This window comes from Ignavibacteriales bacterium, from assembly GCA_016709155.1.
GTDB lineage: Bacteria > Bacteroidota > Ignavibacteria > Ignavibacteriales > Ignavibacteriaceae > JADJEI01.
On the sequence record JADJEI010000001.1, the window covers coordinates 1,614,799 to 1,730,141 of the forward strand.

Sequence of the window (115,343 nt, forward strand, 5' to 3'; positions counted from 1 at the left end):
TATACTTCGGACGAAATATTTTTTCAAGTGTTTGTCCACAGAAACGGCTTAACAAAAGCGGAATACAAACAAGCACGCCAACAATTTTTCTCAAAAGGACAACCTTGTTTTCGTTCATCACCATTGACAAAAACGTATGGTTTTGGCGTTCACGCTGACAGTATTGGAAAAGTTGCGATCTTCGGAATGGAAACAGAACAATATAAGAAGTTTCAAAGGGACCCGACTATCAAAAAAGTAAAAGCAATGCGAACAACAAAGAAACAATAAAAATGGAAACACATCACAAAATTGAATATAAGACGACAATCAACGCACCTCTTGAAAAAGTATGGGAAGCATTGACAGAACCTGAAATTGTGAAACAATACTTTTTCGGGACAAACTTGGTAACCGGCTGGAAAGTTGGTGAACCAATTATTTTTCAAGGAGAGTGGGAAGGACAAACATATCAAGACAAGGGAGAAGTGCTTGAGTACAAACACAACCAACGACTTGCATATTCATATTTAAGTAATTGGAGCGGAAAAGAAGACAAACCAGAAAATTATTTATGGGTTTGCTATGAAGTAAAAGCAGACGGTAAAAACACAGAGTTAACTATTCATCAAAGCAACTATGACGAAGAACGAGCCAAACATTCAGAAGGAAATTGGGCTTCACTTATGGACGGAATGAAAAAAATTATTGAATAAAAAATGCCTGCTACTAACACGGGTTTTGTGTCAGGCGGGGTGACGTGTCAACTTGGAGCTTTGTGCTTCTATTCAAGTTCAGTGCAGGTTGACAGTTTTGTGCTCCGAAACCCGCCCGAACGCAAAGCCCGAAACCGTTAATGGGCATGCTAAGAGAAACGATAGTGCAAATAACAAACATTAAAAGAATAGACAGAATTTATGCTTTTTAACTCAATTGACTTTGCGATTTTCCTGCCAATAGTTTTTATACTCTATTGGTTTGTGACAGACAGAAACTTGAAACTGCAGAATTTTTTAATCGTAGCAGCGAGTTATTTATTTTATGGCTGGTGGGACTGGAGATTTCTTTCTTTAATACTATTCAGTTCTCTTGTTGATTACTTTGTTGGTGTTGGACTACTAAAACAGGAAAATTTGACAAAACGAAAACTATTACTTTGGACAAGTATTATAGTAAATCTTGGATTTTTCAAATACTATAACTTTTTCCTTGACAACTTTATAACTGCCTTTTCATTTTTTGGAACAGAAATTAAAGCAAATACCTTGAATATTATTTTGCCTGTTGGCATTAGCTTTTACACCTTTCAAACAATGAGTTATAGTATTGACGTTTACAAAAGGAAGCTTGAACCAACAAAGGATTTTATTGCTTTTTCTGCATTTGTTAGTTTCTTTCCTCAATTAGTTGCAGGACCAATTGAAAGAGCTACACGTTTACTTCCTCAATTTTATAAAAAACGCACTTTTGATTATTCAAAGGCAGTTGACGGAATGCGTCAAATACTTTGGGGTTTGTTCAAAAAGATTGTTATTGCTGACAATTGTGCAGAATATGCAAACTTGATTTTCAATAATTCGGCAGATTATTCTGGGAGCACTTTAGTTCTTGGTGCATTATTCTTTACATTTCAAATTTACGGAGACTTTTCAGGCTATTCTGACATTGCGATTGGAACTTCCAGACTTTTTGGGTTTGACCTAATGCGGAACTTCAACTTTCCATATTTTTCAAGAGATATTGCGGAATTTTGGAGACGTTGGCATATTTCACTTTCAACTTGGTTTAGAGACTATCTTTATATTCCATTAGGTGGTAGTCGTGGTGGTACTTGGATGAAAGTAAGAAACACTTTTATTATTTTCATTGTAAGCGGTTTTTGGCACGGGGCAAATTGGACTTTTGTTGTCTGGGGAGCATTAAATGCTATTTACTTCTTGCCACTTTTATTGACCAACAAAAACCGTAATAATCTTGAAACAATAGCTCAAGGAAAATTCATTCCAAATATCAAAGAATTTTCTTTTATGTTAATTACTTTTGGATTGACCGTTTTTGCATGGATATTTTTTAGGGCAAATAATCTTGGACATGCGATAAACTACATTTCTGAAATTTTATCGCCTTCTCTTTTCTCAATACCTAAATTCGCTGGTATGGCAAGAGACATAACTATAATAATTCTTGTTGCAATTTTTGTCTTAGTTGAATGGAAAGGAAGAGAAGGACAATATGCAATTTCGCATTTTGGCATTAAATGGAAACGCCCGATAAGATATTCAATGTACTATGCTATAATTATTGCAATTTTTTGGTTTGGCGGAAAAGAACAACAATTTATTTACTTTCAGTTTTAGAAAAAACTATGAAAAAATTTCTGCAAAAAATACTTGGATTTGTATTAATACCCCTTTTTATAATTGTTGCTCTCGAAATAGGTACATATATTTGGGGGCACCATATGTTTAAGGAAAATTCACTTGATAATGTGTTTCATAATGAATCAGCCCAATATAGTTGGATTAATACTATAGGACAGGACAGTATTGTGGTGCTTGCAGGTAGTTCAAGCGTGAGATATGACTTATCATGTAAAGAGCTAAATACACTTTCAAGCAATCAATTCAAATTCGTAAATATTGCGATGGATGCGCGAGACCCTATTGCCACTTATTTCATTATTAAAAACATGAATTTAAAAAAGGTTTCAGCTATTTATTTCGGGTTAGACCCTTGGATTTACACCAAAAGATATTACATGAACAGAAATATGTATATGTATTTAGATTTTAATTTTGGGGACATTTTATTGTTTTCTAAAGAACATGATAAAAGTGCACTAATAAAAAGGTATAAAAGTTTAGCAACATTCATGTTTTCAAGCATATTTTCAAACAAAAAAAAGTCGAATAATGTAGCTTCTGAAGTGCCGATAGATTATGGCTCAGTTGCGCTTGATAGACACGCTGTAAATTTTGATAGTCCTGTAAATAATTGGTTTCAAATTGATAAATATGGCTGGTCTGATTTACAGTTTATTTATCTTAAAAAATTAATGAACTTGTGTGTATCTAAAAACGTTAAATTTGGTGTTTTTATTCCTCCTAAACGCTCTGATTATTCATATATATATCAAAATGATTGTAAATTTATACACAATGAATTTGTGTCTAAACTTATGTTTTATGGAATAACCGCTCCAATTTTTGGACAGTTTGACCAATTTGATTCAATTGGAGATTCTATTTATTTTGCTGATGCATATCATTTAAATAGAGAAGGACAAAAAAAATATTCGGAATTATTTTACAATATGATGCAAAACGATAAGACAAAATTAACACATAAATACGATTGGTTTTCAAAGAACAATAAAGCACGAACGCACAACAAAGGCTATATGCAATAAGGGTTTCAGTGGTAATTCAAGCATTCTGCCCCGCTCAAACTTCGGTGTAGGTGGACAGGAAAGTAGCCCGCAATCCCTTACTGCATATAGCCTCAACCGTTAGTATTTTTTTATTCAGTTCTATACAAAACAATTTCAACTCCCATAGAATTGGCAATTAAACTTTTCCATCAGGATAAAAACGAACCTGGTAAAGCGGATTTGTAAAATCTGATAATATTAATGTTGACTCTCCTGTTTCAACATCCCAAAGTCTTGCTGTAAGATCTGACGAGCCCGTTGCTAATCTTTTTCCGTCAGGTGAAACATCTAATGTATAGACTCTTTGAGAATGTCCTTTAAATTCCTTTAATAATTTCCCAGAATTAACTTCCCACATTTTTACAATTTTATCTTCGCCTCCACTAAAAAATGTTTTGTCATCTTTTGAAAAGACTACTTCGTTTGGTGCGCCCTTATGTGCGTTTATTTCTAATATTTTTTCAAATGACTCTGCGTCCCATAATATTATTTTACCGTTGTCTTCTCCCGTTGCAATAATTTTCGAATTGTTACTTACAGCAAGTGCGAACGGGCGGGACTCAAGTGGAAGTTTAGCTATCATATCTCCTTCCTCAACTTGCCACACATACAATTCTTTTTTCTGTGATATAGCAGAAACAAATTTGCCATCGTTTGAATAAATTAGTTTGCCGCTTCCATAATTCATTCCAGGTAATTCGCGATAAAGTTTTCCCGTTTGGGTATCATAAATTTTTACTGCCGGATTCCAATTGCAAACAGCAACATATTTATTATCGGGGCTTAATGCTGCTGCATTTACAATTTCATCAAGCACGGGGTAGTTGCCGATCAACTTTCCTGTTTGTGCATTCCAAATGCTTAATGTAGAATCAGTTCCACCGGTTGCAAGAATTTTTCCGTCGTCACTTAAATCAAAAGCATACATTATATCTTTGTGTCTTCCGTTAGGATCTGAAAACTCTAAGCCGTTTTCTGCATTCCATAGCCGAACTGTTTTATCTGCAGATGAGGTAATAAAATATTTTCCATCGGGAGAAGTTGAAATTGATGAAACATTATCTTCGTGTCCAAATATTCTGCTAATTTTTTTCCCTGATTCGGCATTCCAGATTATAATTGTTGCGTCATTACCACTTGTATATAGTTGCTTTCCATCCTTGCTGTAAGCGATAGAAATAACGGGCTTTTGATGTCCGCGTAATTCGTAAACTAATTTTCCAGTTTCAATTTCCCAAACTCTGGGAGTTGTATTTTTTGTTGCAACTGCAATAAACTTTCCATCCGGGCTGAAAGCGATATTATCAACCGCAGAGTATTCCTTAACATCGCTAAAGTCAAAAATTTTGGGGTTAGAAAGATTACCCAATTCCCAAATACTCGCATTTGCTTCCCAGCTTCCGACAGCGAATCGTTCTCCATCGGCACTAAATTTTACAGCAACCAATGGGTGGGTGTTATAATCTGTTGTCCAGATTTTTTCATTAGTTTCAATATCATAAAGACTGATCAAACTATTCACTCCGCTTTCTTTTAGATACCACGAGCAAAAAATAATTTTTTTGCCATCGGGAGAAATATCAACATCGGCAAGTCCCCGTGCGCCTGTAAAAATTTTTGATAGTTCATTGCCGGAATTAAAATCCCAGATTCGAATTGTTGTATCGCGTGAACAAGAAATAAGTTTAGTGTCGTCGGGATTGAACTTTACAGAGTAAACAGAGTTTAAATGACCGGAGATTAATTTTACTTCTTCCAGAGTTTCGGAATTATGAATATGAATCGTTCCTTTTGTATCTCCGAAAGCAATAAACTTTCCATTATTGCTGTAAGCTATTTTGGTGGGGGCAACATCTTTCAAATCTATTATTTTTATGCTGCCGTCTATTCTCTTGCTTAGATAATTCCACTCCCAGCCGCGAAATTGTTCTGGAGCATTATTCAACCAACGCTTTGCTTCCATCTTTTCATTCAATCTTAAAGAAGAGTTAGCTGCTGAGATGTGTGCAAGATAGGAATTGTACAATAAATAGTTTTCCTGTGCCGACAAATAAACTGTTCCCAAAAGGATGATAATACAGAATGATACTCTTTTCATTATGCGCCTTTAAGATTTAGATGAATTATATTTATAGTTGATGCTGCTGTAATGCAATTTAGAAAATGATTTTTGTAAAACAAACAGCAGTGTAGGATAAAAAAAATAAGATGAGCAAGTAAATGTAAAGAGAATTAAAGTTTTCATAAAAATCTCAAATATTCTTACTATAAATAATTACAATATTTTAATTACTATCAACATTCATTAAATAGACCGTTTGTTATTTAATAAAAAAGCCGCAGAAAATTTTCTGCGGCTTTAAGTTTTAATTGAAAAATACTTGTTTATTTTTTCTTCAAGACTGCTTTCATAACAGCATCTTTGCTGATTGGTTTTGTACAGAAAAACCAATCATGGCAGGTTAAGTCTTTTTCTTTTCCTTCCATGCGATTTTTTGCCGTACCGCATGAACCAGCGGTAGGAATTATAACATCATCGCCTGGTCTCCAATCAGCGGGAGTTGCAATACCAAACTCATCTGCAGCTTGAAGTGCAATTATAACTCTGTAAAGCTCATCAAAATTTCTTCCCAGGCTTAACGGATAATAAATTATTGCTCTTATTATCCCTTTGGGATCGATAAAGAAAACTGCGCGAACTGCTTTTGTTGTGCTTTCACCCGGCTGAAGCATTCCATAAGTTTTTGCAACATTCATTGTAATGTCTTCAATCAAAGGAAAGTTTACTTCAACATTTTTCATTCCCTTGTATTCGATTTTTTCTTTTATAGTTCTTAACCAGGCAATGTGACTGGAAAGTCCATCGACAGAAAGACCAACAAGTTTACAGTTAGCCTCTTCAAATTGTTTTTCCATAGTAGCAAAAGTCATAAACTCAGAGGTACACACTGGTGTAAAATCCGCCGGATGACTGAATAAGATTACCCATTTGCCGGAATAATCTGCTGGAAAATTAATTTCTCCTTGTGTTGTTACTGCTTTGAATGATGGGGCTTTATCGCCGATACGGGGCATTGATACTGGTGTATTTTGAACTGCTTGTTCCATTTTATTTTCTCCTAATTAATTGTGTTAAATGATTGTTGGTTTGATGAAAGTTGATTCAATTAGATTCTTTAAAATATTATTGGTTTCATTTATAAAGATATAATTAAAATATATCTCACCGTTAGAAACAACTAAACTATTTTTATTTATGCTTATAACTCTTACAATTTTGAGGTCGGTGGGTTTAGAAAAATCAACTCTATCTTTTCCCGAAAGGATGGATTCCCCAAACTAATTATTAAAGCCAAGGTTTTCAATATTATTCATTACACCAAATCTTTTATAAAATTTATAATAAGGTTGTTTTCTTGTAATGACTTTATTTTATTTATTTTTACCACGCATAAAATTAATAAAAGCTATGAAGTTATCACTTTCAATCTGTAAAAATGATGTGGAGATTATTATAGAACCAAACAGGATATTTTAAATGAGTGAGATTAAACGTTCTGATATAAAAACAGGAATGCAAGTAAAAATAGTTTTGAAAGAAGACCAACATACAGGCAAACTTACAGAAGGTATTGTTAAAGATATTCTGACAAAATCTCCCAATCATCCGCACGGAATAAAAGTAAGACTTGAAACAGGTGAAGTTGGGCGGGTAAAGGAGATTATAAGCTAAATCAATTTTATTATCAAATCAATTAACAACGTCGAGTTTTTTAATGCTGTTCATAAACATTAATTTTAATTATTCTTGCTAAAAAAGATAGTCTTCAATAACCTGTTTACAATCACCACCAACAACAATGTATTTTATCTTTCTCCGGTTATAAGTTTAATAGTATTCCGCTTTAAATCATCATAAGCACCATTATCCTGATTAGAGAATATAACAAATGTTATATCAGAATTAGGAAAATATCTGAACTCAAAATTGACTCCCTTTGCTGTGCCGCCATGTCCGTAACTTATCTCCCGAGCCGATTTACCAATTATAAATCCATAACCATAATCTTCGGTAGCAACCATATTATTGTTTTTAATTGATATCATGTTTTTAAACGTTTCCCTTGAAACAATTAAATTATTTTTTAGCGCGTTAGAAAATTTTAACATATCATTAACGTTGGAATAAGAACCTCCGGCAGAACTGCCTTTACCTTTTACTCTTTCGACCTCAATCCAACTATCACCTTTTTCTGATCGAACCAATGGAGAGACAGTATTATTTGTTTCATTGTTAAAATAACCGCTGTTACTCATCCCGGCTTTATCAAGAATATTTTCTTTAACGAAGGTAAAGTAATCCGTTCGGGAAACTTTTTCGATGATCGCTCCCAGCAGAATATAGTTTGAATTATTATACTCGTATTCTTTTCCCGCATCACTTTTAAACCCAACATCTAAAACCATTTTTAGGTGATCATTGATTGTAACTGCATTACTGTAAGCTTCGCTTTTTTGTCCCCACCAATAATGTTCTACTCCTGATGTATGAGTAAGTAAGTTGTGTATTGTTATTTTATCCGCTTTTGTTTTATCTGAAAAGCCATCAATATATTTTGTTATATGATCGTTATAATTCAGCTTCTTATCCTCGACTAATTTAGCGATACATAATGCTGTAAACATTTTTCCACCGGAAGCCATTCCAAATAAAGAATTTGAATTTATTGGACTAGTTTTTTCCTTATCTGCAAATCCAAAATATTTTTCAAAAAGAATATTATTCCCTCTTGCAATCAAAATACTTCCATACAAATCATATTTTGAATTTAACGTCTGGATATAACCATTGAGCCAGTCTAGAGTCTCCTTCTGTTCGATACTGCCATTGGGAAGCGCTATAGGTTCAGAAACCTCAGCAATAAATCCTATTGTCTTTAATTTGTTAGGCGGTTCAGGATCAAGCCGCATTTGAAAATCCTGCCACATCACGTCGCCATCTTTCTTAGCATAGATATGCATAATATAGCTCATACCTTCAGGCTTGTTAAAGGTTAAGGTTTCTGAATGATGATATACTATGGGGGCATAACTATCGTGTAATTGTTTTACCAAGCCAAGCAGTCTATCAATTCCAACTTCATTAATAGCAGATTGAGAAAATATTCTTGATATAATTTCTCTTTGTTCAGCTTCAGAGGCAGAATTTATTGCTTGAATAAACAACGCACCATAATCATCGAGCTTGTGCTGAGCAACCAGATTAATTGTTAAGAATAATGCAAGATAAAAAATGCTATTAATGATTTTTCTCATTTTAAATAAACCATTTTATTTGTTTGAATGAAGTTTCCTGCTTTTAGTTGATAGTAATAAACTCCACTAGACAAGGATGAATTTACAGTATATAAAATAGAATTAAAACCAGCATTTTTAAATTCATCAACCAGAGTTTCAATCTCTCTGCCAAGAACATCTAATATTTTTAATGTTTGCCAACCGCTTACAGGAGACTGCCAACTTATTTTGGTACTTGGATTAAATGGATTGGGATAATTCTGTTCCAAGATAAAACTATTGGCAACAAGATCACCATCATCGGAAACTGAGGACACATTTATTTCTCTGATAACCACCGCATTTGGATTCATCAGACCACCTGAACCGCTTGGAATAAAATCCTCTATGTAAACACCGTTACTATCGAACATCTTAACCGAATGAGTTACACCGTTTCCGATAAGTATATTTCCATTGGAGAAAAAATCTACTCCCTCTGCCTGACCCAAACCGGTTATGAAGTTGCTGACAAATACTCCAGTCGAATCAAATCTTTTTACTGCTGTTCCATTATAATCAATCACTAACAGGTCGCCATTGTCATCAAACCAGATATTAGTTGGACCCGCGAGATTTGTATTAACAAAAAGTCCAAGATCGTTACCGTCCGGATCAAATTTTCTAACAGAAGCTGCGCCATATGAAGAGACATACAAATTACCTTCATCATCCCAGTCGATACCAATACTCTGTGTTATGCCTACGCCTGTGAACTCATCAACAAAAGCTCCGTCAAGTTGGTATCGCCAAACCTTTCCGTTACCCGACCACTGCAGTACATAAAGCAAGCTATCGGCACCGATTTTCATTCTGGTTGGTCCACCAATACCGGTGGCAAAGTCTCCGATATATTCTCCGGTAGACGAATTATATTTTGTTATCCTGCCGGTATTTAAGTTTGATATTAGCACTACTTGCTGTTCTTCCAGAAAAACAATGTCCTGCGGCCAGGCAAGAGCCGTATCTATAAAAGTTTCGGGATTCTCACTGTTTTCATCAAACTTTAAAATTTGCCACGGGGGATTTGAAAAGTTTCCCGCATCACTCACATAGATTTTTATGTCCTGCCCAAAAGCAATTGAGGGTAATAATATAACAGATAATGAAAACAGCAAAAGTAGTTTGCTGTAAAAAGCTATATCAATATACATTTCGTAGCTCCTTATTTTGTTGATGTAAATCAGCCTATATCAATTGTCTTGATATCTGGCAATTAATATTCTGAGAAAAACTCTAAAAAGAGGAAGATAAAGGACAGGTGGAAAATTAGTGTTTTGGGTGGTGATTGGTTATAGCCGAACCGAAACAGTAAAATGTTTTGTCTGAGACAAGGGTTGATAAATATGGTGTGGCGGGCGGGTTGATTTTCTGCTCAGGCGTTCTTTAATAATGCTGAAAAACTATAAGGCAATTTTGGACCTTTCACAGCGTTAAATCCGACTGCCTTTGCCTTTTCTATTGTCGAGTCAAATTCTTTTTTCGATACGTGAAATAATTTTGGTTCTACAATTAAGAATTCTCCCCCATCATTCAAAAATTTTTTTAGTGTCGCAAAAAGTTTATCTTTATCCGGAACTTCGTGAACCATATAAAATGCAAGAATAAAATCTACTTTCTCCGGCACAACAATTTTGTCCTTCTCACATTTTATTAACTGTATTATCTGTTCAAGAGGTGTCCCGTTAATTTTATTACGAAGTTTTTGCAGCATTCCTTCCTGTAAATCTACAGAGTATACTTTTCCGTGTGCACCAACAATTTTCGCTAACTCGACTGAAAAAAATCCGGGACCACATCCAACATCAAGAATCTTCATCCCTTCCTTAACATAAGGAGAAAGTATTTTTTGCGGATTTTGTAACCATCTTCTGATTTTATTGTCGAGGGAATTTGCCAGCTCAACGGGGCAAACCCGGCTTCTATCATTATTCATATTGCACTCAATATTGCTGATCCGTTGCTAGGCTGTCACGATCGTACCGTGACAGAAATTATTTTTAGCTTTAAATTTCCTCATTCTCACCAAAGAAAACAACGGTTTAAAATAAAAAACCGCAGAAGTTTTCTCCTGCGGCATATATTATTATTGTGTTTCTCTTCATACTAATATTTTTTCATTTATAAGTTCACGTGAAGGCATAAGTCCCGTTACCAGAAGAATCTCTTTTTCATCGAGTGTTTCCCTATCCATCAGAGCTGCAGCAAGTGAATCAAGCTGCATACGATGTTCATTTAATAATTCCTTCGCCTCTTTATAGCACTCATTAATAATTTTATGTACTTCCTGATCAATTAATTTAGCAGTCTCTTCGCTGAATTCTCTTCTGCCATAACCGCCCATACCACTTAAATAAGGATTATTAGATTCGACAAGTTGAACCATACCTAAAGCATCGCTCATACCCCAGCGCGTTACCATCTGTCGGGCAAAATTAGTAGCCTGTTCAATGTCATTTTCAGCTCCCGTGATTTTGTTGCCATAAACAATCTCTTCAGCAGTGCGTCCACCGAGCATTCCTATGATCCTCGCCCGCAAATATTCTTCTGTGTAGTTGTATCGGTCACTAACAGGACGCTGATAAGTTACACCTAATGCCTGTCCGCGAGGTACTATAGTAACTCTGTTTACAGGATCAGCACCAGGGACAACCAACCCAAGAATTGCATGCCCGCTTTCGTGATATGCAATCCGTTCACGGTCTTCTTTGGTCATTATTAAAGAACGTTCCGGACCAAGAATAATTTTTTCAAGTGAATCCATAAAATCTTTTTGAGAGATATTATCCTTTTCTTTCTTCGCAGCCAAAAGTACTGCTTCATTAACAAGATTTTGAATATCAGCGCCTGATAATCCCGGAGTTGTAGATGCAATTTCCTGGAGATTAACATCCGGAGCCAAAGGTACTTTACGTGTATGAACTTTTAAGATTGCTCCCCGTCCATTTTTATCCGGAAGGTTTACTACAACACGTCGGTCAAAACGTCCCGGTCTTAGGAGAGCCTTATCCAAAACATTTGGTTGATTTGTTGCAGCTAAAACTATAACACCTTCCCTGCCTGAGAATCCATCCATTTCAGTAAGTATCTGATTTAAGGTTTGTTCATGTTCACTTGTACCGCCCATCGATATAGACCCACGGGAACGACCTATAGCATCAAGCTCATCAATAAAAATAATTGACGGGGCATTTTCTCTTGCCTGTTTGAACAAATCCCTCACTCTTGAAGCGCCAACTCCAACAATCATTTCAACAAATTCAGAAGCGCTCATTGAAAAGAATGGGACACCCGCTTCACCTGCAGTTGCTTTTGCTAATAATGTTTTTCCGGTACCAGGTGCACCAATGAGCAAAACTCCTTTAGGAGCAGAACCACCAAGCCTGGTATATTTTTGAGGATTTTTTAAAAAATCAACTATCTCTTCCAATTCATTCTTAGCTTCATCAATACCGGCAACATCATTAAAGGTAACTTCAGGGCTCTTTTCCTTATCAAATTTTTTCACATGACTGCTGCTACCAAACATTCCCATAAAGCCCCCACCTGCGCCTCCGCCTCGTTGCATTTTTTTGTACATAGAGAAGTAAAAAGCTATGATTAGTATAGTAGGACCAAACATCATCAGAAAAGACAAAATAGGGTCATTCGCTTCCTGAATTGGTTCGGCACGTATAGTCACTCCATTTTCAATTAAGAGTGCTTCAAGTCCGGGATCGATAAACGAAGGCAATTCAGTTGTGAAGTGAACTACTTTGACAGATGTAGTGTCTGTTTTAAAACCATTAGTCTCTACACTTGGTATAGTTACCGGATTTATAAAATTTCCGGTAAGTGATAAACCTTTACTGTATATCTCTTTCACGTTGTGGTCTAAGACTTCTTGCTTAAAAACGGTGTATGGAATTTTTTCCAGATCGGACATTCTATCAGCAAAATATTTTCCAATAAAATAGTTAAGGATGAGGAGACCTATAAACCAGAGATACATTTTATAGTTTACCTTTCCTTTTTGTTCGTTACCATCGACCGGATTCCCCTCTCTGTTTTGATTACTACCGGTCTGTTGTGGTGTGTTCATTAAAATTTCTCCTTTATTTTATAATCTAACTTTTGGTTTGAATGATTTTATTTTTTGGATATAGTATTTAACTTTTTCAGCTCAATTGAAAAATGAACATGAAAGATACCGATAGCTATAAGTGCAATTCCTGTAAATACTGCAACCGTTAAACCGGCAAAGAGAGGATTCCATAAAAGTATGAATGAAAATATTGCACCAAGGATGCCTGTGAAAAGCAACCAGCCCCAGTTCGATACTTTGTATTTTTTCAATTCAATTGACCATGCTATAGCCATCATAGAACGATATAGAACTACGAATCCTACAAAGAGCGGTAAAGTAATAATTGAAATCTGCGGATTCAGAATAAGTATAAAACCTAATATGGAATTAAGAATTCCAGATGCCAATGACCAGCCCCAGCCATCCAACTGCTTTCTATAACTAATTGAAAAAATTATTTCAAGGATACCTGTAACAAAAAAAGTTACACTGAATAAGATAGCTAATGAGAGGTAAGTTGCCGTAGGTGTAATAAGAGCCCAGATACCTGTGGCAATGAAAATAATGCCAAGTATTAATAGAAGATACCAATGTTTGATTGCATCTTTTATTGATTTGAAAGTTTCGTTATACATTTTTTACTCCTGTTTTTTGTTGATTGATAAGGTTTATTGATTAATTTTTAATTTTTTTATTGCCAATGATAAACTGATGTAGAAGATACCGACGCTTATTAAAGCCAGTCCTGTTAGTAAAGAGATAGTCATTTCTACAAAAGCCGGCTTTCCTAAAATTAAAATGGAAAGTGCACCACTGATAATGCTGATAATAAGCAGCCAGCTCCAGCTTGGTATATCGTAATCATTCATTCCGATTAACCAGTTAATACCCATTACGGAACGATATAACATTACAAATCCTACCATAAGCTGGAGAACAACAATTGAAATCTCCGATTGCATAGGAATCATTAAGCCAATTATGACATCAAAAAATCCAATAGCCAATGACTGTTCCCATCCATCAAACTTGTTTCGAAAATCGATTGAAGAAATTATTTCAAGAATGTCTGTAATCAGAAAAGTTATACTAAATAAAATGGATAATGAGACAAACGCTGCTTCAGGTGTTGGAATAACCCACATACCCAATCCAATAAAAATTACTCCAATTATTAATACGATATACCAATGTTTAATAACGTCTTTTGCTGATTTGAAATTATTGTTATCCATTTTCTCTTCCTGTTTTTGTTTGATTGATAAGGTTCATTCAGATCCTGTTACAATTGCTACCTTTTTTTCAAGTAGCTTTATATTTTTTCTTTCGTGTTTAAATTCTTTTGAATTTATAAATCCAATTGGTGAGCCACTTTTTAGAGGGATTAAAATCCTTATTTAATGAATAAATTGAGAGGATTTTAAATTTGCTATGCTTTTATTAAAGCAATAGCTTAATCTTATTCCTTGAATAAAAGGAGTGACTTTGATTTGAGATGAGAGATAATCGTCTATCTTTAATCTCATTTGGCTTCTCTGGCAGTTTATAATAGGCATAGCAAAAAGACTTTTTCTTATTCTATTTTTGATTTAAAGAATATCTACGCACAGGGTACCTTGGTGGGATTAGAGATTTCTTAAATCTTCCCCAGGCAACAAATATTGCAAGCAGGAAAAGCAAAATGTTTATTCCTATAACCGACGTTTCACCCATTGATATATTAAATAAAGTTGCAAGCAGCATAACGAAGGCAACACCGATTGCAGCCAAGGAAGTAAGCTGTGGTTTAATACGAAGCAGTGAGGGAAGTATTAAACCCAGACTTCCTATAATTTCGGATAAGCCGATTAACCTTACTGGTAGTGAGTTGACATCTTTTGTCCAGGGGATAAGAGCATTCAAATTTTCAATGGGTAGAAATAATTTCGCTGCACCGGTAATAAAGAACACGAGAGCTAAAAATATCTGTGCTGCCCAAAGTGCAATGTTCAGAGCTTTAGATGAATGTTGATTTGTCATAATAGACTTCCTTTATTATTTGTAAATAATGTTTGTTTTGAGTATTGATAAGAATTGTTAGCGAAGGATGTAGATCAATAATTTTTTATAAAAAATTTCGCTATATGTTTCAAACAAAAAATAGTTGAGGTATCGACTTTATTAATTTCCTCTGATCAAATCTTCTGCTTTAGAAAAATCAGCAACCTTTTCAACATTAATAATATTTGAAAACGAAAATCCTTTTAGTATATATCCTTTTATAATCAATAACTGTAAGAATTTTTCTAACCGTACTATTCCAGCTTGTAGTGCATGTTTCGTCTCGTCGAATATGTTTGGAGAGAAATAGTATATACCACCATTAACCCAGTTATAACCGTCCTTTGCATCATTGAATTTTAAAATTATATCTTCATCATTCATTGCTACACTAAGTGGTTTTTCATCATTAATGTGTTTTGTTACAGCAAGAGCTCCGTCGGAATCTTCCTGCAGTAATGAATAGGTTACAAACTCTGAGAATTCATTCTCAAGAAAAACAGAATTTGCATTTACCAGGAAAAAGGGTTCAATTTTAAGAAAGGATGTCAATCCAATTAAACTTTGCAGGGGACTTACATTTTCCAATTCAATAAGATTTAACTTAAGACCGAAATTATTTGCTGACAAGTATTGCTTAAGTTTCGGTTCGTGTGAATTAATTATGTAAAATAAATTTGTTATCCCGTTAGTACGTCCGATTCTGATTATTCTTTCTATAAGATATTCCCCGTTTATTTTCATCAAACCTTTGGAGATTTTTAATCCTCCCGTTTTCATGCGGGTGTTGTTATCCATTTCAATTATTTCATGGTTCATTTCATTATCTTATTTAATTGTTTTATGACTTAGAGTTTTATTCAATTGTTTTTATCACAGCTTCCCAGATCGCATGATGCCAATGAGCAGCCATAAACCTAGAACAGATGCAACGACAAAACCGCTAATACCTATCATCGGATAATCCCACAGAAGAGTTCCTTTACTTAAGTACATAATTAATGATGAGCCGATTATGAGAGCTGCAATAATTATTGCAAATGAAAGACGGTTGCTTGCTGAGTCAATTCTTCTTCCAAATTCTTCAAGCCCGTCGTATTTAAAAGTGATTGTGAATTTGTCGTTACGAAGTTTGTAAAGAATATTTCGCAGATCTTCCGGTAATTTTTTTAATATATCGAAGCTTTCTTCTGCTGTTCTGATTAATGACCGGAACCTGGTAAACGGATTTAGTTTATTTAAATATGCTTTCTTTGTAAAAGGGATTAATATTTCAGCTAAATTAAATTGAGGATATAGTTCTCTTGCACCGGCTTCTGTTATTGCAAGTGTTCTGATCAATACACTGAGGTCCGCTGGCAATTTAATCTGATGTGTTCGGAGCAATTCAACGAATTCATCTATAAGTTTAGATAGATTTATTCTGTTTAATGGAACTTTGTAGTAATGACTTATAAATTCCATCAAATCAGTTTTCAATCCGCGTAGGTTTGTTCATTTTTTAGAAGTTCCGATATTTTAATTCCATTAATAAATTCTGTTACTAAAATGCCTTCTGTAGAATATTCCCAATAAACGATTGGTATTTTGATGGTAGGATCATCCTGAAAATAATTTCGGAATGTGTCAATATTATATCCCTCAAAAACTAAGTTTAATTCCTTCTTAATTGTTTTTTCAAATTCTTTTATTATTTCAACCGGCTGATAAGGTTTACTTTCCGGAATATGTGTTTCGATCAATCTTGAAAGGTTCTTTAAAATTTCAAGGTCTGATTCAATTTTTTCTGCTTCACCCGGATGCAAAATTTTTACAGCAACTGTTTCGCCATTCTTTAATTTGGCTTTATGAATTTGTGCAATGGAAGCTGCCGCAATTGGAGTTTCATCAAATTCTAAAAAAACATCGTTTATAGATTTACCATATTCTTTAGTCAAAACAGATTTGATTTTCTCAATCTCATCCTTTTGTACACTATCCTGTAATTTGGAAAGTTCAGCAGCGAGTTCTGCAGGAATAAAATCCGATCGAAGACTGAGCATCTGTCCTAACTTTATAAATGTAGCTCCCAGTTCTTCGAACGCCATTCGCAGGCGTTCTGGAGTACTGAGAGCATTAATGTTTTGGCTTTGTGTAGAAATCGGATTCTTATTAATTCGAATTCGTTTGGCAATGCTGATCTTACTAACAATGTCGTTAAAACCGTATTTGATAAATACCTTTAGAATTTCCTGGTAACGATTTAAATTATTAAAGCGTCTGCGGATATTTTTTTTCATAATCTACTTATCTCTTTATCGGGATACTTTATCAAATTGGTTTATACACTTCAATTCAATTAGCACTCTTTTTTTTCTGCATATCGGATATTGTCGCTTTCAGATTGTTAATTTCTTTCTTTGTAGCAAATCCAAAATTGTTTATTGTTTCATTGACAACTGCTTTGGTTTTTTCCTTAAACTCAGTTTCGCTTTTTTCAAGTTTGGCCATTATTTCTTTTACAGCTTTTGACCTTTCTTGTTTTTCCAGTTGTCCTTTAGCGATCATATCATCTACAAGGTTTTCTACTTTTTTCTTTGTAGTTACAGCAATACCTAATCCGAGGTTAATGCTTTTTTCAATTATGTCTTTCATTTTTTACTCCTTTGTTTGTTATAAGGTTGTGTTTAATTAGTTTTATTTTGTTTTGATTAACATTCCATCAATTAATGAAATATTTTATAATACTGAGCTTGAAGTTGTATTCAACCATCAACATAAATTCCATTAATGGTTTAAATACAAAATAAATTAAAAGTACTAAGTAGATTATTATCACGACCCACTCTAAAACTATCCTACCTTTTTGTTTTGGCTCTCCTTTTACTTTCTCAGCTTTGTCGGTAATTTCTTGTTCCATACTCGACTCTTCTTTCCTTGCTAATAGTTTTTGTTTCAAGTGATTCATCTTTAAATCTATATTGAATATCCATACCAAATAGGCATAATGAATGCCATCAGTGAAAAACTTAAATGAGCTTTATTTTTCTTTGTTTTTAAATGTTTTGTTAAGATAGTTGCTTATATAAGAGGAACAGCTTATTTTCATCCCTTAAATAAGAGCAATTAATTTTATTAAGGGATTAAAATGCAAACCAATGATGAAGATATATCCTTTCTGATATCTATGTACGATGATGTAGCGACAGTAAAGGATAAAGAGAATTTATTATATACGATCTTTCAAATACTGCATGAGTTTTATGGAATTAAAATCAGTGGAGGTGCACTATACGATAAGTCAAAAGAAAATTTCGGATTCATTGTCATTAAAATTGAAAAAGATAAAAGGGTAACGGATTCAATGGCATGGCTGCAGATGTTTTCTGTAAATTCTATTCCATTTAACATTTCCATTTCAAATCCGGAAATAACTCTCCTTAGTCCAGAGCAACTCAATGCTATGCAACCTCAGAATATAAAACATCCCCCCTTAGGCAAAGTACTTAGTGAGATGAATATCAATTCACTTTCCCTAATACCAATAAACACCGGTGGTGAACTTATCGGATTTCTTGTATTAGCACTTGAAGGAACTGCTCTTGGCGAGAAAGAGGAAGGCTTTTTATTGAGGCTCGCCAGCTTGATAGGTTCCGTTTATGAAAAGGTGAACAGTTATGACGAACTTAAGCGTAAGGAAAAGGAAATACAGCTTGGTTTATTGGCAGATCTTCTTCCAATCAGGGAAAAAGAATCTTTATTTAAAAAATTAGCCGATGAGACAAATAAATTAATCCCATGCGATTATATCGCCTTTCATACTGAATATTCATCAATGAATTTGTCCAGCACTCTTTCGCTCATCAAAGATGAAAAAGATCAGTTCAAAATAATGCCGTCAACCCGGAACATAACTTTGTTCTTGCTGGCATTAAAATCAAAAGTTAATGGAAAGGTTGAACAAAATCATTTAGAAGTTACCGGCAAGTCGTTCGATAAAATGTGTGAACAATTTTTACATTTAAAGCAGTTGAAGGAGAAAAACTCTGTTAGTTCCTTACTGGTTTTGCATCATTCATATAAAAATTTAGGCGGATTAACAGTTGTATTAGGCAGAAGCCTTCCATATTCAGCAATCAAAATTGAACCAGTACTGGAATTAATATTTACTCAAAACAGGGAGGCATTTTTTTGGAGTTAATGAAATTGACCTAGCTATGAATCTACTACCATACTTAGGCTTGATTTTATCTAATCTTTATGCCTTTGAGGAGATAAAAATACTTACAAAAAAACTTGAACAAGAAAAGAATTATCTGCTGGATGAAATCAATTTAACTCACAACATACAGGAAATAATTGGAAACAGTCAGCAAATAAACTACACATTAAATAAAGTAAAACAAGTTGCTCCTCTCGATGCAACAGTTTTGATTTTGGGTGAAACCGGTACAGGCAAAGAATTAATTGCTAAGGCAATACATAATTTATCAAACCGGAAAGAGAATGCTTTCATAACTGTAAATTGTGCTGCTCTACCTGCGCAATTGATTGAATCCGAATTATTTGGACATGAGAAAGGCAGCTTTACCGGAGCTTTAGAAAAAAGGATTGGAAAATTTGAAGTTGCTGATGGCGGTACAATATTTTTAGATGAGATCGGGGAATTGCCATTAGAAATTCAGGCAAAGCTTTTACGTGTTTTACAGGAAAAAGAATTTGAGCGTCTTGGCGGTAAAAGCACAGTTCATTCTGATGTTCGCATTGTTGCTGCCACAAATCGGGATCTGGAAAAAGAAGTTGAACAAGGAAAATTTCGTTCCGATTTATTTTTCAGATTAAATGTGTTTCCCATTGTTGTTCCACCACTTCGAGAAAGAAAAGACGACATACCTTTATTGGTAAAATATTTCATAGATAAATATTCAAAAAAATTAGGGAAAGAATTAAAATCAATAAAGAAAACTGATATAGATACATTTATAAATTATAACTGGCCTGGCAATATCCGTGAGTTGGAACATATGATTGAACGGGCAATTATAGTTTCAGAAGGAACAAATTTAAATTTTGAAAAATTGTTAGGTGGGAACCTGAAACAGGCTGAATCAGATTTCAAATCATTCAAAACATTAGTGGAAAATGAAAAAGAGCATATTATAATTGCGTTAAAAAATCTCTAAAGGAAAGGTAACCGGCGAAAACAGTGCAGCTCAGCTTCTAGGAATTAACGGAAAACTCTCGGCTCTAAAATGAGAAAACTTAAAATGAAAAGAGAATTTGTAATCACTACTGAGAGAAAATAACATAGGGGTTACTCCCAAAACCTCAGTAGTTTTCTCCTGCGGTTTGATTGTCTTTGTTCGGCATCCGGAATCAAGCATCTAATATCGAGCATCGAGCATCTATTTCGTAAACACAAGCCCAACTTTCTCACTAACATTAACTTTAATTGTTTCACCTTCAATAAAGTTACTTGCAAGCAATTCCTGTGAAAGGGGATTGATAAGATATTTTTGTATAACTCGTTTTAATGGACGCGCACCGTAGTTTACATCGTAACCAAGCTGTGCAAGCCAGTCTTTTGCTTCATCAGAAACATCAAGAATAATTTCTTTTCCCTTTAACATTTTCTGCACTCGCTTAAGCTGGATATCAACAATTTTTCTAATCTCAACTCGTGACAAAGGTTTGAATAGAACAACTTCATCAATCCTGTTTAAAAATTCAGGACGAATAGTTTTTCTCAGTAAGTCGTGCATTTGCTGTCTGAGCTCGCCCATAAATTTTTCAACATTATCTTCATCAAACGCATCAAGTCTATCCTGTATCAAATGAGAGCCAAGATTTGATGTCATAATAATAATTGTGTTTTTAAAGTTTACGGTTCGTCCCTGGTTATCGGTTAATCTTCCATCATCTAAAACCTGGAGTAAAACATTAAAAACATCAGCGTGTGCTTTTTCAATTTCATCAAGCAGCACAACAGAATAAGGTCTTCTCCGCACAGCTTCGGTTAACTGTCCGCCTTCTTCATATCCAACATAACCGGGAGGTGCGCCAATCAATCGCGATACAGAAAACTTTTCCATATACTCACTCATATCGATTCGAATCATTGCGTGTTCATCATCAAAAAGAATTTCTGCAAGTGCCCGGGCAAGCTCTGTTTTACCAACGCCTGTTGTTCCAAGAAAAATAAAAGAACCGATTGGTTTATTTGCATCCTGCAATCCTGAACGTGAACGACGAATAGCATTTGAAACAGCAGAAACGGCTTCATCCTGTCCTATAACTCTTTGATGAAGCTCGTCTTCAAGTTTTAAAAGTTTGCTACGTTCGCTTTCCAGCATTTTGCTAACAGGAATTCCAGTCCATTTTGCAACAACTTCTGCTATATCCTCAGCATCAACTTCTTCTTTTAACATTTTTTTAGTTTGTTGAGCCTCAGCAAGTTTTTTAGTTTCTTCTTTTAATTGTTTTTCAAGATTTACAATTCTGCCGTAACGTATTTCCGCAACTTTACCAAGATCGCCATCACGTTCAAACTTATCCGCTTCTTGTTTTAGATTTTCAATCTCACTTTTCATTGTGCGGATTTTCTGAATCTTCCCTTTTTCCATTTCCCAATGCGTTCTTAGTTCTGATCGTTGCGAGATCAATTCACTTAGCTCATCCTGTAATTCTTCAAGTCGTTTTGCAGAAGCATCATCTTTTTCTCGCTTCAAAGCTTCGCGTTCAATTTCAAGTTGCTTAACTTTTCGTTCAAGAGTATCAAGCTCTTCGGGCATAGAATCAATTTCAATTCTAAGTTTTGATGCCGCTTCATCAATCAGATCAATCGCTTTGTCCGGAAGAAATCTATCTGTGATATATCTTTCAGAAAGTTGAGTTGCCGCTACAATTGCACCATCAGTTATTCGCACGCCGTGATGAACTTCGTATCGTTCTTTAAGTCCGCGCAAAATGGAAATTGTATCTTCTTCGGATGGTTCACCAACAAGTACAGGTTGAAATCTTCTTTCCAGTGCAGCATCTTTTTCGATATGTTTTTTGTACTCATCAAGAGTTGTGGCGCCAATTGCATGAAGTTCACCACGAGCCAAAGCAGGCTTCAAAATATTTGCCGCATCCATTGCCCCTTGTGTTGCACCCGCGCCAACAAGAGTATGAAGTTCATCAATGAATAAAATTATCTCTCCATCAGCTTGCTGAACTTCTTTTATTACTGCTTTTAATCTTTCCTCAAACTGTCCGCGGAATTGTGTACCTGCAACAAGCGCACCCATATCGAGTGCAACAATTCTTTTTGTCTTTAGATTTTCAGGAACGTCACCAGAAATAATTCTGTGGGCGATACCTTCTGCAATTGCAGTTTTGCCAACTCCCGGCTCGCCAATTAAAACAGGATTATTTTTTGTTCTGCGTGAAAGCACCTGCAGCACTCGTCTAATCTCTTCATCTCTTCCAATAACTGGATCAAGTTTCCCCTGCTTTGCAAGTTCATTTAAATCTCTTCCATACTTTTGTAAAGATTGATATGTATCCTCAGGATTTTGAGAAGTAACTCGTTGTGTTCCGCGAATATCTTTTAATGCAGTAAGAATGTCTTTATATGTGATTCCGTTATCTCTTAAAAGCTGTCCTGCCTTTCCTTTGTCGTTAGAAAGCGCAAGCAAAATATGTTCTGTTGAAACGTAATCATCTTTTAAGTTGCGCGCTTCTTCTGCCGCAATATCAAAAATCTTTGCAAGCGATTGAGACATCTGCTGATTTCCCAAACCCGTTCCGCTTACTTTTGGAAGCGTTTCAAGAAGCTGTACAACTTTTAATTTTACAGCGTTAAAATTTCCGCCGGTTTTCTTTATAACATTCTCTGCAACATTTCCACTTTCCTGAACAATTGCAGCAAGAACATGTTCAGCCTCAACAACCTGGTTGTTATAGTTTTGTGCAATCTCAATTGCGCTTTGCACAACTTCCTGCGCTTTTACAGTTAGTCTATTTAAATTCATAAAAAAGCCCATCTCCTAACCTCTTCCCTAAGGGAAGAGGGATAAGAAAATCTTTCTATATATAATTCATTCTTCATTCACATTTTAGTTAGCAAATTATTTTAGCTCCCTGCCTTTGGAGGGTCTGGGGGACGCTACATACAACTCCCTCGCATCTGTTAACATTTTATTTAATCTATGAACAAGTTTATGTGGATCTTCAAGATTACCTTCAAGCAATAATGCTGATTCATAAAGCTGCTCAGTTGTGTCCGCAATAAATTGATCACTTTCATTTTTCTTAAAGACGTTCATCAGGTTTTTAATGAGCTTATGATCTTTATTTATCTCCATCAATCTTTTTTGCGGCGGCATTGCCATTCCCTGATTAGACATCTTCAATATCTTTTGCATAGTTGATGACATCGTATCATCTGGATTTATCAAACAAGATGGACTTCCCTTTAATCGTTTAGATTCGTGAACTTCTGTAACTCTATCACCAAGTATTTCTTTCATCTTCAATAACAGCTTGCCAAAAGCTTTATCATCTTCTTTACTGAACTTCTCTTTTGGCTCTTCATTCTTTTCAACATCTTCAAGTTTATCAAGTTCCTTCAAATCAACACCATCAACAGATTTAAAATCAAAATCTTTATGCTTGCGGATTGATGAAACCACAAACTCATCAACAGGATCGTACAAATAAAGAACTTCTAATCCCTTTGCTTTAAAGATTTCAAGATGAGGATTTAAATCAATTGCTTCTTTACTATTTCCAAGTGAGTAATAAATTTCTTTTTGATCTTTCTTCATTCTTCCAACATAATCTTCAAGCGATACAAGTTCTTTTTCATCTTTACTTACGGATGAATTAAATCTTAAAAGCTGTTTATATTTATCTGTGTTGGTAAAATCCATATAACCGAGTTTAAAAATCCTTCCATGCTCTTTCCAGAATTCGGCAAAACGTTCTGGCGAATCTTTTGCAACTTTAATTAAATCAGAAAGAATATTGCTTGCAACACTTTGGGCAATTTTTGTAAAGACAACATTTTCTTGAAGTGTTTCTCTGGAAATATTAAGCGGTAAATCTTCGGAATCAACAACACCTTTTACAAAACTTAAATACTCCGGCAGCAGTTCTTTATTTTGATGTTGAATGAGCACGCGACGAACATACAAATCCAAACCGTAATCATCACGATTAAATCTCCAATACTCATAACTCTTTTTAGGAATGAACAACAAAGAATTAAATTGAATCGGCGCATCAACCGATGTGTGAATTGTTTCAAACGGTTCTTCGCTATCATATGTTAAAAATTTGTAGAACTCATCGTACTGTTCTTTTTTCAGATTGGTTTTTGGTTCACGCCAAATTGCAGCAATTGTATTAATCTTTTCATTCTCCAAATAAATCGGGAAAGAAATAAAGTTAGAATGTTTTTTTATAATTGATTCTAAACGATATTTCTCGGCAAATTCTTTTGTTTCTTCTTTAAGGAATATTTCAATTGTAGTTCCACGATTTGTCTCTCCGTCAATATCAGAAATTTCATAATCACCAAGCCCATCAGATTTCCACTCAACAGCAACTTCATCTTTCTTGTAAGATTTTGATTTGATGATAACTTCCTTAGCAACCATAAAAACAGAATAGAATCCAATACCGAATCTTCCGATAATATTGTTGACGGCTTCTTTGTTATCTGAAAGCTGTTTTAAAAATTCTTCCGAACCAGACTTAGCAATAGTTCCAATGTTTGCAATCATTTCATCACGAGTCATTCCAATTCCGGTATCAGAAATTGTAATCGTGTTTTTCTTATCATCAAATCCAATTTTAATTTCTAATGGCAATTCTTTGTCTGCAATATCAGTTCCTTTGTTAGATTCAAAACGAAGTTTATCCAAAGCATCTGATGAGTTTGAAATTAATTCACGAAGAAATATATCCTTGCTTGTGTAAAGTGAATGTACAAGAATATCTAATAGCTTTTTAGTTTCAGCCTTAAATTCAAATTTTGTTTTGTGTGTTTCTGTCATTTATTATCTCCTGTTTGATCCATTTGTCATCTTGAGCTTGTCGAAAGATGACGGTTGTTTTTTTTCAAGTTGTCACGTTTCGACAAGCCCAACGTGACAGAATATAAGCTGTCCCTTTTTCCCTCCTTAGGGGGTGATTAAGGGAAGGTTCTTAATGTTTTTAATTTATTAAATAATTCTTTTTCTTCTTTGTTTAAATTTTTTGGAATGTTAACGTGAACTTTAACAAACAAGTCGCCTCTGCCAATTTCCTTGCTTAACCCCAGCCCCTTCAATCTCAAAGTTGTTTCTGATTCTGTTCCTTCGGGAATATTAATGCTTATTGTTTTTCCATCTAATGTTCTTATACTTTCTTTTCCACCAAGAACCGCAGTGTATAAATCAACATCAAGATTGTAATATAAATCGTTTTCTTTAATCTCATAAAATGGATGTTGAAGAATGTGGATGTTTAGATATAAATCTCCTTTTGTACCATCGGCAGTTTTAGATCTACCCAATCCTTTTAATCTAAGCTTCTGTCCATCTTTTGTTCCCGGATTGATTTTTATTTTTAATTTCTTTCCCTCAACACTAATTGTCTTTTCGCTTCCGACAAAAACATCTTCAAGAGTAACGTTCATGTTTGCTTCAACATCAATCGCTGTTTTTTGCTGTTGAGTTTTTCCGCCAAATCCTTTTCCACTGCCACCAAAAAATGATTCAAAGAAATCAGAAAATCCTCCGCCTCCCATTCCTCCGAAGATATCGTTTATGTTTCCACTAAATTCATAAGATGAACCAGAACCAGGCTGTCTTCTTCCGCCACCAAAATGAGAATAAAAATCATCAAAACCTTGCCCGCCTGTGTTTCGATATTGATTCCAGTTTGAACCGAGAGTATCGTATTTTTTTCTTTTCTCAGGATCGCTTAAAACTTCGTTGGCTTCAGTTATCTCTTTAAATTTTTCTTCAGCGGATTTATTCCCTGGGTTGCGATCAGGATGATGTTTCATAGCAAGCTTTCGGTATGCTTTTTTTATTTCATCCTGCGTAGCCGTTTTTTCTACACCTAGTATTTTATAGTAATCTTTGTAATCCATTTTAAACCTGAATAAGAAAATTTCTTATTCTAAATTTAGATAAAATAGTTATGTCAACCTGTGTCATTGGCATTAGGTTCTAAAAAAATTTTTTTAGATTCCTGAACAATCTGCCGAAGCGGACAAAATGACAAACAAAATTTAGACAAAAGAAAAGGGTAACCCAAAAGTTACCCTTATTCACATCTTCATCTACTCTTATCTTATTTAACTTTTATTTCAATTTCTTTTGGTTTTGCTTCTTCTGCTTTTGGGATAGTTATAGTTAACTGTCCATTATTGAATTCAGCATTTATTTTATCTGCTTGAATTAATTCTGGAAGATTAAATGATCTGAAATATTTGCCATAAGATTTTTCAATGCGATGGCACTTTGCCTCTTTTGTTTCGGCTTCCTGAATTCTTTCGCCACTGATATTTAACTTACCATTCGTAAAAGATATTTTAACATCTTCTTTTTTGATTCCAGGTAAATCGATTGTTAAAGTAAAGTTGTCTTTATTTTCATAGATGTCTGTTAATGGCATCCAAACAGCGTTTTCATATTCTGCATCAACATCCTTGTTCTTTGAAATACCAAATCGGTTTTCAAGTGAGTTAAACATTTTGCTGAACTCTCTTTCGAAATCTATAAGATCTCTGACCGGGTTGAATTTTACGAGTGTCATTTTTTTCTCCTATTTATTTTTAAGGTTACGTTTATTTTGTTTGTTTCGATTCCATACTTACAACAAGTGTGCCGAAACATTATTTTCTCATAACTTATTATAAAACAATAGATTATAAACATATTTGAAACAATAAAGAAGCTGCATTTTTGGCAGAGAATTTGTCATATTATTTATATATGGACAAAAAACGTCACAAACATCAGTCATAATGTCCTTTTTTTGGCCAAAGCTATTTTTGATTGGCTAAATTAACTCTGATTATTAAATTGGTATGCTTTTCATTATTGATTATTTTTACTATTTCAAATTCCGAGCATTTTAAAAGTGAAAGAAGATACAATTGTTGCGCTAGCTACTCCTGCGGGAGTTGGTGCAATTTCTGTTATTAGAGTAAGCGGTCCGCAATCGTTTTCTGCTGTAGATAATATTTTTTATGGCAAAAGTACGGTTGATAATGCAGCAACACATACATTGCATTATGGCGATATTAAAAATCAGGATGGCGAACACATTGATGACGTTTTGGTATCTGTATTTAGGGCTCCAAACTCATATACTGGTGAAGATAGTGTTGAGATAAGCACGCATGGAAATCCGCTCATAACACAAAAAATTATTGAGCTTTTAATTACAAATTTTGACGTAAGATTAGCTGAACCTGGTGAATTTACAAAGCGAGCATTTCTAAATAGTAGAATAGATCTTGCAAAAGCAGAAGCAGTCGCTGATGTAATTAACTCTAGAACCGAAGCTTCATTTCGTGGGGCAAGAAATCAACTTGATGGGTTACTATCTAATAAAGTAAACGATTTAAGAACTCAGTTATTAAACTCGTCTTCATTTATTGAACTTGAATTAGATTTTGCCGAAGAGGATATTGAATTTATCAATCAAGATGAGCTGCTGAAAATAATTGACTCAATCATTATAGAAATTGATACGTTGCTGGAAAGCTATTCGTTTGGAAGAGTGATTCGGGAGGGCGTTAATGTGGCATTGGTAGGAAGACCAAACGTAGGGAAGTCTTCGCTTTTGAATTATATACTAAAAGAATCCCGAGCAATAGTAAGTGAAATTCCTGGAACTACTCGTGATGTAATTCGAGAAGAGGTTTCAATTGGTGGAATCTTGTTTAGATTATTTGATACCGCAGGTATTCGCGTTTCAGAAGATACGATAGAGAAAGAGGGGATTCTGAGAAGTCAGGAAACAGTTAGAACTGCTGATGTTGTTATCTTTTTAGAAGATGTTCAGCAGACAGAATCAAAAGATCTTTTTATTGATTTGTTGAACTTTACAAGTTCTGATAAGATTATTAAGGTATTAAATAAAATTGATTTGAATCAAAATATTGTAAAAGATGTCGATGCAAAGATCTCCGCTAAAACAGGAGCAGGAATAGAATTGTTGTTGAAGAAGCTAACCGTGATTGCAATTGGCACTGAAACCTATACAGAGAAATCTGCAATTGTAACAAATCTAAGACATCTAAATTGCTTGAAGAAATCGAGAGAAAATTTAATGAATGCCAGAGAGTCTATCCTCAAAAAAATGAGTGGAGAATTTATCTCAGTTGATTTAAGAAATGCCGAAATGAATCTTGCAGAGATAATTGGTGAGGTAACATCGGAGGATATTTTAAATAACATTTTTATGAAATTTTGCATTGGAAAGTAAGTTTCGGTTTCACGTGAAACGGAAATCATTAACATTTCACAAGTATTTGTGTTTCACGTGGAAACAAAAAAAATTAGAAAATGAAGAAATTTGATATAGTTGTAGTTGGTGGTGGTCATGCCGGAATTGAAGCAGCTGCGGCTGGGGCAAGAATGGGCTGTTCCGTTGGACTGGTTACGATGGATAGGTTTGCGCTAGGTAGAATGTCCTGTAATCCCGCAATAGGAGGTACAGCAAAAGGACATTTGGTTAGAGAAATTGATGCTCTTGGCGGAGTAATGGGACAAATCGCAGACAAAACGGGGATTCAATTTAGAATGCTTAACAAATCTAAAGGTCCAGCCGTTTGGTCGCCGCGTTGCCAGTCTGATAGAAAATTATACTCCGAAGAAGCGCATAGAATAATCTCTCCAACACAGAACTTAGAAATCGTTGAAGACTCTGCTGACGGAAGTTCTTGCTGAAAATGAAAAAGTGATTGGAATAAAAACACAAAGCGGGGAAGAAATTCATTGTAAAGCATTGATACTTTCCTCTGGAACTTTCCTAAACGGTTTAATGCACACTGGATTAAATAAAACCAGCGGCGGCAGATTTGGCGAGCGCCCAGCATTAGGAATTACTGAATCTTTAGTTAAACTTGGGTTTGAATGTGGAAGGCTAAAAACCGGAACTCCGCCAAGATTAAAAAAGAATTCTATAAACTGGAGTATTTTAGAAGAGCAGCCCGGAGACGAAAATCCTCAGCCATTTTCTCATCAAACAGATTTATCTCAATTTCCGTACCTGCCGCAAGTAAGCTGCCATATTACACATACAAATTTAATTGTTCATAGAATTCTTGAAAAGGGTTTTGCAGAATCACCAATGTTTACAGGAGTAATTAAGGGTGTTGGTCCTCGTTACTGTCCATCGATTGAAGATAAGATTGTTCGATTTGCAAATAAAGAAAGTCATCAACTCTTTCTTGAGCCTGAAGGATTAGATTCCGATCAAATTTATTTAAATGGATTTTCATCTTCTTTGGCTGAAGAAATTCAACTTGAAGCTTTACACAAAATTGTTGGATTAGAAGAAGTTGAAATGGTTCGCCCAGCTTATGCCGTTGAGTATGATTTCTTCCCGCCTCAGCAAGTAGATTTAACTTTAGAAACAAAATTGATTTGCGGATTATATTTTGCGGGACAAATAAATGGAACATCCGGATACGAAGAGGCTGCCGCTCAAGGATTAATTGCTGGAATCAATGCTGCGTTAAAAATCCAGGGCAAACCAGAATTTGTTTTGAAGCGAAGCGAAGCTTATATCGGCGTGTTAATAGATGATCTGGTTACAAAATCTACCGATGAACCCTACAGAATGTTTACTTCGAGAGCCGAACATAGACTGCTACTTCGCCAGGATAATGCGGATAGACGATTGATGAAATATGGTTATGACTATGGTTTAGTCCCAAAATATATTTTTAAAGAAGCAGAAAGCAGAGAAAAGACAATTATCAATGGAATCAATTATTGCCGTAATGAAAAATATCATGCAAGAAATGTAAATGAATTTTTATCCTCTTTTAATTCAAATGAAATTGATTCAACTGAAACGATATCCAAGCTTTGTAAACGTCCTGAAATCAATCTTAAACAATTATTAGAATTTAATGGTACTTCGGATGACGATCAAGCAATCGCATTGTTAAAGGATGAAAAGGCATTAGCACAAGTAGAAATTGAGCTAAAGTATGAAGGTTATATTTCCAGACAGTACGATGCAGTTGCAAAGCTTGAAAAATATGAAGATTTAATACTCCCGATAAATTTAGATTATCAAAAAATTAAGCATTTATCGACTGAAGCGAGAGAAAAACTTGCAAAAGTAAAGCCGCGCTCTATCGGTCAGGCTTCTCGCATATCGGGTGTAACCCCTTCAGATATTTCTATTTTGTTGGTATATTTAAAGAAATAATTTTAAGGATTTTTTATGGTAGATAAGCAAGAACAATATGCCAAAGAACTACAAACGTTCTGCTGGGAAAATTCTTTCAACCCCGATCCGATGCGAATACAAAGACTGGCTTTTTTTGCAAAGCTTGTCAGCGAAAAAAATGAAAAGTTAAACTTAATCTCGAGAAAAGATATAGATGGCATTATTGAAAAGCATATTTGTATTTCTGCTTACATTTCAAAATTCATTCCTGAGAAGTGCAGTCAATTTATAGATATCGGAACAGGAGGGGGGTTCCCTGGCATCCCGCTGGCAATTGTAAAACCGGAATTAACCGGTGTGCTGGTAGATTCTACAACAAAAAAAATTACTGCTGTAAATGAATTTATTAACAACTTAAAACTCAGTAATATTACCGCCGAAAGTGATCGGGTAGAGAGTCCGGAATTTATAGCAAAAAACAAGGGCAGGTTTGATCTTATCGTAAGCAGGGCGACCGTTCCTTTAATTATTTTAATACGTTATTCACTCCCAATTATTAAAGAAAAAGCATATATTCTTGCAATGAAGGGGGGGGCATTGGAAGAAGAATTTCAAAAAGCAGAACTGAAATACAAATCCCATATTAAAAAATCCACAATATTTGAGCTGTATTACAAACCGACCAACATACGAAACAAAAAGGGGAAAAGATTAGTACTTATCGAACTACATAGATAATTTTTCCACAATATTAATTCTCGAATGGGCTCGGAAGTCTGTCTTCATTTGATTTTAACTCCGACCATTAATCATGTGCTTCATAACTATCGAAGAATCAATCCCCAGTAATTTTTGTTGGTAAACTAACCGAATAATGCAAAAACAAAAGCGAACCAATCCGCAGAATATTCTCCCGTTTTCAAATTCTTTCAATAGTTTAGTTCAACAGTTTGTGGAAAATACCCACTCACAATCCACAAATAAAATCTCCCCCCTTGCTGGAAGCATAAAATCATTATTGGCTTTATCATTATTTAAGAATATTGAACAGCAGGTATATTTATTTTCAGAAAAAAAATTAGTTGACGAGTTTTATGTAGAGCTGTGTACCCTTGGCTTAGAGGAATATTTAATTTCTATTCCCGAAATAACTTCGGATCAATTGCAGGAAAAGCTCACCCGTTTTCTTAACGCACAAAATTTTATTCTAATTTCTACCTATGAACTTCTAAATTTGAAACTGCCTGATCCCGGAAGAATTGAAAAAAACTTAATCACCATTAGAAACAATAATGATCTTAACTTCAATGAAATTATCGATTATCTGACTTTACTCGAGTATCAAAAGGTAAAATTTGTTGAGGAACCCGGTCAATTCTCTCAACGAGGTTCAATAATAGATTTTTGGTCCAATAGTGAAAAAAATCCTGCTCGATTAGAATTTGATGGGGATTTCCTTGAATCAATCCGCCTCTTCGATTGCGATAGCCAAAGATCTACCGAAATTATAACCGCAGTAACAATCGCTCCTGGAATAGAGGAGGGTGATGACTCATTAAGTGAAAATTATACTGCCGACATATTTGACTACCTTGTAAATCCCGTTATTTTCTGTTCAGAATATGGACTGCAAAACCTTCCCTCTAATGAAGTAATTGTAACCATTGATTCTAAGGAACTAAATGATCTAAACCTAACAGATCATTTAAAAGATGACGACGAGTTTCCTGACATTGTGCATGAAATCCCAGAAGAAATTCCAACAATTAAAAACAGAGAACTTGATTCTCTATTTTCAAAACCAAATGTTTGTTGGTTTATCGAACAAGAATTACAAAGCGATGCGCGCCTTGAACTTTCAATAAATGATGCTCCTTCAATAGGCGGGAATTACAAGTTACTTGTTTCTACCATCTTTGATTTTTCAAGTAAAGATTACAAAATATTTATAACTACAGAGAATGATTTACAAACAGCCCGATTAAAAGATTTGCTTGTTGAACTTCATCCTGAATTAAATTCATTAATTGAAAGTAGCTCGCTTAATATTATAACTTTACCCATCAGCAAAGGCTTCATTCTGCATAATATAAAGCTGCTTGTGCTAACTGACTATCAAATTTTTTCAAAGCCTTATCGTACAAAAACTCCGAGTTCTAAAAAATATAAAAAATCTAAATCACAAAATTTTGCGGCGATTAAGCATGGGGACTTTGTTGTGCATGAGGATTTTGGAATAGGTAAATATGCGGGACTTGAAACCATAACTATTGGTGAGATAAAGCAAGAGTCAATGAAAATCATTTATGCTGGGGGTGGGGTTGTTTATGTTAACCTAAATTATCTTTCTTTGGTTAAAAAATTCAGCACGGCAGAAAATGCCTCTCCATCTCTTTCAACTCTCGGTACTGCAGATTGGACTAATATAAAAAACAAAGCACGAAAAAAGATTAAAGAAGCTGCGCGAGAATTGATCGAACTTTATGCTAAGCGGAAATCAACTCAAGGTTATAGCTTCGGTCAGGACACGATTTGGCAAAAAGAACTCGAGGCTTCTTTCTTTTATGAAGATACGCCTGACCAAGTTAAAGTTTCGCTCGAAGTTAAAGAAGATATGCAGGCTGAAAATCCAATGGATCGTCTCGTTTGCGGTGATGTTGGCTTTGGGAAAACAGAGATTGCTGTTCGTGCTTCATTTAAAGCAGTTCAAGATGGAAAGCAGGTGGCAATACTTGTTCCTACCACCATCCTTGCCGAACAACACTACAACACTTTTAACGACAGACTATCTCAATTTCCTATTCGCGTAGCAGTGCTTTCAAGATTTCAATCTAAAAAAGAACAATCTGAAATAATAAAATATTTACCGGAAGGAAAAATTGATGTTGTAATTGGAACCCACCGCTTACTCTCAAAAGATATTGCCTTCAAAGACCTGGGATTGCTCATTATAGATGAGGAGCATCGTTTTGGTGTTAAAGCTAAAGAAAAACTTCGCTCTGTAAAAGTCAATGTTGATACACTAACATTAACCGCCACCCCCATTCCACGAACGTTAAATTTATCGCTTCTTGGGGCACGTGACCTCTCAATAATTACAACTCCTCCGCCAAATCGTCAACCAATAAGTACTTACGTTTCCACTTTCGACATTTTCAAAATAAAGGAATGGATATATACGGAGCTGAAAAGAAACGGGCAGATCTATTTTGTTCACGACCGCGTGCAATCAATTGATAAACTTGCTGATTATCTTATAAAATATATGCCTGATCTAAAAATTGCTGTTGCACATGGACAAATGAAGCCTTCGCAGCTTGAGGATGTAATTCATGGATTCCTAAATAAAAAATTTGATGTCCTTCTTTCAACAAAAATTATTGAGTCTGGAATAGATATTCCAAATGTCAATACTATCATTGTGAATCGTGCAGACAGATTTGGACTTGCGGAGCTTCATCAACTAAGAGGGAGGGTGGGGCGATCAGACCGACAGGCTTTTGCATATTTTATTGTACCTTCACTTAACAGTATTAATAAAAAGGCTTTGCGTCGCCTGCAAGCGATTGAAGAGTTTACTGACGTTGGAGCGGGTTTTAATTTATCAATGAGAGATCTTGAGATTCGCGGCGCTGGAAATTTACTTGGCACAGAGCAGTCCGGATTTATTAATGAAATTGGTTTTGACCTTTTCATCAAACTTATCAATCAAGCAGTTGAAGAATTAAAATATCAAGAGTTCAAAGAACTCTTTAAAACACTTCCAAAACCAAAAGAAAAAACTGAACCTACAATAGATACGTTTTTTGAAATTGGTATTCCAAAAGAATATATGCCCTCTCAAACTGATAGATTAAATTTTTATACGGCTTTATTTTCAATATCTTCGATAGAGGAGTTAGATGATTTGATTGCTGAAATGAAGGATCGTTTTGGTGCGTTACCAATTCTTTTGCTGCGATTAATTAATGCGGCTAAAATTAAATTTCTTGCATCGCAAGCTCTGTTTGAACGAATCATTATTCAACGGAAAAATATTTTTCTTATTTTGCCCAAAGGCAGAAATGAAGATTATTACCAATACCGCTTTATTCAATTAATGCGATTTGTTCTGACGGATTACAAAAATAAAATCACATTCAATCAGCAGAAAGAAAATATGCGCCTAATTATTCAAAATAATTTTGAATCGCCGGAAAAAATTTTCGGCTTTCTGTTTGAATTTTGCAATAAAGTCATTGAGTCTTTCAGAGAAGAAAAAACACAATCCGATTTGAATTAATCTGAAATGACTCCAACAAGAATAAATCTTTGGTCTGGTCCGCGAAATATTTCAACTGCATTGATGTATTCCTTTGCTCAGCGTGATGATACTTTTGTGTTTGACGAACCGCTCTATGCACACTACCTACTCACAACAAATGCAAATCATCCGGGCAAAGAAGAAATAATAAAAAGTATGGAAAGTGATGCGGCAGTTGTAATCAATAAAATAATTCTCGGCGAGCAGCGCAAACCCGTTTTATTTTTTAAGCAGATGGTTCATCATCTTGTTAATATTGACGAAAGCTTTATCAACAAAACCGAAAATATTTTCTTGATCAGGAACCCTGAAGAAATATTATCCTCGTACTCAAAAATTATTAGCAATCCAACTATGAACGATGTTGGTATAAAAAAGCAATTTGAACTTTTTAAAAAATTAGAAGATGCTGGAAAAGTCTCCTGCATCATTGATGCAAAAGAATTATTGCTAAGCCCGCAAAAAGTATTAACGGAAGTTTGTAAAAAATTAAAAATACCGTTTACAATAAAAATGCTTAGTTGGAGTGCTGGGTCTCGTCCCGAAGATGGCATTTGGGCAAAGTATTGGTATGGATCCGTTCATCAATCAACCGGCTTTCAAAAATATCATCAGAAAATAATTACTCTGCCGGCTTCGTTAAAAGCCTTAGCAGATGAATGTCAAAATTATTATGAATCTCTTTATAAAAAAGCTATCAAACATTAATGTGAATTTCATTTCTTTATATTTAGGTTACTTATTAGAAAGATTAATCTGATGAACTTCGAAATTGATTCTCGCAATAAAGACATTTTTATTTTCGTAAAAGACAAATTATATCCCCGAAGCGAAGCGAAAATATCTGTTTTTGACAGCGCCGTTCAGGGGGGAGATGCTGTCTGGGAAGGCTTGAGAGTTTACAACGGAAATGTTTTTGCCCTCGATCGTCATCTTACAAGATTGCAGCAATCTGCAAAGGCAATGATGTTTGAAAACATCCCCGCTTCAGATTGGATAAAAGAAAAAATATTAGCAACGCTTTCTTCAAATAGAATGAAAGATAATGTTCATATAAGATTAACTCTTACCCGTGGTGAAAAAATTACTTCAGGAATGAGTCCTGCATTTAATACCTCCGGCTGCTGTTTAATAATAATAGCTGAATGGAAACCACCTGTTTATTCAACTAATGGTATAAAATTAATTACTTCCGCCGTCAGAAGAAACCCGGCACAATGTGTAGATTCAAAAATTCATCACAACAATTTAATCAACAACATCCTTGCAAAAATTCAGGCAAATCTTTCAGGCGTTGATGATGCAATTATGCTCGACTTAAATGGTTTTGTTGCTGAAACAAATGCTACTAATATTTTTATGATTAAACAGCAGCAGGTTTTTACCCCCTTTCCTGATAGCTGTCTGCCGGGAATAACGAGGGGAATCGTAATTGAATTGTGTAATGAAAATAACATTTCAATTGTCGAAAAAAATATTTCCCTGGTTGAACTCTACAATGCAGATGAAGTATTCACTACCGGTACGATGGGAGAGGTTACTCCAGTGCTAGAAATTGATGGAAGAAAAATTGAGAACAAAATGGGATTTTCAATTGTTGATAAAATAAAAATCCTGTTTTCAAAAAAGATAGAGTCCGAAACAAAAAATTCTTTTTAGAGAGGAGCTCAAATGAAAATACTTTACCTGCTTATAATTTTATTATCCATCAGTCTTTTTAAAACGGCTAATGCTCAAGAACCCCTGCCTACAGAATCTTCAACTCTTTTTTCAGGCTCGGGCAATTGCGAAGCCTGTCATTTTTCGAATGGAGATGTTTTAACTTACAACGGGGTGGATGTTTCCATGGTAACTTACTGGCGCTCAACAATGATGGGCAATGCAGCCAAAGATCCTTTATGGCGTGCCTATGTTGCCTCCGAAGTTGAACAGTTCCCCCTGCTTCAAGAAACAATCGAAACTAAATGCACAAAGTGTCATGCGCCGATGGGCTACACACAAGCAATTTATAATGGTCAATCAACTTACTCAATGGACGAATTGCGGCAGGATAGACTTGCGAACGATGGGGTAAGCTGCACAGTTTGTCATCAAATAGATCCTTCTAATTTCGGCACAAAGGAATCTTACTCGGGCGGATACATCATCACCGATGATAGAATAATTTATGGACCATATCAAAACCCTGACACTGTCTATATGCAAAGCTTTGTTGAATACACACCAAAGTTTGGCGAACATATTAATCAAGCTGAGTTGTGCGCTACCTGCCACACCCTTTTTAGTCCAACAGTAAATGATCTCGGCGAAATAGTTGGTGATTTTCCTGAACAAACTCCCTACATAGAATGGAAAAATAGTATTTATCCTGCACAGGATACCCCCTGCCAAACTTGCCACATGCCCAAAATTTATGATCCGATTGATATTGCCGTAATTCCTGAGTTTGACACAACAAAACGCACCCCTTTCTGGAAACATAATTTTGTCGGCGGCAACACATTGATGCTAAAAATTTTAAAGCAGTTCACAGACTCGCTTCACGTTACTGCTGAACCTTTTCACTTTGACTCCACCATTTTTCGAGCTGAAGAAAATTTAAAAGTAAATGCTTCAAATATTTCTCTGCAAACCAACTACATAAATGATTCGATTGATATTGGAATTAAAATTGAAAACTTAGCCGGACATAAACTTCCAACTGGCATTCCTCTAAGAAGGATGTGGGTGCATTTCAAAATAGCCGATGCATTCGGTACAAAAATTTTTGAAAGCGGGGCATGGGATTCTGAAGGCAGAATTATTGGAATGAACGCAGACTATGAGCCTCACTACAATATTATCTCCAATGAAAGTGAAGTTCAGATTTATGAAGGCGTGCTTCAAGATTTAAATGAACAAGTTACATATACTTTGTTAAAAGCCGCATCGTTTAAAAAAGATAATAGAATTCCGCCGAAAGGATTTACATCGCAGCACATTAGTTACGATACCACCGCCATAACAGAAGACGCATTTAATGATCCTGACTTTAACCGGGAAAATAATGTTGAAGGCTCGGGAAGTGATATAATTCATTACAGACTGCCTGTGACCGGCGATCAACTAATAAATATTACTGCGGAATTGTGTTATCAACTATTAAAGCCGGAAGTGTCTGATCATTTTAGTAATCTTACTTCGAGTGATATAACCGTGTTTCTTGATATGTATTCTGTAGTAGATAAAGAACCGGTTATAATGAAATCAATTTCCGAATCAATTCTTGTCAGCAATTTAATTACTGAAAATAATCTGACGCCTAAAGAATTTTCACTTGAGCAAAACTACCCCAATCCATTTAATCCAAGCACAAAAATAAGTTGGCAATCGCCTGTAAGTAGTCTGCAATCAATAAAAGTTTATGATGTACTAGGGAATGAAGTTGCAAGATTAGTTGATGAATACAAACCCGCAGGAAAATATGAAGTTACTTTTGATGCTTCTCAGCTATCATCAGGAATTTATTTTTACACTTTAAAAGCAGGAACTTTTGTTGAAACGAAAAAGCTGATTTTGCTCAAATAATTCTTCTCGTCAATTTTGTTAAAGATGACATCCCGCCCGGAGGGGTGTCATCTATTTAATACCAAATTAATGTTCGTTTATCTCCCCGGGTTTTTCTTATATTTGCCCTAAATGATTTATAAGATAAAAATATTTTTTATGACTGCCCTATTGGTTTTCTCTGCAGTATTTATTGTTTCTTGCAGCAAAGACGAAATACAAACACCCGCAGCAGTGATTGATGAAACAAACAACGGCTTTGAAACTTACGATGTGGCAAAAATCTTCGCTGATAAATGCGCTGTACCGGAATGTCACTCCTCTGATAATCCCCAAAATGGATTATCACTTGCTTCCTATTCCGATATGCTCAAAGGCTCAATCAACCGTGATGAGGATACAACCGGGCACAACCACACGGGTGGGGGCTATAAAATTATTTCAGGTAAGAGCGGCGTCTATGGCGGTGAATGTGTAATCCCCTTCAACTCGGAATACAGTTTACTTTATAATATTATTACCGGTAAGGTTGGTGGAAAGTCTGTTCACTCAAGCAGTTTAAAAAATATTCTAAATGAAACTGAAATTGCAGCATTGAAAAACTGGATTGATGCGGGTGCAAAAGATTTCAAAGGAAACGTTGCTTATTCTAATTCTTTTAATAGCGTTTACGTTTGCAGTCAAAGGAGCGATCAGATATTTGAAATAAATACAGAGTACCATCTTTGCTCGGGGATAAGTGATGTAAATTTCTATTTGTCGGGTCTCGATCAGCCCCACCATATTCAACAGCGAGGTAATTATCTTTTTGTTACCCTTGCTGCACCCGGAAAGTTTTAAAGATTGACGTTAATACCAACGCAATAGTCGCGATAAGTTGAAGGTTTGATTGCACCGGGAATGATTGCAATTTCTCCAGACGGAAAAACAGCTTACGTTTCTAAGGTCTCAATTGCAGTTGATCTTCATAATGTTATTTACAAAATTAATCTCGAAACAATGGAGCGTCTCGAAGATATAATTCTTCCTGAATCGGGACTGCCTTACGGAATAACTTTTAGTCACGATGGTAACTTTGTTTACGCCGCAGACATTCCGAATGATCAAATTGCAATTATTGATGCCGGGGCAAATCAATTTGTAGATTACATCCCCCTTTCATCAAATGAAGATTTGTTAAACGAACCATTGAATGTTTACGTTTCGCCTGATGATAAATATCTTTATGTCTGCTGCCGTAAGTCAAGTAAATTTCTTGTCGTTGATATTCAAAGCAGGCAAATAATTTCAGAGCTTGAAATTAAAACCCATCCCTGGCAGGCATCGGTTAGCAGTGATGGTTCAAAGATTTATATCGTTTCTCATCACGAACCAGCAATCACTACGGTTACAAAAATAGGAGCTTCCTGGTCGGTTACTGACGAACTTATTTATAATGGTTTCAGTAATTTGTTGGGCGCAGATTTAAGTCCGGATGGAAAATATCTCTATGTAACCTGTTCAAATGTTGAAGGCGGATTCAGTCCATTCTATTCGATCCCCGGCAGAGATATGCCTTCGATGGTGGGTGTGTTTGATACACAGACAAACGCACTAGTCAAGATTTTTGATGTTGGAAACGAAGCCACTGGAATAGTTGCAAGGGAAAATTAAATTATTTCGAGAGCGCTTCATCGCTTGGATTACTCTTCTCCATCAAGTTCCGAAAGCAAACCAAGCAGATCAAGATGTTTGGTAGTCATCTCCAAATGTCCTTCCGAACTTAGAGGCCACTGATCAAGCGGGCGGTCAATATAAAGTTCAACTCCGTTACTGTCGGGATCAAAAAGATAAATTGATTCGGAAACTCCATGATCGGATGCCCCTTCGATTGGATAATTAAATTCATAGAGTCTTTTAACAATCTTCGCAAGTTCTTTCCTGTTGGGAAAAAGAACTGCGAAATGATAAAGCCCGGTAAATCCCGTAGGCGGGGCTGCTGCCCCTTCTCCGCTCCATGTGTTAAGTCCGATGTGGTGGTGGTACCCGCCGGCAGAAAGAAACACGGCAGAATTTCCAAAATATTGTGTGATTTCAAAGCCGAGCAAATCACGATAGAATTTTAAAGAGCGCTCAAGATTCGAAACAGTCAGATGAACGTGACCGATTTTAACATCGGGATGAATTGTGTTTTCCAATTTTTCTGATTCATTTTATTTAATAAAAATAGTTTTTTAAGAAACCCCAACCATTATTGGTTTTACATTCCAGATTTTTTCTGCATATTCCATTACTGAACGATCCGAAGAAAACTTTCCGGTGTGTGCAACGTTGGTGATAGACTTCTTTGTCCACTCATCAGTGTTAAGATAAAGCTCGCTAACCATATCCTGCATGTCAATATATGATTGATAATCAGCGAATAGACAGTAGTAGTCAACATTCATTAAGCCTTCTACCAATGAGTGGAATATACCCGGCTCGCTTCTATTAAAGAAATTTCCAGAAATCATATCTACTACTCGTTTTAGGTTTTCATTTTTCCAATAATACTCGCGGGGGATGTAATTACTTGCCTTTAATTTTCTAACTTCATCTGCAAGCAAACCAAATATAAAAATATTTTCTTCTCCAACCTCCTGTCGTATTTCAATATTTGCCCCATCCATTGTGCCTATTGTCAATGCTCCGTTAAGTGCAAATTTCATATTGCCTGTTCCTGAAGCTTCAAGCCCTGCCGTTGAAATTTGTTCGGAAAGATCAGATGCGGGAATAATTTTTTCGGCAAGAGTTACAGAATAATTTTTAATGAACACCACTTTAAGTTTATCACCCACCTCCGGGTCATTATTAACAACTGATGCAACAGAGTTGATTAGTTTGATTATGAGCTTAGCCATCGTATAGGCGGGTGCTGCTTTGCCGGCAAAAATTATAGTTCGCGGGACCATCTTCAATTTAGGATTGTCTTTTATCCTGTTGTAAAGTGTGATTACGTGAAAGATGTTCAGTAGCTGCCTCTTGTACTCGTGAAATCGTTTAATGTGTACATCAAAGATTGAGTCGGGATTTATTTTAATGTCATGTTCTTTCTCGATGTGATTAATAAGAAGCTGCTTATTATGCCACTTGGCAATTTTCCAATTTTCTCTGAATTCTTTGTCGCCAATAAACTTTTCTATTTTCTGTATCTGGTTAAGGTCCCCCACCCATCCTTCTCCAATTTTGTCTGTTATTAATCCGGACAAAAGAGGGTTGGCGGTTTTTAGCCATCGTCGAGGCGTAATTCCATTTGTGATATTTATAAATTTATCGGGAAATATTTTGTAGAAGTCAGGAAAAATTACGCTCTTTAAAATCTCTGTATGAAGTGCGGCAACCCCATTAACTTTATGACAGCCTACGATGGCAAGGTTTGCCATTCTAACTTTTTTGGTTGGATTTTCATCTATTATAGAAATTTTTTTTATCACCGCTTCTTCGGTAGTGTGGTTTTTTTTAACATCGTTTATAAACCGCCTATTAATTTCATAAATAATCTGAAGATGGCGCGGCAGTAATTCACCAAAAATTTGAACGGACCATTCTTCCAGGGCTTCAGGCACAACAGTGTGATTTGTATATGCAAATGTTCTGCTGGTAATATCCCACGCTTGTTCCCAGGTCATATTTTCGTCATCCATTAATATTCTCATCAATTCCGGAATTGCAACAACTGGGTGTGTATCGTTTAATTGAACTGCTGTCTTCTCTGCGAACTTATCAAAGGACTGATGTTTGATTTTATATTTTCTGATAATATCCTGCAACGTTGCCGAAACGAAAAAATACTGCTGTTTAAGGCGAAGGAATTTTCCCTCCACCATTGAATCGTTTGGATATAAAACTTTAGAAATGATTTCGGAATCATTTTTACTTTCAACCGCCGCAACGTAATTGCCTTTATCAAAATCTTTGAAACTAAAATCACTTGTAGCTCTCGCCGACCAAAGTCGAAGATTGTTTACAGTGTTGTTATGATAACCCGGGATAGGAACATCGTAAGCAGAAGCGAGTACGTCATCCGTATCAACCCACTCAAAATGAAGCCTGCCGGCCTCGTCCATTCGTTCGGCAACTCTCCCATTATACTTTACTCTAAACACAAGCCCCCGCCTCATAATATCCCAAGGATTTCCAGAACTGAGCCAGTAATCAGCTCTTTCAACCTGATAGCCATTTTCGATTCCCTGCTCAAAAATTCCGTACTCGTATCTTATGCCATATCCAAAAGCAGGTAACTGCAAAGACGCCATTGAATCTAAATAACATGCCGCAAGCCTTCCCAACCCCCCATTACCAAGCCCCATATCGTGTTCATATTCTCTAATATTTTCAAGGGAATAATCATTCTCAGTTAAAATTTTATAACAATCATCGTAATAATCAAGATTGATAAGCGCATTACCAAGAACCCTCCCCATTAAATATTCAAGCGAAAGATAATAAACTCTCTTTGTGTCCTGCTCAAAATATGCATGCTGAGTTCTCAGCCAACTTTTTACAAGCCTGTCACGAACAGCGAGAGACAGTGCAAAATAGGCATCATCATCAGTTGCGGTGTACTTGTCCTTCACCAGCATAAACTCCATGTGCTCTGCGAATTGATTCGAGAGAGAGTAGCTTTTTAAGTCTTCTTTGTCGGTAAAAAAAATAGATTCGTTTTCCATTTATAAATCCTTAATCAATGAAAATGATTTGGTAAAATTTTCGAGAGGCAATTTAAAACAGTTGATCAATTATTAAAAGTATTAAAAAAAGCCGTCGTATTAACAAACGGCTTTTTGTTTCAATCATTCAAAAAGATTTGGATAAGCAGTCCTAAAAAATTATTGCATTCCTTCAACTTCTTCTTCTTCAGAAATAACCCTTGCAATATCAGCTATTGAATCACCCTCATTTAGCCTGATGACCCGAACGCCTTGCGTGTTCCTTCCCATAATTCTAATATCTTTTATGCTTTGCTTTATTACCATCCCCTGTGTTGAAATAATAACGAGCTCATCTTTATCAACTACTTCCATCATAGAAATCATTTTACCAACTTTATCAGTTGTCTTAACGGTAATAACGCCTTTCCCGCCGCGATGAGTAATTCGATAATCATTAATGTCGGATCTTTTCCCGTAACCTTTGTCGGTAACAACAAGGACACTAGTGCCCGGTCTTCTTATTACAAGCAGTCCAACCACCTTGTCGCCTTTACCAAGTCTTACTCCGCGCACCCCGGTTGCAGTTCGTCCCATATCCCTAACATCTTTTTCATTAAACCTGATTGCAAATCCGCTGTGGGTGCCAATAACAATATCATTTCCACCATCAGTCATTTTCACGGCGATAAGTTTGTCGCCGGAATTGAGATTGATTGCGTTTATTCCCCCCTTGCGCACATTACCGTAAGCAGAAAGAACTGTTTTTTTAATCGTTCCCTGTTCGGTTGCCATCATAAGAAATTGATCGTCTTTAAATTCTTTAACTGCAACAAAAGCGGTTATGTTTTCATCTTTTTCTTTTTCAAGTAGATTTATAATTGATCTGCCGCGAGCAGTTCTACCGGCATCGGGGACTTCGTGCACTTTTAGCCAATAGCATCTTCCCCTATCGGTGAAGAATAAAATATACTGATGGGTAGAAGCGACGAACATGTGCTCAATAAAATCATCGTCCTTTGTACCAGCGCCGGTTACACCCTTCCCGCCTCGCCCCTGCCTTTTGTAACCGCTGACTGGAAATCGTTTGATAAATCCCTGGTGGGAAATTGTTACAACAACATCTTCCTCGGCAATTATATCTTCGAGGGAAAATTCCTCATAATTATAAATAATTTCAGTTCGTCTTTCATCGCCGTATTTTTCTTTAATAGCAAGAAGTTCGTCTTTGATGATCAGGTTTCGTTTCTCTTCGCTTTCGAGAATACCTTTTAGTTTTTCGATAAGTTTGATTACTTCTTTGTATTCATCCTCAATTTTTTTTCTTTCAAGCCCTGTGAGCCGCTGCAAGCGCATATCAAGAATTGCCTTTGCCTGAATCTCGCTTAGCTTGAATTTTTTCATCAAATTTAATTTTGCGGTTTCAACATCTTTTGATTTTTTTATTGTCTCAATAACAGCATCAATGTTGTCGAGTGCAATTATATACCCTTCTAGAATGTGCGCTCTTTTTTCAGCAGCATCAAGCTCATATTTTGTTCTTCTAATCAGCACGTCCATCCTGTGGGCAAGGAAGTGTTGAATAATTTCTTTTAAGTTTAAAACTTTCGGAACTCCATAAACGAGCGCTAATAATATCACTCCAAACGTTGTCTGCATCGAAGTGTGTTTAAAAAGTTGATTAAGCACAACCGCCGGCTGGGCATCTCTTTTCAATTCGATTACAACGCGCATTCCGTCGCGGTCAGATTCGTCACGAATATTTGAAATTTCATTCAGCTTTCCTTCTCGAACAAGATCAGCTATCTTTTCTATTAATGAGGCTTTGTTTACCTGATAAGGAAGCTCCGTAATGATAATGTTTTCCCTGCTGTTTTTTTGAGTTTCGATATTTGCTTTGGCACGAATGACAACTCTGCCCCTACCTGTCATATAAGCATCTTTAACTCCTGTATAACCGTAAATAATTCCTGCTGTTGGAAAATCAGGTGCGGTGATATACTTCATAAGTTTTTCAATAGAAATATCGGGATTTTTAATCTGGGCGATAATTCCATCTATAACTTCAGAAATATTGTGCGGCGGAATGTTCGTTGCCATCCCAACCGCAATTCCACTTGCGCCGTTAATCAAAAGGTTTGGCAAATAGGCTGGCATAACCGTCGGCTCCTGCAGTGAGTCATCAAAATTTGAAGCAAAGTTTACGGTGTTTTTATCCAGGTCACGCAGCATTTCCTCCGAAATTTTTGCAAGCCTTGCTTCTGTATAACGCATTGCAGCAGGTGAGTCGCCGTCAACTGAACCAAAGTTCCCTTGTCCATCAACAAGCGGATAACGAAGAGAAAAATCCTGCACCATCCTTACCATCGAATCATAAACAGCGGTATCGCCATGCGGGTGATATTTACCAAGAACTTCTCCAACAATTCGTGCAGATTTTTTATACGGTTTATTATGAGCCAGCCCCAGTTCGTGCATTCCAAAAAGAACTCTTCTATGAACGGGCTTTAATCCATCCCGTACATCCGGAAGAGCCCTTGCAACAATTACCGACATAGAATAATCTATGTAGGAAGATTTCATTTCTTCTTCTAAAGAAACCGGGATTACTTTACCATCAAACATTGAGACCATAAAAAACTCTTTTTATTCTTGTGTTATTAAATTCGTTAAACATCGAGATTAGCATATTTAGCATGTTTCTCGATAAATGCTCTTCTTGGCTCTACATCATCGCCCATTAAAGTTTCAAAAACTTTATCTGCTGCTGCTGCGCTTTCAATATTTACCTGAAGCATAGTTCTTGATTCGGGATTCATTGTGGTTGTCCAAAGTTGTTCCGGGTTCATTTCTCCCAAACCTTTGTAACGGGAAATATTTACTCCTTTAACTGACCCTTCTTCAACTATTTCTTCTACAGTATTAGTGATGTCTTTGGCGCTGATTTTAAGTCTTTTTAAAATATCATTTCTTTCATTATCATCGTAGGCATAAAATTCTTCTTTTCCTTTTTTAATTTTATATAACGGAGGTTGTGCAATAAAAACTTTTCCGGAACTGATGAGGTCTTTCATGTGGCGATAAAAGAAAGTTAAGAGCAATGTTCTGATATGACTTCCGTCAACATCGGCATCTGTCATCAGAATAATTTTTCCGTAGCGCGCCTTGATAGTATCGAAGTCAACCCCAAAGCCCGCCCCGATTGCAGAGATGATCGCTTTAATTTCATCATTCTCAAGAATTTTATTCATTTTTGCTTTTTCAACATTCAATATTTTTCCTTTAAGAGGAAGGATGGCTTGAAATCTTCTATCGCGCCCCTGTTTAGCTGAACCACCTGCAGAGTCCCCTTCAACAATATAAATTTCGCAATGATCGGGATCGGTGATAGAGCAGTCTGCAAGTTTTCCCGGCAGATTCATCGAGTCGAGAGCATTTTTTCTTCTAGCTAAATCCTTGGCTTTTCTTGCTGCCTCTCTTGCTTCAGCAGCTCTTAAACATTTTTCAATTATCTTTTTACCAACGGTGGGGTTTTCTTCGAGAAATTCCGCCAACTTTTCGCCCACCAGCATTTCAACTGCTGATTTGGTTTCGCTGTTTCCAAGCTTGGTTTTCGTTTGCCCTTCAAATTGAGGTTCGGCAACTTTAACAGAAATAACTGCTGTTAATCCTTCGCGGAAATCGTCACCTGTAAGTGTAATTTTTCCATCCTTGATCAATCCGTTTTTGCTTGCGTAATTATTAAGCGTTCTTGTAAGAGCAGTTTTGAAGCCCACCAGGTGGGTTCCGCCTTCAGTTGTGTTTATATTATTTACATAAGAAAAAATATTTTCGTTGTATGTGTCTGTATATTGAAAGGCAATTTCAACCGGGGTGTTGTCTTTTTCTCCTTCGACATAAACGGTTTTGTGAAGGGCTGTCCGGGAGGCATCGAGATACTGGACGAACTCTATCAAGCCGCCTTTGAAATGAAAGTTTTCTTCTTCCCCCCCATTTCTTAAATCTTTTATATTGATAGTAATTGTTTTATTAAGGTAGGCAAGTTCGCGCATTCTTTCAGCCAGAACATCAAATTTATATTTGGTGACTTTAAATATTTCATTGTCAGACATAAATGTAACCATGGTTCCGGTTTCATTCTTTTTCGTCTTTCCAATCTCCTGAACTGGTTTTACTGGAATGCCCCTTCTGTATTCCTGAAAATATATTTTCCCATCTCTTTTTACTTCTACCTTCAACCACTCCGAAAGAGCATTAACTACAGAGACACCAACACCATGAAGTCCGCCGGAAACTTTATAGGTATTTTTATCAAATTTACCTCCTGCATGAAGGATGGTCATTACTACTTCAAGGGCAGATTTTTTTTCTTCCGGGTGCATATCAACTGGAATGCCCCTCCCATTATCTTCCACAGTGATTGATTCATCTTGATTGATCGTAACTTTTATTAAATCGCAGTAGCCTGCAAGAGCTTCGTCAATACTATTATCAACAACCTCGTTTACAAGGTGATGAAGACCGCGAGTGCTGACATCGCCTATATACATTGCTGGGCGTTTGCGAACGGCTTCAAGACCCTTTAACACATTGATATTTTTTGCACTATATTCGTTTTTATTGTTGTCTTTAGTCATCATTTTTCATTTTTTAATTATAAAAATCTAATTGCTTTTATTCGCTCTTCCTTAAAGTAGGAGTTTAACTTTTCAATGAGGGATTTGTTCTGTAAATTCAGTTCAGATCGCCAGACAGAATTTTCGACTTTAAGAAACAGAGTTTTATTTTCTATTTTAATCGGCTTCACAATTTGTTCAAGTTCCGGAAAAATTTTAGTGAATTCTAAAATAGTTTCAGAATTAATTATATCGGTTTTAAGTCCGGATAATCCAGGTTCTTTTAATATAATATCTTTAACACTTCTAAATGAATCAAGCATATCTGATGTTTTTTTCTTCTATATAAATAATTCTGTCCTCACTGCTTTTTCTTAGAAAAGAAAAATTAGGAAGATCTGTCATAGTGATAAATGTTTGCCCAACCTCCGGAAGATAGCTGCTGATTTTGGAAACTCTTTCTGCATCCAGTTCACCAAAAACATCATCGAGCAGGAGCAAAGGGGACTTTCCCGTAACGGACTTTATATAAAAAAATTCTGCGAAACGCAATGCTGTTTGAAATGTTTTATGCTGCCCCTGTGAGCCAAATTGTTTAAGATTTATATCATTAATTCTAAAAACGAATTCATCCCTATGTGGACCAACAAGATTTGTCCCTCTTCTAAACTCATCATTTCTTAAGCTGTTTAATTGATCAACAAACTCTTGATGAATATCCGCATTGCGATAATTATTAAGGTAACGATATTCAATGTTAGGAATTTCTTTTTCTTTTAAAATTTTTTTATATGATTCTTTAAAGTGATCAATAAAATCCTTTAAAAAAATAATTTTGTGCTTTATTATTTCAACACCGGAAGAAATTAATTTTTCTGTCCACGCCTTTATTTCAATATCCACATCTTTTCTTCTTCCTTCCTTAACCTGATTTAGTAAAGAAGCTCTTTGCCTTAAGCATCTGTTGTAATCAATAAGTATTTTCAAATATGTGCCGCTAACCTGCGAAATAATCGAGTCTATAAATTTTCTTCTGTCTGCAGGAGAGCCCTGTGTAATACTATGATCAGCCGGGGTTAATAATACAACCGGATATTTTCCTATTACTTCTGATAAACGGCTGACACTTTTATTATTATCGAAATAGTATTTTTTGTTTTCTGCTTGTGAGAAGTAAACCCTGACTGTGCTATTCGATTTATCTCTAAATTCACCGGTTATTTCAAACGCTTCTTCGTTGAATGAAATAACCTCACTATCTGTTTTTGCAAATATACTTTTTGTAGTGCAAAGATAATAAATAGCTTCCAGTATGGTTGTTTTTCCCGCTCCATTTTCGCCAACTATATAATTCAATCCATCTGAAAACACCAACGAAATATTTTTATGATTTCTCAGATTTTTAAGTTGAAGGGAGGATAAAATCATAATTAACTATTTAAGCGTACCGGCATCAATAGGAGCATTAGCTCCTCATTTTCTTCGAGTTTATCCGGTTCAATAATACAAGCCTTAGTTGGTGAGTGAAGTTTAAAAATTGCTTTATCAGAATTAACATGAGAAAGAACATCACCTAAATAAACAGTATTAAAGCCAATATTCATTTGCTCGCCGATATATTCGCATGAAATATTTTCCTCAGCATTTGATCCGTGATCAATATCTTCAGCTGAAATATTAAGCAGGTTCGTTGATAGTGATAGTTTAACTTGTTTTGAGTTCGCTGACGAAAATAGAATCATTCTTCTAACAGTTGCAAGCAATTCTTTAGTCGGAATTTTTAATAAGTTTTCATTTTCTAATGGAATTACGCTGTTATAAGCAGGATATTTTTCCCCAATTAGTCTTGTAATAAATTCAATATCACCGCTTAAAAAAGCAACATGAGTTTTACTCAAATATATTTTAACATCGCTCTCACCAAGAAGTTTAGATAAAACTGAAATTGCTCTTTCAGGAATAATATATTGTTCAACATTTTCGGACTTGATGTTTTTATTGGAGTAACGCACTAGCCTGTGTCCATCTGTTGAAACAAAATTAAGTGTCTCTGGAGTAAATTCTACCAGCAAACCTGTCATCGCCGGACGCATGTCTTCTTTACTCATTGCAAAAGATGTTTGATCAATTGATTTTTTAAGCAGGCTGCCATTAATTGAAATCTCTTTCTCTTTATTTACCTCGGGTATTTCGGGAAAATCATTAGAGTAGGAATATCCAATGTTATAGGTACCGTTATCAACAACCATATTAATTTTAAAATTGCTATTTATTTTAAAATTAATAATTGTATCATCAAGTGATCTAACAATATCAAAAAATAGTTTGGCGGGAATAACTATTTTTATGTTTTCGTCTGCGGTAACATTTATAGAGGACTTAAGTGCTATTTCAAGATCAGTGGCACATACAGTTAATAGACCATTATTAATTTCAAGTAAAAAATTTTCAAGAATAGGCATTGGTGTCCGTGTTGGAACGGCTGGAATAATTCTGGATAAAAGTTTTTCCAGTGCCTTACTATTGATTTTAAATTCCATTTTACATACTCCTTATAGAATATGTAAAATTAAGAAATATTCACCCCAATCTCAATTGAAATTGGGGTAAAAATAAAATTTATTTAAAGACGACTAAAACTTTTTATGGTGTGGTAGGAGTTATCTGTGATTGGTCATCTGAACTTGAAAAAGTTGCGTAGAGAGTATAAGTACCAACAAGATATGTACTCGAATAAACAATAAGTATTTTTGTCCCCGCAAAAATATCCATTTCTCCAGACACATCGCCTATCGTGGATGAACCCTGAGCACCTGCTGGAATTTCATAAGTTGTTGAATATGTAAATAAACCTTTAGGAATTTCTTTTACTATTTTTGTTTCTCCGGCTTCAACGGTGATCAGTTCACCTCTGAAGTTTATAAAAATTCTATTAGATGCTAAGTTTTGGAAAGTAATAGAATTTTCCAGGCTGCTCGAGCAATTTAATCCAACAAATCCAAGAATAAGTAAGAATACAAAAAATATATTAACTGACTTTTGATGACTTTTCATTTTTATCTCTTTTATTAATGATTGTATCAAAAAAAACTACAACCTGTTTAACTAACACAATAATTTAAATTAAATAGGTATTTAAATATATTATTAAATGTAATAATAGTGTTAATATGTTATTTCAAAATGTGTGCCTGTAAACTAAACGACTTAAGTATGAGTATTTAATGCAAAACATCAAGAAATAATAGTTTATAACAAAGAGTTATTAAGATGCGGTTAATATTTACTTAAAAACAGACAATTTTTACACACGTTATTTACTTATATATGCCAAATTATGAACAATTTATTTCTACTTGATTTCTTAAATAATCTATAAGTTCCTTAAATGATCTATCTTTAATCATTTCCTCTTCAACAGTTGAGCACGAGTGAATTACAGTGGAATGATCTCTTCCACCAAAATGCAACCCAATAGTTTTTAAAGAAGAACGAGTCATTTCTTTTGATAGATACATAGCAACTTGTCTAACCATAACAATTTCTCTTTTTCTGGTTTTGTCCCGTAGTTTATCCTCAGAAACAGAAAAATGATTACAAACGACCTTGGTAATGCTTTCTACCGTAACTGAAACTTTACGATCAGTAGCAATTTCTCTAACTTTTTTACGAGCCAGGTCAATAGTGATCGGCTTAGAGTTGAGAGAAGCACTCGCTAATAATTTTATTAGGCAGCCCTCTAGTTCTCTAATGTTTGAGGTGATACTTGAAGCAATGAATTCGAGAATATCATTTGAAACATGCATTGCAAAATCTTCAGCCTTTCGTTTTAGAATAGCAATTCTTGTTTCAAGTTCGGGCGGCTGTATGTCGGCAGTTAGTCCCCACTGGAACCTTGAAATAAGGCGTTCGTCGAGTCCCTTTAAATCTTTTGGAGGCTTATCACTCGAAAGAACAATCTGTTTTTTTGATTGATGAAGCGTGTTGAAAATATGGAAAAACAAATCCTGAGTTTTTTCCTTTCCAGTTAGAAACTGAATATCATCTATGATAAGAACGTCCATCTTTCTATAAAAATTTGAAAACTCATTAACTGTGTTTGATTTTATTGAGTCCACAAACTCAACAGTTAATAAGTCTGAAGAAATATAAATGACTTTTTTATCAGGCTTCGTTTCAACTATCTTATTTCCGATGGCTTCTATCAAATGAGTTTTTCCTAATCCAACACCGCCATAAACAAAAAAAGGATTAAATGATGTGCCGCCGGGGTTATCGCTAATTGCCATAGCAGCCGCACGTGCAAGTTGATTTCCCTCTCCCTTAATGAAGTTATCAAACGTATATCTACTATTAAGATGAGTTTCGATTTTGGGTAGTTTGTTTGTCTCAACTTTCTTTTGGGCAGCCGAAACTGTAATATTAGAGAATAACGTAAGTTGATCGTCGTTGTCTTTTTCGTCAACGATAATATAATTGAGTTTAGCAGCGGGGCCTATTACCTCAGAAATTGTTTTGGTAATAAGTGTGTTGTAATGTTCATCTATCCATTCCCAAAAAAATTGACTTGGGAGTTGAACCTTCAATGTGCTGTTGTTAAATTCGAGCGGCTTTATAGGCAAAAACCATGTGTTATAAGTCATTTGGGGAACCTGCAACTTAATTTTCTGAAGGCATTCTTTCCAAATCAGTACAGGGTCATTCGGAAGTTGGTCATCAATTTGAATATTTAGCATAGAACTTATTAACAGTTAAATAGTAAAGCATTTTAAAGCAAAGTAAAAACAAATAAACTCTTATGGATTTTTTCGAATTCTTTTTTAACAAGTTTTTAACATTATCAGACCCGGCACAAGCCATTGTTTTTTAATACAATAGAGAAGAACAGAGCCAACACCCAACAATACAACAAGACCGAACCGGTAAAAAATGCCAGTCGGTTATTCGTGAAACTTTCCACACTGAAAACTTATCAACAAATTCTTCACCGACTAAGAGGCAACAAATATTATTAAAAAATATATCTAAATTATTCAGAAGGCAAATTAATTCTATTCTATTATCTAATTTTTTTTATAGAGTATTTTTAATTGTCTATTTGGAAAGTAATGATTATTTTTGCAGACTTTTGAAACATAGGAAAAACAATAATGAAAAGAACATTTCAACCAAGTAACAGAAAAAGAAAAAACAAACACGGCTTTAGAGAAAGAATGAGCACTAAAAATGGCCGGAGAGTACTTTCCAGAAGAAGAGCAAAGGGAAGAAAAAGACTGACCGTTAGCGATGAAAGATAAAAGTTGGTTAAGCCCATCAATGATGAAAGAATTAAGAGTAAAAAAGAAATAGACCTAATTTTCAGGAAGGGTCAGATTTTATTTTCCTCAGATAAAAGAATTAAGGCAATTTGTCTCGTCAATAAATCCGTAAAAAAAATAGACGTAAAAACTGTTTTCGCTGTGTCTAAAAGGGCGGGGAATGCGGTTTGGCGTAATAGAATTAAACGATTGATGAGAATAGCCTTTCATGACAATGCAGGTTTGTTGAGACATCAAACATATCAAACAAACAACTCTTTGGATATAGTTCTTTCGACTTTCGGACTTAATAAAATAAAGTATCCTAAGCCCAAACTTTCAATGATTATGTCTTCGATGAACGATCTGTGTAAAAAGCTGGTTCTGGTTTTGGAGAATGAGTAAAATATTTATTTGGCTGATTCGTGGATATCAAAAATTTATATCCCCGTTATTTCCGCCTGCGTGCAGATTTTATCCCACCTGCTCTGAATATTCCATTCAAGCATTCTCAAAGTATGGAATTTTTAAAGGGGGGGCAAAATCTATTTGGCGAATTTTAAGATGCAATCCATTTAACAAAGGCGGATACGATCCGATAGAATAAGGTTATCAAACTATGGACAAACAAACAACACTAGCTTTTATTTTAATAGGTGCAATCCTGGTAGTTTGGTTATACTTTAATACTCCAACTCCGCCACCGCCACAAACAAAAAACCCAAAAGACAGCTTAACTGTTCAAAATGATTCCCAAAATGTTGACGGTAAAACAAAGACTTTGTTGAGTCAGAGCGAGAGCAATATTTTGGATTCTTCGAAAAGTAAAAATTCAATGGGCAAATTTTTTGCTGTTAGTAATGAGCAGGAAAAAATTATTACAGTTGAAACTGATCTGTCAATCATAGAGTTCTCGTCGAAGGGTGGCAACATAAAAAAATTGTTTCTTAAGAAGTACAATAATTGGAATTCCGGCGGAAATGATGCGGATGAAAATTTTTATAAAAAAGGCGTTCAGTTAATTAATTATTCAGTTGGGAATGCTTTTGATGTGTCTTTTGTTACTGTAGATGGTAAGGCGATAAACACAACCGAGCTAGATTTTTCTTCCAGCCAAACTCCTAACCATATCAGCATTTCAGGAAAAGATTCGGCAACTGTTTCATTTTTGTTTACAGTGGCTGATGGCAAGTATCTTAAAAAAGATTTTGTTATTTATGCCGACAAATACAACCTCACCGCCAACGTAAATTTAGTAGGATTGAACGATGTAATTAGTAATCGTACTTTTGATATTGTTTGGAATGGCGGTCTTCGTTTTGTAGAAGAAAACGCTGTTGACGAAGCGAATTATTCCAACGCCAGCGTTTACTATGGCGACGAACAAGTTATAATTGATGCGAGTGATTTAGGTGAAAAAGCCAGCGAAGATTTTAATGGAAAAGTTGAGTGGATAGCAGTTAGGAATAAATACTTCGCTTCTATTATTGTTCCTATAAATTCTTCCGAAGTAGATGGTGCTTATATCGAGGGTTCCAGAAAATCTTTTTCTGAGAACGGGGTTAAAGAATTTTACAACACAAGACTTTCTATTCCATTTGCAGAAAGTCAAAACGTTACAAATAGTTTTCTCTTGTACATTGGACCGGTTGATTATGATAACTTAAAAACATATAATAAAAATCTTGAAAAGCTCGTTGACTTTGGTAGTTTCTTTGGACTTAAATTTATTGTCAGACCAATCGCCGAGTATGTTCTGCTTCCGCTATTCAAATTTTTACATGATTTTATTCCCAATTATGGATTCGTCATAATTGTATTTTCATTGATAATAAAGCTTGTACTCTATCCGCTTACGAAAACAAGTATGAAATCAATGAAGAAAATGCAACTTTTACAACCGAAAATAGCGGAATTAAAAGAGAAATTTAAAGATGATCCGCAAAAAGTAAATAAAGAAACAATGAAGCTTTATTCTACTTACGGGGTGAATCCGGCAGGGGGGTGCCTGCCAATATTGTTGCAAATGCCTATCTTTGTTGCGATGTGGGGGCTGTTCCAAACCGCAATTGAACTGCGGCATCAGCCATTTGCATTATGGATAAACGACCTCTCAAAACCCGATATGATTTATGATTTAGGATTTAAAATACCACTATTCGGTGTTCAATTTATCAGCGGACTTGCACTATTGATGGGCATAACAACGTTCTTTCAGCAGAAGATGTCAGTTAAAGACCCAAGCCAAAAGGCTCTTGTTTATGTTATGCCAGTTATGCTGACATTTCTTTTTATGAGTTTTCCTTCAGGGCTTAATCTTTACTATTTTATGTTTAATGTTTTTTCTATCGCGCAGCAGTATTACATAAACCAAAAACATGACGGAACCGAATTGGTTCCAGTAAAAAATCCTCAAAAGAAAAAAGGTTTTATGGAAAAACTTATGGAGGCTGCAGAGAAAAATGCAAGTTCGAAAGGCGGCAAAAAAAAATAAAGGATTATTCAAATCATTTTATTTAATTGCTGTCCGGATTTCAGAACAAAATAAATCTTAACATGACGCATAGAATAATTCTGATTTGTTATTTCTTTTGGACTGCGTGTTTTTCCCAGTCAACAGTTTATAACAAAATTGAAACACGTATTGAAAAACTGCCATTTGGACTTTCTAAAACGGTTCCTTTAGATAAGCCAATAGTTGCACTCGTACTAAGCGGAGGCGGGGCAAGAGGATTGGCACAGATCGGAATACTTAAAGCATTTGAAGAAGCAGGACTTCAACTTGACATTATAGTCGGAACAAGTATGGGCAGTATTGTCGGCGGTCTTTACGCTGCAGGTTACACCGCTGATGATCTCGATTCGATCGCTCGTTCAACCAATTGGACCGATTTACTCTCCACAAACAGAGAGGGGGATAGAAGAGAATTATTTGTTGATCAAAAAATAACCGAAGATAAAGCAGTTTTTGCACTGCGGCTTGAAGGTCTCACCCCGATTCTCCCCACATCAATAAATGATGGTCAAAAACTTCTCAACTATTTAAACTTACTTACCTTTCAAGCACCGATTCATGTTAAAAACGACTTCGACGATCTTAGGGTAAAATTTCGGGCGGTATGCACGGATTTATTAACAGGCGCTGCCGTTCAACTAAGCAGCGGCTCACTAAGTCAGGCAATGAGGGCAAGTTCAAGTGTTTCTTTTTTACTTTCACCGGTTAAAATTGATTCTTTGCTGCTGGTTGATGGCGGGCTTGTAGCAAATATTCCTGTTAAAATTGCAAAGGACATGGGGGCAGATTTTATAATTGCTGTTAACACAACAAGCGACCTTCACACCGAAGAAGAGCTTGCTTTCCCCTGGGTTGTCGCCGATCAGGTTGTCAGCATTCCCTTAAAAATAATGAATCAAGAACAGCTTCAATATGCTGACGAAATAATTAAACCAAACTTGTATGGTAGAGACGCCAATGATTTCACAAATATTGATTCGCTAATTTTGGCAGGGTATCTCGCTGCTAAGCCGTTAGTTGAATCTCTAATTAAAAAGATAAATCATCCGTCAAATTCCGAAAAGGAATTACTAATAGACAGCAATAAAACTTTCACCATTGTGAACAGTCCAGACAGAGCTTCCTATACAATTGAGAATCTTAAGCAAAATTTAGAAAAAGAGTTTGAGGGTGGTGTTATAGATTCAATCAGGTATCGTTTTCTCAACGGTGATTCGGTCGAAGTGTTTTTTTCTATTAAATCAATAGTGAACCACATTGAATTGGATGGTATTACAGTTATTGATAAAGATTCAATTCGAATAATAATGAACGATCTTTTACACCTGCCTTTTAATCCTGATAAAATAGTTGATCGGATTATTCTTGTGCTAAAAAAGTATAGAAAGGCTGGTTATTCGCTTGCAGAATTGCGCCGTTTAAAATTCGATGAAAAATCAGGCGAGCTATATTTTCTATTTGATGAAGGTGTAATTTCGGAAATAAAAATAGAGGGAAACGAACACACAAATCCTTATATAATCAGGAGGGAGTTTCCTTTAAATGTCGGCGAATACTTTAAGTATAAAAATATTGAGCAGGGATTAATTAATTTACGCAGCACAAACTTATTTGAAAACGTTACGGTGGATGTTAAAAAAAACAACGAGCTTAATGTTTTAATCCTTCGCGTACAGGAAAAAATACCCGGCATCGTAAGGTTCGGATTCAGACTTGATAATGAATTTAGGGCGCAGCTCAGTCTTGATATTCGGAATGAAAATATATTCGGCTCGGCAACGGAGCTCGGTGTTCTTCTATCGGGGGGTGCAAGAAATCGTAATTATGTTTTTGAGCACAAAGCGAACAGACTATTCAACACATATTTCACATATAAAATAAATGCGTTTTATAGATTTAACGATGTTGTTGTTTATCGGGACGATCCAGAAGCATCGGAGAATAACTTTACTCGGTCAGACGCAGGCGAATACAGGGAAATTTTTTATGGCGCTTCATTTTCTACGGGTACCCAAGTGGGGAAGTTTGGTAATTTAATTTTACAGACAAAATATCAGGTAGATGAAATAAAAAATAAACGCGGTTCTTCCATCAGTCCTTATATATTAAATATTTTTAGTTTTAAAATTAGTACCACCATAGACACTCAAAATAAATATCCATATCCTGACTACGGTCTATACTTTACGGGGTTCTACGAATCCGCACAAAAAATTTTAGGCGGCGATGTTGGCTTTAGCAATTTTGGAATTGAGTATAAAAATTATTTCAGCATAGCAGACGATCATCTTCTTGCACCAAAGGTTATAATGGGTTTTGCTGATAAAACACTGCCGCTCAGCGAACAGTATTCCATTGGTGGTCAAAATTCTTTTTTCGGAATGAGAGAAAATGAATTTCGCGGCAGACAAGTTTTTATTGCTTCACTTGAATACAGATACAAACTCCCTGTAAAAATATTTTTTGAAACTTATTTTAAACTTAGATATGATTTAGGTTCCGCATGGGATGAACAAGAACAAATTAGATTTAAAGATCTTCGACATGGGCTCGGAGCTACACTATCCTTCGATACCCCAATTGGTCCGGCAGATTTTTCCATCGGCAGAAGTTTTCTTTTTAGAAAAAATCTTCCCGGAAATCCAATTAGCACAGGAGAGGTGTTTTTCTATTTTTCTATTGGATTCTTCTATTAATTTTAACTTTGCTGAAACCATTTTTCACCGACTGAATCTTACCTTCAGAAAAATAAAACGAATAATTATTAGATTAAAGAACAGCATCCCTTTACTCGTTTTGCGTATTCGGAAAGAGCGAACTAGCGTTAAAATTAGAAGCGCTGTTCATATTCTTTAACACAAATCTAGAACCCAAGGTTAGGCAGCAGCATCTAAATTTAAGCAATTCAGATTTAATGCGGCAAATTTAAATGATAAATTAGACAATGAATATTAGCAGAATTAAAATAAATAAATTGTGGTTACGAAGATCATTTCCAATATTAATTGGTGCTGCTTTGGGCTATGCATATTATTACTTTATCGGCTGCTCAAAAGGCTGTTCAATTACGGGAAACCCCTGGATGAGCACCCTTTGGGGCGGCTTAATTGGAACGCTGTTAGTAAATTGGAAATCACAAACAAAAAATTTAAACATCGAAGAGAAGATAAATAAATGAAGTACGGGTTTTCTAAAATAACAAATTATAATTTTGAACAGGCTGTAGAAAAAGTAACAGAAGAATTGAAGCGGGAAGGTTTTGGTGTTCTTACTTCTATTGATGTTAAAGAAACGCTTAAGAAAAAAATCAAAGTGGACTTTAAAAATTATACCATTCTCGGAGCGTGTAATCCCTCATTAGCGCATAAGGCATTGCAGGTTGAAGAAGAATTAGGTTTGTTGCTTCCGTGCAATGTGATTGTTTATGAGAAGGATGGAAATTCTATTGTGTCAATTTTTGATCCGATGGTTATGGCACAAATAATTGAAAATCCGGGCATGCGGAGCGTGGCTGAACAAGTTAAGGAAAAATTATTAAGAGTGCTGGAAGTAATTTAAAAAATCTCTCAATGGATGATTTGCACCAAGCACAATAAAAAGATTTGAAACTAAAAATAAATTATTCTAAGAAAGGAAAAACAAATGACAGAGCATTTAACTAAAGAAACTTTTTTAACAAAAGTTTTTGATTACGAAAAAAATCAGGAGTGGAAATATAATGGAGAATTACCTGCAGTGATAGATTTTTGGGCGCCATGGTGTGGTCCCTGTAGAATGGTCGGACCGGTATTGGAAGAGCTATCCGAAGAATACAACGGTAAAGTAAATGTTTATAAAGTAAACACTGACGAAGAACAAGAGCTTGGCGGAGTGTTCGGAATTAAAAGCATTCCCTCAATACTTTTTGTTCCGTTGGTCGGACAACCTAAGATGGCGGTGGGTGCTTTACCAAAAGAATCACTAAAACAAGCAATCGAAAAAGAATTATTGACACCCGTCGCTTAATCATAGGCTATTATGAAAATCAAAAAACGCACCTACAACCCGGTGCGTTTTTTTTGAGGGTCTTTCAAAATTACAACAACATTTTTCAACTTAAATTGATTACCTTAACAAAATCATCTTCTTAGTTTCAACAAAACCCCCAACCCGTAGTTGGTAGTAGTACACTCCGCTGGACAGGCTGATATTCTGTCCTACATTAAACTCCACTTCGTAAGTGCCGGGCTGCTGCTGCTCGTTTACGAGTGTGGCGATTTCATTTCCTAGTATATCGTAAACGTTCAGAGTTACAAGTGTATTGTCATTCCGGGCTTGACCCGGAATCTCATACTTTATCTTTGTTGTTGGGTTAAATGGATTGGGATAATTCTGCTCAAGTGTAAATTCTGTTGGTGAAGTTATTTCTACTTCAACTGTGTTTGAATATTCAAAATTTCCATCAAAATCAATTTGTTTTAATCTGTATTGATATTTTCCAGATGAAAGATTTTCATCAGTGAAAGAATAACTCTTTGGTTCAGTAGTGGTCCCGAACCCGGGAACGAAAGCAATTTGATTCCAGTCCTGATTGCCGACTGAAGACTGAGGACTGCCGACTTGTTTTCTTTCTATCTCAAACCCGCTGTTATTTGTCTCCGTTGCTGTTTGCCAGTTTAGCGAAACTGCGTTTCGCTCTACAGTTGCTGTGAAGGAGGTTAGTTCGACGGGTATGATGTCTGGTGCAATGCGAACAATATAAGCTTGATAATAAGGTCCAGTTAAATCATCACGATATCCAGCAACAATGTAACCCCCATCAGAAGTTTGTTTAACAGAAGTGCCCACATCAGCTAATGGCGAAACAGGTCCGGAAATTTTGGTTTTTGGAAATTCCCAAGGGAAGGTTTTATCCCACAACATATTTCCTAAGGAATCAGTTTTTATTATCCACATTAAACCAAGTCCGTCGAATGGTCGCCCTTGCCCGGTAATGATATATCCACCATCAAGTGTTTGCTGGACCGAGTAGCCTTCGTCAGAGTCGTTATCGTAATCAAAAGATCTTGTCCAAATTTCGTTTCCCAACGAATCAGTTTTAACAATATATAAATCTGGCAAACCACCAAGAGAAAGTAATGTGCGACCAACACAAATAAATGAGGATTTGTTTGTGATACCATGTGAATAAAATCTTTGTGTCAATTCTCCACCAAAGTATTTTGACCAGCTTGAATCTCCGATCGAAGTTAACTTTAACAACCAAGCATTAAATCCAGCTGAAAAATTTAAATAAGCATATCCCGCTAATGAATATGTTCCATCCGCAGAAGAACTTATTGAATACAAATATTCTGGGTTGGATGTAGAAATAAATTTCTCCCAAATTAATTCACCGGATTCATTAATCTTAATAATCATCCCATCTGGGGTCTCTGGAAAAGCATTTTTCTCTCCAGCAATAACAAATCCGCCATCCAAGGTAATATCAACAGACCAAGCATAATCATTATTCTCCCCACCAAATGTCTTTGTCCAAAGTGTATCCCCGATAGAGTCAATCCGTATGACATAAAAATCAAATTCACCTACACCATAAGAGTTAGTTGTGCCCGCAATAATAAATCCTCCATCTTCTGTTTTCTTTAATGAGTAGCCATAGTCTTCCCCGCCACCCCCATAGGTTTTTGTCCACAAAGTGTCTCCATCGGAATTCAATCTTAAAAACCAAATGTTATAACTTGTAAGCGGTATTGATTTAGTATACCCCACAGCTGCAAATCCACCATCGTACAGTTCAACGATATCATATGCAACATCTATACTATCTCCGCCATATTGTTTTGTCCAGAGAGTATCTGGTTCTTGGGCAAGCGATAAATCAACAGAGACAAATAAAAAACATTATGTAAAAGAAGCGAAATATTTTAGTGTTTCTCATTTTGTTCTCCCTTCTCTTAATCTTCAACATAAACTAAGTTGTGATCCACACAAAACGGATCTTGCCACTCCGTCCCAATTTTCCAAGTATTAGTCCCATATTTTACCGCGGTGGGCGCAGTATCATATTCACCAACGGGACATTGTGTTGTATCAAAACCAACCTGACAAATAAAAATATTACTATTAATTATCCCCTTTGTTCCTGAATCATAAAATTCAATTCTAAATGGCCGTCTTGTTGGGTCCAAACCAACAATCGTACAATTTTGAACATCAGAATAAAATTCACCATTGGCGAGGTCATTACTTTGTGTTATTCCTATTCCTTTTCCACCCGCTATGTAACTATTATAAACTCTTAACCTTGGTTTCTCTACTGCACCGTCTATAAATCCTGCTTCTATCCCGGATTTCTTGGGAAAATTTGTACTGACATAACAGTTATTAACTGTCAATCTGCCTGCCTTGTATATTCGTAGTCCACTTTCCTGTTCATAGTAAATATCAGGGTTTCTGAATACGTGTATCCCATCTCCTTGATGTTCTGCTCCTGGCAGGTCTATTCCTGTTGAGTCAATTGAAGAGGATTCAATCAGCACATTATATCCTGCAACCTGTACACCATCCCAGCCTGAGTTTCTGATATTTGAATTTCTTAGTGTTGCATTATCTCCAAACAACTTTATTCCGCCAGGTGATAAAATTTCTTGGTGCGGTGGTCCAATTGGTGCTCCCCAGGCTGCCCATCCGCTGGTATCAGTTCTAGTGTTATCTCCAATAAAACCACCAGAGGTTGAATTAACTCTTAACCCGAACCAGCGGAATCTTTTTATTTGCATGTCTTTAATTTAATGTCAAAAGATTGTATTTAAATTCAATACAGCTCATACTCCAATTAAGAGTGTCGCTTATTTCTCCACCGCCTACAAAAATTGTGGTTGGAATCTCTGGTGTGCCAAGCACACTTCCGATCAAGGCAGAGTTATTCAGATTGTTCAGGTTAATATCACCGGTATAAAAAACTGAAGCAGAGAAATAATAATTTGTGTTAGAAGCAGCATTCATCTTAAAATCCTCGATAGAGTAAGCGTTACTCCAACTTGAACCTGAGTGATCACCAGTACCATTCGGGGTTACATATTTAGCAATTGGTGGGAGAGAGTACACTGTGTTATCTCCCAATAAATTGGAATTGGTGTTATTATAATTAGCAGCTATAAAACAATAGACTGCCGCAAAGAACAGAACCGAACGAACAACAAATATTTTCATCAGAACCTCCTGAAAATATTACTTAAACAATATTAAATAAGGTTTTCATTTCCCTCAGAATCACTGATAAACTTTTTGAAAGAAACATTTTACAAAGATGAATGGAAAAAGTCAAGAAGCAGTTCAACCAGCTTTGCTCTTTAAGGATTATGAGTTTAATTTTGGACTGCAAACAACAAGGCAATTAATATGAACAAACTTGAATTACTAAAAGTAGAAGATATTTTTGGGAATAGGCTGAAGAAGTTCCAAAAGCTTATGCAGCATAAAATCAGAGAAATTCTTCTCGTTTCCAGTATCTATGATAATTATTTATTCGAGGAGGATGGAAGACTCTATGAGCTTATTCGGCAGGAATATCAAACGTTAAACTTGAGCCACGCACCGGAAATCACTCACGTTACAACCGGACTTGAAGCGATAGAACTTCTGACAAATGAAAGCACCTTTGATTTAATTATCACCACCCTTCATTTAGATGATATGCACGTAATTAAATTTGCGCAGATGATAAGGCAGGCAGGCATCAATCTGCCAATAATCCTTCTGGCTTATGACAACCGCGAACGAAAGGAATTGGTTTATAATTATGACACAGCGATTTTTGAAAAAATATTTATTTGGAATGGCGACTATCATCTTGTAATGGGAATTGTAAAATATGTTGAAGACAAGCTGAATGTAGAAAACGATGTTTTGAATATTGGAGTGCAAACTATAATTCTTGTTGAAGACAACGTGAAATTTTATTCAACTTATCTTCCTTTAATTTACACGGAGATTTTCAAACAGTCACAAAGACTGATTTCCGAAGGGATAAATCTTAAGCACAAATTTTTAAGAATGAGAGCACGCCCAAAGATTTTATTGGCTACAACATTTGAAGAAGCATGGGGTTATTTTGAAAAATATAAAGAGCACATCCTCGGAATTATTTCCGACAATAATTTCAGACACAACGGGGCTAAAGATCCGGAAGCTGGATTAAAATTTGCAAAGCTGGTAAAAAGCCAGCACAAAGATATTCCGATCGTCATTCAATCTTCAAATGCTGAAATAGCCGGTCCGGCAAACGAAATTGGCTGTTCTTTCATTCAAAAAAATTCCCCCAGCCTGCTTCATGATTTAAGAGATTTTATGATGAATAATTTTGGCTTCGGTGATTTTATTTTTCAAACACCGGATGGAAGAGAAGTAGGGAGGGCAAAAAATATTTTTGAAATGATGGAAATGCTTAAATCAGTCAGCGACTCAAGTCTGTTCTATCATGCTGAAGGCAATCATTTTTCTAAGTGGCTGAAAGCCCGAACGGAATTTTGGCTTGCGCATCAATTAAGACCAAAGAAAGTTACGGAGTTTAAAAATGCAGATGAACTTAGAAATCTTCTTTATAAATCCTTAAAAGAATATGTTGAAATAAGACAGCGCGGAGTGGTTACTGACTTCAGCAAAAAATTATTTGATCCAAAAAATAGTTTTTCCAGAATAGCCGGCGGATCGCTCGGTGGAAAAGCAAGGGGGTTGGGATTTATTAATTCCTTGATTTACAATTATAACATCAGGAATAAATTTGAGGGGGTGGAAATCACAGTTCCTTCTGCCGTTATTATCGCAACAGATGTATTCGATCAATTTATTCAGGAAAATAATTTAGAATCATTCGCGCTAAATGAATCTGACGATTTAAAGATTACACAAAAGTTTATTGAGGCTTCTTTCTTCCCGCAGGATGTGATCGAAAAACTATCTGATTTTCTTGATTTCGTTCATGAACCATTGGCAGTACGTTCGTCAAGTTTGCTTGAAGATTCGCAGTTTCAGCCTTTTGCCGGGGTCTATCAAACCTATATGATTCCTAACAGCAATTCTGATAAAAACATCAGACTTGATGAACTGCTTCAATCAATCAGAAGTGTTTACGCTTCAACTTTTCATCGAATGGCGAAAGATTATATGAAAGCCACTTCGTACAGATTAGAAGAAGAAAAAATGGCAGTGATAATTCAGAAACTTGTGGGTGCAAAAAGAGAAGAACGCTTTTATCCTGATTTTGCAGGGGTTGCGAAGTCTTATAATTTTTATCCCGTCCCCCCGCAAAAATCAGTTGATGGAATAGCGCTCGTTGCCCTTGGCTTGGGCAAAACAGTTGTTGAAGGAGGAAACACTGTCCGCTTTTGTCCAAAGTACCCGAAACATCTTTTGCAATTTTTTTCTACTAAAGAAACAATAAGAAACGCGCAACAAGATTTTTATGCGCTTGATCTTAATGGAAAGTTGAACCACCATCCCGATCGCACCGAAGATATACTTGTAAAAAAATATGATCTAACACAATCTGAAACAGATGGAACTCTTTATGCAGTTGGATCAACATATTCGCCCGAGAATGATTCGGTTTATGAAGGTATTTCTCGCAGCGGAATGCGTGTGGTTACATTTGCGCCGATTCTAAAACACAAAATGTTTCCCCTCGCAGAAATACTTGAACTACTGCTTGAGCTTGGTACGTGGGGGATGGGCGTTTCGGTTGAAATAGAATTTGCAGTTAATTTAGATGTTCCCGAAGGTAAGCCAAAAGAATTTGCCATGCTGCAAATGCGACCATTGGTTATAAGCCGCGAAGCAGAAGAGTTGAATGTTGAAGAATTAGACGAATCAAAGCTTATCTGTCATAGCCAGCAAGTATTGGGCAATGGTGCAATCAATGATCTTCATGATATAATAATGATTGATATAAATAAATTTGACCGATCTAAAACTAAAGAAACAGCTTACGAAGTAAGCCAGTTGAATGCGAAGCTGGTTTCAGAAAAGCGCCCGTACATTTTAATCGGCGTAGGCAGGTGGGGGTCGCTTGATCATTGGCTTGGCATACCCGTAACCTGGGATCAGATTTCGGGAGCGGCAGCTATAGTTGAAGCTGGCTTCAAAGATTTAAATGTTACCCCCTCGCAAGGATCGCACTTTTTTCAGAACATTACTTCGTTTCGAGTTGGATATTTTACCGTCAGTTCTCTGAGTCACCAGGGATTTATCGACTGGGATTGGCTGCTCGAAAAAAAACCGTTGGAAGAATTAAACTATGTTAAACACTTAAGGTTTGATAGCTCGATCACTGTTAGAATTAATGGGCACAAAAATAAAGGAATAATTCTGAAACCAGGAATGTGATTGTGCAAATTAAATAATCATTCTCAATTGAATTCAGTTTGATTCAATTTGTTTATCATAAAATTGCTTAAAATTTTTCAATGCCTGAAAAATTGAATTTGCAATTTTCTGTTGTCCATCTTTTGACTTAAGAAATGCCGCATCATTTGTATTAGATAAAAATCCTGTTTCAATTAGAACATTCGGCATTGAAGCCCCCACCAACACATAGAAACCTGCTTGCTTAATTCCACGAGATGACAACTTAAGATTTGCTGTTAATTGTTTGTCAAGCATCTCGGCAAACTTTTCCGAATACTTCATATAAGTAGAGTGCGCCATATTTACTAATATGAAATTTTCATCAGTCAGTTTTTGATAGCGATTGGGATTCTCTTCATATTGAATCACACTATTTTCACGTTCGGCAATTGTAATGGCTTCCTGAGTTCTGCCGGGGCGAAGCAAATAAACTTCAAATCCTTCCGCATCAGAAGGTTTCTTAGGTGTAGAATTGCAATGAATGGAAATAAAAATTTTACCGTCATTTTCATTGGCTATTTTTCCGCGCTTGTAAAGATCAACCTGGGTGTCAGTCTTGCGGGTGTAAACTACCTTTATATCTTTCATGTTTTCCTCAAGCAATTTGCCGAGTTTTAGAGCAACACTTAGATTAACATCTTTTTCTTTAACCCCCCCGACCCCAATTGCGCCCGCATCAACACCACCATGACCGGCATCAATCACAACAACATCAAATATCCATTTCTCTTTATCTTTTTCAGATTTGCCTTCAAAGATTTTATTATGAAGAGTAATTTGAACATCATCGCTGTTTTCAACATCTAAGACATCACTTGCTGTAAATTCTTTTCCAAGTCTAAAATAAATCTCGCAGTCTGCTCCAACATTTTTAGATGATATTGATTTAACTAACCCTTTTCCCCCGGTGAAGTTTAGTTTAGAAGTGTCGACGGCTACTTTTCTAAATGTAATTGTCAAAACATCGTCTTTAAATGAACTTTTGTACGATGGAATTCTTTTATTGGATTTAATAGTAACAAGAGTTCCGTTCGTCTTTTGATCCATTGAAAAACCAAAAACATTAAAGCTGCCTGGAGTAGAAATAACTGTCGGTTCATTTTCGTTTGGTGTTTCGTCTTTAATGATTATCTGGTTGGGTTTTGTAAAATCAATTTTTTTGTTCAATAAAGTGCCAAGCAAGCCAGCCACATATTTAGCAGGGATATAAATGTGTCCTTTGATAAGATAGGTTGAAGTGGGGAGTTGTATAATGTTGGTGCTATTATCTTTTTTTGATGTAAAAATTATGTAAGGATTTCGCGCAGAAATTTTTACTGAATAATAATCAGATTTAAGTTCAATTTTCCCTGCACCCTCGTTAATAAAATAGTTTAATGAAACCGCTTCAGCGAAACTTTTTGCAGAAAAATAAAAAGTACCCTGCCTTTCATACGCTGGGATATATAAAATCCCCTTGCTCGTTTGAATTATAAATTGTTCGTCTTCCTGAGCAAGAAGTGTTGATGCAAAAAGTAAAACAAAAAAACAGAACTTAAATAAACTCATTTTGAATGAATCGCTTAACCAATGAAGGGAAAGAAAAAGCCCGATTTCTTTTTATACGTAGTAAATTTTTCTCCAAAATATTTATTGTGAAGTTTATCTTCTAGAGCGGCACGCATAATCAAAATCGGGATTTCAATTATTGCCAGAGGCAGAACGACATAAGACATAACCGCAAGCCCGCTGCCAAGATCCAATAGTATTTGTGAAAGATATTGGGGGTGGCGAATGACCGAATAAATTCCGGTTGTAACAAGTTGATGATTCCTTTTAATTACAACCTCCTGCGAATAATTGTCGCTAAGTTTTTTAAAGGAAAGAATCTGCAGCCAGCTAAAAATTAGATAAACAATAAGCCCAATAAGGCGCGGGGTTTTTAACTCTTCAGAATATTCTAAAGTACCAATCTGAAAAACTCCAAATATTAATGCAAGTAAGGTGAAAGAAGAAACAACCAGAGGAAATTTTTGAAGAAATGTTTTTGGCTTTTCTCTTACTTCGGTCAGAGTAGATTTTAAATTTTTATTGGCGGTTGAAAAATTGGCTGCGAATGTTGCGATTACATTTAGTCCCGCAATGATATTTATTGGATCCATAATTTTCTAATGTTATCAGTTTGCTGAATAAATTGAATTAAAAATTAACTAAGTTTTCTTCCGTGACGCTGCATTATTTCAACCCACTCCTTTTCGCTTATTTGTTCCGATTCTTCAATAAGCATAATGGGAATGTCCTTTTCTATTCGATAACGGCGTCTTGTAGCTTTATCCGTTGAAACAAGCGTATCTCCATCTAACACGAGATCTGCTTTTGTTTCCGGGCAGCAGAGCATTTCTAATAATTCTTTACTAATCATTTTTAACTTTATTTTTTTTGATTGTTAAGTTAATTCATTGAAGCGAAAAAACTTCAACGGAAATTTTAAGTAAGAAAAATCATTTATACTTCAACTCGGTCTCTTAAACTACTTTACAGTCCCCGGTTAAAAAAAAATTGTTTTTTAGCCAATGAGTAAGTAAATTTTAAATGTTTAATCAGAGTGACACTAAATCCAAATAACTATTTATCAGTTTCTAGGAGTAATTATGAGAAAATTTTTCAGCTATGTGGGAATTTTTTTGGGGATTCTGATCGTTGCTATTGTGGGATTATTAATTTACTTCAACTTTAATTATCCCGATGTTGACCCGCCAAGAAATATTAAAGTTGAATCAACACCCGAAAGAATTGCCCGTGGAGAATACCTTGCGAAGAACGTAACGATTTGTCTTGATTGTCATTCTACGCGGGATTACTCTAAATTTTCTGCCCCAATCGTTCCGGGTTCAGACGGAAAGGGTGGAGAAGGGTTTTTGGAAAAATATGGTTTTCCCGGAAATATTTATAGTAAAAATTTAACCCCTGCTGCAATTGGAAATTGGACCGATGGAGAATTAATCCGAGCGATTACATGCGGGGTAAATAAAGATGACAAAGCATTATTCCCTTTAATGCCTTATCTAAATTACAATCAACTTTCGGAAGAAGATCTTTATTCGATAGTTGCATATCTCAGAACTTTAAAACCAATTGAGAATCAAGTCCCTGAAACGGAATTAAATTTTCCTTTGAATCTGATTGTAAAAACTATTCCGGTGAAATCTTATGAACCAAAAAAATCTATAGACACAACAGATGTTTTAAATTATGGCAAATATTTATTCACAATTGCAAGCTGCGCAGATTGTCATACACAATCGGAAAAGGGGGAGCCATTGCCAGGAATGTATTGTGCTGGTGAAATGGAATTTCCTCTGCCGGGTGGAACACTTCGATCTTCTAACATAACTCCCGATATCGAAACAGGAATCGGTTCGTGGTCTCTTGAACGTTTTCTCGACAGATTTAGAATCTACAGAAATCCCGAATCAATTATTGACGTTACCCCGACTGACTATAATACTATTATGCCAATGACTTTTTATGCTGGAATGACCGATAAAGATTTATCTGCAATTTATACCTACATGCAAACCCTTAAGCCTGTTAAAAATAAAGTAGAAAGATTTTCTGCTAAAAAGTAATTTTGTTTCTATCCTGCCGGTTTGAAGTTGGGAAAGTTTATGATAAATTTCTAATAAAAAAATCCGGCAGGAATTATTAAAATGAAAATTGAAAAATACTTAGCTCATCAACATTCAAAATTTAAAATTTCAGAATTCAAAACTGACGACACAGATAAATTTAATTCTAAGAACGAGGCTGCTGAAATTCTTGAAGAAAACGTTAAAAAAATGTCAGAGCTTCAGGATAAACTTTATGCGCAGGATAAATATTCTTTACTTTTAATTTTTCAAGCAATGGATGCCGCCGGCAAAGACGGCACCATCAAACACGTTATGAGCGGGTTGAATCCTCAGGGCACACAAGTTTACAGCTTCAAGCAGCCTTCGGCAGAAGAAATTGATCATGGTTATCTTTGGAGGATCAACAAGGCTTTGCCCGAAAGGGGGCGGATTGGTATTTTCAATCGTTCGCATTATGAAGAGGTTTTAATAGTACGAGTTCATAATTTGATCGCATCATCAAAACTGCCAGAAAAATTTATAGATAAAAATATCTGGCAAAGGCGGTTTGAACATATAACAAATTTTGAAAAATATCTTTACGAGAACGGAACAGTAATCTTAAAATTCTTTCTTCACATTTCTAAAGAAGAACAGAAAAAAAGATTTCTCGAACGGATTGATAACCCAGCAAAGAACTGGAAATTTGCGATGGGCGATATTGAAGAAAGAAAATATTGGGACGAATATCAAAAATGTTATGAAGAAGCAATCGCCGCAACAAGCAAAGACTGCTCTCCGTGGTTTATAATTCCTGCCGATAAAAAATGGTTTGCGAGGCTTCTTGTTTCAGAAATTATTGTTGAAACATTAAAGAAACTAAAACCGGAATATCCCGAGCTCACGGATGAGCAAAATAAAGAATTACTTAACGCGAAAAATATTTTAACGGGCGAAAAAAATATTTAAGCAAAGAGTTCCTTTATTTTTTCAGCAGGTCGGGCAAGAATTGCTTCATCACCAATCTCAACAATTGGTCTTTGAACAAGAGCAGGATTTTTAATCATCAAGTTTATAATTTCGTCGTCAGATAGATTTTCTATTTTCCCCTTTAGATTTTTATAGGCGTCTTCATTCTTACGAAGTAATTCCAAAGGTTTCATTTTTAAGCTTGGTTAACAATGACTTTAGTTTGGATTTCGAAAAGGGTTTTATGTAATAGTTTACTTTTTCAAAATCCACTCCCATTTCTTTCAAAATATTAACTGTTTTTCTGCAAGTTGTACAAGTTGGTTTTTCATAAATAATAATTTTTTTCACTTCTGCTCCATTAAGTAATATTACTTTTGAAGATAAAAATAATATATTTGCAGGAAAGAAAATTGCTGCAGATAGCAAAGATCAAATCAGCCGATTTTTTTCTATAAAACAAAGTGGATTTATTAGAGCAACTTATCAGCATTTATTATGAAAATTTACAATTATCTTTTAGATATAATTAAAACCAAGGGTGCAGCACATTTGGTTCTGTTGGATCCAGACAAAGTGAATAGCAATAAATTATCGGGTCTTTTAGATGGCTGTGCCGCCGGCGGTGTTGATGGTTTGCTTATCGGAGGAAGTCTGATGATGAATGGAGATTTCCAGTCTTTCTTAAAAGAAGTAAAAGCACACACAAAAATCCCAACGATTATTTTTCCGGGAAGTGTCAATCAGGTTTCAGAATTCGCAGACGCAATTTTGTTTCTTTCGGTAATCAGCGGGAGAAACGCCGACCATTTAATCGGCAGGCATGTTATTGCTTCACCCTTAATAAAGAAAAGTGGAATTGAACCGATTTCAACAGGCTACATTTTGATTGAATCCGGAGTAACAACAACTGCAATTTACATGAGCGGAAGTCTTCCAGTGCCTCGAAACAAACCCGAAATAGCTGCTGCAACCGCATTAGCCGCCGATTATATTGGGATGAAATTGGTTTATCTCGAAGCCGGAAGCGGTGCCGATAATCCTGTACCAAACGAAATGATAAAAGCTGTTTCTGAATACTGTTCTATTCCGGTAATTGTAGGAGGGGGAATCAAAACTCCCGAAACTGCTCGCGAAAAAGTTAAACACGGTGCATCCATTATCGTCACCGGAAATTTCTTTGAGAAAGAAAATAATTGGAATTTCATTAGAGAGTTTGCTTCTGCGGTACATCATAAGTCACCGATTGAAGTTTAATTAGATTGAAATTGTATAATTACATTTTTAAGTTATGTTTAGTTAATTGTTTTATAAAGAATGAATAAAATTGGTCAAATAGAAATTATTGTTAAGGGGTTTAAAGGTAATGTTGAGGTTACACCGGACAATTATGACATAAAAGATATTGTAGATATTCTACAGAATGTTGAAAGTTTGCTTTTCCCAAATAATAAAAAAGAACGACCTATTATTAGTTATGACATTGAAAAAGGTTCAGTAAAGCATATCATCAAAACTTCTATGCAGGCTATTTTAGGTTTTAATGCAATACTTTTTCAAGTTCAAAATGATAACTCAATCGATTTTCTCGAAATTCAAACAGCAAAAGCATTCGAGTTTTTTCAAGAATCAGCACAAAAACAAAATTTTGAATTCACTATTTCAACTTCAATTCAAAACACTTCTCAAATTGTAATTAATAAGGATACTAAGCTACATCGTTCTGAAGAGGTTTGGGCAGATGCAGAATTTTATTTTTATGGAGTTATTATTGATGCTGGTGGTAAGTTAAAAGCTAATATTCATTTAGATACAAAAGATTATGGTTTGTTAAAAATAGATGCATCTAAAGAGGTTTTAGCGGAGTACGAATCTAATCCATTGTATAAATCATTTGGTGTAAGAGCTCTCGGCAAACAAAATATTAAAACTGGTGAATTAGATAAAAGTGAATTGAAACTTGTAGATATAATTGATTACAATCCATTATATAAAGAAGACTACATTAAGTCGTTAATTAAAAAAGCTAGAAATAGCTGGGGAAATGTTAAAGATGCAGATGAGTGGTTAAGTAATTTGAGGGGCTATGGATAGTAAAAATATTCTTCTCGATACAAGTTTTTTTATTCGTCTCTTAAATGATAATGATTTGCTTCATTCAAACACATTAGAATATTATAAGTATTTCTTAGAAAAACAATTTATTCTAAAATGTTCAACTATTTCAATTTCTGAATATTGTGTTAAGGGACAATTAGAAGAATTGCCTTTAAAAGATATTCAAATTGTCCCTTTTAATATTAATCATGCACAAAAAGCTGGAGAATTTGCAAGGATTATTTTTGAAAACAAAGGTAAACTTGAAGCAGAAAAAAGGAACATTATTCCCAACGATACAAACCTATTTGCTCAAGCAGAAATAGAAAAAGAAATTACCACATTTGCAACTTCTGATGAGGAATGTTTAAAGATTTATACTTTGTTAAAACAAAACTACAATTTAAATTTTGACACAATTAATATTCGACAACCCTTCAACGAAACCTTTGGTTTGCTTGACTTGAAATAGCAAATATTAAATCATTATGGACCCACAAAAATTTATTATTGATTCATTGAACGAAAGTTCTGAAACAAAGCTTAAAATTAAAGATCAGCTTGCTGATGAAATTTTAAAAGCTGTTGATATACTTGTTTCTGCCTATAAAGACGGCAACAAACTTTTGCTTTGCGGCAATGGTGGCAGCGCTGCAGATTGCCAGCATATAGCTACAGAATTGATGATTAGATTGAGTCATCATATTCAGCGCCCCGCACTTCCCGCAATAGCACTCACAACAGACACATCAAATCTGACTGCAGGCGGAAATGATATTGGATTTGAAAATGTTTTTGCAAGAAATGTAGAAGGACTCGGAAATAGGGGGGATGTTCTTCTGGCAATTTCAACGAGCGGCAACTCGCCAAATGTAGTTAAAGCAGTGGAAATGGCTCATTCCAAAGGAATGAAAGTATTTGGTTTCCTTGGCGGTAACGGAGGCAAATTAAAATCTGTGGTTGATCTTCCTTTAGTGGTTCCGTCGTCAAACACTCAAAGAATACAGGAAGGACACATTACTATCGCTCACATTATTTGCGAGCTTGTTGAAGATAAATTATTTGATGACAAGAGTTAAATAAACTTCTTAGAAATTTGTTTTAATTTCGCTTCCAATCAATTCTATCCCCAACCCGAATGTTGTGCCTTTCTGTAAATCCCGCGACAACTTCAACCACATACATCGCCGGCTTGGAGGAGGGATAAGTTTGGTCGGAAAGCTTAGTTGTGTTTCTATGAATCGTCACGATTTCTTTTGCTGCATTAATAAACATCATATCCAGTGATATCAAAGTATTTCTCATCCAGAAAGAGAGAATTTGTTCATCCGGAAAAATGAAAAGCATTCCCTGATTTTCTTTCATCTCAATTCGCTTCATCAATCCCAATTCTCTTTCATATTCGTTATCGGCAACCTCGAGATCAATTTTAGTTTTTGATGTTCCGAGTGAATCACTAAAACTAAGCTCACCTTCTTTAGTAAAATTATAATAATCCATTTTGGGTTTATCTTCTTTAAAAAAATTGTTATAGATAAAAAATCCCGCAGCAGCAATTAAAAGAATCCCTCCAACAATTTTTTGTGTTGACATTTTATTTGAAGTTTGTTTTTGTTTCTTTTGGGGCATAGTTAAATTTCCGATATTTGTGAAAGGCAAATATAAACAATCCGATTTTTAAATTGATCCGAATAATTGAGCGACGAAAAATAGAAGTAAACGAATCTCAACAAAAGATGATAATCAGCGGTTGGGGAAAAGACGCGCTTGAAAAGTCTGATGTTGAAAAAATAACTTATCTATCAGATGGACTAAAAGTAAAAGGATATATTGCATATCCCAAAGACGATTCAAAAAAATATCCGTGCATTATCTGGTGCAGAGGCGGGTTTGGAAATAAAGGAGCGATTGATAAATTTACTGCACGCGGAATGTTTGGTCATATTGCAAGTTTGGGCTATTGTGTTTTTACAAGTCAATATCGCGGAAATGATGGAGGTGAAGGGCACGACGACTTTGGCGGCGATGATTTAAATGATGTTCTAAATCTTATTCCTCTTGCTGGTGAAATTCCACAAGCAAATAGAAAAGTATGGGGAATAGAAGGTTGGAGCCGCGGTGGAATGATGACCTATCTTACTTTAACCCTCTCAGATATTTTTAAAGCTGCAATTATCGTAGGGGGAATTTCAGATCTTAATGGCGACTCCAACAGTTTTATGAACAGGCTTTATGAAAATAAAACTTCTGAGCTTGACCGAAAAGAATTGAGGGAAAAATGTGAGATAAGATCAGTTATAAATTTTCCGGAAAAACTTTCTGCTTCTACTAATTTACTTTTAATACACGGCACAGCAGATGAAACAGTCTCACCGCAGAACTCACTTGATCTTTCATCAAAGCTGCTTCAACTAAAAAGAAATTTTCGATTGGTTATGTTGGAAAGTGGGGATCATTTCTTAAAATCCTACCGCAAAGAAGTTGATGAAATGAGAAAGCACTGGTTTGGGAAATATTTGAAATGACATTTTAGCATTGTAAGAGTCTGTTGATTAATTGTAATTTTACAATTAAAAATCTATCTGTAAATAATGAACAAACCAATTTCGAACGAAGAACTTTTTCTTCAGCTTGTGCTTCAAAACCAGCAAATGGCAATGATATCTATGGGGAAAACTCAAAATCCACTTACGCAAAAGCTCGAACCTAATTTAGAATTCGCAAAAATTACAATTGACATGCTCGATATGATCGTCGAAAAGACAAAGGGAAACTTATCTGATTATGAATCGAAATTAATTACCGAAGTTATTCGCGATTTGAAATTAAATTATGTTGAGGCAACAAAAAGCAAATAAAATGACTCTTGGAGTAATTGCAAATATCACCAAAGAAAATGTTGCAAATGTAGTTTCAACATTTATTGAAAAGCTTCAAAAAAACAAGCTTGATTATTTATTAAGCTCTGATCTTTGGAAATTCAGAAAACATTTTACAATTAAAATTCCGAAGCAAAATTTTCTTACGGATAAAAAACTTTGTGAACTGAGCGATATAATTATTTCAATCGGCGGCGATGGAACAATGCTTGCAACCGCTTTCAACGCACAGTTTTTTGATAAGCCGGTTCTTGGAGTGAATCTTGGGAAGCTCGGTTTTCTCGTCGAAGCAAACATCAATCAGATGGATGAAATTATTAAAGAAATCAAATCTAAAAAATATTCGATTGAGGAAAGAATAGTCATAACCGGGAATTGCACGGGTCATAAAATAGAAAAACTATACGCAATAAATGATCTGGTAATTGATAAAGGTGCCTGGCCTAAAATGATTGAGCTTACTATAATTGTTGATGGAGAGTATGTAACAACTTTTTCTGCCGACGGATTAATTATTGCAACTCCAACTGGGTCAACTGGTTATTCTATTTCTTCCGGCGGACCAATCGTAAGTCCCAAAGCAGACGTAATTACGCTTTCTCCAATTTCGCCGCATAGCTTAACTATTAGACCATTGGTTTTACCAAGCAATCAGGAAATAATTATTCGGGCGAATTCACTGTATAAAGAAATCCAGATCAATTGTGATGGACAAAGAGTTTTTGCTTTTCCCCCACCATTTGAAATTAAAATTAATAAAAGTAAAACCCCGCTTAAGCTTGTTCACACATCATTAACCAGTTACTTCGAAACACTTCGCAACAAGCTGCTTTGGGGAATTGACCTTCGTAGAAATTCCTTGGATAGAAAAGGAGAGTAATTATGAAATTATTTTTCGCAATCGTAGTTCTTTTTACGCAAATAGTTTTTTCTCAAGCGAAAAGTGAAATAACCAAAGATGAGAAAACAGGCAAACCAATGCTGCTTGGAGAAGTAACCCGCGAAGCATTTGAAGACACAAACTTTATTTGGTTTGATAATGAATATTCTGAATATAGAGTTGATACTGCTTCGATTAACGGGCTTGAAGAAAAAATTTCAAAATTTAATTTTAAAATTATTTTAGGAACCTGGTGTGAAGACAGCCAGATGTTTGTGCCGCGGTTGATAAAAATTTTTGATAAGCTCAACCTTCCGGAAAAAAACTATTCTCTAATCTGCGTTGATCGAGAGAAAGAAGGATTGACAAGCGAAGTTGATAACCTCGATATTCAACTAGTGCCAACTATAATAATATATTCCGAAGATGTGGAGATTGGACGAATAGTTGAATCTCCCCAGGAAAATCTCGAAAAGGACATAGTTCGTCTCATAGCTAAACAGAAATTCTGATACTTAATGGTTCAACAGAAAAAAAAAATTATTTTGTCTTTGAGATTGTCATTCTTTTCATATTTTGCGCACTAATTATTGTAAAAGTTTTTTACGATAAGCTCTGGACTCACAATGGAAAAATTTCCTTCGTTCGCTTTAGATGAGTTTCATTTCAAATGCACTGCTTAAATAAATAACAAACATCATTATTAATATTTAAATTGGAGAAAGTATGAATCGTGTATTCTCTTTTGTTTTCCTTTTCTCTGTGCTATTTGTGCTAAATAGCAACTTACAAGCTCAGTTTAGCGATGAACGTATGTGGAGCACTCAAATTCGCCCCACCGGTGAATTTTTTGACGTTCCTCAAAGCGCAATTGATTATGTCCATCCCAATTCAGATCCAAGAGTTTTTTCTACACCTCTTGGTACCGTTGTAATTGATCCTAACTTTCGGGTGTTCCCAAGCACTTACACTCAAAGCGAAACTCCTATTACAAGGCATCCAACAAATTCAAACATTATGTATGGATCCTCTAACTCAGTTAAGATAAGCCCCTTCACAATCAGCGAGGGATTATACTTAACAACAGATGGCGGAACTACCTGGTTTGGAAATGATAAAACTCTATCGAACCCAACAACAAATCACGGCGGCGATCCCGCTCCAGGCATTGATGCAAATGGAAGACTTTATATGTCCCATTTAGGATATACTACTGTCGGTATGTTTGTTACCAATTCTTCCGACATGGGTACAACATGGTCAAATGATTACACAATTGTTTCAGGCTCACAAGATAAAAATCATACGGTAGTTGATAACATTCCAACGAGTCCTTACTTTGGAAGAGTATATGTAAGCTGGTCAAGGTTTACATCGGCTGCCCCACCCATTGCTGTTTCTTACACGACAAACAGCGGAACAAGCTGGAGTGCTTCTGCAAATATCAACACTCCTCCTGCCGGTCATTACTCCCAGGGAGTTAACGGCGCTATCGGACCTAATGGCGAAGTTTATATGGTATGGCAAAACCCAATTACAGGAGGTAACTACACCGGTGATTATATGGGATTTGGAAAATCTACAAACGGCGGCGCCACATGGACAGTAAACAATAATATTTACGATTGTAATGGAATCCGCGGATACTTATTTCCTACAAGTATAAGGGTTAATGATTTCCCGTGGATGGGAGTTGATGTTACTGGCGGTGCTCAGAATGGGTGGATTTATGTGGTTCATGCCGAAAAGAACTTAGCTCCTTCCGGTTCAGATGCTGATATTATTTTACACCGCTCTACCGATGGCGGAACAACATGGTCTTCCGGCATCAGAGTTAATCAGGATGCTCTCAACAATGGTAAGGTTCAATACTGCCCTGCTCTCGTTGTTGGCGGCGATGGAAGTGTTAATGTGGTTTATTATGATAATAGAAATATAAGCACTGACTCTGCAACTGTTTATCTTTCAAGATCAACTGATGGTGGAAACACATGGACGGATTTGGAAGTAGCAGATCATCACTTCAAACCAAAACCGATCGCAGGACTTGCCGGCGGATACCAGGGGATTACATCGGTGTAACAGAAGCAAACGGAATTGTTTGGCCTTATTGGTGCGATGACAAATCTGGTATTTATCAAGCGTGGACTACCAAAGTTGATTTCAATGGCGTGGTTACAAACCCAAACATTGTTCCATCATTAACCGTTACACCCTCTTCTGGCAACGGTGTGTTTAGCGTGAATTTTTCAGCAACCAACAACGAAGTGACGCCTCAAACCTTCGGTCTTTGGTTAGAGGAAACCCTCCCTAACAATAGGATCAAATTAATTTATAACAAAACTATTACTGTTAATCCCGGGCAAACCTTTAGCGGAGTTAAAAACAAAAATTACTCGACCAAACCGCTAGGTATTTACACCTACACCTTACGAGTCGGGACTTACCCTTCAACCGTTTGGGCAAGCGACGTAAAGACTTACACCAAAACTGTGATTGAATTAAGCAAAGGTAATTCTGATGATGAATTGATTCCGGAAACAGCCGTGTTGGAATCAAATTATCCCAATCCGTTTAATCCATCAACCACAATTCGTTTTGGATTAAGCCAGGATGCTAATGTATCGTTGAAAATTTTTAACGCACTTGGTCAGGAAGTGGCTACATTAGTAAATGAATTAATGCGGGTTATTATGATGTTGTGTGGAACGGTAATGATAATTCCGGCAACCAAGTTACAAGTGGAATTTATTTTTATCGGCTGAACACAGGAAATTTTGTTGAAGTTAAGAAGATGTTATTGACGAAGTAAAATCAGACATAAATTTATATTTATAATTAAGGCAGCCTTATCCGTTCCTAAACGGAGTCTGCCTTTTTATATTTCCGCGTAACTCTTTTTTTGTATTGTATAAAGATTAAAATATTATTCAACCTTACTTTTGTAATTAAAAATTAATACAGCTATATTTTAAGTGTTCTTTCAATCAATCTTAAATAAAATTAAGGAGGTCAAGTATGAAAAAAGTTCTTTTTGTTTTGGCAGTGTTAGCTTTCTCGACAGCTTTAACTTTTGCCCAGGCTCAAGTTCAAAGTGGAATGTACTCGATAAACTATGAAACACCGGGTTACACGTTGGATAAGAATGAAGGCACAAGATCTTTCAGCCTTGAAGTAAACTTCTTAAAACCATTCGATGTAAAACCGGATGTAGTTTTATCAGTTACTCACATGGATGTTGATCAGGAGACCGCACTGAGATATAAAGTTGAAACTTCCGGTATTTCAAGAGACGGCTTTACTCTTAAGGTTACTACCTGGGGTAATTGCAAAATCTTTGGAATAAGCGGCAACTGGATGGCTCACTCAGAATAACTAAAATTATTCTTATCAATTAGGGTTGTTCTTTGAAATAGTAGAACAACCCTTTTGTTTTTTAAATTATTCAACAAACAACTTTGCTGTACGGAAAGTTCTTTTTAATTTGAATGTAGAGATAATTATCATTTACTAACCTTCATTTAGTTTTATTTCTTTGATACGATTCTTAAAATTATTCTCACTTGCAGTTCTTCTTTTACAAATTATCGGCTGCAATACAAACCCGCCGGATGTTCCGTCAATTCCATTAGTTGATACAGGAAAAGTAATTGTTACTTCAAACGTTGACAGCGCTTTAATATTTGTTGATGATATTTTTACGGGTAATTATTCTCCCGATACTTTAGAAATTTTCGCTGGCGAACATTCAATCAGGCTTGAAAAAGAAAATTACGTTTCTAAAAGTGAAATAATAACCGTTATTAAAAATGAAACGGTAAGTATTAATTTTGATCTCGAATTTGTTACGGTTAATAAAATTGTTTTGCTTGAAGATTTTGCGAACGTAAGCTGTAATCCATGTGTAACTTCGAATAAAATTATTTATTCACTCACTCATTACAACAACGGGCTTAAAGTAATTGCAATAAAATATCCGACAAATTTTCCTTCTCCGAATGATCCATTCTATCTTGCAAATACAGTTGATTGTAATGCACGAATGGGCTACTACAATATTTTTTCTGCCCCAACCACAGTAATTGATGGAATCGAAAAACCAATCTCGACAGACTCAAACGATGTGAAGCAAAAAATTAGTAGTAGAATGATGCAGGCGGCTCAGTTTCGTTTAACAGTTACAGACACACTAATCGGCAGCAGTTACAGCGTTCAAATTAAAGTTGACCTTCTTGATAATTCTAATATTGATTTTAATAGTCTTGTGATTCAAACAGTCGTGATTGAAGAATCAATTGAATTTGCAAATCCGCCTGGCTCAAACGGTGAAACTATTTTTTATGATGTGATGCGGGCAATGCTTCCTTCAAACCAAGGGGAATCAATTGCAGATATTGAAGTAACTGACAGCAAAGGAAATAACCCGACAAATTATGTTGAGTTCTCAATGGCAATCCGAAAAAATTAAAACAGTAGTTTTTGTTCAGGATAAAATCACAAAGGAAGTTTATCAAGTAGAAATTTCAAATTAAAATCAAAAATAAAATTAATTTATTCTTCATCACAGGAGATGTTGTTATGAAAAAAATTGTACTTTTAATTTCGCTGCTGGCAATTATATCAAACATAAACGCGTATGAAAAACAGTCGCTGGTTGAGCGATACACAAATTGTTCCTGCGGACCTTGCGCCGCACTGAATAATGCTTGGTATAATGCAACTACACAAGCGTTGGTAAATGCTGGTTTGATGACGCATATTGTTTACAACGTAAACTGGCCTTCCGAATATGACCCGATGTTTTTATTAAATGCAACTGATAATATCAGTCGCTGGACTTACTACGGCGTCAACTCAGTTCCCTGGGTAGATATTAATGGTACTACTTTCAACACCGGAAGCGGTGCGACTGCATTTACTAATGCTATTAATAGTGGAAATGCAGAGTATGCTCCTTTCAAAATTATTTTAACTCCCGAAAGATTTTCAAACAATGTTATTAATATTCATGTAAAAATCCTCCGCGACCCTACTGATAATACAGTGTTTGAGAAAACTAAATTAAGAGTTGCTTTAACAGAACGAGTTGTTGATTTTACATCACCACCCGGCAGCAATGGTGAAACAATGTTTTACAGCATAAGCAGAAAAATGCTTCCCGATGGGAAAAGGAACTGAGTTTGCTATACCAGCCCCGGGCGACTCGATTGAGATTGATCTTGTTTACATTCCAACTGCTGAGTTTATTGCTTCAGTTGATTTCGACAGCATACGAGTTGCAGCTTTTATTCAAAGCGATATTGACAAAGAAGTTTATCAATCAACAATGACAAATCTTGTTTATTCAAATCATATCAATGCTGCCTTTCAGGTTGATGAATATTTAGGCGCTGCTCCTTTCACAGTCACTTTTAATGATTACTCAACTGCTACGGATTCTACATCGTTAAACTCGTGGGCATGGGATTTTGATAGCAATGGAACAACCGATTCCAATGAACCTAACCCCACCTATATTTTTAATGATAATCAATCCTATTCTGTTAGTCTAACTGTTAGTGATGGATATAATTCTTACACACGCGTGATGAACAATTTTATTACTGTTCTAACTGCTTCATCAAAAACTTTAGTTGTTAATGGAATTGATTATCAAACCGATGCTTACAAAACCGAAATGGAAAATTTTTATAACAATTCTGCTTGCTATGGAAATCATAATGTTGATGTCTGGGATTTATTCGGCGACGAAGGATTTGACTTTACCTCTAACCCCAAAGTACAACAGGTTCATTTATTCAGCAGAAATATTCCAACATCAATATTAAATTTATACGATAATGTAATTTGGATTGGAAATAATTACAGCGGGGACGTTACATTTTATGATCCGAATCAAGTTATCGAATATGTGCAAAGCGGAAAGAATTTCTTATTGTCAACACGTCTTGCCAATTCATTTTTCAATACGGAGCTAAAAAATTATTGCGGGATTGATTTTTTCAGCGGTGATTTGACAGTAGCAAATTTAATTTCGCTCGACAATAATCTTGTTGATATGACTGCGGTGGGAACAAATTCATTGGTGAATTTTCCTCAACTCTCAGCCACTTCTGAAGCAGTTCCAATTTTTGATGATAATACTGGCACCAATTGGACCGGCGGATTTAAAATTAAAAAAGAAAACGAGGGCGCTTTTATTTTTATCGGCGGTCGTCCATACAGATATGAGAATGCCGCCTCCTTTGCCAATTATGATTACATAATCAGCAACTGGATGGCTCCTGCTTCTATTGATGAAGAAATTTCCCTTGATGTTGCTGTAACTTCATTAAGTGATACATTAGGCTCAGAAATGATTTTTGATATGACAGTTGTAAATATTTCTTCTGTTGAGCAAACTGTCTTTCTCGTAAGAACGTTAAATGAATTACCTTCAGGTTGGCAATCTTCACTTTGCTTCGGTGAAAATTGTTTTTCACCTGCTTTAGACAGCATTGCAAGTACCATTGAATTTGGGGTTGAACCGTTAGCCCCTGGCGATACACTTCTTACCTCTCTTCATGTTTTTCCTAATGTAACTGACGGGACAGCAAATGTCCAACTACAAATTGGTACATTTGTCAATCCCGCTGATAGAATTACTCTTGATTTTACTGCCACAGCTTCAGCCACTGCAGTGGATGACAAGCAAATTAAACCAGATCATTATTTCTTGTCGCAGAATTACCCCAACCCTTTCAATCCGTCAACAACTATTTACTATGGATTAAAAGAAGCCGGGATGGTTTCACTAAAAGTTTATAACGTGCTTGGCGCCGAGGTAGCAACACTTGTTAACGAGTATAAACCTGCCGGTAGTTTTAATATTTCGTTTGATGCTTCTACACTTTCAAGCGGGATTTATTTTTACAAACTTGTAACAAATAATTTTGCCCAGGTTAATAAAATGATACTGGAGAAATAATGCGAGTGCTCGCTGCTGTTATTTTTATCCTGACTATTTCATTCGCTGCTTTTGCTCAAGATGAAAATCAAGTTGGCAAGAAAGCTCCGAACTTCAAGCTTGAAGATACTGATGGAAACATTTTTGAACTGAACAAAGAAACCGGAAATTACCCCGTCCTGTTAAGTTTCTGGGCAACGTGGTGTAAACCGTGCATAGAGGAAATGGCAGAGTACAATAAAATATACTCCGAGTTGAAGTCGAAAGGTTTCAAAATGTTTGCTGTTTCCACCGACAACGAAAAAACTGTTTCGAAGGTAAAGCCCTTTGTTAAATCAAAGGGCTATTCTTTTCCGGTTTTGCTTGATACAAATTCCGAAGTGTCAAGAAAATATTATGCGAAAGCAATTCCATTTACAGTTCTGATTGATAAAAACGGAAACATAGTTTATACTCATCTTGGTTATATGCGCGGTGATGAAGTCCAGGTAAAGAAAAAAATAGAGGAGCTTTTAAAAAATTGATTGGATACATTTTAAACAAAAATTATATCACCAAAATATTTTTCTTTTCTTTATTATTTTTTTTAGCTGTAAAAGTTACTGCACAAGATAATGGTACAATCTTACCCGAAGGATTAGGCTTATCAAATCAACTTGAATATTCTTACGACATTGAAAAGAAACAGGAGATTCTCGAAAACTGGCTGAACGTAGATTATAACCGCGGAATTTTTTCAGCCGGTTTTCGTTTTGATTTGTTCCAGCCGAATGATCCCAACCCCTCCATCAGCCGGGGCAAAGAAAAGTTTGCAGGAATTGATTATAAATATATAACCGCAGAAATTGGCGAAGCGAAGGAAGGGCTTGATATTACTGTTGGAAATTTCTATCAGCTTTTTGGTCGGGGGCTTATAGTTAAAAGTTACGAAGATAGAAACATCAGAGTTGATAACAACTTGCTCGGTGTAAGCGTGCAGGGCAGTTACGAAAATATTATTCTTTCAGTATTCAGCGGCAGCATGGAAAATGCTCTGGCTGAAAGAAAAGATATATTGCACGCGATTGATATTGATTTTAGGAGATTCAGGCAGCTTAGAATTGGAGGAACTTTTGCTTCCAATCAACCGGAAAATGATGCTGCCGCTACACGTTTAGCTTCGCTTCGGATTCAGCAAAGCCTTGGAGATGCAGATATTTATGCCGAGTACGGAATCAAGCAGAACAATGACATTAGTAAAAATATTTTTAATGATGAAGAAAATATCATCGGGAAAGCTTTTTACGGCAATTTGAATTTCTACCACGAAAACCTTTCATTCTCCGGCGAATATAAATATTATGACAATTTTTTATTTCAGAGTGATGACGGTACAATTGTTTACAACACTCCTCCAGCATTAAAAAAAGAATATGCTTATACACTTATCAACCGCCACCCTTCGGCGCTTAATCAAAATAATGAAAAGGGTTTTTTATTTGAAGTAAACTATGACTACGATGATGATACATATTTCAATACTGCTTACAGTGAAACGAGAACTATTGGTTCATCATCACTTTTTCAAAGACAGAATAGTAACAACTCCGAATCAGGGCTGCAGTTTAGAGAAGGATACTTTCAGGCGAATCACAATCTGAATGAAAATTTTTATTTTGCTGCCGCATTTGGTTACCGTGAGGAAAAGGATACCGATACAAAAAATTTCACTCCGATACTTGAGAGCCGGTATTACTTCAATGAGATCAACACGCTTAAATTAATAATCGAACATCAAAGCACAACGAATAATATTACAAGCGAACAATATTATACCGACCTCCTATCGCTCGAGTATTTGCGTTCGCCAAGATTTAGCCTTGCGCTTGTAACGGAAATAGAAACCCGCGAACCCCAGTCCGGAAATGTTGTGCGAAGGTTGTGGGGATATTTGCAAGCCGGTTATAAACTTGGTGAGCATACTGACTTAACAATTTTATTTGGATCAAGACAAGCTGGTAATATCTGCATCGGCGGTGTCTGCCGTTTCGAACCTGAATTCCGCGGAATTGAATTTAAAATGCTTACACGGCTTTAATAATTAGTTGTGATTGCCTCAACTTAATTTTGTCACACTTAATTATTCCTAAATACTATAAGAATTGAGCGTACGAATTAACGAATGCGCTTGATTATTAACTTGGCTTTTATTGTTTAATTAAACTAATTTTCTTTCACTAATTTTTATTAACTTTTTATAAAGTGATACACATGAAAACTCTTCGATTACTCCTTCTATTTCTTTTAATAAGCACAGTTGGTTTTAGTCAAAACTACAAGCAAGTCAAAATATATTTTAACGATGCTTCTCAATTAAATCAACTGATGTCTTCTGGCTTAGAAATTGATCACGCTAAGTTTACAAAAGACAATGCCATCGTTGTATTTTTAAGCGATGAGGAATTTGCCAAGCTTCAAAACACTTCTTTCACTTATGAAATTCTCATCAATGATTGGGCAAAATATTATTCAGAACTTCCGAAGCTGAATGAAACAGAAAAACAAAGTTTTATTCAACAAAGCAAAAAAGATTATAACGTTGACGGTTTTGGTTTTGGTTCGATGGGCGGATTTTACACGCTTGCAGAAATTTATTCTAAGCTTGACTCGATGTATTTATTATATCCGAACCTCATCACTCAAAAATTTCAGATAGGTACTTCGATAGAAGGCAGACCAATGTATGCAGTAAAAATTTCTGACAACCCAAATGTGAGTGAAAGCGAGCCTCAAGTTCATTTCAATGCTCTGATTCATGCACGCGAACCCGCCGCAATGATGGCGGTTATGTACTACATGTATTATCTGTTAGAAAATTACGGCACTGATCCCGAAGCGACTTACTTAGTTGATAACAGGGAAATTTATTTTATTCCTTGTATCAATGTTGATGGTTATGAATATAACCGGCAGACCGATCCCAACGGAGGAGGTATGTGGCGCAAGAATAGAAAAAACAACGGAACCGGCTGCTGGGGGGTCGATCTCAACAGAAATTTCGGTTTTCAGTGGGGATACAACAACAGCGGTTCAAGTCCCAATTCCTGCGATGAAACTTATCGCGGCAGTTCTGCTTTCTCTGAACCTGAAACTCAGGCAATAAGAGATTTTGTTGTTGCTCATAATTTCAAAACAACTTTCAACTATCACACTTACAGCAATTTATTGCTCTACCCCTGGGGTTACATAAATCAGCCGACACCGGATGATGATATCTTTGTTGAATTTGCTAATGACATTGTTCAGTACAATGGTTATCAGCCGGGGCAGCCTCCAGCAATTTTATATGATGTAAATGGCGCTGCTGATGACTGGTTCTACGGTGAACAAGCCACTAAAGATAAAATTTTTGCTTACACCCCGGAGGTTGGCAGCACAGGCTTCTGGCCTTCTATGAGCGAAATATTTCCTCTCGCTATGGAAAATCTAAAACCAAATCTTTATTTAACCTGGGCGGCGGGTGAATTTGTTAACATGGAAAATATTTCTTTCAGTGATGATTATTTTGATGCCGGCGATAATATTGAAGTCTCAATTGGCTCGGTTAGAAATAAAGGACTAAGTGATGCATTCAGTACAAGTATTAATTTATCTTCTCCCGATCAAAATGTTATTGTTACGAATGGAACAATAAATCTTGGCGATATAGCTTCGCGAACAACTATCTTTCCAACGGGAACGCTTTCATTCTCTTTATCAAATTCTCTCGTGCCAAATGTAACGATTCCTCTTTTGTTTACCGTTTCTACCGGCAGCACAATCATGTTTGTTGATACAATAAAAGTAGTTTCGGGCACACCTGTTTTTGCTTTTGTTGATACAACAAACAACCCTTTAACTTTGTGGACGATTACCGCTACGCCGAGCAATAAGAAATGGGAAGCTACAACAACCTCATATCATTCTGCTCCTAATTCTTACACTGATAGTAAGAACGGAGATTACAATGATAATGCAACAGTAACTATGCAATTAACAAACTCAATTGATATTTCCTCTCTTACAAATCCAAGAGCAAGTTTCTGGACTAAGTATGACATTGAAAACGGATGGGACTACGGGCAGTTTGAAGTTTCAACTAACAACGGCTCAACATGGACTCCACTTGAAGGACTCTACACTAACCCCGGCACCGGTAGTTTTCAACCAAACGGTGAGCCGCTTTATGATGGAGTTCAATCTGCCTGGGTGAAGGAAGATATTGATCTTACAGGATATACGAGCAATCAATTTAAAATGAGATTTCAATTAAAGACCGATGGGGGAGTGACCGGCGATGGCTGGTACGTTGATGATATAAGTATTTTTGTTTATGGTGTTGTTCCTGTTGAGCTTACTTCATTCAACGCAAAATCAACTAACAAAGAAATCACTTTGAACTGGCAGACAGCGACTGAATTAAATAACAATGGCTTCGAAATTGAAAGATTGACTAATGCGAACAGCGGCTGGACTCGCATTGGATTCGTGATGGGCAACGGTACAACGCAGGAAATTCACAATTATAGTTTTGTTGATAAAAATCCTGTCAGCGGAATAAATTACTACAGACTAAAACAAATTGATTATGACGGAACTGTTAATCTTTCGCAGGAAGTTTCGGTTAATTTTGTCGGCGTAATAGAATATTCACTCGAGCAGAATTACCCCAACCCTTTTAATCCATCCACGAATATTTATTACTCAATTCCACAAGCTGGAAAAGTAACGCTTAAGGTTTACAATATTCTCGGTTCCGAAGTTGCAACACTTGTTGATGATGTCAAAGATTCTGGAAGACACAATGTTGAGTTTAACTCTGCAGCTAAAAATATTACCAGTGGAATTTATTTCTACACAATCACTGCCGGCAGTTTCAAACAAACCCGCAAGATGTTGATGATAAAATGATGGATTAAGTTTATCAGAAATCTCGTTGGGAATTTTGATAAAATAATTCTCTTTGCTCGCTGTTCTCCTTTATGAAAAAAGTCCCTTTTGGCGGAGGGACTTTTTTTTATTATCCTATTTATATCTTTAAAACTAAATCTAATAGTTTGCTTTTTGATTAATTCGAGTATTCTATTTTGGGAAAAGAAATGGATGTTTCCCAATCTCTAAAACAATTTTTTCAAATCTGAATTAAATCTCTTAATTTTCCAACAGAATAAATTACTTTTGCATAGCAAAAAACAGGAGTTCTAATTTTTGAATTTATTTATCCGTGGGCTTCTTTCTAATTCATTAAAAAAATCATTTATCATTTAACCATTCCCCCCATCATTCAGTCATTAAATGAAAAAACAAAAAAGCAGAATTAAAACCCCCAAGATTTTTATTCTTGACACAAACGTGATTCTCCACGATGCAACAAGCATTAATCAATTTCAGGAAAATGATGTTGTAATTCCGCTTCCTGTAATTGAAGAACTTGATCATTTTAAACGAGGCAGTCAAATCATAAATCTGAATGCACGGGAGTTTGCCCGAACACTTGACTCGCTTACCGGCACGGCACTTTTCAACGGCGGAATTCAAATGGGAAAAGGACGAGGCAAACTTCGTATTGCTATTTCGCGCGGGCTTTCTTCAGAGATTAAAGAAATTTTTAGGGAAGATACTCCCGATCACAGAATTCTCAGTATTGCAAATGACTGGCATAAAAAACTTTTGAATCAGACATCGGTCATACTTGTTACAAAAGATGTTAATCTGCGAATGAAGGCAAAAGCTCTTGGCATTCCTGCAGAAGATTATACCACCGATAGGATTGAAAGTATCGAAGAACTCTACAGCGGAAAAGAAATTGTTGAAGAAGTCCCGGACGAATTGATACTTAATATTTTTCAGCCGCCTTTTGAAATTCCTGCCGAAAAATTTTTGAAGAAATTAAAAATTGAGCCCGTCCCAAATAAATATTTTATACTTCGAAACGCCAATAGGTCTATTCTCGCCTACTTAGACCAGGAAATGAAAACATTTTCACGCGTGGATAAGAATTTAATTTATGGAATAAAACCGCGAAATGCCGAACAAACTTTTGCGGTTGATGCCTTAACTAAAAACGATATTCAACTTGTTTCGATGACCGGTAAAGCCGGAACAGGAAAAACTTTGCTCGCCTTAGCAAGTGCGCTTCAAGTTCGGAAAAATTACAGGCAAATTTTTATTGCACGCCCTGTTATTCCACTAAGCAATAAAGATATTGGCTACCTGCCCGGAGATGTTGAAAGTAAACTTGCACCTTATATGCAGCCGTTGTGGGATAACCTAAAAGTGATTCAGGATCAATTTCCTGAAACAGATAAGCAGCATCAACTGATCGATACGATGATCAAAGACGAAAAACTTGTTATTGAACCGCTTTCATATATTCGCGGGAGAAGTTTACAAAGAATATTTTTTATCGTAGATGAAGCGCAAAATCTTACTCCGCACGAAATTAAAACAATAATTACCCGTGCTGGCGAAGGTTCTAAAATTGTATTTACAGGGGACATCTATCAGATTGATCATCCTTACCTCGATGCACAATCTAATGGATTATCTTTTCTCATTGATAAATTTAAAGGACAGAAACTTTACGCTCATATCAATCTCGTAAAAGGTGAGCGTTCAGCACTTGCTGAACTTGCGAGCAACTTATTATAAAAGGAGTATTATGAAAAACTTAAAAATATTTTTAGCAATTTTAATCACATCAATTCTACTTTCAGGCTGCTTAAAAATCAGAACTCTGATTAACGTTAATCAAGACGGTACCGGCACTATTGAGGAAACTGTTTTAATGAAAAGTGAATTTGTAAATATGATGAAAGAATTCGCTGATCAAATGAATACAGACGGAAGTAAAAAAGATTTTTCACTGTTCAACAAAGACGAGCTGGCTAAAAAAAGTTCCGACTATGGCAAAGGTGTTTCTTTTCAATCCGGTAAGTTGATCAGGGAAAAAAACTTTGAGGGATTTACGTCTGTTTATTCTTTTAAAGATATCAATCAATTAAAACTAAACCCCGATCCGGAAGGCAAAATGGATTTTGGATTTGGCAGCGATGAGGAAAAACCAGCACCCGAAACAAATAGTTTGCTGACTTTTAAATTCTCAAAAGATAATCCTTCAAACCTTGTCGTGAAATTTCCAAAATCTTTTATGGAAGATGATTCCTCCGGGGAGAACTCTGATACGGAAGAAACTGCTCCTTCGGGAAATGATGCCAAGATGAAAGAATTTCTCGCCGATATGGAAATGGACTTGTCAATTAATTTTAATGGCGAAATTAAAGAAACAAATGCCAGCCTTGTTGAAGGCTCTAAGGTTACTTTAATCCATTTCGAATTTGGAGAGCTTCTTAATAATGAAGCAGCACTAAAAAAATTGGGCAGTAAAAAGCCAAAGTCAATCGAGGAATTCAAAGAATTAACTAAAGATATAAAAGGAATGAAGATTGAATTCAATGATGAAATCTTCATTAAATTCTAATCATAAAACAAAGGGAATCAAAATGAAAAACATTTTATTATTCATCTTTCTATCATTGTTTCTGATGCAGTTTACTTCTTTCGCTCAGATAGAAAAATACGGTCGCGATATTGCAATTCAGGAAAAGACTAATATTTCTGAAATTCTTTCTGACCCGTCTGATTTTGAAGGACAAACTGTTTTGGTCGAAGGAAAAATAAATGATGTTTGCCCATCCGCCGGCTGCTGGATGATTTTAGAGAGCGATAAAGAAGGACAAGAAATAAAAATAAAAGTTAAAGACGGCGATATTGTTTTTCCGCAGGAAGCAATTGGCAAAACTGCTCTCGTCGAAGGAACAGTTTATAAGATTGAACTAACACAGGAGGAAGCTGTTGAATATTATTCTCACGTTGCCGAAGAAAAAGGAGAGGATTTTGATCCCGCATCTGTTACGGGCGCAGTAACCTTATTTCAGATTAAAGGATTGGCGGCGGAAATAAGATAGGACTAAATTTTTAGGTAACAAAAAAGGCTGTCCATTCGGGCAGCCTTCTTTTTAAATATCAACAAAACTTATTTAGTCGCAGTTAATTTATTAAGATGCTTGGTTAGTCTTGATTTTCTTCTCGCCGCAGTGTTCTTATGAATCTTTCCTTTCGTAGAACTTCTGTCAAGAGTTGCAACAGTTTCTTTGTATAATTTCTGAACTTCATCTTTATCACTGGATGTTAGAGTCTTTTTTACGAGTGTTTTCATTTTCGATTCGTTCATTTTATTAACCAATTTTTTCTTTAAAGATGATCTTGATCTTTTTTTTGCAGATGGATGATTAGCCATTAAAAATTTTTTCCTTATTGATTGTTAAAAACTGCTGCAAATATATCCATTACCTCATTTGATTGCAAATTTATGTTTAGTAATTTGAAGCCCGATTTTACAGGTTATTCTAAATTCACATCAGTTTATGATTAAAGTAAACGAAATATTTCTCTCGATTCAAGGCGAAAGCTCACGCGCCGGATTGCCTTGCGTTTTTGTCAGACTTACCTATTGTAATCTTCGCTGCTCTTATTGCGATACAGAATATGCTTTTTACGAAGGCAGTGACTTCTCAATTGACAAAATTGTTAATAGAATAAAAAGTTATAATTGTAATCTTGTCGAGATCACCGGCGGCGAACCATTGATGCAAAATGAATGTTTGGACTTAATGAAAAAACTTTGTGAATCCGGTTTTGATGTATTGCTCGAAACCAGCGGAAGTTTGCCTATCGATAGTGTTGACTCTCGTGTGATGATTATTATGGATTTGAAATGTCCTTCCTCTGGAATGCTGAAAAAAAACCTTTATACTAATATTAGGTTTCTAAAAAAGAATGATGAAGTAAAATTTGTTATTGGTAACCGTGAAGATTATGAATGGTCGAAAGAGATTATCTCGAAGTATGAATTAAAGAGAAAATGCAGGATACTTTTTTCAGTTGTGTTTAGTACTCTCGAACCGGTCACTTTAGTCAACTGGATATTAGAAGATAAGCTTGATGTACGATTTCAATTACAGATGCATAAATTTATCTGGCATCCTGAAACGAAAGGGGTATAATGAAAATAGCTAAAGAATTTCGCTGGGAAATGGGACACCGTTTACCGGATCATTTTGGCCTTTGTAAAAATATTCATGGTCATTCCTACAAAATGATTGTCGAGTTTGATGGCGACCTGAACAACGATCAGATGGTAATTGATTATTACGATGTTGAAAAAATTATTAATCCGATACTTGAAAAACTTGATCACGCATTTATGGTTAATAAGCAAGATGAAATGGTGATTGATTTTTTAGAAAAAATAAAATCTAAAAAAGTTGTTGTGGACTTTCATGCAACTGCTGAAAACATTTGCAATTATTTTTTAGACCGAATTAAAAAATCATCGCTGCCGTCAAACATTCACGCCATAAAAGTTAAAGTGTTTGAAACGCAGTTCGATTATGCAGAAGAATCTGTTAAACTATAATGAATGACTTTTATAAGAAGAAAAGCCGGGGAAAGTACAAACAAGAGAATTTTCCGCACACTCAGCATCAAAAAATAAATACTCAATCAAACAATCGCTTTCAACTTTGCATCGAATACGAAGGAACACGCTACAGCGGCTGGCAGAGGCAGGAAAACGCTCGCACAGTTCAAGGTGAATTATTCAAAGCTGCACGCGAAATTTTTGGTGAAAATAATTTTGATATTCAGGGGGCGGGAAGAACCGACAGCGGAGTTCACGCACTTTGCCAGGTTGCTCATCTCGAAGTACAAACAATGCTTGCCCCCGAAATAATAAGAATAAAAATGAATGACTTGCTTCCTCACGATATTAATATTTTGGAGATAAAAAAGACATCAAAAACTTTTCATGCACGGCACGACGCAGTTAGACGAAGTTACATTTACCAAATATCAAGGAGAAGAACAGCCTTTGGTAAAAATTATGTTTGGTGGGTAAAAGATAAACTTGATTTTAATTCAATGAATGAAGCTGCAAGATTATTTGTCGGCATGCACGATTTTATTTCATTTGCTGAAAAAGACCCGCTCGAAAAATCAACTAAAGTTCTAATTGAAGATATTCAAGTTTTAGAAGAAGGCAATTTAATTTTAATACGAATTGTAGGTTCTCATTTTCTCTGGAAAATGGTTAGAAGAATTGTCGGAGTTTTAGTTGAAGCAGGAAGAGGGAAATTGACTCCGCAGCAAATTATTATTTGGTTGAACATTAAATCAAGCGAACCCGCAAAATATACAGCCCCACCCTCGGGACTCTTTTTAGAAAAAGTTGTTTATAACAATGAAACTCTTCCTAAAGATTTTTCTTCAACAGTAAAAATTTAGAATTTAGATTTCTTTCAACAAAACAAGAATTAATAAACACTAAAAAAATTGCTTGACTCTTAAGTTAAAAATGCCTATTAATTAGCAGTAAATAATTACTGTTTTGAGATATTGATGAATAATCAAACTTACTCTGAAAGTATTTTCACTCCTATTAATATTGCTCAGATACAGTACCTGATAGAAAGTTTTCATTCGGCAACAATTTGTGGAGGATAATCGCGATGAAAAAATCACTGCTTACTGCTTTAATTCTTCTTCTCAGCCTCACCTTCATACAGGCACAAAACAAAAGCGTATCAAGTAATTCAACAAACAAAATCACCACCAATGATGATTATAACTACATTGCTATCAACCAAATGAAAATGTGGATTGGGAATAATGGATCGGGCTCCCACCATCCTAGCACAGATGGAGCTGGTCTTCTTTGGCCCGGCGGTGAAGACGCCGCTTTGAATCTTGTCTATGCCGATGGATTATTATGGGGGGGCTATGTCGGAGATAGTCTATTCGTAAACGGAAACACATTCAGGTATGGATTACAGTCCGGTAAAATTTTAAGTACTGGTTTAGCTGATGACCCCTCTCTTTCTAAATACAGAGTTTTTAAAATTCGGAAAGATTGGGAAGACTTGCCCTTTGGTGAAACAAGAGATCAATATCAAAAAGATTATCTCGAATGGCCCGTGGGTGATGGCGCTCCATTTTATGATTCAAATAATGATGGGGCTTATACAGCCGGAATTGATCAACCGTTATTCCTTGGAGATGAACAGTTATGGTGTGTAATGAATGATATGGATCCGAGCAGAACATCATACACATTCGGAACGGGTCCAATTGGCTTAGAAGTTCAGTTGACTGTTTACGGTTTTAGTACTTCAAGTATTTTGCAAAATGTTCTATTTAAGAAATACAGAATAATTAATAAAAGTCAAAACACAATTAATGATATGTTCTTTGGTTATTGGTCTGATCCCGATTTAGGATCTTTGGGTGATGATTATGTTGGCTGCGATACTTTGCTAAATCTTGCTTACTGCTATAATGCTGACAATGATGATAATGGTTATTATGGAATGAATCCACCGGCAGTTGGCTACGTGCTTTTACAGGGACCTACAATTAAGAGTTCTTTAGAAGACTCAACAAAAATTAATTATAATTGGATTAAGGGAATTAGAAGTCTTCCCATGGCTTCGTTTGTTTTATACCTACCAACTTGGTATCCAGAACCCCCAGGCAGCGGTAGTTTTTTCTATTACAATAATTTAAAAGGATTATTGGGATGGAATGGCTCCCTTATTATTAATCCATTAACAAACCTTTCGACTAAATTCGCAGTACCAGGTGATCCATTAACTGGAACGGGATGGACAGAAGGAGAAGGTTGGCCAGGTGGACCGCCTCCAGATGACAGAAGGATGTTGATGGGAAGCGGACCTATCGCAATGGCGCCTGGGGATACGCAGGAAGTTGTTATCGCTATCATTGCTGCTCAGGGCTCTGATAATTTACAAAGTGTGGCTGAGTTAAAGAATACTGCGAGGACCGTTCAATACTTTTATGATAACTATACCCCTGAATTAGTTAACATAAAATATGAGCCTCCCCTGCCCGAGTTTTATTATCTATCACAAAACTATCCCAATCCTTTTAATCCAACTACCTTCATCAATTATGAATTGCCAATAAATGGTTTTGTCTCTTTAAAAGTTTTTGATGTTTTGGGAAGGGATGTTGCAACGCTTGTTAATGAAGAAAAATCTGCTGGGGAGTATCAAGTTGAGTTTTCTTCTGAAAATCTTTCAAGTGGAATTTATTTTTATACTTTGAATTCCGGTGCTTATACAAAAACCAGAAAAATGATGGTACTCAAGTAGTCTGTTCCATTTGCTTTTTCAGACGGTTTATTTCATCGCGGAGAAATGCAGCTCGCTCGAAGTCTAAATCTTTTGCTGCTTGTTTCATTTCTGTTGTCATTTGCTCAATTAAATCTTTTTTCTGATCAAGACTCATATATTTTAAAATCGGCTCAGCTACTTTTGAAAATGAGTAATCAACTTTGTCTTCTTTCTTTCTGATTGAAGCAAGTGAAGTAGAGTTCATAATCTCCTCTACCGATTTATATATTGTCTGCGGCGAGATACCATTTACTTCATTGTATTTTGTTTGTAATAATCGGCGGCGATTGGTTTCATTTATAGTTTTCCTCATCGAGTCTGTAATTTTATCCGCATACATAATTACTATTCCATTTACATTTCGTGCAGTCCTCCCTGCGGTCTGCATTAAGGATCTTTCACTTCGTAAAAATCCTTCCTTGTCTGCATCAATGATAGCAACCAGCGAAACTTCCGGTAGATCGAGCCCCTCCCTTAAAAGATTAACCCCCACCAAAACATCAAAATCACCGAGACGCAGATCGCGAAGTATTTCAACTCTTTCAAGCGCTTCAACATCACTGTGGATGTATCGAACTTTTATTCCAATCTTGTCAAGATAATCTGAAAGATCTTCCGCCATTTTTTTTGTAAGTGTGGTTACAAGTATTCGTTCATTTTTTTCAACACGAATTCTTATCTCTGCAATCAGATCATCTATTTGTCCTTTTATTGGTCTCACTTCAATTTTGGGGTCAAGCAAGCCGGTTGGACGAATTATTTGCTCAACAAAAACCCCGCCTGATTTTTCAAGCTCATAATCTGCAGGAGTTGCGCTGACAAAAATAACTTGATTCATAAGCGCTTCGGTCTCTTCAAATTTCATTGGGCGATTATCAAGTGCGGAAGGTAGCCTGAAACCAAATTCAACTAAAGCTTCTTTACGGGAGCGATCACCATTATACATCGCGCGAAGCTGCGGCATGCTAACATGGGATTCATCAATAATTAAAAGAAAATCTTTTGGGAAGTAATCGAATAAGGTGTATGGACGCGAGCCGGGCAGCCGACCATCCATGTGACGCGAATAATTTTCTATGCCGGAGCAATAGCCAATTTCTTTCATCATCTCAATATCGAATCTTGTGCGTTGTTCAAGCCGCTGTGCTTCTAAATATTTTTCCTGACTGTTGAAATATTTTAAGCGTTCATCAAGTTCTAATTCGATATTATAAATTGCTTTTTGAAGTTGATCTCTGTTGGTTACGAAATATTTTGCCGGATAAATTGCAGTTGAATCAACTTTGCGCAATACATCACCGGTGATAGAATCAATAATAGATAGTTCTTCAATTTCATCGCCCCAAAATTCAATTCGGATTGCTTCTTCATTTTGATATGCGGGAATAATTTCGACAACATCACCGCGCGCACGAAATGTGCCGCGCATAAACTCAGAATCATTTCTTACAAAATGAATATCAACCAGCTCGCGCAGAAATTTTTTTCGGTTAAGCTGCTCGCCTTTTTTTAGAATGATAATTTGATTCGCATATTCCTGCGGCGCACCGATTCCATATATGCAGCTCACGCTTGCAACAACAATGACATCCCGTCGTCCTTCTATTAATGAAGTTGTTGCTTTCAACCGAAGGCGGTCAATTTCTTCATTGATGGAAAAATCTTTTTCGATATAAAGATCGCGTGAAGCAACGTAAGCTTCGGGCTGATAGTAATCGTAGTAGCTTATAAAAAACTCAACTGCATTGTTCGGGAAATAAGATGCAAATTCTGAATAGAGCTGTGCAGCAAGTGTTTTATTATGTGAAATAATCAGAGTGGGTTTATTTAACTTAGCAATTACGTTCGAGATCGTAAATGTTTTACCACTGCCCGTAACACCAAGCAATGTTTGGAATTTTTCTCCACTAATTATTCCGTTAGTTAATTGCTTTATTGCTTCCGGTTGATCACCCGTTGGGGAATATTTAGAGACAAGTTCAAATTTTTTTTCCATTCAAAAAATCAATCTAAAATTTCTGATGCATGAAAATGATCAGAATGTAGATGACCGCTTAATTTAATTGTAGTCCTCTTTGAAAGATCCGATGCAGAAATAAACGGAGCTTGAACAAGATATTCCATTCCGCTTTTATCAACACCATAAAATGTAGTTATGCCATTAGCCTGATCTTCAACTATTTCTTTTGATTGAACAATTCCAATCAGTATTTCTTTATTAGCTGAATTGTTAGTATCAAAAGCAGAGAATAAACCGAGTTCATCTTTCGGCGCAAAATATAGAAGATAGATAACTGCAATTACAGCTAAAACAAGCATAGGTAAAATTAATTTTTGTAATGATTTCATTTTGCATCTTTTAGTTATTAAAATTGAATTGTTAAAATTAATAAAATTTGATTAACACACAGTTAAAAATGTCATTCCATACTTTCAAGAACAAGGTTAAAAATGAAAGATAATTTCTGGGTAGTAATTGGTGGAATTTTTGGTTTCACTGCTGTGGCGCTTGGCGCATTTGGGGCGCATAGTTTAAGAAATGTTTTAAATAATGAAATGCTGGAGATTTATAAAACAGGAGTTCTGTATCATTTGATTCACTCTGTTATAATTGCTTCGATTGGTTTGTTTGGCAATACTAAATATAATTTATCGGCTTGGTTTTTATCAATTGGGATAATTTTATTTTCCGGATCGCTTTATGCTTATTCAATCAGCGCGATAAAAATTTTTGCGATGATAACACCAATAGGCGGGATTAGTTTTTTGATTGGATGGTCGTTAATAATTATCTCCTCACTAAAAAAAAATTGAAACTTACTTAACCGTTCTTCCGCCGGGCAGTGAAATTCCTTTTAATTTTCTGAAGAGAGAAACAGCGAACGAATCTGTCATTCCGGAAACAAAGTCAATTATCATTTGCAGTCTATCGTAAACTTCCACTTGAACTTCAGATGTTGGGACTCGAAATTCTATCGGCAGCAAATTCAAAATTGTTCTGTTCCTGTTCGATATTTTACCATCGGAAAGGTCATTAGCAGCTTCGATAAAAATATCAAGAAGCCCGCCGAGCACTTCGTAACCGGCAGCTTCACGTTCAACTACAATCTGATTGCGGTAAATTTTTTCCACAGAAATGTTTTTAATTAACTCAAGTTGATTGGAGGAGGGAATAATCGCAATCAACTCGGACTCAAAATTTCCATTTAAAATATTTTCTTCCTCCTCAAGAAATACTTCTGTTATTTCTGAAACTAAACTACCGATAACTTTAGCGCGCAAGTAGCCGATTTTATCGTTGTTGCTTCTATTTGAATAATTGATTGATTCTGATTTTATGAAGGGAAGGAGAAAATTTTCTGTCTCGGCGAACGAAAGTAAACCAAGACGAAATCCATCTTCAAGATCCATGATGCGGTAACAAATATCATCGGCAGCTTCAACTAAAAAGGCAAGCGGGTGCCTGTTCCACCACAAATTATTTGTTGAACTGACTTTCGTTTCAAGTTGAACAGCTTGCGCAACCTCTTTGAATAAATTTTTTTCTGATTGAAAAAATCCGAACTTGCTGTAAATATTGTTTGAGAGTTTCTCGCCGGCAGAAGTAGTAAATGATTCTTTCGGATATTTTGTTAAAGCTCCAAGCACAGCGTAGGTTAGTCTTAGCCCTCCCTTGTTATATTGATTTTGAAGTTTGGTAACTAATCTGAATCCCTGTGCATTTCCTTCAAACTTAGAAATATCAGTCCACTGCTTTTTATTTAAAATATTTTTGTATTGAATTCCATTGCCGCTTTTAAAATATTCTGCAATTGCATCTTCACCCGAATGACCAAAAGGAGGATTGCCAATATCATGCGCCAAACAAGCAGCAGCAACGATCTCGCCAAAATGAAATTGTGTAAACAACGAACGAAGATTTTTCCTTCTCTGTAAAATTTTTTCGCCGACAAAATTGCCAAGTGATCTGCCGACGCATGAAACCTCGAGGCTGTGGGTTAATCTCGTATGAACAAAATCACTTTCGGGTAATGGAAAGACCTGCGTCTTATCCTGCAATCTTCTGAAAGCAGAACAAAAAACTATTCGGTCAAAGTCTCTCTGAAAATCACTTCTGCCATTGAGTGATTGAACATCCTCATTAAGAGGCTCACCAATTCTATTTCGCGATAGAAGTTTTTCCCAGTTCAATCTTTTTTCCTAAAATTATTTATTAAATGTTAATACAAAGTTATTACAAAGCAAATTACAAATGAAAGCTGCTTTGTTATTTGAATATTGTTGAACTATTTTTCAAGCAATGAAATCTGAAAACGAAAAATTACTTGAGCAGTCGGTTCAATTTATAAAATCGGTAGGACCGAAACGTGCAGATTCATTTGCCAAAATTGGCATAAGGACTGTTCGAGATCTATTATTCTATTTTCCATCGCGCCATCTGGATAGAACGACAACATTGACTTCTGCTAAAGCCTATCAATATCTTTTAAATGGTTACGATGGTGAAATTACCGTGATAGGTAAAGTCGCAGATAATGAAAAAATAAAATTCGGTGCTAAAGAATTATTCAAGGTTCATTTTAAAGATGCCTCCGGGTTTTTTGAATGTGTTTGGTTTCAGGGAATAAAATATTTTGAACATTATTTTAAGGAAGGTGAAATCTTTGCTGTTTCAGCAAAACCCACTTTGTCAAAATACGGTAACCTTCAATTCACCCATCCCGACTTTGATAAAATTTCCGAAGAAGAATCCCAAAGTTTTTTAAATACCGGAAAGATCATTCCCTTCTACAGAATTCCGAAAGAGCTCCGCCAAACAAATATTGGTGATTTAAGCTTAAGGAAAATTATAAGTCATTGCGTTGAGCAATATGCCGATAACTTAGAAGAAACGCTTCCTGACGAAGTTGTTAAGTTAAATGATCTTCTTCCCCTGAATAGTGCTGTAAAATATTATCACTTCCCCGAAAGCAGCACGCATTTAAATTCAGCGGTAAAACGATTTAAGTTTGAGGAAATTTTCTACATTGAAATATTAGTTGCGCTGCGCCAGTACAATTATAAAAATAAATTAAGCGGCAACGCAATGAAGATTAATACTTCGCTTATATCGGATTTTTTGAAAACACTGCCATTTGAATTAACAAAAGCACAGTTGAAAGTTTTAACTGAAATAAAAAATGACATGCTCAACGATAAACCGATGAACAGACTTTTGCAGGGTGATGTTGGAAGCGGGAAAACAATTGTTGCATTAATTTCAATGCTTATTGCAATTGATAATGGATTTCAGTGTGCTTTTATGGTCCCAACCGAAATATTAGCAGATCAGCATGCAAAAAATATTTCAGCAATGATGAATAAACTTTGCCAATTACATCCCGCAAAAAAAATAAAGGTCAGTTTAGTTCTTGGAGGGCAAAAAAAATCTGAACGCAGCCGCATAATGAATGAGATAGAGTTTCAGGAAGCTGATATAATAATCGGTACACATGCTTTGTTTGAAGAAAAAATTAACTTTAAAAATCTCGGACTTGTGATTATTGATGAGCAGCATCGTTTCGGAGTTGCTCAACGAGCACGGTTGTTATCAAAAGGGAAAACACCGGACACAATCGTAATGAGTGCAACACCTATTCCCCGAACACTCTCGATGACTGTATATGCTGATCTTGATCTTTCAACAATTGACGAAATGCCCAAAAACAGAAAACCGATAAAAACAATTTTACGAAGCGAAAAAAAACTGCCGGACATTTATAAATTTATTATTGATAAGCACAAGGAAGGATATCAATCTTTTATTGTTTATCCCCTTGTTGAGGAATCTGAAAAATTAGAATTGAAAGCAGCGCAGACATTTTTTGAAGAACTTAAAAAAACTTATTTAAAAGATTTGAAGCTCGGACTAATTCATGGTAGAATGAGCTGGCAGGAAAAAGAAGAAGCAATGCTGCTGTTTCTATCTAAAAAATTTGATGTGCTTGTTGCTACTACAGTCATCGAGGTCGGCATAGATATTCCGGATGCAAACATAATTTTAATTAATGATGCTCACCGGTTTGGTTTATCTCAACTTCATCAATTGCGCGGACGGGTAGGCAGAAGTGATAAGCAGGCATATTGTATTCTCGTTACAAAAGATGAACTGGTTAGATGGAATGATAGTTTAAATCTCAACTTCGAATATCTTCCAAGTGCACAAATAGAAAAAAATAAAACAATATTACGGCTTCAAACTATTGTGAAACATATTGATGGATTTAAAATAGCCGAGGCTGATCTTAAACTTCGAGGACCGGGTGATATTTTCGGAACAAAGCAAAGCGGATTGCCCGAGCTAAAACACATTGACATAGTGAATGATGGAAAGATAATATCAGAAGCCAAACACAGTGCTTTCAGCATTGTTATCAAAGATCCGCATCTCAACAATACCTCTAACAAAGTCATACGAAAAAATTTAGTCGAGCATTATAAAGATAGTCTCGAGTATTCGAAGATCGCTTAAAACAAATTTAACCTGAAGATAATTCCTTACCACACCCTTGCATAGAATTATTTTTTAAATAAAATTAGAAGTGAAAAAAAAATAATTATTTATTTCGAGCGACAAAAAAAAATTTCGAATGTTCTTTTTACAACTTGATGTTGAATTAGAAATATTAATAACTATATTTGCAACAAAAAAAATAAAGGATAAAATATTTTATCAGACTTGTTTAATTCTCGATTGAAAGTTGCATTAGCCTTCAATGTAAAACCAGAAAGTGAAACTTTCTCCCAAATCGTACCCCCTTTTCTGAACTCAGCCGAAGCAGCACAAAAAAAATCTGTAGATACCTATGCCGAATGGGATACCTGGGAAACAATCTCTGCCGTTAAAAACGCACTCGAGGAGTTTAATGATATCCAAATGATCGAAGCGGACGAAAACGCATTCGAAAAGTTCCGGCAATCAGAAGTGGATATAGTATTCAACATAGCTGAGGGTATGAATGGCATAAGCCGCGAGGCTCAAATCCCGGCAATGCTTGATATGTTGAAGATTCCTTACACTGGTTCTGATCCTTTGACACTTGCAACCTGTCTTGATAAATCCCGCACTAAAGAAATTTTATCTTATTATAAAATTCCGAACTCACCTTTTCAATTGATTGAAAGTTTATCTCAACTGAAAAAAAATAAATTAAAATTTCCGCTAATTGTTAAACCAATTTCGGAAGGGTCGAGCAAAGGGATATTTTCTTCTTCTTTCGTTAGTAACCAAAAAGAATTGAACGATGAAGTGGAAAGAATAATGAATGAGTATAATCAGCCGGCGCTTGTAGAAGAATTTTTACCGGGGAAGGAATTTACAGTTGCGATTTTAGGAAACGGTAACGAAGCAATGGCACTTCCAATAGTTGAAATTAATTATTCTGAATTTCCTGAAGATATCGTTCCCATTTATTCTTATGAAGCAAAATGGATTCTTGACACAAAAGAAAATCCGTTAAATGTTTTCACATGTCCGGCTGCTGTTGATAAAGTAACTGAAGAAAAAATAAAATCAGTAGCACTGAGAGCTTTTAAAGTTCTCAACTGTAAAGATTGGAGCCGCGTTGATATAAGAATGGATAATGAAAACGAACCGAATATAATAGAAATAAATCCTTTGCCGGGAATACTTCCGAATCCTGAAGAAAATTCTTGTTATCCTAAAGCTGCACGTACTGCAGGTTTAAATTATAATGAAATGATTAACAAAGTTTTATTGGCAGCTGCAAGGAGATACAGGCTGCTTTGAAAACAAAAGCAAAAATATTAATCTGCTACAATTCCCCATTTAGCATTTACCCGGTTTATAACGGCAAACCGACGGATGATGGTGGAAAAATAAATGATCTTTCAGAAAGTGGATTTGCAAATGAAATTGAAAAAATAAGACGATCACTTCAAAATCATTTTGCTATTGTTGAAACTCTTCCAATTGATAAGAATGTTGCCGAAGTAATTAAACAAATAAATTTATCTGCGCCTGATATTATTTTTAATTTTGTCGAATCTGTTGAGGGGGTTTCTTCATACGAATATTGTATGACCGGACTGTTTGAACTTCTCGGATACAATTACACCGGCAACGAACCATCAACCCTGGGTAACTGCTTGAACAAAGCCCGGACAAAAAATATTTTATATTCATATGGAATTAATACCCCGAGATATTTTACAATTTCGCGGGACGATAAAGTATCTGAAAGAAATTTCAAGTTGAATTTTCCAGTCATCCTTAAACTACTTAATGAAGATGCTAGCATCGGCATCTCTGAATTTTCTGTCGTTGCAAATTTTAGGGACTTTAAAAAACAACTGCAATTTTTGTTTGAAACCTATAATCAAACAATAATCGTTGAAGAGTTTATAGAGGGAAGGGAACTTAATGTAGCAATACTCGGCGATCAAGTGCTGCCAATCTCAGAAATAATATTTAATGGATTACCAAGCAACCTCCCCCAAATTGTAACGTATGATGGAAAATGGATTGAGGGAAGTGTGTATTATAATTATACTAAACCTAATTGTCCTGCAAAACTTTCTATCAAAACAAAAAAGAGAATTGAAACGACTGCATTAGCTGCTTATCATGCGATGAATTGCAGAGATTATGCAAGAGTTGATATAAGATTAAACAACAAAAATATTCCTTATGTCATAGAAGTAAATCCCAACCCGGATATCTCAACTGATTCGGGATTTGCGAGAGCTGCTGCAGCGGCTGGAATTAATTACGAAAAATTATTAAGCACAATTGCCGGTTTGGCATTGGCGAGAAAAACAAATGATACGCAAAATCAAGCCGTCTGACGCGACAAAAATTGAAAATATTTTAACAAGGACACCTAACTTCACATATAACGAAGTAGACGTGGCAATGGAATTAATAAATATTGCCATTTCAAATCCGGCTCAAACTGATTATCATATTTTTGTATCTGAAAAGGATGGTGAAGTTTTAGGATATCATTGCATAGGTAAACGTCCCTTAACCGATGGTGTGTTTGATTTATACTGGATAGTATCAGACCAACTATCGGGAGTAAAAGGTATCGGAAAAAGTTTGCTGCAAAACGCAGAAGAATTTTTAATTCAAAATAAAGGAAGATGGCTGCTTGCTGAAACCTCTTCCAGAGAAAACTATAGTGCAACAAGAAATTTTTATTTCAGAAATAATTACTCGATTATTTCGGAGATAAAAGATTTTTATAGCGTTGGAGATCATCTCCTTGTTTTCGGAAAATACTTTACACAGAAACAAACTGAGGAATAATTATGGAACTGTGGCAGCAAATGATCAGAGACAGTGTTCACACTGTAGATCAGCTTGTCGAAAAATTCGGAATAGACAGAAAAATAGCTGAAGATCTTGATGAATTTTTTCAAGCAAGAATAAACCCCTATTATCTTAGCCTAATTCGCTATCCGGGTGATCCTATCTGGCTTCAATGCGTCCCCGATAAAAAAGAACTTGAGGATTTGGATTCAGAAGAAGACCCATTGATGGAAGATGCAATGAGCCCGGTTCCAAATATTACGCATCGTTATCCCGATCGTGCTTTGTTTCTGGTTACAAGTCAATGTGGATTGTTCTGCCGCTTCTGTACAAGAAAACGTAAGGTCGGTAATTATGAAAAAATCTCCATGAAAAATCTTGAGAGCGCATTCAAATATCTTGAGCAGCATTCTGAGATTCGAGATGTTATTCTTTCCGGCGGCGATCCATTAATGCTGACAGATGCAATGCTCGAAAAAATTCTGCAAAGGCTAAGAAAAATTCCACACATCGAAATTATCAGGCTCGGTACAAAAATGCCATGTGTACTTCCTCATCGCATCACACCCGAGCTTTGTGACATGATAAAAAAATATCACCCTGTTTATGTCAATACCCATTTCAACCATCCCTGGGAAATTACACCCGAAAGTTCCCGTGCCTGTGAGATGCTTGCAAATGCAGGTATTCCAGTTGGTAACCAATGTGTATTAATGAAAGGTGTAAACGATGATGCTGCGGTTATAAAAGAACTTCTTCAAAAATTATTGAAGATTAGAGTTAGACCATACTATATGTATATGGCAGACGAAACTAAAGGCGCAAATCATTTTCGCACTTCAATTGAAACCGGATTGGAAATTGTTGATAAACTGCGCGGGCATACAAGCGGATTAGCAATTCCTCACTTCGTAATTGATGCACCTGGAGGGGGCGGCAAGATTCCGCTGCTTCCCAATTATGTTCTTCATCACGATGAAGATAGAATTGTTCTTCGTAATTACAAAAATCAGGTTTATGTTTACAAGAATTACAAAGACAGAAACAATCCTGAAAAACCAAATGTGAAAAATGGAAAGAACAAAAAAACTGTTAAAACTTCAGAACCGATTGCCCGGATCAAAAAAACAAAACAGCTTGTTCTGCAGGAAGCATAATTAATTTACAAGTAGTTTTCAAATTAAAGATGACATCCACTTTTGGATGTCATCTTCGTTTTAAAAGAATACTATCTTGGATCTTCTCCGCCGGCAGCTTGGGTAGTATATATTATAGCCATCATATACATCAAGACTGTTTCGGTAGGGGTTCCATCTCTAAAAGTATAAAGCACTTCATCGAAAGAAGTTCCTTTATAAATCACATTATCCCGATAAGTATAATCCGCATCATAGGAAGTACCGGAACAGAAATTATACCCGCGCTCTGTCATTAATACTTCGTAAGAAGTACCCGTACAAATCGTTTTATCTCTGCGAGTGAATACTACATCGTAAGAAGTTCCTTCGCAAAGAGTAGCATCACGAATTGTGTAAAGCACTTCATCTGACTCAGCTTTTAGAAAGCGGGGATCATCAATTGTCCACCAAACATCATCGAGAGAAATACCTTTGCAAACTCGTATTTGTGAACTTGCTGAAGAATAGATTATCAGCAGAAGAAAAAGAAGGATTAGGAGGTAGAGATTTTTTTTCATACTGATCCGCTAATTAATTATTGAATTATCAGAAGTTAAAATAAATCTTTTTAATTCAAAGTTAAAGTCTTACTAATAGCTACTTCTTAATTCTCTTCTGGAATTTGCTTTGCAGTTATGTTACTGATATCACGAACTGATAAGGTTTTGGAAACAATTGTTCAATTAATTAAAATTATGTGTACGAATTCAGCAAAAAATTTAATATTAATTATTCTAGATGATAATCAATTAAAGCTGCGTAGGGATTATAAAAGTCATTGGTGATTTCGTTTATATCAACCCAGTCACGCACAGCTAATCCAACTCCCGGTTTAAATACAGTATATCCTGTAGTTTTTATTTCTTCTGATTGATAAAAGGCTACAAGAAAATAGTAATAACAGTCAGTTAATGAAATACTGCCAGAGGAAGTTGTGAAAGTGTAGGTGAAGTCCGTTCTAGAAATAATTCCATTTGGCGGATTCCCGTTAAAATCAAAAACATTCCCGAGTCCGATTGAACCAGAATAATCACCTGCCTTACCTGGATATTTAAATTGCAGAGAATCGTTCATATAAAGTCCACCGTTACCGTTCTTGTAGTAACCATTTTTCAGAATAATTTGCAATCCTGATTTAAGTAAAAACCCTTTTTCGTTTTCCTCAATCACATGGAGAGTATCTTTGAAATAGAGAGTTGTATCGTTGTATGCATCTTTTATCCCAATATTATATACCCAATAGTTTCCGATTTTAAAGGGCATCAATTCAGTTTGGATATTTTCTGGAGGCAAAGCTTCGTTTGTGCACGACATAATTAATGTACCCGAAACTAAAAGAAATAAATAATATCTTTGGAGATAAGTAATGGTTTTCATTTTTGAAATTAAAATAAATAAATGAACAGTTAAAATTCAACTTCTAAATTGTCACCATCAACCCTGTTAAAATTATTTTAGCATAATAGTAAAAAAATGAATCTCGTGGAATTTTTGGGAAATATAAAAGGCAGCCAACTTATTGACTGCCTAATTAGAGGGGATTGACAAAAGAAAGTAAAAAGTATATCTATTTGTTTAAAATCATTTTCTTAACTTCTGAAAAATTTCCTGCGATTAGCTTGTAATAATAAATTCCACTTGGAAGTCCTGCGGCATTAAATTTTACGGAATATGTTCCTCGCTCTTTAAAACTATTAACTAATAATGCAGTTTCTTCACCGAGGGAGTTAAAAATTTTCAAGGTTACCACACCGGATTCAGGTAATGAAAATTTAATTAAAGTTGAAGGATTAAATGGATTCGGGTAATTTTGCTCTAAAGTGAAAGATTGTGGGAGCTCTCCCTTGTCTTCAACTGCAGTAGGTTCCTGAACTCTTACTATACCAGCCATTCCAACACCTCCGGCAGCCCCATGCACAACACAATAGTATGGGTTATCGCCAATATTCTCGAATACAAGACTATAAACCCACGGGCTCGAAGATGGACTCCCGCTTGTAAAACTATTGTCATCGGCTATAACATTATGAAAGCCTCCGTCATTAACCCAAATAACTGTATCCATTGGGGCTATTGTTAAATCAGCAGGCAAAAATGTTGACCCATCAAGTCCTACATGAACAACGTAAGATGTTTGGGAATATCCGGAAATCGAAAAAATTAAAAACGTTAAAAAGAACAAAACGGAAATAGTAATGCTTCTCATAGCGAACTCCTGTTTAAGAATAAAATATTTAACTGATAGGTATTAATCTATTTTTATCATCAGGGACTGATAAAAATAATTTAAAGCAACTTTCTAAAAACAATCTAAAAAAATTTTTGATAAAAAGTCAATCATTTTTTTGCTCCCATGAATTTCCTTCACAAGGAATAAAACCTGGTTTTAGCTGTTTATCATATTTCATACAGAGCACAGACGATTTATCAAAGTGTCTGCAGCTTGAACAAATTGATTTTTCTATTACCTCTGAATTTTTCAAATTGAAATCTTCAAATTGCCTAACAGCGGGCATTACAATAAAACCAAAAGCAACGGCAATCAAAATTATCCACCATAGTTTATAATCAGTTTTGTCGATGAGGTACCAAAGGGTGGGTATTGCAAGAGATACTTTAATAAGAGCTTTATAAATTATTTCACCCATTCTTAACACTTCTACTAATACAAGTTGATATTTTTTTGTTCATTGAAAAAGGTAAATAAACTTTACTGAATTGAATAAATAAAGTAAGGAAAACCATTGCGAGAAAGAAGATAATTGAATATTTTGGAACAATAAAAATGCCCCGCTTTTGCGGGGCAAGAATTTCAGCCGTGAGCGCGGGTGGGCTCGAACCACCGACCCTCTGCTTAAAAGGCAGATGCTCTACCCCTGAGCTACGCGCCCTGAATTTTGAGCACCAAATATAATTAAATGGACTTTTTATTCCAAGTGAACTATAAAATCTACTACCAGAAGTTAAAAAAATGAACCAAAATGCTAAAATATTAGTCTGTGATGATGAAGAAACCGTTTGTTATTTGTTGAAGGAACAATTACTTGAAGAAGGCTTTCAAGTTGATACTGTTTACGACGGCGGTTTTGCCATTGATGCAATCAAGCGGAAAAATTATGATATTCTTCTTCTTGATCTGAATATGCGTGAGGTGCAAGGTGAGGAAGTACTAAAATTCGTTACCGAATACACAGAATCTATTCAAGTAATTATACTTACTGCCCAAAGTGAAATTAGGAAAGCAATAGAATGTATTAAAGCCGGAGCTTATGATTACATAACTAAACCGTATGATGTTGATGATTTATTGGTTACACTCAACCGGGCAATCGAACATAAGAACTTAATTCTAAAAACAACATTACTAGCTAAAGAAGCAAATAAAAAACATTCGACTTCAATTGTGGGAAAAAGTGTAGAACTCCATAGAGTATTAAATCTTGCCATGAAATCTGCGGTTTCTGATTCTAATATTCTTATTGAAGGAGAAACCGGAACTGGCAAAGAGTTATTTGCAGAGTTTGTTCATAAGAATTCGAGTCGTAAAGATATGCCCTTTGTTGTTATTAATTGTGCCTCGCTGCCGGATCAGTTAATAGAAAGTGAATTATTCGGGCACGAAAGAGGAGCATTTACTGATGCAAAATCAACAAAGCAGGGACTTGTAGAAATAGCTCACGGAGGCACCTTATTCCTTGATGAAATTGGCGAGCTTAGCCTCACCCTTCAACCTAAACTCTTGCGATTTCTCGAAAATGGAGAATTTAGAAGAATTGGGGGAATTACTAATCTCACCTCAGATGTAAGAGTAATTGGTGCCACTAATAGAAACTTATTAGAGGAAGCAGAAAAGAAAAATTTTAGAAAGGACCTTTTATTTAGACTAAACGTGATCACCCTTACCATTCCCCCCCTCCGTGAGCGTAAAGAAGATATATTAATTCTTGCAAATCATTTTCTTGAGACAAAATCTCCGGTTCGCTCTCCCAAAAGACTTTCGAAAGAAGCTGAAGATATTCTTATGAGCTATAGTTTTACCGGAAATATCAGGGAGCTTGAACACATTATTGAAAGAGCTCTAATTTTTGCCGAGGATGATATGATCAGAGTTGAAGATTTAAATCTCCCTTCTTCATTTACTCGCGCCAGATCGAAACACATTGCAGAAACTTCAGATTCTTTTGATGAGTTAGAAAAAATGGAGGATGTTGAAAAATGGCATATCAGAAGAGTTCTTAATCGGAATAACTGGGATAGAACTAAATCCGCTATTTATTTAGGAATCAGCCCCAAAACACTTTATACGAAAATCAAAAAATATCATCTTAAAGAAGAACTTTATTAAATGACCGGGAAAGCAATTCCGATATTTTCCATCTCGGATTTTCTGTATTCTCAAAACATAGCTATTGCAGCTGCTGATAAAAACTTAATTATTACTGATTATAACAATCAGTTTAAGTCAACTTTAAACATATCAAGAATTAAAGGAAAATCGCTTAACGAAATTTTTAATCAATTTTCATCTTCCAAATTCCCGGATACTTTTAATAAAAAACACTTCGAATTTCTGCTCGACAAGATCAATCATCGCCTAACTATTTCTGTAATAAACTCCCGTTCTACTCCTTATTATATTTTAAGGATTGATCCACTACAAAAATCAGGAAATACAGACTTAATAAATTCCGATCAGCATTTTCAAAACGAGCTTGAAAATATTTTAATGCTTATGGTTAAGGATTATGATCTTAAAATTATTTCAGAAGAGATTTTAGTTCGTTCTGCCGTATTGTCGAAAAGCGATTTCAGTTTTGTAGTCTTTATTCAACCTGATGGTAAACACGATTATCAGTTTTATAATTTTAATAATATAATTGGAGAGCAGCAGAATATAATAAATGAAGTGAACGGTGATCTTTCTTTCATTAATAAATGGTTGGATATTAACAAGAGAAGTTTGTTAATTTCAAATGATAGAACAGGAATTGGATATAACCTCTCTAAATTTTTTAATGCGAGTTCTATAATAATTACTCCTTGCATCTTTGATAAAAAATTGCTTGCGAATATTATTAATGTTAAAAAGACAGGATCGTTCTCGCAGCTTGAAATAAATTATTTGGAACAATTTGCTACTTTACTTTCGTTTGCAATAAGTAATATTAGAATGAAAAACTTAAACGAAGCGCTCGAAAGCAGGCTTCTTCAGGCTCAAAAGCTTGAAACAATAGGCAAACTTTCAAGCGGTATGGCTCACGATTTCAGTAATCTTCTTTCAAGTATTTTCGGAAGCATAAATTTACTTAAGAGCCGCGTTCCTCAAGATAGTAATGTGCTAAAACTTTTAGATAATATTGAAAACTGTTCTATCCGTGCACGTGATTTGACAAAAGGCTTGTTAAGCTTTGGGAAACCTACACCGAAGAGAAAAGAATTAGTAAGATTAAATGAACTTTTTCAAGAAATCTCAAAAGTTATAACACAAACATTTCCGAGCAGAATTGAACTTGAATTAAATATTAAGCCTGAACTTTTTTACATTTTGGGTAACTCAACTGAAATTTATCAGATATTATTAAACTTATGTGTTAATGCAAAAGAAGCCATTCCTTCCAATGGAAAAATTATTCTTTGCGCAGAAAATGTTACTGTCGATGAAACTAATATTATCAATTACCCGCTCTTCCGAAAGGGTAACTATATAAAAATATCCGTTGAAGACAGCGGAAGCGGAATTAAAGAGGCAGATATTATAAAAATTTTTGATCCATATTTTTCAACTAAGCAGAAAGATTCAGGTTCAGGATTGGGTTTATACGTTACTTACGGTATCATTAAGGCTCACGGCGGTTATGTTGAGGTATCAAGCAAATTAAATTTCGGAACAAAATTCGAAGTGTTCTTACCAGCCTACGAACCAACCAAAATAAAAGCTGATACTGCTGCAAAAGAAAAAATAATTCTTCTCGCTGATGACGAAGTAATGCTTCGTGATTTACTAAGCGAATTGCTCGAAGCAAATGGTTATAATGTAATCAAAGTTAGCTCAGGAATAGAAGCACTAAGTGCTCTGGGCGAATTGAAAATTGATTTAGCTATAATTGATTTTAATATGCCCGGTATGAATGGTCTTGATACGATAGCAAAGATGCGGGAATTGAAATTTACTTTCCCGATAATTTTGTCTTCAGGAAGTCTTGGAATTGAAATAGAATTTGATTTAAAAAAATATAAAGTGAATGGACAGTTATTAAAGCCTTACGAATTCGAGACCATGCTCACAACTATTCAAAAGTTAATCTGATAACTTCTCTGTAATATCCTCTTTACCAACCCTCACCATTTTTATACTGTTTGCATAATCCGAAAGAATAGGATTTTTTACTGCGTTTAGTTGATTCAATACTTCGTTTATTTCTTTAATTGCGGTATCAATATATTGTAACCTCAACAGTAAATTTTCTTTCGAAATTACTTCTTTATTAAGTTCTCGTTTTATTGCTGCGGATGATAAACTTAATAAAGTCAGTGGTTGTTTTATTTTATGATTTGCTGTTACAACAGTAGCAGCATAAGTGTTTCTTTTTTCAGAATTGAGATATAGTTGGTTTGCTTCGGAAAGCTTTAATGCTGATTTTATTCTTGCCATTAGTTCGATACGATTGAAAGGCTTTTTAATATAGTCAAAAGCACCAGCCTCCAACCCCTCCTTTGTATCTTCGGCACCAGACTTTGCAGTTACTAAAATAATTGGAATATGTCGTGTGTTTGGTTCCGAGACAAGATATTTACAAACCTCGATACCTGTAATATCAGGCATCATTATATCTAATAAAATTAAATCCGGTAACTCGCTCAAAGCTTTTTCAATTCCTGTTGTACCATCATAAGCGGTAATAACATCAAAGCCTTCGTTTTCAAGCCGATCTTGAAGCATGAAAACATTTTCCGGTAAGTCGTCAATTACAAGAATTTTTTGCATATCTAATTTTAACTCTTAATCTTAAGAAGCAGTTGTTCGATCTTAAACGAAATGATTACAGAATTCACAGGCTTTGGGATATAATCATCGAAACCACTTTTAATTATTATTTCTTTATCACCCGTCATAGCTTTTGCAGTAACAGCATAAACAGGAATGGATTTCCATTTGTCATTTGCTTTAATATTTTTCAAAGTCTGGAATCCATCCATCGCAGGCATCATAATATCGAGAAGTATCAGATCAGGTGTTTGTTTCTGCAAAATCTGAAGGCATTCCATTCCGCTTCGTGCAAGTTTTGTTTTGAAGTTTAATGATCGTACAATTTCATTTATAGTAAATAAAGTATCCGGATCATCATCAACGATAAGTATTTCTCCTCTTGGGGATGAGTTTTCATCTTCTTTACTTTTGGTTTCTACTATCTTTGGTGAATCACTTTTAGGAGCAGTTGAGTAAGAAGATTCATTCAAGTAAGAAATTTCCTGAAGTTTTATTCTATCCCGCACTACCTTAAGTACATCGAGGGGGTGTCCTTTTGATTTAATAGTAATATCATCAACTATATTTGAAAGCGATTTTTTTTCTTCATCAGAAATATCTTTTGCTGTAGAAATAATAATAGGGATATGCTTTGTTTTAGAAGATGACTTAAGCTTGTGTGATAATGTGATCCCATCAACCTTTGGCATCATCAAATCAACAATTATTAGATCAGGCTGAACCTCGGCAATTTTATTAAAAGCAAACTCGCTGTCCTGAATATATTCAATTCTTATGTTATCATTTTTAAATTCACTTTTAAATTTTTCAAACTCAAGTTCGTCATCATCAACAATAACAACTTTTTGAATACTTTTATGAGCAAGCATTTCCAATCTGTTCAAAGCAGAAAGTAGTTTATCAGCAGATAACGGTTTAATAAAAAACTCGAATGCGCCTAATCCATAGCCGAGATTTTTATCCCCTGTAATTGAAATAAGTATAACAGGGATATCTTTTGTTTCTTCATTCTCCTTTAGTTCTTTCATTACTGTCCAGCCATCTTTATCCGGCATCATGATATCAAGTGTGATAGCAAAAGGTTGAAGCTCAAGTGCTTTTTTAATTCCGTCATCGCTATTTTCAGCATATTCAACCGAGTAGCCTTTTGAAATCAGATATTGACCGATTGTATATCTCACTTCGGAATCATCATCAATTACAAGGATGGGGTTACTTCTGTTTTTTATAAGTGCACCTACATTTACATTTGCTTTAGTAGATATTATTTTTGTTTGAGCCTGAATTAGTGGGAAAGTAAATGAAAAAGTTGAGCCTTTTCCCGACTCACTTTTTACCCAGATATTACCCTTCAAAAGTTCAATAATTTTTTTTGTGATTGCTAATCCAAGCCCAGTGCCGCCATAGCGCCTTGTAGTACTGCCATCAATTTGTCTAAATTCTTCAAAAATAATTTTTTGATTTTCTTCCGAGATTCCTATCCCTGTATCTTTAACATCAAATTGAAGCATCTTATCTACTGTCGTCGATATTTTTAATTCTATACCACCTTGATGAGTAAACTTAATAGCATTGCCCAGCAGATTTATCAATACTTGCGTTATTTTACCTCGATCAGTGTTTATAAGTATGCGTGTGTTGGTATCGCGTATGATATTGAACTCGAGACTTTTTTCAGTAACCAGGGGGTTGATAGTGGTCTCAACTTCTTCAAGAATTTCTTCAAGTAGCACATCTTCTTCCCGAAGTTCCATTTTGCCGGCTTCGATTTTGGAAAGATCAAGTATGTCATTGATTAGGTTCATCAATCTCTTCCCACTCTTATAAACGACTTGTAATCTCTCTTTATTTTTATCGTCGAGTGAAGCTTTTTCAATAATTAATTCAGTCAGTCCAAGTATTGAGTTCATCGGTGTTCTCAATTCGTGAGACATGCTTGCAAGAAATTGTGATTTAAGCTGAGTTGATTCTTCTGCTTTTTGTTTTTGAATTGCAAGTTCATCGGCTTTTTCTTTAAGCTTTTGATGAAGTTCAAGCAACGATTCATTTTGTTTTCTTACTTGAATATTTTGCTGCTGATAGTCAACGTTCAATTGCTTTAACTCGGCAATAAAGTTTTCTAATTGGATAAGAGCATTCGCATTTGTAATTCCAATGGCAAGCTGTTCTTGAATTTTTGATAAATAATCTTTCGCTTCGGAAGAGGGCTTATCAACAGATCCCAATTCAAGTACTGCTATTACTTTATTATTATAAATTACCGGAACGACTAAAAGATTTTTGATCTCGATTTTAAAAATTCCTGTTTCCACAACCGGTAGTAAATCGGACGAATTAATTTCGAGCGTTTCTTTCCTTTCAATAACTGGTTTATAAAAGCTAATATTCTTATTAATATTTATTTGTTCAGGGTTTATTCCGTGGAAGCTTCTTAGTTGAAGAGTATCATCTTCGATTGTAAATAATGCTCCTGTAGTAAAATGACAAGTCTCCACAATCTTTTTGAGCGCCGCATCAGTAATTTCAGAAAGGGTGGGGTTTTGATTTATTAGGCTGATAAATTCAGAATATTCGTTTTTTGCCTTTTGATTTTTCTCAAGCTCATCAAGCATTAAGTTAAATGCTTCGCCAAGCTTTCCAATTTCATCTGTGCTTTTAATTTTTATTTTGTTTTTGAAAT

Annotated in this window: 102 protein-coding genes, 1 tRNA gene and 2 pseudogenes (2 of these 105 only partly in view); 59 read left to right on the plus strand and 46 right to left on the minus strand. The window is 35.6% G+C overall.

The window, feature by feature from the left end:
* The 4 genes from IPH11_07765 to IPH11_07780 all read left to right on the plus strand — a co-directional run.
* Positions 1–270 carry the 3' portion of a hypothetical protein gene (locus tag IPH11_07765; protein MBK6913553.1) on the plus strand. The gene continues 159 nt to the left of window position 1, outside the view, so 270 of the gene's 429 nt are visible here — the last part of the coding sequence; the start codon falls outside the window, past its left edge; the stop codon is at positions 268–270.
* 2 nt (positions 271–272) lie between these two features.
* A complete protein-coding gene (locus tag IPH11_07770) occupies positions 273–695 on the plus strand; it encodes an SRPBCC domain-containing protein (protein ID MBK6913554.1) in 423 nt (140 codons plus the stop codon).
* Between the two features lie 201 nt (positions 696–896).
* Complete coding sequence (locus IPH11_07775; GenBank protein ID MBK6913555.1) at positions 897–2,336, plus strand: MBOAT family protein; 1,440 nt, start codon at positions 897–899, stop codon at positions 2,334–2,336.
* Between the two features lie 8 nt (positions 2,337–2,344).
* Positions 2,345–3,388, plus strand: coding sequence for a hypothetical protein (locus tag IPH11_07780; GenBank protein MBK6913556.1), 1,044 nt, complete (start codon positions 2,345–2,347; stop codon positions 3,386–3,388).
* Between the two features lie 157 nt (positions 3,389–3,545).
* Here the strand turns inward: IPH11_07780 and IPH11_07785 are convergent, their stop codons facing one another.
* Both IPH11_07785 and IPH11_07790 read right to left on the minus strand, forming a co-directional pair.
* Positions 3,546–5,507, minus strand: coding sequence for a PD40 domain-containing protein (locus IPH11_07785; GenBank protein ID MBK6913557.1), 1,962 nt, complete (start codon positions 5,505–5,507; stop codon positions 3,546–3,548).
* Positions 5,508–5,794: 287 nt separating this feature from the next.
* A complete protein-coding gene (locus tag IPH11_07790) occupies positions 5,795–6,517 on the minus strand; it encodes a peroxiredoxin (GenBank protein MBK6913558.1) in 723 nt (240 codons plus the stop codon).
* 430 nt (positions 6,518–6,947) lie between these two features.
* On the opposite strand from IPH11_07790, the gene IPH11_07795 reads away from it, so the two are divergent.
* On the plus strand, positions 6,948–7,142 hold the full coding sequence (locus tag IPH11_07795) for a YwbE family protein (GenBank protein MBK6913559.1): 195 nt from the start codon (positions 6,948–6,950) through the stop codon (positions 7,140–7,142).
* Positions 7,143–7,276: 134 nt separating this feature from the next.
* Here the strand turns inward: IPH11_07795 and IPH11_07800 are convergent, their stop codons facing one another.
* From IPH11_07800 to IPH11_07855, 12 genes are all read right to left on the minus strand, one after another.
* The gene (locus IPH11_07800; GenBank protein MBK6913560.1) at positions 7,277–8,725 is read right to left on the minus strand and encodes a beta-lactamase family protein; all 1,449 of its coding nucleotides are present in this window, start codon (positions 8,723–8,725) and stop codon (positions 7,277–7,279) included.
* Positions 8,722–9,900 (minus strand): T9SS type A sorting domain-containing protein, encoded by a 1,179-nt coding sequence (locus IPH11_07805; GenBank protein MBK6913561.1) that lies wholly within the window; start codon positions 9,898–9,900, stop codon positions 8,722–8,724. Before IPH11_07805 ends, IPH11_07800 begins: the two co-directional genes overlap by 4 nt.
* Before the next feature lie 221 nt (positions 9,901–10,121).
* Entirely contained in the window at positions 10,122–10,682 is a 561-nt protein-coding gene (locus IPH11_07810) for a class I SAM-dependent methyltransferase (protein ID MBK6913562.1), read from the minus strand.
* A 165-nt stretch (positions 10,683–10,847) separates the two neighbouring features.
* Positions 10,848–12,827, minus strand: coding sequence for an ATP-dependent zinc metalloprotease FtsH (gene ftsH, locus IPH11_07815; protein ID MBK6913563.1), 1,980 nt, complete (start codon positions 12,825–12,827; stop codon positions 10,848–10,850).
* Positions 12,828–12,874: 47 nt separating this feature from the next.
* Positions 12,875–13,447, minus strand: coding sequence for a DUF308 domain-containing protein (locus IPH11_07820; protein ID MBK6913564.1), 573 nt, complete (start codon positions 13,445–13,447; stop codon positions 12,875–12,877).
* Positions 13,448–13,480: 33 nt separating this feature from the next.
* Positions 13,481–14,047 carry a DUF308 domain-containing protein gene (locus IPH11_07825; protein ID MBK6913565.1) on the minus strand — a complete coding sequence of 189 codons (567 nt, stop codon included), beginning with the start codon at positions 14,045–14,047 and terminating at the stop codon, positions 13,481–13,483.
* 343 nt (positions 14,048–14,390) lie between these two features.
* A complete protein-coding gene (locus tag IPH11_07830; GenBank protein MBK6913566.1) occupies positions 14,391–14,831 on the minus strand; it encodes a DoxX family protein in 441 nt (146 codons plus the stop codon).
* Positions 14,832–14,972: 141 nt separating this feature from the next.
* Entirely contained in the window at positions 14,973–15,671 is a 699-nt protein-coding gene (locus IPH11_07835; GenBank protein MBK6913567.1) for a hypothetical protein, read from the minus strand.
* Between the two features lie 54 nt (positions 15,672–15,725).
* Positions 15,726–16,331 (minus strand): hypothetical protein, encoded by a 606-nt coding sequence (locus IPH11_07840; protein MBK6913568.1) that lies wholly within the window; start codon positions 16,329–16,331, stop codon positions 15,726–15,728.
* Positions 16,328–17,131 carry a hypothetical protein gene (locus tag IPH11_07845; GenBank protein MBK6913569.1) on the minus strand — a complete coding sequence of 268 codons (804 nt, stop codon included), beginning with the start codon at positions 17,129–17,131 and terminating at the stop codon, positions 16,328–16,330. Before IPH11_07845 ends, IPH11_07840 begins: the two co-directional genes overlap by 4 nt.
* 55 nt (positions 17,132–17,186) lie before the next feature.
* On the minus strand, positions 17,187–17,486 hold the full coding sequence (locus tag IPH11_07850; GenBank protein MBK6913570.1) for a hypothetical protein: 300 nt from the start codon (positions 17,484–17,486) through the stop codon (positions 17,187–17,189).
* Positions 17,487–17,553: 67 nt separating this feature from the next.
* Positions 17,554–17,751 (minus strand): hypothetical protein, encoded by a 198-nt coding sequence (locus tag IPH11_07855; protein ID MBK6913571.1) that lies wholly within the window; start codon positions 17,749–17,751, stop codon positions 17,554–17,556.
* 228 nt (positions 17,752–17,979) lie between these two features.
* Here IPH11_07855 and IPH11_07860 point away from each other — a divergent pair, with 228 nt between their 5' ends.
* Positions 17,980–19,032, plus strand: coding sequence for a GAF domain-containing protein (locus IPH11_07860; protein MBK6913572.1), 1,053 nt, complete (start codon positions 17,980–17,982; stop codon positions 19,030–19,032).
* 16 nt (positions 19,033–19,048) lie between these two features.
* Positions 19,049–20,014 (plus strand): sigma 54-interacting transcriptional regulator, encoded by a 966-nt coding sequence (locus IPH11_07865; GenBank protein ID MBK6913573.1) that lies wholly within the window; start codon positions 19,049–19,051, stop codon positions 20,012–20,014.
* A gap of 222 nt (positions 20,015–20,236) precedes the next feature.
* On the opposite strand, the gene clpB is transcribed toward IPH11_07865, so the two are convergent.
* The 4 genes from clpB to IPH11_07885 all read right to left on the minus strand — a co-directional run bounded on the left by clpB (position 20,237) and on the right by IPH11_07885 (position 26,624).
* Positions 20,237–22,846 (minus strand): ATP-dependent chaperone ClpB, encoded by a 2,610-nt coding sequence (clpB, locus tag IPH11_07870; GenBank protein MBK6913574.1) that lies wholly within the window; start codon positions 22,844–22,846, stop codon positions 20,237–20,239.
* Between the two features lie 96 nt (positions 22,847–22,942).
* The gene (htpG, locus tag IPH11_07875) at positions 22,943–24,874 is read right to left on the minus strand and encodes a molecular chaperone HtpG (protein MBK6913575.1); all 1,932 of its coding nucleotides are present in this window, start codon (positions 24,872–24,874) and stop codon (positions 22,943–22,945) included.
* A 137-nt stretch (positions 24,875–25,011) separates the two neighbouring features.
* Positions 25,012–25,956: a J domain-containing protein gene (locus IPH11_07880; protein MBK6913576.1), complete on the minus strand. Its 945-nt coding sequence runs from the start codon at positions 25,954–25,956 to the stop codon at positions 25,012–25,014.
* Positions 25,957–26,159: 203 nt separating this feature from the next.
* Positions 26,160–26,624: an Hsp20/alpha crystallin family protein gene (locus tag IPH11_07885; protein ID MBK6913577.1), complete on the minus strand. Its 465-nt coding sequence runs from the start codon at positions 26,622–26,624 to the stop codon at positions 26,160–26,162.
* A gap of 327 nt (positions 26,625–26,951) precedes the next feature.
* On the opposite strand from IPH11_07885, the gene mnmE reads away from it, so the two are divergent.
* The 9 genes and pseudogenes from mnmE to IPH11_07930 all read left to right on the plus strand — a co-directional run bounded on the left by mnmE (position 26,952) and on the right by IPH11_07930 (position 39,726).
* Entirely contained in the window at positions 26,952–28,304 is a 1,353-nt protein-coding gene (gene mnmE, locus IPH11_07890) for a tRNA uridine-5-carboxymethylaminomethyl(34) synthesis GTPase MnmE (protein ID MBK6913578.1), read from the plus strand.
* A gap of 80 nt (positions 28,305–28,384) precedes the next feature.
* Positions 28,385–30,263 (plus strand): annotated as a pseudogene (mnmG, locus tag IPH11_07895) (tRNA uridine-5-carboxymethylaminomethyl(34) synthesis enzyme MnmG).
* A gap of 15 nt (positions 30,264–30,278) precedes the next feature.
* Positions 30,279–30,962 carry a 16S rRNA (guanine(527)-N(7))-methyltransferase RsmG gene (gene rsmG, locus IPH11_07900; GenBank protein MBK6913579.1) on the plus strand — a complete coding sequence of 228 codons (684 nt, stop codon included), beginning with the start codon at positions 30,279–30,281 and terminating at the stop codon, positions 30,960–30,962.
* A gap of 136 nt (positions 30,963–31,098) precedes the next feature.
* Positions 31,099–34,506: a transcription-repair coupling factor gene (gene mfd / locus IPH11_07905; protein MBK6913580.1), complete on the plus strand. Its 3,408-nt coding sequence runs from the start codon at positions 31,099–31,101 to the stop codon at positions 34,504–34,506.
* A 6-nt stretch (positions 34,507–34,512) separates the two neighbouring features.
* The gene (locus IPH11_07910) at positions 34,513–35,235 is read left to right on the plus strand and encodes a hypothetical protein (protein MBK6913581.1); all 723 of its coding nucleotides are present in this window, start codon (positions 34,513–34,515) and stop codon (positions 35,233–35,235) included.
* A 51-nt stretch (positions 35,236–35,286) separates the two neighbouring features.
* Positions 35,287–36,186 carry an aminotransferase class IV gene (locus IPH11_07915; protein ID MBK6913582.1) on the plus strand — a complete coding sequence of 300 codons (900 nt, stop codon included), beginning with the start codon at positions 35,287–35,289 and terminating at the stop codon, positions 36,184–36,186.
* Between the two features lie 12 nt (positions 36,187–36,198).
* Entirely contained in the window at positions 36,199–38,094 is a 1,896-nt protein-coding gene (locus IPH11_07920; protein ID MBK6913583.1) for a T9SS type A sorting domain-containing protein, read from the plus strand.
* Between the two features lie 138 nt (positions 38,095–38,232).
* Entirely contained in the window at positions 38,233–38,913 is a 681-nt protein-coding gene (locus IPH11_07925; GenBank protein MBK6913584.1) for a hypothetical protein, read from the plus strand.
* A 45-nt stretch (positions 38,914–38,958) separates the two neighbouring features.
* Complete coding sequence (locus tag IPH11_07930; GenBank protein MBK6913585.1) at positions 38,959–39,726, plus strand: hypothetical protein; 768 nt, start codon at positions 38,959–38,961, stop codon at positions 39,724–39,726.
* Between the two features lie 29 nt (positions 39,727–39,755).
* On the opposite strand, the gene IPH11_07935 is transcribed toward IPH11_07930, so the two are convergent.
* The 9 genes from IPH11_07935 to dnaA form a co-directional block, all read right to left on the minus strand.
* A complete protein-coding gene (locus IPH11_07935; GenBank protein MBK6913586.1) occupies positions 39,756–40,250 on the minus strand; it encodes a VOC family protein in 495 nt (164 codons plus the stop codon).
* Positions 40,251–40,286: 36 nt separating this feature from the next.
* Positions 40,287–42,761, minus strand: a complete 2,475-nt coding sequence (locus IPH11_07940) for a glycogen/starch/alpha-glucan phosphorylase (protein MBK6913587.1) — start codon at positions 42,759–42,761, stop codon at positions 40,287–40,289.
* Between the two features lie 159 nt (positions 42,762–42,920).
* Positions 42,921–45,365, minus strand: a complete 2,445-nt coding sequence (gyrA, locus tag IPH11_07945; protein ID MBK6913588.1) for a DNA gyrase subunit A — start codon at positions 45,363–45,365, stop codon at positions 42,921–42,923.
* 44 nt (positions 45,366–45,409) lie between these two features.
* Positions 45,410–47,377 (minus strand): DNA topoisomerase (ATP-hydrolyzing) subunit B, encoded by a 1,968-nt coding sequence (gene gyrB / locus IPH11_07950; GenBank protein MBK6913589.1) that lies wholly within the window; start codon positions 47,375–47,377, stop codon positions 45,410–45,412.
* A gap of 17 nt (positions 47,378–47,394) precedes the next feature.
* Positions 47,395–47,679, minus strand: coding sequence for a DUF721 domain-containing protein (locus IPH11_07955; GenBank protein ID MBK6913590.1), 285 nt, complete (start codon positions 47,677–47,679; stop codon positions 47,395–47,397).
* Positions 47,672–48,784 (minus strand): DNA replication/repair protein RecF, encoded by a 1,113-nt coding sequence (locus IPH11_07960; protein MBK6913591.1) that lies wholly within the window; start codon positions 48,782–48,784, stop codon positions 47,672–47,674. The genes IPH11_07955 and IPH11_07960 overlap by 8 nt, the downstream gene beginning before the upstream one ends.
* A gap of 2 nt (positions 48,785–48,786) precedes the next feature.
* Entirely contained in the window at positions 48,787–49,896 is a 1,110-nt protein-coding gene (dnaN, locus tag IPH11_07965) for a DNA polymerase III subunit beta (GenBank protein MBK6913592.1), read from the minus strand.
* Between the two features lie 103 nt (positions 49,897–49,999).
* On the minus strand, positions 50,000–50,410 hold the full coding sequence (locus tag IPH11_07970; GenBank protein ID MBK6913593.1) for a hypothetical protein: 411 nt from the start codon (positions 50,408–50,410) through the stop codon (positions 50,000–50,002).
* A gap of 281 nt (positions 50,411–50,691) precedes the next feature.
* Positions 50,692–52,092, minus strand: coding sequence for a chromosomal replication initiator protein DnaA (gene dnaA / locus IPH11_07975; protein ID MBK6913594.1), 1,401 nt, complete (start codon positions 52,090–52,092; stop codon positions 50,692–50,694).
* A 414-nt stretch (positions 52,093–52,506) separates the two neighbouring features.
* On the opposite strand from dnaA, the gene rpmH reads away from it, so the two are divergent.
* The 8 genes from rpmH to trxA all read left to right on the plus strand — a co-directional run bounded on the left by rpmH (position 52,507) and on the right by trxA (position 59,173).
* Positions 52,507–52,653 (plus strand): 50S ribosomal protein L34, encoded by a 147-nt coding sequence (rpmH, locus tag IPH11_07980; GenBank protein ID MBK6913595.1) that lies wholly within the window; start codon positions 52,507–52,509, stop codon positions 52,651–52,653.
* Positions 52,654–52,656: 3 nt separating this feature from the next.
* The gene (locus IPH11_07985) at positions 52,657–53,058 is read left to right on the plus strand and encodes a ribonuclease P protein component (protein ID MBK6913596.1); all 402 of its coding nucleotides are present in this window, start codon (positions 52,657–52,659) and stop codon (positions 53,056–53,058) included.
* Positions 53,051–53,260 (plus strand): membrane protein insertion efficiency factor YidD, encoded by a 210-nt coding sequence (gene yidD / locus IPH11_07990; protein MBK6913597.1) that lies wholly within the window; start codon positions 53,051–53,053, stop codon positions 53,258–53,260. The genes IPH11_07985 and yidD overlap by 8 nt, the downstream gene beginning before the upstream one ends.
* Before the next feature lie 12 nt (positions 53,261–53,272).
* Positions 53,273–55,147, plus strand: a complete 1,875-nt coding sequence (gene yidC, locus IPH11_07995) for a membrane protein insertase YidC (GenBank protein ID MBK6913598.1) — start codon at positions 53,273–53,275, stop codon at positions 55,145–55,147.
* A 62-nt stretch (positions 55,148–55,209) separates the two neighbouring features.
* Positions 55,210–57,864, plus strand: a complete 2,655-nt coding sequence (locus IPH11_08000) for a patatin-like phospholipase family protein (GenBank protein MBK6913599.1) — start codon at positions 55,210–55,212, stop codon at positions 57,862–57,864.
* Between the two features lie 248 nt (positions 57,865–58,112).
* Positions 58,113–58,346, plus strand: a complete 234-nt coding sequence (locus tag IPH11_08005) for a hypothetical protein (GenBank protein ID MBK6913600.1) — start codon at positions 58,113–58,115, stop codon at positions 58,344–58,346.
* Positions 58,343–58,726 carry a DUF302 domain-containing protein gene (locus IPH11_08010; GenBank protein MBK6913601.1) on the plus strand — a complete coding sequence of 128 codons (384 nt, stop codon included), beginning with the start codon at positions 58,343–58,345 and terminating at the stop codon, positions 58,724–58,726. Before IPH11_08005 ends, IPH11_08010 begins: the two co-directional genes overlap by 4 nt.
* Positions 58,727–58,810: 84 nt before the next feature.
* The gene (gene trxA, locus IPH11_08015) at positions 58,811–59,173 is read left to right on the plus strand and encodes a thioredoxin (protein MBK6913602.1); all 363 of its coding nucleotides are present in this window, start codon (positions 58,811–58,813) and stop codon (positions 59,171–59,173) included.
* Between the two features lie 99 nt (positions 59,174–59,272).
* Here trxA and IPH11_08020 read toward each other — a convergent pair whose 3' ends face one another.
* From IPH11_08020 to IPH11_08030, 3 genes are all read right to left on the minus strand, one after another.
* Complete coding sequence (locus IPH11_08020) at positions 59,273–60,919, minus strand: T9SS type A sorting domain-containing protein (protein ID MBK6913603.1); 1,647 nt, start codon at positions 60,917–60,919, stop codon at positions 59,273–59,275.
* 185 nt (positions 60,920–61,104) lie between these two features.
* Complete coding sequence (locus IPH11_08025) at positions 61,105–61,929, minus strand: right-handed parallel beta-helix repeat-containing protein (protein ID MBK6913604.1); 825 nt, start codon at positions 61,927–61,929, stop codon at positions 61,105–61,107.
* Positions 61,930–61,933: 4 nt separating this feature from the next.
* Entirely contained in the window at positions 61,934–62,362 is a 429-nt protein-coding gene (locus IPH11_08030) for a hypothetical protein (protein MBK6913605.1), read from the minus strand.
* Positions 62,363–62,620: 258 nt separating this feature from the next.
* Between IPH11_08030 and IPH11_08035 the strand changes: the two genes are divergently transcribed.
* The gene (locus IPH11_08035) at positions 62,621–65,533 is read left to right on the plus strand and encodes a histidine kinase (GenBank protein ID MBK6913606.1); all 2,913 of its coding nucleotides are present in this window, start codon (positions 62,621–62,623) and stop codon (positions 65,531–65,533) included.
* Positions 65,534–65,566: 33 nt separating this feature from the next.
* On the opposite strand, the gene IPH11_08040 is transcribed toward IPH11_08035, so the two are convergent.
* From IPH11_08040 to IPH11_08050, 3 genes are read right to left on the minus strand one after another with little or no spacing between them, the layout of a single operon-like run.
* Complete coding sequence (locus tag IPH11_08040; protein MBK6913607.1) at positions 65,567–67,102, minus strand: N-acetylmuramoyl-L-alanine amidase; 1,536 nt, start codon at positions 67,100–67,102, stop codon at positions 65,567–65,569.
* Positions 67,103–67,116: 14 nt separating this feature from the next.
* Positions 67,117–67,695, minus strand: a complete 579-nt coding sequence (locus tag IPH11_08045; protein ID MBK6913608.1) for an isoprenylcysteine carboxylmethyltransferase family protein — start codon at positions 67,693–67,695, stop codon at positions 67,117–67,119.
* 44 nt (positions 67,696–67,739) lie between these two features.
* Positions 67,740–67,955 carry a hypothetical protein gene (locus tag IPH11_08050; protein ID MBK6913609.1) on the minus strand — a complete coding sequence of 72 codons (216 nt, stop codon included), beginning with the start codon at positions 67,953–67,955 and terminating at the stop codon, positions 67,740–67,742.
* A 229-nt stretch (positions 67,956–68,184) separates the two neighbouring features.
* Here IPH11_08050 and IPH11_08055 point away from each other — a divergent pair, with 229 nt between their 5' ends.
* Together IPH11_08055 and IPH11_08060 are read left to right on the plus strand one after the other, a co-directional pair.
* Complete coding sequence (locus IPH11_08055; protein ID MBK6913610.1) at positions 68,185–69,162, plus strand: cytochrome c; 978 nt, start codon at positions 68,185–68,187, stop codon at positions 69,160–69,162.
* An 81-nt stretch (positions 69,163–69,243) separates the two neighbouring features.
* Positions 69,244–70,113: a polyphosphate kinase 2 family protein gene (locus IPH11_08060; GenBank protein MBK6913611.1), complete on the plus strand. Its 870-nt coding sequence runs from the start codon at positions 69,244–69,246 to the stop codon at positions 70,111–70,113.
* Here the strand turns inward: IPH11_08060 and IPH11_08065 are convergent.
* Positions 70,110–70,464, minus strand: a pseudogene (locus IPH11_08065) (arsenate reductase). The gene IPH11_08060 and the pseudogene IPH11_08065 sit on opposite strands and share 4 nt — an antisense overlap.
* A 147-nt stretch (positions 70,465–70,611) precedes the next feature.
* On the opposite strand from IPH11_08065, the gene IPH11_08070 reads away from it, so the two are divergent.
* Genes IPH11_08070 through IPH11_08085 form a run of 4 tightly spaced genes read left to right on the plus strand, consistent with a single transcriptional unit; the run spans position 70,612 to position 73,289 of the window.
* On the plus strand, positions 70,612–71,370 hold the full coding sequence (locus tag IPH11_08070; protein MBK6913612.1) for a geranylgeranylglyceryl/heptaprenylglyceryl phosphate synthase: 759 nt from the start codon (positions 70,612–70,614) through the stop codon (positions 71,368–71,370).
* Positions 71,371–71,430: 60 nt separating this feature from the next.
* Complete coding sequence (locus IPH11_08075) at positions 71,431–72,207, plus strand: hypothetical protein (protein MBK6913613.1); 777 nt, start codon at positions 71,431–71,433, stop codon at positions 72,205–72,207.
* Positions 72,200–72,682, plus strand: coding sequence for a type II toxin-antitoxin system VapC family toxin (locus IPH11_08080; protein MBK6913614.1), 483 nt, complete (start codon positions 72,200–72,202; stop codon positions 72,680–72,682). Before IPH11_08075 ends, IPH11_08080 begins: the two co-directional genes overlap by 8 nt.
* A 16-nt stretch (positions 72,683–72,698) precedes the next feature.
* Positions 72,699–73,289 carry a D-sedoheptulose 7-phosphate isomerase gene (locus IPH11_08085; GenBank protein MBK6913615.1) on the plus strand — a complete coding sequence of 197 codons (591 nt, stop codon included), beginning with the start codon at positions 72,699–72,701 and terminating at the stop codon, positions 73,287–73,289.
* A gap of 22 nt (positions 73,290–73,311) precedes the next feature.
* Here IPH11_08085 and IPH11_08090 read toward each other — a convergent pair whose 3' ends face one another.
* Complete coding sequence (locus IPH11_08090) at positions 73,312–73,803, minus strand: DUF192 domain-containing protein (protein ID MBK6913616.1); 492 nt, start codon at positions 73,801–73,803, stop codon at positions 73,312–73,314.
* Between the two features lie 89 nt (positions 73,804–73,892).
* On the opposite strand from IPH11_08090, the gene IPH11_08095 reads away from it, so the two are divergent.
* The 16 genes from IPH11_08095 (at position 73,893) to IPH11_08170 (ending at position 90,900) form a co-directional block, all read left to right on the plus strand.
* Entirely contained in the window at positions 73,893–74,735 is an 843-nt protein-coding gene (locus tag IPH11_08095) for a prolyl oligopeptidase family serine peptidase (GenBank protein ID MBK6913617.1), read from the plus strand.
* Between the two features lie 66 nt (positions 74,736–74,801).
* Positions 74,802–75,068: a DUF1844 domain-containing protein gene (locus IPH11_08100; protein MBK6913618.1), complete on the plus strand. Its 267-nt coding sequence runs from the start codon at positions 74,802–74,804 to the stop codon at positions 75,066–75,068.
* A gap of 1 nt (position 75,069) precedes the next feature.
* Entirely contained in the window at positions 75,070–75,969 is a 900-nt protein-coding gene (locus IPH11_08105; GenBank protein ID MBK6913619.1) for an NAD(+)/NADH kinase, read from the plus strand.
* 2 nt (positions 75,970–75,971) lie between these two features.
* Entirely contained in the window at positions 75,972–76,481 is a 510-nt protein-coding gene (locus IPH11_08110) for a thioredoxin (GenBank protein MBK6913620.1), read from the plus strand.
* Between the two features lie 214 nt (positions 76,482–76,695).
* Entirely contained in the window at positions 76,696–78,051 is a 1,356-nt protein-coding gene (locus IPH11_08115) for an exo-alpha-sialidase (protein MBK6913621.1), read from the plus strand.
* On the plus strand, positions 77,961–78,734 hold the full coding sequence (locus tag IPH11_08120; protein MBK6913622.1) for a hypothetical protein: 774 nt from the start codon (positions 77,961–77,963) through the stop codon (positions 78,732–78,734). The genes IPH11_08115 and IPH11_08120 overlap by 91 nt, the downstream gene beginning before the upstream one ends.
* Positions 78,735–78,987: 253 nt before the next feature.
* The gene (locus tag IPH11_08125; GenBank protein MBK6913623.1) at positions 78,988–79,344 is read left to right on the plus strand and encodes an H-type lectin domain-containing protein; all 357 of its coding nucleotides are present in this window, start codon (positions 78,988–78,990) and stop codon (positions 79,342–79,344) included.
* A gap of 160 nt (positions 79,345–79,504) precedes the next feature.
* The gene (locus IPH11_08130; GenBank protein MBK6913624.1) at positions 79,505–80,437 is read left to right on the plus strand and encodes a PEGA domain-containing protein; all 933 of its coding nucleotides are present in this window, start codon (positions 79,505–79,507) and stop codon (positions 80,435–80,437) included.
* 110 nt (positions 80,438–80,547) lie between these two features.
* Entirely contained in the window at positions 80,548–81,147 is a 600-nt protein-coding gene (locus tag IPH11_08135; protein ID MBK6913625.1) for a hypothetical protein, read from the plus strand.
* Positions 81,131–82,936 carry a T9SS type A sorting domain-containing protein gene (locus IPH11_08140; GenBank protein ID MBK6913626.1) on the plus strand — a complete coding sequence of 602 codons (1,806 nt, stop codon included), beginning with the start codon at positions 81,131–81,133 and terminating at the stop codon, positions 82,934–82,936. The genes IPH11_08135 and IPH11_08140 overlap by 17 nt, the downstream gene beginning before the upstream one ends.
* Positions 82,936–83,439, plus strand: coding sequence for a TlpA family protein disulfide reductase (locus IPH11_08145; GenBank protein MBK6913627.1), 504 nt, complete (start codon positions 82,936–82,938; stop codon positions 83,437–83,439). The genes IPH11_08140 and IPH11_08145 overlap by 1 nt, the downstream gene beginning before the upstream one ends.
* Positions 83,436–84,992, plus strand: coding sequence for a hypothetical protein (locus tag IPH11_08150; protein ID MBK6913628.1), 1,557 nt, complete (start codon positions 83,436–83,438; stop codon positions 84,990–84,992). The genes IPH11_08145 and IPH11_08150 overlap by 4 nt, the downstream gene beginning before the upstream one ends.
* 173 nt (positions 84,993–85,165) lie before the next feature.
* On the plus strand, positions 85,166–87,844 hold the full coding sequence (locus tag IPH11_08155) for an immune inhibitor A (GenBank protein ID MBK6913629.1): 2,679 nt from the start codon (positions 85,166–85,168) through the stop codon (positions 87,842–87,844).
* Between the two features lie 384 nt (positions 87,845–88,228).
* Positions 88,229–89,584, plus strand: a complete 1,356-nt coding sequence (locus IPH11_08160; GenBank protein ID MBK6913630.1) for a PhoH family protein — start codon at positions 88,229–88,231, stop codon at positions 89,582–89,584.
* A gap of 10 nt (positions 89,585–89,594) precedes the next feature.
* Positions 89,595–90,413, plus strand: coding sequence for a hypothetical protein (locus IPH11_08165; GenBank protein MBK6913631.1), 819 nt, complete (start codon positions 89,595–89,597; stop codon positions 90,411–90,413).
* A gap of 22 nt (positions 90,414–90,435) precedes the next feature.
* Positions 90,436–90,900 (plus strand): DUF4920 domain-containing protein, encoded by a 465-nt coding sequence (locus IPH11_08170; protein MBK6913632.1) that lies wholly within the window; start codon positions 90,436–90,438, stop codon positions 90,898–90,900.
* Positions 90,901–90,968: 68 nt separating this feature from the next.
* Here IPH11_08170 and rpsT read toward each other — a convergent pair whose 3' ends face one another.
* Positions 90,969–91,232 (minus strand): 30S ribosomal protein S20, encoded by a 264-nt coding sequence (rpsT, locus tag IPH11_08175; GenBank protein MBK6913633.1) that lies wholly within the window; start codon positions 91,230–91,232, stop codon positions 90,969–90,971.
* 127 nt (positions 91,233–91,359) lie between these two features.
* Between rpsT and queE the strand changes: the two genes are divergently transcribed.
* The 4 genes from queE (at position 91,360) to IPH11_08195 (ending at position 95,163) form a co-directional block, all read left to right on the plus strand.
* The gene (queE, locus tag IPH11_08180) at positions 91,360–91,998 is read left to right on the plus strand and encodes a 7-carboxy-7-deazaguanine synthase QueE (protein MBK6913634.1); all 639 of its coding nucleotides are present in this window, start codon (positions 91,360–91,362) and stop codon (positions 91,996–91,998) included.
* Positions 91,998–92,411, plus strand: coding sequence for a 6-carboxytetrahydropterin synthase (locus IPH11_08185; protein ID MBK6913635.1), 414 nt, complete (start codon positions 91,998–92,000; stop codon positions 92,409–92,411). The genes queE and IPH11_08185 overlap by 1 nt, the downstream gene beginning before the upstream one ends.
* Positions 92,411–93,277, plus strand: coding sequence for a tRNA pseudouridine(38-40) synthase TruA (truA, locus tag IPH11_08190; protein MBK6913636.1), 867 nt, complete (start codon positions 92,411–92,413; stop codon positions 93,275–93,277). The genes IPH11_08185 and truA overlap by 1 nt, the downstream gene beginning before the upstream one ends.
* Before the next feature lie 224 nt (positions 93,278–93,501).
* Positions 93,502–95,163: a T9SS type A sorting domain-containing protein gene (locus IPH11_08195; protein ID MBK6913637.1), complete on the plus strand. Its 1,662-nt coding sequence runs from the start codon at positions 93,502–93,504 to the stop codon at positions 95,161–95,163.
* On the opposite strand, the gene uvrB is transcribed toward IPH11_08195, so the two are convergent.
* Together uvrB and IPH11_08205 are read right to left on the minus strand one after the other, a co-directional pair.
* Entirely contained in the window at positions 95,156–97,180 is a 2,025-nt protein-coding gene (gene uvrB, locus IPH11_08200; protein MBK6913638.1) for an excinuclease ABC subunit UvrB, read from the minus strand. The genes IPH11_08195 and uvrB overlap by 8 nt on opposite strands.
* Before the next feature lie 8 nt (positions 97,181–97,188).
* A complete protein-coding gene (locus tag IPH11_08205) occupies positions 97,189–97,533 on the minus strand; it encodes a hypothetical protein (protein MBK6913639.1) in 345 nt (114 codons plus the stop codon).
* A 102-nt stretch (positions 97,534–97,635) separates the two neighbouring features.
* Between IPH11_08205 and IPH11_08210 the strand changes: the two genes are divergently transcribed.
* Positions 97,636–97,998 (plus strand): DUF423 domain-containing protein, encoded by a 363-nt coding sequence (locus tag IPH11_08210; GenBank protein MBK6913640.1) that lies wholly within the window; start codon positions 97,636–97,638, stop codon positions 97,996–97,998.
* A 3-nt stretch (positions 97,999–98,001) separates the two neighbouring features.
* On the opposite strand, the gene IPH11_08215 is transcribed toward IPH11_08210, so the two are convergent.
* Complete coding sequence (locus IPH11_08215) at positions 98,002–99,375, minus strand: deoxyguanosinetriphosphate triphosphohydrolase (protein MBK6913641.1); 1,374 nt, start codon at positions 99,373–99,375, stop codon at positions 98,002–98,004.
* 109 nt (positions 99,376–99,484) lie between these two features.
* Here IPH11_08215 and recG point away from each other — a divergent pair, with 109 nt between their 5' ends.
* From recG to IPH11_08240, 5 genes are all read left to right on the plus strand, one after another.
* Positions 99,485–101,695 (plus strand): ATP-dependent DNA helicase RecG, encoded by a 2,211-nt coding sequence (gene recG, locus IPH11_08220; protein MBK6913642.1) that lies wholly within the window; start codon positions 99,485–99,487, stop codon positions 101,693–101,695.
* 222 nt (positions 101,696–101,917) lie between these two features.
* Positions 101,918–102,973, plus strand: coding sequence for an ATP-grasp domain-containing protein (locus IPH11_08225; protein MBK6913643.1), 1,056 nt, complete (start codon positions 101,918–101,920; stop codon positions 102,971–102,973).
* Positions 102,970–104,031: an ATP-grasp domain-containing protein gene (locus IPH11_08230; GenBank protein MBK6913644.1), complete on the plus strand. Its 1,062-nt coding sequence runs from the start codon at positions 102,970–102,972 to the stop codon at positions 104,029–104,031. The genes IPH11_08225 and IPH11_08230 overlap by 4 nt, the downstream gene beginning before the upstream one ends.
* Positions 104,006–104,494: a GNAT family N-acetyltransferase gene (locus tag IPH11_08235; GenBank protein MBK6913645.1), complete on the plus strand. Its 489-nt coding sequence runs from the start codon at positions 104,006–104,008 to the stop codon at positions 104,492–104,494. Before IPH11_08230 ends, IPH11_08235 begins: the two co-directional genes overlap by 26 nt.
* 2 nt (positions 104,495–104,496) lie before the next feature.
* Complete coding sequence (locus tag IPH11_08240) at positions 104,497–105,654, plus strand: KamA family radical SAM protein (protein MBK6913646.1); 1,158 nt, start codon at positions 104,497–104,499, stop codon at positions 105,652–105,654.
* Positions 105,655–105,725: 71 nt separating this feature from the next.
* Here IPH11_08240 and IPH11_08245 read toward each other — a convergent pair whose 3' ends face one another.
* From IPH11_08245 to IPH11_08265, 5 genes are all read right to left on the minus strand, one after another.
* Positions 105,726–106,193 carry a hypothetical protein gene (locus IPH11_08245; protein ID MBK6913647.1) on the minus strand — a complete coding sequence of 156 codons (468 nt, stop codon included), beginning with the start codon at positions 106,191–106,193 and terminating at the stop codon, positions 105,726–105,728.
* Positions 106,194–106,404: 211 nt separating this feature from the next.
* Positions 106,405–107,052, minus strand: coding sequence for a hypothetical protein (locus IPH11_08250; GenBank protein MBK6913648.1), 648 nt, complete (start codon positions 107,050–107,052; stop codon positions 106,405–106,407).
* A gap of 190 nt (positions 107,053–107,242) precedes the next feature.
* Entirely contained in the window at positions 107,243–107,881 is a 639-nt protein-coding gene (locus tag IPH11_08255; GenBank protein MBK6913649.1) for a T9SS type A sorting domain-containing protein, read from the minus strand.
* A gap of 127 nt (positions 107,882–108,008) precedes the next feature.
* Positions 108,009–108,323 (minus strand): hypothetical protein, encoded by a 315-nt coding sequence (locus tag IPH11_08260; GenBank protein MBK6913650.1) that lies wholly within the window; start codon positions 108,321–108,323, stop codon positions 108,009–108,011.
* Positions 108,324–108,494: 171 nt separating this feature from the next.
* Positions 108,495–108,566, minus strand: a tRNA-Lys gene (locus IPH11_08265).
* Positions 108,567–108,646: 80 nt separating this feature from the next.
* On the opposite strand from IPH11_08265, the gene IPH11_08270 reads away from it, so the two are divergent.
* Together IPH11_08270 and IPH11_08275 are read left to right on the plus strand one after the other, a co-directional pair.
* Positions 108,647–110,020 carry a sigma-54-dependent Fis family transcriptional regulator gene (locus IPH11_08270; GenBank protein ID MBK6913651.1) on the plus strand — a complete coding sequence of 458 codons (1,374 nt, stop codon included), beginning with the start codon at positions 108,647–108,649 and terminating at the stop codon, positions 110,018–110,020.
* Positions 110,021–111,982 (plus strand): response regulator, encoded by a 1,962-nt coding sequence (locus IPH11_08275; GenBank protein MBK6913652.1) that lies wholly within the window; start codon positions 110,021–110,023, stop codon positions 111,980–111,982.
* Here IPH11_08275 and IPH11_08280 read toward each other — a convergent pair.
* Complete coding sequence (locus IPH11_08280; GenBank protein ID MBK6913653.1) at positions 111,974–112,660, minus strand: response regulator; 687 nt, start codon at positions 112,658–112,660, stop codon at positions 111,974–111,976. The genes IPH11_08275 and IPH11_08280 overlap by 9 nt on opposite strands.
* 8 nt (positions 112,661–112,668) lie before the next feature.
* Positions 112,669–115,343 carry the 3' portion of a response regulator gene (locus tag IPH11_08285; GenBank protein ID MBK6913654.1) on the minus strand. It continues 871 nt past the right edge of the window, so 2,675 of the gene's 3,546 nt are visible here — the last part of the coding sequence; its start codon lies off the right edge, out of view — the gene reads right to left on this strand; the stop codon is at positions 112,669–112,671.

Coding starts and splice junctions, on each gene's coding strand:
- yidD (MBK6913597.1), top strand. CDS start 53,051: ATGAGTAAAATATTTATTTGGCTGATTCGTGGATATCAAAAATTTATA.
- IPH11_08025 (MBK6913604.1), bottom strand. CDS start 61,929: ATGCAAATAAAAAGATTCCGCTGGTTCGGGTTAAGAGTTAATTCAACC.
- IPH11_08110 (MBK6913620.1), top strand. CDS start 75,972: ATGAAATTATTTTTCGCAATCGTAGTTCTTTTTACGCAAATAGTTTTT.
- IPH11_08210 (MBK6913640.1), top strand. CDS start 97,636: ATGAAAGATAATTTCTGGGTAGTAATTGGTGGAATTTTTGGTTTCACT.
- IPH11_08245 (MBK6913647.1), bottom strand. CDS start 106,193: ATGAAAAAAAATCTCTACCTCCTAATCCTTCTTTTTCTTCTGCTGATA.
- IPH11_07910 (MBK6913581.1), top strand. CDS start 34,513: ATGACTCCAACAAGAATAAATCTTTGGTCTGGTCCGCGAAATATTTCA.
- IPH11_08170 (MBK6913632.1), top strand. CDS start 90,436: ATGAAAAACATTTTATTATTCATCTTTCTATCATTGTTTCTGATGCAG.
- IPH11_07955 (MBK6913590.1), bottom strand. CDS start 47,679: ATGCTTGATTCATTTAGAAGTGTTAAAGATATTATATTAAAAGAACCT.
- IPH11_08185 (MBK6913635.1), top strand. CDS start 91,998: ATGAAAATAGCTAAAGAATTTCGCTGGGAAATGGGACACCGTTTACCG.
- IPH11_08005 (MBK6913600.1), top strand. CDS start 58,113: ATGAATATTAGCAGAATTAAAATAAATAAATTGTGGTTACGAAGATCA.
- IPH11_07885 (MBK6913577.1), bottom strand. CDS start 26,624: ATGACACTCGTAAAATTCAACCCGGTCAGAGATCTTATAGATTTCGAA.
- IPH11_08155 (MBK6913629.1), top strand. CDS start 85,166: ATGAAAACTCTTCGATTACTCCTTCTATTTCTTTTAATAAGCACAGTT.
- IPH11_08280 (MBK6913653.1), bottom strand. CDS start 112,660: ATGCAAAAAATTCTTGTAATTGACGACTTACCGGAAAATGTTTTCATG.
- IPH11_07825 (MBK6913565.1), bottom strand. CDS start 14,047: ATGGATAACAATAATTTCAAATCAGCAAAAGACGTTATTAAACATTGG.
- IPH11_08260 (MBK6913650.1), bottom strand. CDS start 108,323: ATGGGTGAAATAATTTATAAAGCTCTTATTAAAGTATCTCTTGCAATA.
- htpG (MBK6913575.1), bottom strand. CDS start 24,874: ATGACAGAAACACACAAAACAAAATTTGAATTTAAGGCTGAAACTAAA.
- uvrB (MBK6913638.1), bottom strand. CDS start 97,180: ATGGAAAAAAAATTTGAACTTGTCTCTAAATATTCCCCAACGGGTGAT.
- IPH11_07770 (MBK6913554.1), top strand. CDS start 273: ATGGAAACACATCACAAAATTGAATATAAGACGACAATCAACGCACCT.
- IPH11_08050 (MBK6913609.1), bottom strand. CDS start 67,955: ATGATTAGTAAAGAATTATTAGAAATGCTCTGCTGCCCGGAAACAAAA.
- IPH11_07860 (MBK6913572.1), top strand. CDS start 17,980: ATGCAAACCAATGATGAAGATATATCCTTTCTGATATCTATGTACGAT.
- IPH11_07830 (MBK6913566.1), bottom strand. CDS start 14,831: ATGACAAATCAACATTCATCTAAAGCTCTGAACATTGCACTTTGGGCA.
- queE (MBK6913634.1), top strand. CDS start 91,360: ATGATTAAAGTAAACGAAATATTTCTCTCGATTCAAGGCGAAAGCTCA.
- IPH11_08165 (MBK6913631.1), top strand. CDS start 89,595: ATGAAAAACTTAAAAATATTTTTAGCAATTTTAATCACATCAATTCTA.
- dnaN (MBK6913592.1), bottom strand. CDS start 49,896: ATGGAATTTAAAATCAATAGTAAGGCACTGGAAAAACTTTTATCCAGA.
- IPH11_08040 (MBK6913607.1), bottom strand. CDS start 67,102: ATGAGTTTATTTAAGTTCTGTTTTTTTGTTTTACTTTTTGCATCAACA.
- truA (MBK6913636.1), top strand. CDS start 92,411: ATGAATGACTTTTATAAGAAGAAAAGCCGGGGAAAGTACAAACAAGAG.
- IPH11_07960 (MBK6913591.1), bottom strand. CDS start 48,784: ATGATTTTATCCTCCCTTCAACTTAAAAATCTGAGAAATCATAAAAAT.
- IPH11_08135 (MBK6913625.1), top strand. CDS start 80,548: ATGAAAAAAATTGTACTTTTAATTTCGCTGCTGGCAATTATATCAAAC.
- IPH11_07805 (MBK6913561.1), bottom strand. CDS start 9,900: ATGTATATTGATATAGCTTTTTACAGCAAACTACTTTTGCTGTTTTCA.
- IPH11_08120 (MBK6913622.1), top strand. CDS start 77,961: ATGGACGGATTTGGAAGTAGCAGATCATCACTTCAAACCAAAACCGAT.
- dnaA (MBK6913594.1), bottom strand. CDS start 52,092: ATGCTAAATATTCAAATTGATGACCAACTTCCGAATGACCCTGTACTG.
- IPH11_08100 (MBK6913618.1), top strand. CDS start 74,802: ATGAACAAACCAATTTCGAACGAAGAACTTTTTCTTCAGCTTGTGCTT.
- IPH11_07850 (MBK6913570.1), bottom strand. CDS start 17,486: ATGAAAGACATAATTGAAAAAAGCATTAACCTCGGATTAGGTATTGCT.
- IPH11_08115 (MBK6913621.1), top strand. CDS start 76,696: ATGAATCGTGTATTCTCTTTTGTTTTCCTTTTCTCTGTGCTATTTGTG.
- IPH11_08255 (MBK6913649.1), bottom strand. CDS start 107,881: ATGAGAAGCATTACTATTTCCGTTTTGTTCTTTTTAACGTTTTTAATT.
- IPH11_07845 (MBK6913569.1), bottom strand. CDS start 17,131: ATGAAAAAAAATATCCGCAGACGCTTTAATAATTTAAATCGTTACCAG.
- IPH11_07820 (MBK6913564.1), bottom strand. CDS start 13,447: ATGTATAACGAAACTTTCAAATCAATAAAAGATGCAATCAAACATTGG.
- IPH11_08145 (MBK6913627.1), top strand. CDS start 82,936: ATGCGAGTGCTCGCTGCTGTTATTTTTATCCTGACTATTTCATTCGCT.
- mfd (MBK6913580.1), top strand. CDS start 31,099: ATGCAAAAACAAAAGCGAACCAATCCGCAGAATATTCTCCCGTTTTCA.
- IPH11_07865 (MBK6913573.1), top strand. CDS start 19,049: ATGAATCTACTACCATACTTAGGCTTGATTTTATCTAATCTTTATGCC.
- IPH11_08240 (MBK6913646.1), top strand. CDS start 104,497: ATGGAACTGTGGCAGCAAATGATCAGAGACAGTGTTCACACTGTAGAT.
- IPH11_08010 (MBK6913601.1), top strand. CDS start 58,343: ATGAAGTACGGGTTTTCTAAAATAACAAATTATAATTTTGAACAGGCT.
- rpsT (MBK6913633.1), bottom strand. CDS start 91,232: ATGGCTAATCATCCATCTGCAAAAAAAAGATCAAGATCATCTTTAAAG.
- ftsH (MBK6913563.1), bottom strand. CDS start 12,827: ATGAACACACCACAACAGACCGGTAGTAATCAAAACAGAGAGGGGAAT.
- IPH11_08125 (MBK6913623.1), top strand. CDS start 78,988: ATGAAAAAAGTTCTTTTTGTTTTGGCAGTGTTAGCTTTCTCGACAGCT.
- IPH11_08160 (MBK6913630.1), top strand. CDS start 88,229: ATGAAAAAACAAAAAAGCAGAATTAAAACCCCCAAGATTTTTATTCTT.
- IPH11_08105 (MBK6913619.1), top strand. CDS start 75,070: ATGACTCTTGGAGTAATTGCAAATATCACCAAAGAAAATGTTGCAAAT.
- IPH11_08075 (MBK6913613.1), top strand. CDS start 71,431: ATGAATAAAATTGGTCAAATAGAAATTATTGTTAAGGGGTTTAAAGGT.
- IPH11_07775 (MBK6913555.1), top strand. CDS start 897: ATGCTTTTTAACTCAATTGACTTTGCGATTTTCCTGCCAATAGTTTTT.
- IPH11_08045 (MBK6913608.1), bottom strand. CDS start 67,695: ATGGATCCAATAAATATCATTGCGGGACTAAATGTAATCGCAACATTC.
- IPH11_08195 (MBK6913637.1), top strand. CDS start 93,502: ATGAAAAAATCACTGCTTACTGCTTTAATTCTTCTTCTCAGCCTCACC.
- IPH11_08205 (MBK6913639.1), bottom strand. CDS start 97,533: ATGAAATCATTACAAAAATTAATTTTACCTATGCTTGTTTTAGCTGTA.
- IPH11_07785 (MBK6913557.1), bottom strand. CDS start 5,507: ATGAAAAGAGTATCATTCTGTATTATCATCCTTTTGGGAACAGTTTAT.
- IPH11_07940 (MBK6913587.1), bottom strand. CDS start 42,761: ATGGAAAACGAATCTATTTTTTTTACCGACAAAGAAGACTTAAAAAGC.
- gyrA (MBK6913588.1), bottom strand. CDS start 45,365: ATGTTTGATGGTAAAGTAATCCCGGTTTCTTTAGAAGAAGAAATGAAA.
- IPH11_07780 (MBK6913556.1), top strand. CDS start 2,345: ATGAAAAAATTTCTGCAAAAAATACTTGGATTTGTATTAATACCCCTT.
- IPH11_08275 (MBK6913652.1), top strand. CDS start 110,021: ATGACCGGGAAAGCAATTCCGATATTTTCCATCTCGGATTTTCTGTAT.
- IPH11_07835 (MBK6913567.1), bottom strand. CDS start 15,671: ATGAACCATGAAATAATTGAAATGGATAACAACACCCGCATGAAAACG.
- IPH11_07810 (MBK6913562.1), bottom strand. CDS start 10,682: ATGAATAATGATAGAAGCCGGGTTTGCCCCGTTGAGCTGGCAAATTCC.
- IPH11_08250 (MBK6913648.1), bottom strand. CDS start 107,052: ATGAAAACCATTACTTATCTCCAAAGATATTATTTATTTCTTTTAGTT.
- clpB (MBK6913574.1), bottom strand. CDS start 22,846: ATGAATTTAAATAGACTAACTGTAAAAGCGCAGGAAGTTGTGCAAAGC.
- rpmH (MBK6913595.1), top strand. CDS start 52,507: ATGAAAAGAACATTTCAACCAAGTAACAGAAAAAGAAAAAACAAACAC.
- IPH11_07795 (MBK6913559.1), top strand. CDS start 6,948: ATGAGTGAGATTAAACGTTCTGATATAAAAACAGGAATGCAAGTAAAA.
- IPH11_07970 (MBK6913593.1), bottom strand. CDS start 50,410: ATGAAAAGTCATCAAAAGTCAGTTAATATATTTTTTGTATTCTTACTT.
- IPH11_07915 (MBK6913582.1), top strand. CDS start 35,287: ATGAACTTCGAAATTGATTCTCGCAATAAAGACATTTTTATTTTCGTA.
- IPH11_07920 (MBK6913583.1), top strand. CDS start 36,199: ATGAAAATACTTTACCTGCTTATAATTTTATTATCCATCAGTCTTTTT.
- IPH11_08030 (MBK6913605.1), bottom strand. CDS start 62,362: ATGAAAATATTTGTTGTTCGTTCGGTTCTGTTCTTTGCGGCAGTCTAT.
- IPH11_08070 (MBK6913612.1), top strand. CDS start 70,612: ATGAAAATTTACAATTATCTTTTAGATATAATTAAAACCAAGGGTGCA.
- IPH11_07925 (MBK6913584.1), top strand. CDS start 38,233: ATGACTGCCCTATTGGTTTTCTCTGCAGTATTTATTGTTTCTTGCAGC.
- IPH11_08000 (MBK6913599.1), top strand. CDS start 55,210: ATGACGCATAGAATAATTCTGATTTGTTATTTCTTTTGGACTGCGTGT.
- IPH11_08270 (MBK6913651.1), top strand. CDS start 108,647: ATGAACCAAAATGCTAAAATATTAGTCTGTGATGATGAAGAAACCGTT.
- IPH11_07880 (MBK6913576.1), bottom strand. CDS start 25,956: ATGGATTACAAAGATTACTATAAAATACTAGGTGTAGAAAAAACGGCT.
- IPH11_07855 (MBK6913571.1), bottom strand. CDS start 17,751: ATGGAACAAGAAATTACCGACAAAGCTGAGAAAGTAAAAGGAGAGCCA.
- recG (MBK6913642.1), top strand. CDS start 99,485: ATGAAATCTGAAAACGAAAAATTACTTGAGCAGTCGGTTCAATTTATA.
- IPH11_08140 (MBK6913626.1), top strand. CDS start 81,131: ATGGGAAAAGGAACTGAGTTTGCTATACCAGCCCCGGGCGACTCGATT.
- IPH11_08060 (MBK6913611.1), top strand. CDS start 69,244: ATGAAAATTGAAAAATACTTAGCTCATCAACATTCAAAATTTAAAATT.
- IPH11_08235 (MBK6913645.1), top strand. CDS start 104,006: ATGATACGCAAAATCAAGCCGTCTGACGCGACAAAAATTGAAAATATT.
- IPH11_08085 (MBK6913615.1), top strand. CDS start 72,699: ATGGACCCACAAAAATTTATTATTGATTCATTGAACGAAAGTTCTGAA.
- trxA (MBK6913602.1), top strand. CDS start 58,811: ATGACAGAGCATTTAACTAAAGAAACTTTTTTAACAAAAGTTTTTGAT.
- IPH11_08035 (MBK6913606.1), top strand. CDS start 62,621: ATGCAGCATAAAATCAGAGAAATTCTTCTCGTTTCCAGTATCTATGAT.
- IPH11_08090 (MBK6913616.1), bottom strand. CDS start 73,803: ATGTCAACACAAAAAATTGTTGGAGGGATTCTTTTAATTGCTGCTGCG.
- gyrB (MBK6913589.1), bottom strand. CDS start 47,377: ATGACTAAAGACAACAATAAAAACGAATATAGTGCAAAAAATATCAAT.
- IPH11_07800 (MBK6913560.1), bottom strand. CDS start 8,725: ATGAGAAAAATCATTAATAGCATTTTTTATCTTGCATTATTCTTAACA.
- yidC (MBK6913598.1), top strand. CDS start 53,273: ATGGACAAACAAACAACACTAGCTTTTATTTTAATAGGTGCAATCCTG.
- IPH11_08055 (MBK6913610.1), top strand. CDS start 68,185: ATGAGAAAATTTTTCAGCTATGTGGGAATTTTTTTGGGGATTCTGATC.
- IPH11_08080 (MBK6913614.1), top strand. CDS start 72,200: ATGGATAGTAAAAATATTCTTCTCGATACAAGTTTTTTTATTCGTCTC.
- IPH11_07790 (MBK6913558.1), bottom strand. CDS start 6,517: ATGGAACAAGCAGTTCAAAATACACCAGTATCAATGCCCCGTATCGGC.
- rsmG (MBK6913579.1), top strand. CDS start 30,279: ATGGTAGATAAGCAAGAACAATATGCCAAAGAACTACAAACGTTCTGC.